Genomic DNA, 114,427 nt, shown 5'->3' on the forward strand with positions numbered 1-114,427 from the left:
CCCGTCCGGAGGCATTCCTGCAAGGCTTGATGCTGCTGCAGGAATCCATCGGCCAGGAGCGCCGCCCGCTATCCTGGGTCGTTGGCGATCAAGGCATCTACCGTGCCGAAATGCCTTCGCAGAAGGAGCAGCGTCGCGAGCAGCGAATCGCCGTTACCAACCTGCGTAGCCCCGACGAAGTCTGAGCCGATGCTTGCCTGCGCAAGCGTCATGCCCACTTTCTACGTTGATCGACAGCGACCGAGACCATGACTCAAGACACCGTTGTGTCCATACCGCCTTACAAGGCTGACGACCAGGACGTCGTCGCCGAACTGCGCGCCCGTTTTGGCGACGACAGTTTCACCCTGCAAGCGACCCGCACCGGCATGCCGGTGCTCTGGGTCGCCCGTGAGCGCCTCATTGAAGTGCTCACCTGCCTGCGCAATCTGCCGCGCCCCTACGTGATGCTCTACGACCTGCACGGCGTCGACGAGCGCCTGCGCACCCAACGCCGCGGCCTGCCGGACGCCGACTTCACGGTGTTCTATCACCTGATGTCGCTGGAGCGTAATAGTGACGTGATGATCAAGGTCGCCTTGTCCGAGCGCGACCTCAACCTGCCCACCGCCACCGGTATCTGGCCCAACGCCAACTGGTACGAGCGCGAAGTCTGGGATCTGTACGGCATTACCTTCACCGGCCACCCGCACCTGAGCCGCATCATGATGCCGCCGACCTGGGAAGGTCACCCGCTGCGCAAGGACTACCCGGCACGCGCCACCGAATTCGATCCGTTCAGCCTGACCCTGGCCAAACAGCAGCTTGAGGAAGAAGCGGCACGCTTCCGTCCCGAAGACTGGGGCATGAAACGCGGCGGCGAGCACGAGGACTACATGTTCCTCAACCTCGGCCCCAACCACCCCTCTGCCCACGGCGCCTTCCGCATCATCCTGCAGCTCGACGGCGAAGAGATCGTCGATTGCGTGCCAGAGATCGGCTACCACCATCGTGGCGCCGAGAAGATGGCCGAACGGCAGAGCTGGCACAGCTTCATCCCCTACACCGACCGTATCGACTACCTTGGCGGGGTGATGAACAACCTGCCCTACGTGCTCTCGGTGGAGAAACTCGCCGGTATCAAGGTGCCGGCCCGTGTCGATTTCATCCGCGTGATGATGGCCGAGTTCTTCCGCATCACCAGTCACCTGCTGTTCCTCGGTACCTACATCCAGGACGTCGGCGCGATGACGCCGGTGTTCTTCACCTTCACCGACCGCCAGCGCGCCTACAAGGTGATCGAAGCCATCACCGGCTTCCGCCTGCATCCGGCCTGGTACCGCATCGGCGGCGTCGCCCACGACCTGCCGCGTGGCTGGGACAAGCTGGTCAAGGAATTCGTCGACTGGCTGCCCAAGCGCCTCGACGAATACGAAAAAGCGGCGCTGAAGAACAGCATCCTCAAGGCCCGTACCATCGGTGTGGCCCAGTACAACACCAAGGAAGCCCTGGAATGGGGCACCACCGGTGCCGGCCTGCGCGCCACCGGTTGCGACTTCGACCTGCGCAAGGCGCGCCCCTACTCCGGCTACGAGCACTTCGACTTCGAGGTGCCGCTGGCCGTCAACGGCGATGCCTACGACCGCTGCATGGTGCGCGTGGAAGAGATGCGCCAGAGCATCCGCATCATCGATCAGTGCCTGAAGAACATGCCGGAAGGCCCGTACAAGGCCGACCACCCGCTGACCACGCCGCCGCCGAAAGAGCGCACGCTGCAGCACATCGAAACCCTGATCACCCACTTCCTGCAGGTTTCCTGGGGCCCGGTCATGCCAGCCAACGAAGCCTTCCAGATGATCGAGGCGACCAAGGGCATCAACAGCTACTACCTGACGAGCGACGGCAGCACCATGAGCTACCGCACCCGGATTCGCACCCCCAGCTTCGCCCACCTGCAGCAGATCCCCTCGGTGATCCGCGGCAGCATGGTGGCGGATCTGATCGCCTATCTGGGCAGTATCGACTTCGTCATGGCCGACGTGGACCGCTGATCATGAGCACGCTAATTCAGACCGACCGTTTCACCCTCAGCGAAACCGAGCGCTCGGCCATCGAGCACGAGATGCATCACTACGAAGACCCGCGCGCCGCCAGCATCGAAGCGCTGAAGATCGTGCAGAAGCAGCGCGGCTGGGTGCCGGACGGTGCCGCTGACGCCATTGGCGCGATCCTCGGCATTCCCGCCAGCGACGTCGAGGGCGTAGCCACCTTCTACAGCCAGATCTTCCGCCAACCCGTTGGTCGTCACGTGATTCGCGTGTGCGACAGCATGACCTGCTACATCGGCGGCCATGAATCGGTGGTCAGTGAGATGCAGAAGCAGCTCGGCATCGGTCTTGGTCAGACCACCAGCGATGAGCGTTTCACCCTGCTGCCGGTGTGCTGCCTGGGCAACTGCGACAAGGCTCCGGCGCTGATGATCGACGACGACACCTTCGGCGATGTTCAATCTGACGGCGTCGCCAAGCTGCTGGAGGCCTACAAATGAAGACCCTCACCTCCATCGGCCCAGCCAACCGCATCGCCCGTAGCGAAGAAACCCATCCGCTGACCTGGCGCCTGCGTGACGACGCTCAGCCTGTATGGCTGGAGGAATACCAGCAGAAGAACGGCTACGCGGCCGCACGCAAGGCACTGACCGAAATGGCCCAGGCCGACATCGTGCAGACCGTCAAGGAGTCCGGCCTCAAGGGCCGTGGCGGCGCAGGCTTCCCCACGGGCGTGAAATGGGGGCTGATGCCGGCCGACGAATCCATGAACATCCGTTACCTGCTGTGCAACGCGGATGAAATGGAGCCCAACACCTGGAAAGACCGCATGCTGATGGAACAGCTGCCGCACCTGCTGGTGGAAGGCATGCTGATCTCCGCGCGCGCGCTCAAGGCCTATCGCGGCTACATCTTCCTGCGTGGCGAATACGTCGATGCTGCGGCCAACCTCAACCGCGCCATCGAGGAAGCCAAGGCCGCCGGCCTGCTCGGCAAGAACATCTTCGGCTCAGGCTTCGATTTCGAGCTGTTCGTCCACACCGGCGCCGGCCGCTACATCTGCGGTGAAGAAACTGCGCTGATCAACTCGCTGGAAGGCCGCCGCGCCAACCCGCGCGCCAAGCCGCCCTTCCCCGCTGCCGTCGGCGTCTGGGGCAAGCCGACCTGCGTCAACAACGTCGAAACCCTGTGCAACGTGCCGGCCATCGTTGGCCAGGGTGTGGACTGGTACAAGAGCCTCGCCCTCGCGGGCAGCGAAGACCACGGCACCAAGCTGATGGGCTTCTCCGGCAAGGTGAAGAACCCCGGTCTGTGGGAGCTGCCATTCGGCATCACCGCCCGCGAGCTGTTCGAGGACTACGCTGGCGGCATGCGCGACGGTTACAAGCTCAAGTGCTGGCAGCCTGGCGGCGCTGGCACTGGCTTCCTGCTGCCGGAACACCTTGAGGCGCAGATGTATGCCGGCGGTATCGGCAAGGTCGGCACCCGTATGGGTACCGGCCTGGCGCTGGCGGTCGACGACTCGATCAACATGGTTTCCCTGCTGCGCAACATGGAAGAGTTCTTCGCCCGCGAGTCCTGTGGCTGGTGCACGCCATGCCGCGACGGCCTACCGTGGAGCGTGAAGATTCTCCGCGCCTTAGAGCGCAAGCAAGGCACCGCCGAAGACATCCAGACCCTGCTCGGTCTGGTCAATTTCCTCGGCCCAGGCAAGACCTTCTGCGCGCATGCGCCAGGCGCCGTGGAGCCGTTGGGCAGTGCCATCAAGTATTTCCGTGAAGAGTTCGAGGCTGGTGTGGCCCAGGTGGCGAGTACGCCCCGCACGCCAGCAACCGCGAGCTGAACAGACGAATTCCCTTAGCCAGCCGCTTTAACCAGCGGGTAAACGAAGACTTAAAGAAATGGCCACTATCCACGTAGACGGCAAAGATTTCGAAGTCGATGGTGCAGACAACCTCCTGCAGGCCTGCCTGTCCCTCGGACTCGATATCCCCTACTTCTGCTGGCACCCGGCGCTTGGCAGCGTCGGGGCGTGCCGCCAGTGCGCGGTCAAGCAGTACAACGACGAGAACGACACCCGTGGTCGTATCGTCATGTCCTGCATGACACCAGCCACCGACAACACCTGGATCAGCATCGACGACGAGGAATCCAAAGCGTTCCGCGCCAGCGTCGTCGAATGGCTGATGACCAACCACCCGCACGACTGCCCGGTGTGCGAGGAAGGCGGTCACTGCCACCTGCAGGACATGACGGTGATGACCGGGCACAACGCCCGTCGTTATCGCTTCACCAAGCGTACCCACCAGAACCAGGAGCTCGGCCCGTTCATCGCCCACGAGATGAACCGCTGCATAGCCTGTTATCGCTGCGTGCGCTACTACAAGGACTACGCCGGCGGCACCGACCTAGGCGTTTATGGCGCGCACGACAACGTGTACTTCGGCCGCGTCGAGGACGGCACGCTGGAAAGCGAGTTCTCCGGCAACCTGGTCGAGGTCTGCCCGACCGGCGTGTTCACCGACAAGACCCACTCCGAGCGCTACAACCGCAAGTGGGACATGCAATTCGCCCCGAGCATCTGCCATGGCTGCTCCAGCGGCTGCAACATCAGCCCCGGTGAGCGCTACGGCGAGCTGCGCCGCATCGAGAACCGCTTCAACGGCTCGGTCAACCAGTACTTCCTCTGCGACCGTGGCCGCTTCGGCTACGGCTACGTCAACCGCGAAGACCGCCCGCGTCAGCCGCTACTGGCCGGCCAGGCCATCGGCATCGATGCCGCGCTGGACAAGGCCGCCGAGCTGCTCAAGGGCAAGCGTGTGATCGGCATTGGCTCGCCGCGCGCCAGCCTGGAATCCAACTTCGCCCTGCGCGAACTGGTCGGTGCCGACAACTTCTATAGCGGCATCGCCGCTGGCGAGCTGACCAATATCCGCCTGATCCGCGACATCCTGCAGAACGGCCCGCTGCCGACGCCAACCCTGCGCGATATCGAGCTGCACGACGCCATCTTCGTCCTCGGCGACGACCTGACCCAGACCGCCGCACGCATGGCCCTGGCCCTGCGCCAGGCGGTCAAGGGCAAAGCCACCGAGATCGCTGCCGGTGCGCGTATTCAGGACTGGCACATGGCGGCCGTGCAGAACGTTGCGCAGCATGCTCGTCACCCGCTGTTTATAGCCAGCGTCACGGAAACCCGCCTGGACGACGTCGCCGCCGAAAGCGTGCACGCCGCGCCGGCCGATCTGGCTCGCCTAGGTTTCGCCGTGGCTCATGCCATCGACCCGAGCGCACCGGCGGTCGACGGCCTGGAAGCCGAGGCGCAAGCGCTGGTACAGCGCATCGCCGAGGCCCTGCTGGCAGCCCAACGCCCGCTGATCGTCTCCGGCGCCTCGCTGGGCGACAAAGCCCTGATCGAAGCTGCCGCCAATATCGCCAGCGCACTGAAGAACCGTGAGAAGAATGGCTCGCTGAGCCTGGTGGTACCGGAAGCCAACAGCCTGGGCCTGGCAATGCTTCTGGATAAAGAGCAGGGCGGCGAGTCCGTCGATGCTGCGCTGGATGCCTTGAGCAACGGCCAGTCCGATGCCGTGATCGTGCTGGAAAACGACCTGTACCGCCGCGCCGATGCGGCCAAGGTCGATGCAGCGCTCAGCGCCGCACAGGTGGTGATCGTCGCCGATCACCAGCGCACCGCCACCAGCGAACGCGCCCATCTGCTGCTGCCGGCGGCCTCCTTCGCCGAAGGCGACGGCACCCTGGTCAGCCTCGAAGGCCGCGCCCAGCGCTTCTTCCAGGTCTATGAGCCGAGCTACTACGACGCGGGCATTCTGATCCGTGAAGGCTGGCGCTGGCTGCACGCGCTGCACAGCACCCTGCAAGGCAAGGTCGTGGACTGGACGCAACTGGATCAGGTCACTGCAGCCTGCGCCGCCAGCAACCCGCTGTTGGCCGGGATCAAGGACGCTGCACCGAGCGCCTCGTTCCGCATCAAGGGCCTCAAGCTCGCCCGCGAGCCGCACCGCTACAGTGGTCGTACCGCCATGCGCGCCAACATCAGCGTGCACGAGCCGCGTCAGCCGCAGGATCAGGACACCGCCTTCGCCTTCTCCATGGAAGGCTACGCCGGCAGCAAGGAAGATCGGCAGCAGATTCCGTTCGCCTGGTCACCGGGCTGGAACTCGCCGCAGGCCTGGAACAAGTTCCAGGACGAGGTCGGTGGTCATCTGCGTGCCGGCGACCCCGGCGTGCGCCTGCTCGAAGCCACCGGTAACGTCCTGCCCTGGTTCGCCGTGAATGCAGCGTTCAACCCGGCAGCCGGCACCTGGCAGGTGGCGCCGCTGCACCACCTGTTCGGCAGCGAGGAAAACTCCGCGCGTGCCAAACCGATCCAGGAACGCATGCCCGAGCCCTACGTGGCCCTGGCCCGTGATGAAGCCGCTCGACTGGGCGTGAACGACGGTGCGCTGCTGGCACTGCGCGTCAATGGCCAGGCACTGCGCCTGCCACTGCAGGTGCGTGATGATCTGGCCGTCGGTCTGGTCGGCCTGCCGGTTGGCTTGCCGGGCATTCCGGCAGCAGTCGCCGGCGCCAGCGTGACCCTGATACAGGAGGCCGCGCAATGAGCTGGTTGACGCCCGAACTGATCGAGATCGTCATCGCGGTACTCAAGGCCATCGTCATCCTGCTGGTGGTGGTGGTCTGCGGCGCGCTGCTGAGCTTCGTCGAACGCCGTCTGCTCGGCTGGTGGCAGGATCGTTACGGCCCCAACCGTGTGGGGCCGTTCGGCATGTTTCAGATCGCCGCCGACATGATCAAGATGTTCTTCAAGGAGGACTGGACGCCGCCGTTCGCCGACAAGTTCATCTTCATCCTGGCACCGATGATCGCCTTCTCGGCGATGCTGATGGCCTTCGCCATCATCCCCATCACCCCGAACTGGGGCGTGGCGGATCTGAACATCGGCATCCTGTTCTTCTTCGCCATGGCGGGCTTGTCGGTGTATGCCGTGCTGTTCGCTGGCTGGGCAAGCAACAACAAGTTCGCCCTGCTCGGTGCCCTGCGTGCTTCGGCGCAAACGGTGTCCTACGAGGTGTTCCTGGCCCTGGCGCTGATGGGCGTGGTGGCGCAGGTCGGCTCGTTCAACATGCGCGACATCGTCGATTACCAGGCGCAGAACCTGTGGTTCATCATTCCGCAGTTCTTCGGCTTCTGTACCTTCTTCATCGCTGCTGTCGCCGTGACCCACCGTCACCCGTTCGACCAGCCGGAAGCCGAGCAGGAGCTGGCCGACGGTTACCACATCGAATACGCCGGGATGAAATGGGGCATGTTCTTCGTTGGCGAGTACGTGGCCATCGTCACCGTGTCGGCACTGCTGGTAACCCTGTTCTTCGGTGGCTGGCACGGCCCGTTCGGCATCCTGCCGCAGATTCCGTTCTTCTGGTTCGCGCTGAAAACGGCCTTCTTCATCATGATCTTCATCCTGCTGCGCGCGTCGATCCCACGCCCGCGCTATGACCAGGTCATGGCCTTCAGCTGGAAGTTCTGCCTGCCGCTGACCCTGATCAACCTGCTGGTGACCGGCGCCGTCGTGCTGGCCACGGCCCAGTAAGGAGAAAAGCAATGTTCAAGTACATCTGGGACGTGCTGGTCGGTACCGGCACCCAACTGCGCAGCCTGGCCATGGTGTTCAGCCATGGCTTTCGCAAGCGCGACACCCTGCAATACCCGGAAGAACAGGTCTATCTGCCGCCGCGCTACCGTGGCCGCATCGTCCTGACCCGCGACCCCGACGGCGAGGAACGCTGCGTGGCTTGCAACCTGTGCGCCGTGGCCTGCCCGGTGGGCTGCATCTCGCTGCAAAAGGCCGAGACCGACGACGGTCGCTGGTACCCGGAGTTCTTCCGCATCAACTTCTCGCGCTGCATTTTCTGCGGCCTGTGCGAGGAAGCCTGCCCGACCACCGCAATCCAGCTCACCCCGGATTTCGAGATGGGCGAGTTCAAGCGCCAGGATCTGGTGTACGAGAAGGAAGACCTGCTGATCAGCGGCCCCGGGAAGAACCCGGACTACAACTTCTACCGCGTTGCCGGTATGGCCATCGCCGGCAAGCCCAAGGGCGCCGCGCAGAACGAGGCCGAGCCGATCAACGTGAAGAGCCTGCTGCCTTAGGAGTTTCTGATGGAATTCGCGTTTTACTTCGCCGCCGGTGTGGCGGTGGCAGCAACGGTCGGGGTGGTCACCAATACCAACCCGGTGCATGCCCTGCTCTATCTCATCGTCTCGTTGCTTGCGGTATCGATGGTGTTCTTCGCCCTCGGTGCGCCCTTTGCCGGTGCGCTGGAAATCATCGTCTATGCCGGCGCCATCATGGTGCTGTTCGTCTTCGTGGTGATGATGCTCAACCTAGGCCCGGCTGCCGCCGAGCAGGAGCGCAAGTGGCTGACGCCCGGTATCTGGGTCGGCCCGGCGACTCTCAGCGCCCTGCTGCTCGGCCAGTTGCTCTATGTGCTGCTGAATCATGTCAGCGACGCCCATATCGGCCACACCACAGTGGAAGCCAAGGCCGTCGGTATCAGCCTGTTCGGCCCTTATCTGCTGGCGGTAGAGCTGGCCTCCATGCTGCTGCTCGCTGCACTGGTCGCTGCCTACCACCTGGGCCGCCATGACGCCAAGGAGCCCACCGTATGACCGGTATACCTCTGGAACACGGCCTGGCCCTGGCCGGCGTGCTGTTCTGCATCGGCCTGGTCGGCCTGATGGTGCGGCGCAACATCCTGTTCATCCTGATGAGCCTGGAAGTGATGATGAACGCCGCTGCACTGGCCTTCGTCGTGGCTGGCGCCCGCTGGGGCGCGGCTGACGGCCAGGTGATGTTCATTCTGGTGATCACCCTGGCAGCCGCCGAGGCCAGCATCGGCCTGGCGATCCTGCTGCAGCTGTATCGCCGCTTCAACACCTTGGATATCGACGCTGCCAGCGAGATGCGCGGATGAACCTTCTAGCCCTGACTCTATTCTTTCCGCTGCTCGGCTGGCTGCTGCTGGCCTTCTCGCGCGGACGCTTCTCGGAAAACGCCAGCGCCGTCATTGGTGTCGGCTCCATCGGCCTCGCTGCGGCCAGTGCGGTCTGCGTGATCGCGCGTTTTCTTACTGAAGTCCCGGTTGGCGGCTCTTACAGCCTGACCCTGTGGCAGTGGATGAGCGTCGAAGGCCTGACGCCGAGCTTCACCCTGCATCTGGATGGTCTGTCGGCCACCATGCTCGGCGTGGTCACTGGCGTGGGTTTTCTGATCCATCTGTTCGCCAGTTGGTACATGCGCGGTGAAGAGGGCTATTCGCGCTTCTTCGCCTACACCAACCTGTTCATCTTCAGCATGTTGCTGCTGGTGCTCGGCGATAACCTGCTGGTGCTGTTCTTCGGCTGGGAAGGCGTGGGCCTGTGCTCGTACCTGCTGATCGGCTTCTACTACAAGCACGTGCCCAACGGTAACGCGGCGCTCAAGGCCTTCATCGTCACCCGCATCGGCGATGTGTTCCTGATGATCGGCATGTTCCTGCTGTTCATCAACCTCGGCACCCTGAACATCCAGGAGCTGATGGTACGGGCGCAGCAGCAGTACGTGGCCGGTGACGCCTGGCTGTGGGTCGCCACCCTGATGCTGCTGGGCGGCGCGGTGGGCAAGTCCGCCCAGTTGCCGCTGCAGACCTGGCTGGCCGACGCCATGGCCGGCCCGACGCCGGTGTCAGCGCTGATCCACGCGGCGACCATGGTCACCGCCGGCGTGTACCTGATCGCCCGTACCCACGGCCTGTTCCTGCTGACCCCGGAAATTCTCGAGCTGGTCGGCATCGTCGGCGGCGTGACTCTGGTGCTGGCCGGTTTCGCCGCGCTGGTGCAGACCGACATCAAGCGTATCCTCGCCTATTCGACCATGAGCCAGATCGGCTACATGTTCCTCGCCCTGGGCGTCGGCGCCTGGGACGCGGCGATCTTCCACCTGATGACCCACGCCCTCTTCAAGGCCCTGCTGTTCCTCGCCTCCGGTGCGGTGATTCACGCCTGCCACCACGAGCAGAACATCTTCAAGATGGGTGGGCTGTGGAAGAAACTGCCGCTGGCCTATGCCAGCTTCATCGTCGGTGGTTCCGCGCTGGCGGCCCTGCCGCTGCTGACCGCCGGCTTCTACTCCAAGGACGAGATCCTCTGGGAAGCCTTCGCCAGCGGCCATAGCGAGCTGCTCTACGCAGGCCTGGTCGGCGCCTTCCTGACCTCGATCTACACCTTCCGCCTGATCTTCATCGCCTTCCACGGCGAGCAGAAGACCGAGGCGCACGCCGGTCATGGCATCGCCCACAACCTGCCGCTGATGGTGCTGATCGTGCTGTCCACCTTCATCGGCGCCTGGATCACCCCGCCGTTGGCCGGCGTGCTGCCGCAAAGCGTCGGCCATGCCGGTGGCGAGGCCAAGCACAGCCTGGAACTGCTGTCGGGGCTGATCGCGGTGAGCGGTATCGTCATCGCCGCCCTGCTCTTCCTCGGCCAGCGCCGTGTCGCTTCGGCCGTGGCGCAGAGCGCGCCGGGTCGTCTGCTGAGCGCCCTGTGGTTCGCCGCCTGGGGCTTCGACTGGCTCTACGACAAGCTGTTCGTACGCCCTTACCTGGCGCTCTGCCACCTGCTGCGCCGCGACCCCATCGACCGCAGCATCGGCCTGATTCCGCTGCTTGCACGCGGCGGCAATGCCGCGCTGGTGCGCAGCGAGAACGGTCAGGTGCGCTGGTACGCCGCCTCGATCGCCGGGGGCGCCGTACTGGTGCTCGCCGCCATCCTCTTTTTGAGTTAAGGAAAACAGCCTGATGATTCTGCCCTGGCTAATCCTGATTCCCTTCATCGGCGGGCTGCTGTGCTGGCAAGCCGAGCGTTTCGGCCACGTCCTGCCACGCTGGATCGCCCTGATCACCATGGCTCTGCTGTTCGGCCTGAGCCTGTGGCTGTGGGTCAGCGGTGACTTTACCCTGGCCCCGGCACCCGGCAGCGAGCCGCGCTGGGCCCACGAGTTCGTCATCGACTGGATCCCGCGCCTGGGGATCACCATCCACCTGGCGATGGACGGCCTTTCGGTGCTGATGGTGACGCTAACCGGCCTGCTCGGTGTGCTGTCGGTACTCTGCTCGTGGAACGAGATCCAGAACCGCGTCGGCTTCTTCCACCTCAACCTGATGTGGATTCTCGGTGGCGTGGTCGGCGTATTCCTCGCCGTCGACCTGTTCCTGTTCTTCTTTTTCTGGGAAATGATGCTGGTGCCGATGTACTTCCTCATCGCGCTCTGGGGTCATAGCGGCAGTGACGGTCGCACCCGTATCACCGCTGCCACCAAGTTCTTCATCTTCACCCAGGCCAGCGGTTTGATCATGCTGCTGGCGATCCTGGCCCTGGTGTTCGTGCACTTCAACCAGACCGGCGTGCTCAGCTTCAACTACGCCGACCTGCTGAAGACCGAACTGGCGCCTGGCACCGAATACTTGCTGATGCTCGGTTTCTTCGTCGCCTTCGCGGTGAAGTTTCCGGTGGTGCCGGTGCACTCCTGGCTGCCGGATGCCCACGCCCAGGCGCCTACCGCCGGTTCGGTGGATCTGGCCGGTATCCTGCTGAAGACTGCCGCCTACGGCCTGCTGCGTTTCGCCCTGCCGCTGTTCCCCAACGCCTCGGCGGAGTTCGCGCCCATCGCCCAATGGCTCGGCGTGTTCGCCATCGTCTACGGCGCGCTGTTGTCGTTCGCGCAGACCGACATCAAGCGCCTGGTGGCCTACTCCAGCGTCTCGCACATGGGCTTCGTACTGATCGCCATCTATTCGGGCAGCCAGATCGCCCTGCAAGGTGCGGTGGTGCAGATGGTCGCCCACGGCCTGTCCGCTGCTGCGCTGTTCATACTCTGCGGCCAGCTCTACGAGCGCGTGCACACCCGTGATCTGCGCCAGATGGGCGGGATCTGGGCGCGCATGCCCTGGCTGCCGGCCATCAGCCTGTTCTTCGCTGCCGCCGCACTGGGCCTGCCGGGCACCGGCAACTTCGTCGGCGAGTTCCTGATCCTGATCGGCAGCTTCCCCGCTGCGCCCTGGGTCGGGGTGCTGGCCGCCTGTGGCCTGGTGCTCGGCTCGGTGTACGCCCTGGCGATGATTCACCGCGCCTACTTCGGCCCGGTAAAACAAGACGCGCCGCTGCCCGGCCTGAAAGCCCGCGAACTGGCCATGGTGCTGGGCCTCGGCGTGCTGCTGATTATGCTTGGCGTTTACCCGCAACCGGTGCTCGACACCTCCGCTGCCAGTATGCATGGCGTGCAGCAGTGGATGGCTGGCGCCCTCGATCAACTCGCCTCGGGCCGGTAAGGGTAAGGATTAGAGACTCATGGAACATCACGCTGTCGACTTCACCCTGCAACACCTGATCGCCCTGCTGCCACTGCTGGTGACCAGCCTCACCGCTGTCGTAGTGATGCTGGCCATCGCCGCCAAGCGCAATCACACGGTGACCTTCATCCTCTCGGTGGTGGGCCTGAACCTGGCGCTGCTGTCACTGATTCCGGCACTTGAGGTGGCGCCGCTCGAAGTCACTCCGCTGCTGCTGATCGACAAGTTCGCCTGCTACTACATGGCCCTGGTACTAGCGGCCAGCCTGGCCTGCATCACGCTGATCCATGCTTATCTGGGCGGTGATTCGGGCAAGGGCTATCCGGGCAACCGCGAGGAGCTGTACCTGCTGGTATTGCTGTCCGCAGCCGGTGGTCTGGTGCTGGTCAGCGCGCAGCATCTGGCCAGCCTGTTCATTGGCCTGGAACTGCTGTCGGTACCGACCTACGGCATGATCGCCTACGCCTTCTTCAACAAGCGCTCGCTGGAGGCCGGCATCAAGTACATGGTGCTGTCGGCCGCTGGTTCGGCCTTCCTGTTGTTCGGCATGGCGCTGCTGTATGCCGAGTCTGGCAACCTGGCCTTCGCCAATATCGGCGCCAGCCTGATGCGCGAGAGCAGCCAATTGGTGCAGATCGGCATCGGCATGATGCTGATCGGTCTGGCGTTCAAGCTGTCGCTGGTGCCCTTCCATCTGTGGACGCCGGACGTTTACGAAGGCGCTCCTGCGCCAGTCGCAGCCTTCCTGGCCACCGCCAGCAAGGTCGCAGTGTTCGCCGTGCTGCTGCGTCTGTACCAGATATCCCCGGCCATGAGCGGCGGCTGGCTGAGCGAGCTGCTGACCCTGATCGCCATCGCCTCGATCCTCGTCGGCAACCTACTGGCCCTGCTGCAGAACAACCTCAAACGCCTGCTCGGTTACTCCTCCATCGCCCACTTCGGTTACCTGCTGGTGGCATTGGTGGCGAGCAAGGGTCTGGCGGTGGAAGCCGTGGGCGTGTACCTGGCCACCTACGTACTGACCAGCCTGGGCGCCTTCGGTGTGATCACCCTGATGTCCACGCCCTACAGCGGCCGCGATGCCGATGCGCTGTACGAATACCGTGGCCTGTTCTGGCGCCGCCCGTACCTGACCGCCGTGCTCACGGTGATGATGCTGTCGCTGGCCGGCATTCCGCTGACCGCAGGCTTTATCGGCAAGTTCTACGTGATCGCTGCCGGCGTCGAGGCGCAACTGTGGTGGCTGCTCGGCGCCATGGTGCTGGGTAGCGCCATCGGCGTGTTCTATTACCTGCGGGTGATGGTCACCCTGTTCATGCGCGAACCCAACCTGCATCGCCACGACGCGCCCTTCGACTGGGGCCAGCGTGCCGGCGGCATCATGCTGCTGGTGGTGGCCCTGCTCGCCTTCTTCCTCGGCGTGTACCCGCAGCCGCTGCTGGAACTGGTGCAGCAGGCCGGACTGGTCGCCCTGGCGCAGTAAACGAAGCCCCGCAAACGAAGAGCCCCCGCAGATGCGGGGGCTTTCTTTTAAGGGTCGCGGCTGAAGCCCCTCCTACAGGTTTGTGGTGACTGGTGGGAGGGGCTTTAGCCGTGACAGCTTGTTGCGCTATCGACGAGCTACCAAAAACAGCCGCGGAAACGGCAACAACACTCGACCATCGGCCTGGGCCGCGTAGGCTTCACTGATCGCCGCCTGATAGCGTTCGAGAAAAGCTGCATGCTGCTCGGCATCCAACGGCTGCAGGAATGGCAGCAACGCAGTGGATTTGAACCACTCCACCACCGCAGCAGCATCGTCCAGCACATGGAAGTAGGTGGTACGCCAGATATCCAGCTCACTGGCCTGAGTACTGAGGATGTCGTAGTAAGTCTGTGCACTGTGCCGCTCAGCATGACGCACGTCACCAATCAGTTCAGCCCACGGCCCTTTTGCCGCCACTTCGCGGGCCAGACGATGCGCGGGCTCTTGCAGATTATCCGGTGTCTGGATCGCCAACCAGCCACCAGGTGCCAACTGCCCCAGCAATCTCGGGTATAGCTGGGCGTGATCGGGCAGCCATTGCAGCGAGGCGTTGGCGAGTATCAGCTGCGGCGCGCACTCGGCCTGCCAGTGCTGGATATCCGCCAACTGGAAAGTCACCTGCGGCAACCGTTCGCGCGCCGCACGCAACATGTCCTCGCTGCTGTCGATGCCGATCACCCGTGCCTCGGGCGCATGCGCCTGCAACACGGCAGTGGAGTTACCGGGGCCGCACCCCAGGTCGACGGCCAACTCGATACCGTTGCGGGGAACCGCCGCCAGCAGGTCATGCACCGGGCGGGTACGCTGACGTTCGAACAGCGAATATTGCTGGGCGGACCAACTCATCAGAAAACTCCTGGCTTCATTCGACCGGCAGAGGATAACAGGCCACGCGCCGCGCTCCGCACCGGCAGTTTTCCGCTGTAAAGCTGCTGGCACATGGCGGTTATCCGCCACCTCCTGTGCGCCAGATCACAGGCTTTTTACCAGCCCTGGCAGGCTGGCGTAAATTCGCCACACTGGCATAACCCTTGCCATGCAAGGATCAGCTCTGAACTGTCTGGGATGCTGCCTATATCCCCATAGCAGAACAGTGGAGCGACCAACACGAGGCCGCCGTAAAGGCGTCGCAACCGACAAGAAGAAAAGGAAGCAGTATGTTCAATCCAGCCCGCGCCCTGGCCGCATGCGCCTTGGCGTTAGCCTCTCTTGGTGCCAATACGGCACTGGCCGATGAACCTATCCTGATCAAGTTTTCCCACGTCGTCGCCGATGGCACGCCCAAGGGCCAGGGCGCACTGATGTTCAAGCAACTGGTCGAGGAGCGCCTGGCCGGCAAGGTCAAGGTCGAGGTCTACCCGAACTCCAGTCTTTACGGTGACGCCAACGAGCTGGAGGCACTGCGCAACGATGAGGTGCAGCTGCTGGCACCCTCCCTGGCCAAATTCGAGCAGTACACCAAGCAACTGCAAGTGTTCGACCTGCCCTTTCTGTTCGACGACATCGAAGCGGTCAATCGCTTCCAGAAGCGCTCCAAAGGCCGCCAACTGCTGCGCTCGATGGAAGACCAGAACATCGTCGGCCTGGCCTATTGGCACAACGGCATGAAGCAGCTTTCCGCAACGCGTGCGCTGCATACGCCCGGTGACGCCAATGGCCTGAGCTTCCGCATTCAGCCCTCGGCGGTGCTGGAGGCGCAATTCGGCCAGGTTGGCGCCAGCACCCAGAAGCTGCCCTTCGCAGAAGTGTTCAAGGCGCTGCAGAGCGCCCAGGTGCAAGGTGCGGAGAACCCCTGGTCGAACATCTACAGCCAGAAATTGCACGAAGTACAACCTTTCATCAGCGAAACCAACCATGGCGTGCTGGACTACATGCTGGTGAGCAACTCACGCTTCTGGTACGGCATCCCGCATCAGATCCGTGTGGAGCTGGAAGCCATCATCGATGAAGTCACCTATGCGGTGAACAAACAGGCTGAAGCCGCCAATCAGGCTGACCGCCAACGCATCGTGGATTCTGGTCGCAGCCAGGTCATCAACCTGACCGCCGAGCAGCGCCAGGCCTGGCGCGATGCGATGCGTCCGGTATGGGAACAGTTCCAAGGGCAGATTGGCAGTGACGTGATCAAGGCGGCGCAGACGGTGAACCGCAAGCATCGCGAATGACTCACAGCCGGCATGGCGGTTTTCCGCCACGCCGACTGCTTACTTCCTTCACCTACTGGGGCGCCTGCTGCTGTAGTCGCTCCACCTGCCAGCCGCCGCCGAGAGCAGCGATCAGCTGCACACTGGCAGTCAGCCGGCTACCCAGTAGCGTGAGATTGGTGCGTTCGTTGTTCAGCGCGGTGGCCTGTACGGTAACCACGCTGTTGTAGTCGACGGTACCGGCGCGGTACTGGTTCTCGATCAGACGCAGCGACTCGCGCGCCGCATCCAACGCCTCCTGCTGCACCCCGCTCTCCTGCTCCAGCACGCGCAGCTGCACCAGGTAGTCCTCCACTTCGCGGAAGCTGTCCAGCACCGCCTGGCGGTATTGCGCCACAGTCTGATCGTAGGCGGCTTCACTGCGCTCCACCTCCGCGCGGCGCGCACCGCCGTCGAACAGCGTCAGCGCCAGTTGCGGGCCCAGCGACCAGAAGCGGTTGGGCACTTCGATCCAGTCGGCGAAGCTGCTGCCCCTATAACCACCGCTGGCCGAGATAGTCAGATCGGGGAACCACGCAGCCTCGGCTACGCCGATCTGCGCGTTGGCCGCCATCACCCGGCGCTCGGCCGCGGCGACGTCAGGGCGGCGCTCGAGCAACTGCGAAGGCAGCGCCATGGGCACCTCGGGCAATGCCGGCAAGCTCTCACGTGGCGCGATGGACAGCTCGGCTGGGCTGACGCCGACCAGCACGGCAATGGCATGTTCGAGCTGCGCGCGCTGCCACTCGAGATCAATTGCCTGCGCCTGCGTGCTCTTGAGCTGAGTGGTGGCCTGGGTCACGTCGGACTTGGGCACGATGCCGGCTCGATACTGGTTCTCGGTCAGGCGCAGCGAGCGTGCGTAAGCGGCCACTGTCGCGTCGAGCAGGCGCTTCTGTTCGTCGAGAATGCGCAGTTGCAGGTAGTTCTGCACCAGTTCGCTCTGCAGGCTCAGGCGCGCAGCGGCAAGGTCGGCGGCGCTGGCCTCGAATTCGGCGCGGCTGGCCTCCAGGCCCCGGCGCAGCTTGCCCCAGAGATCCAGCTCCCAGGCTGCATTGAGGCTGAGGTCATAACTCTTGGAAATGCTTGACGCTCCAGAACCACTGACGGTGGTGCTGTCACCGCCACCCTGCCCGGCCCGAGTCACCCCGGCGCTGCCGGACAGCGTGGGATAGAAGCTGGCACGCGCACCGCGAACCAGTGCCCTTGCCTGGCGGTACTGGGCCTCGGCGGCGGCCAGGTTCTGGTTGGATAGCTGCAGGCGCTCGGCCAGTGCGTTGAGCTCGGCGTCGCCGTACAGCGCCCACCAGTTGCCACGCTCGAGAACATCTGCCGGCGCGGCGGCTTTCCAGCCCGCGACCTGTTTGAACTGTGCAGGTGCCGCCAGTTCGGGGCGCTGATAGTCAGGCCCCAGGGCGCAGCCGCCCAGCACGCCGGCCAGCAGCAAGGAAACAAGAGTTCGGGCGAAAGGAGCTCGATTCATAACGGATTTTCCAACGAAGCATCGGTGCGCACGCCGCGCCAGCGGTTGACGCGATGGCGCAGGCGGTCGAAATAGAGGTAGACCACAGGAGTGGTGTAGAGGGTCAGCATCTGGCTCAGTACCAGGCCACCGACGATGGTGATACCCAGCGGTTGACGCATCTCCGAACCTTCGGCACTGCCCAGCACCAGCGGCAAGGCGCCAAGGATCGCAGCCAGGGTGGTCATCATGATCGGTCGGAAACGCAGCAGACAGGCCTGGCGGATGGACTCCTGCGGACTCAGGCGCTCACCGCGCTCCAGCTGCAGGGCCAGATCGACCATCAGGATGGCGTTCTTCTTGACGATACCGATCAGCAGGAACAGGCCCAGCAGCGAGATCAGGCTGAACTCCATGCCTACCAGCTGCAGCGCCAGCAAGGCGCCAACGCCGGCCGACGGCAAGGTCGAAAGGATGGTCAGCGGATGTATGTAGCTCTCGTAGAGCACTCCCAACACGATATACACCACCACCAGTGCCAGCAGGATCATCAGCGGCTGATTGCCCTGGGTCTGCTGGAAGGCCGCACCGGTACCGCCCAGCATGCCCTGCACTTCGGTGGGCAGGCCGACCCGCGCCACGGCGTTGTCGATGGCGCGGCTGGCCTGATCCAGGCTGACCCCTTCGGCCAGGGAGAAGCCGATGTTCTCGGCGGCGAACTGGCCCTGGTGGTTGACCCGGTCCTCTTCCAGGCTGCGTTCCCAGTGGGCGAAGGTGGACAGCGGCACCCGTGCGCCATCGGCGGTGATCAGCTGAATCTGGTCCAGCGCCTCGGGGTGCTGGGCATAGAGCGGGTTGATCTCCATCACCACGCTGTACTGGTTCAGCGCTTCGTAGATGGTGGAAACCTGGCGCTGACTGAAGGCGTTGTTGAGCACTGCGGTGATCATACTCATCTCCACACCCAGGCGCTGCGCGGCTTCGCGATCCACCACCAGGCGAATCTGCTGGGCACCACTGTTCTCGCGGGCGTCGATATCGGTGAGTTCGGGCAACGCGCGCAGCGCTTCACGCACCTTGGGTAGCCACTCACGCAGGGCATCGAGGTCGCCCGAGAGCAGCATGTACTCGTTCTCCGAACTGCGCCCCTCGCGCCCGCCAATCTGCAGGTCCTGGTCCGGCATGAGGAACATGCGCCCACCGGGCACCTTCGGCACGCTGGCGCGCAGGCGGTTGATCACCTGTTGCGATAACACGCTGCGCTCGCTGATGGGCTTCAGGCGCACGATCATGAAGGCGTTGTTGATGCCTCCGGCACCGCCGATGAAGCCAGCGACGCTGTCCACCGCCGGATCGGCCAGCACCGCCCTGCGGAAAATCTCCATCTTCGGCTGCATGAGCTGGAACGACAGGCCATCGTCGCCGCGGATAAAACCGATCAGTTGGCCGGTGTCCTGCTGCGGCATGAAGGTCTTGGGAATGCTGACGAACAGGTAGACGTTCAGCGCGATGGTCGCCAGCAGGCTGATGACCATCAGCAACGAATGGCGCAGCGCCCAGTCCAGCGAACGCCCGTAGATAGCCAAAACCCGCGTCTGCAGGCGGTCGCCCCATTGCTGCAGGCGGCCGCGCGGTTGTTCGTCCTCGGCCTTGAGCCAGCGCGCGCAGAGCATCGGCGTCAGGGTCAACGACACCAGCAGGGAAATCACCACCGCCACGGCCAGGGTGATGGAGAACTCACGGAACAGCCGCTCAACGATGCCGCCCATGAACAGGATGGAGATGAACACCGCTACCAGCGACAGGTTCATCGACAGCAGGGTGAAGCCTACCTCGCGCGTGCCTTTGAACGCCGCCGCCACCGGCTTCTCGCCGTTATGGATGTGCCGGGCGATGTTCTCCAGCACGACGATAGCATCGTCCACCACCAGCCCGGTGGCGATGATCAGCGCCATCAGCGACAGGTTGTTCAGCGAGAACCCCAGCAGGTACATGGCGGCGAAACTGCCGATCAGCGACACCGGCACCGCCAGCGCCGGAATCAGCGCTGCGCGCCAACGCCCGAGAAACGCCAGCACCACCAGAATCACCAGGCCCACGGCGATTAGCAGCGTCTGCTCGGCCTCGTGCAGGGTGGCGCGGATTACCGGCGAGCGATCCATCGCCACTTCCAGCTCGACACTGGCTGGAATCACCTCGCGCAGCGCCGGCAGCTCGGCGCGGATGTCGCTGATGGTCTGCAGGATGTTCGCCCCGCTCTGCCGATTGATCACCAGCAGCACCGCTTCCTTGTCGTTGTAGAAGCCGCTGTTGTAGCGGTCCTCGACGCCATCGGTGACCGTGGCTACGTCGCCCAGGCGCACGGCAGCGCCGTCCTGGTAGCGGATGATCATCGGCAGGTAATCGGCGGCCTTGGCCAACTGGTCGCTGGCCTGCACCTGCCAGCGGCGCTGCTCGTCCTCGACCGCGCCCTTGGGACGCAGGGCGTTGCTGGCTGCGATGCTCTGGCGCACTTCGTCCAGCGCAATGCCATAGTGATCGAGCAGACGCGGCTCGAGGGAAACCCTAACTGCCGGCAGCGAACTACCACCGACCTGCACTTCGCCCACACCGCCAACCTGGGACAGCTTTTGCGCCAGGATGGTCGAAGCCACGTCGTACAGCTGGCCCTTGTTCAGCGTGGTACTGGTCAGCGACAGCACCATGATCGGTGCCTGCGACGGGTTGATCTTGCGATAGCTAGGCATGGTGCGCATGCCGCTGGGCAGCAGTTCGCGCGCCGCATTGATCGCCGCCTGTACCTCGCGCGCCGCGGTGTTGATGTCCTTGTCCAGGTCGAACTGGATCATGATCCGCGTGCTGCCCTGGCTGCTGCGGCTGTTCATCTGGCTGACCCCGGCGATCGAGCCGAGCGAGCGTTCCAGCGGCGTGGCCACGGTCGAGGCCATGATCTGCGGGCTGGCACCAGGCAGGCTGGCCTGCACGGTAATGGTGGGGAAATCCATCTGTGGCAACGGCGCCACCGGCAGCAGGCCGAAGCTGACGCCGCCGAGCAGCATGATCGCCAGGCTCAGCAGCAGCGTGGCCACCGGACGGCGAATGAAGGGGGCGGAGAGGTTCATGCGCGCCTGGCCTCAAGGCTTCGCCAGCCCTGTAGGGCACCTCTAAAAACTACCTGCGTTGCCATCGCTGCGTTAAAAACAGGCTCAAAATGCTCATTTACAACTCGTAAACTCCGCTTTTTCGCCTGTTTTTGCCTTGCGCTGGCTGCCTCGCCTACGTTTTTAGAGATGCCCTGTAGGAGCGGCTGGGCGGCATTCCGCTTCAGCCGCGAATCCCATGCAACGACCTTTTCGCGGCTGAAGCCGCTCCTACCACGGCGGCTCATACCGCGACCCCGGCGGCGCTACGCCCGCTGAAACGGCGCGACAGGCGATCGAAGTACAGATAGATCACCGGTGTGGTGAACAGCGTCAGCACCTGGCTGACCAGCAGGCCGCCGACCATCACCAGGCCCAGCGGCTGGCGCAGCTCGGCGCCGGAGCCAGAGGCGAGCATCAGCGGAATGGCCCCGAACAGCGCCGCCAGGGTGGTCATCAGGATCGGCCGAAAGCGCAGCAGCGCCGCCTGATAAATCGCCGCCTCAGGCGCCATGCCCTGATTGCGTTCGGCCTCGAGGGCGAAGTCGATCATCATGATCGCGTTCTTCTTGACGATGCCGATCAACAGGATGATGCCGATGATGGCGATCAGGCCCAGGTCGTTGCCCGTCAGCAGCAACGCCAGCAGCGCACCGACTCCCGCCGACGGCAGCGTGGACAAAATGGTGATCGGGTGGATATAGCTCTCGTAGAGCACGCCCAGCACGATGTACATGGTGACGATGGCCGCCAGGATCAGCAGCAAGGTCGACGACAACGACGCACGGAACGCCTCGGCAGCGCCCTGGAACTGGGTATTGATGCCGCCCGGCAGGCCGATCTCCTGCTCGACCCGCTCGATCACCGCCACTGCCTCGCCCAGCGACACGCCAGGGGCCAGGTTGAACGACAGGGTCACCGCCGGGAACTGACCGATATGGTTGATCAGCAAACTGGCGGGCCGCTCCTCGATATGCGCCAGGGATGACAGCGGCACCTGCTGGCCATCACCGGTGGCCACATGAATCTGACGCAATGCGGCCAGGCCGATACGCCCGCCATCGCGGCTCTCCAGCACCACGCGGTACTGACTGGCCTGGGTGTAGATGGTGCTGATCTGGCGCTGGCCAAAAGCGTCATACAAGGCATCGTCGATAGTGCCGACGTTGATGCCCAGACGCGCCGCGGCGTCACGGTCGATATCCAGGTAAACCTGCAAGCCGCGGTTCTGCAGGTCGCTGGCCACGTCGGTCAACTCCGGCTGCTCGCGCAGCGCCTCGACCAGACGCGGCGTCCAGGTTTCCAGCAACTGGCTGTCAGGCGACTCCAGGGTGAACTGGAACTGGGTGCGGCTGATGCGATCTTCGATGGTCAGGTCCTGTACCGGCTGCATGAACAATTCGATACCGGGAACCTTCGCCAGCTCCGGACGCAGACGCTCGATCACCTCGCTGGCGGTGACATCGCGCTCGGCGTGGGTTTTCAGGTTGATCAGCAAACGGCCGCTGTTGAGCGTGGGGTTATCGCCATCCACACCAATCGACGAGGACAGGCTGGCCACCGCCGGATCACGCAGGATCACATCGGCCAGACGTTGTTGGCGCTCGCTCATCGCGCTGAAGGAAATCGACTGCGGCGCCTCGGAAATGCCCTGGATCACCCCGGTGTCCTGCACCGGGAAGAAGCCCTTGGGCACCGCCATATACAGCAGCACGGTCAGACCCAGCGTGGCCACGGCCACCAGCAGGGTCAGCGGCTGGTGACGCAGCACCCACTGCAACCACACGCCATAGCGGTCGATCATGCGGTCGATAACGCCACCGGCCGCGTGGTAGAAGCGCCCTTCCGACTCGGGGTTTTCGGCCTTGAGCAGGCGCGCGCACATCATCGGTGTCAGCGTCAGCGATACCACCAGGGAAATCAGGATAGCCACCGCCTGGGTGATGGCGAATTCACGGAACAGCCGCCCCACCACATCGGCCATGAACAGCAGCGGGATCAACACGGCGATCAGCGACAGGGTCAGCGAGACCAGGGTGAAGCCGATTTGCCGGGCGCCCTTGAGCGCAGCGTTGAGCGGCGTTTCGCCCTCCTCCAGATGACGGGCAATGTTCTCCAGCATGACGATGGCGTCGTCGACCACGAAGCCGGTGGCAATGGTCAGCGCCATCAGTGTCAGGTTGTTGATGGTGAAACCGGCCAGGTACATCACGCCGAAGGTGCCGATCAGCGACAGCGGCACGACGATGGACGGAATCAGGGTCGCCGACAGCTTGCGCAGGAACAGGAAGGTCACCATCACCACCAGGGCGATGGCCAGTAGCAGCTCGTGCTGCACATCGCGTACGGCAGCGCGGATGGTCTGAGTGCGATCGGTGAGCACCTTGACCTCGACGCTGGCCGGCAGGCCTTCGGTCAGGTGTGGCAACAGGGTTTGGATGCGGTCGACCACATCGATGACGTTGGCGCCGGGTTGACGCTGCACGTTCACCAGCACCGCCTGATTGCGATTGGCCCAGGCAGCCAGGCGCTCGTTCTCGGCGCCGTCGATGATCTCGGCGACATCTTTCAGGCGCAATGCCGAGCCGTTCTCGTAGTTGAGGATCAGCTCGCGGTATTCGTCGACCGACTTCAGCTGGTCGTTGGCGTCGAGTTGGGAAACCCGTGTCGGCCCGTCGAAGTTGCCCTTGGGCTGGTTGACGTTGCTGGCCGTGATCAGGCTGCGCACGTCGGCCAGGCTCAGGCCATAAGACGCGAGCGCCTCCGGGTTGACGCGAATGCGCACGGCTGGACGTTGCCCGCCGGCCAGGGTCACCAGGCCGACGCCACTGGTTTGCGCCAGCTTCTGCGCCAGACGGGTATCGACCAGGTCGTTGACCTGCGGCAATGGCATCGTCTTTGAGCTCACCGCCAGAGTCAGCACCGGTGTATCAGCGGGGTTGACCTTGTTGTACACCGGCGGTGCCGGCAGATCGCCAGGCAAGAGGTTGCTCGCCGCGTTGATCGCCGCCTGCACTTCCTGCTCGGCCACCGCCAGGGAGACATCGAGATTGAAGCGCAGGGTGATCACCGAAGCGCCGCCCGAGCTGGTCGAGGACATCTGCTTGAGCCCGGCCATCTGCCCGAACTGGCGCTCCAGCGGCGCGGTCACGGCGCTGGTCATCACATCCGGGCTGGCGCCTGGGTACAGGGTCAGCACGCGGATGGTCGGGTAGTCCACCTCCGGCAGCGCCGACACCGGTAGCAGTCGGTAGGCGATCAGGCCGCTGAGGAAGATCGCCACCATCAACAGCGTGGTAGCGACCGGCCGCAGGATGAATGGGCGGGAGATGTTCATGCGTCATTCCGCGCCGCGGTCCGACCAGGCTCACGCCGCCCTTCGCTCTTGGATTCCTGCACGGCAGTGGGGTCGACTACCTCCACTTCGCTACCGTCCCGCAGACGATCGGTGCCTTCCATGACCAGCCGCTCGCCCGGCTGCACACCCTCGCTGACCATGCTGCGTTCAGCGTCGCTGGCGGCGATGGTGACCAGACGGATGCTCACCTTGTTATCGTCACCCACGACGTAGACGAAGGTACCCTGGGTGCCGAACTGCACCGCAGCGGACGGAATGATGGTGGCGGCCTCACGGGTTTCAACGCGCAAACGCACGTTGACGAACTGATTGGGGAAGAGCATCTGCTCGGCGTTGTCGAAGCGCGCCTTGAGCTTGACCGTACCGGTGGTGGTGTCGATCTGGTTATCCAGGCTTTCCAGTACGCCCTCGGCCAGTTTCAGGCGTTCGCCACGATCCCAGGCCTCGACGGCCAGGGTCGTGCCGTCGCGGCGGCGCTGCAGTACAGCAGGCAGATCGCCCTCGGGGATGGTGAAGATCACCGCGATCGGATCGGCCTGGGTGATCACCACCAGGGGGGTGGTATCGCCGCTGCTGACCAGGTTGCCGATATCCAGCTGACGCAGACCGAGGCGACCGTCGATGGGCGCGCGAATCTGGGTGAAGTCGAGGTTGAGCTTGGCCGTGGCGACGTCGGCCTGGTTGCTCTGCAGACTGCCACGGTACTGGTTGACCAGCGCCTGTTGGGTGTCCAGGGTCTGTTTGGCGATGCTGTCTTCGTCGTACAGTCCCTTGTAGCGCTGTAGGTCCAGCTCGGCGTTCTTCAGTTGCGCCTGGTTTTCCTGCAGCGCCCCCTGCGCCTGCTGCAAGGCCACCTGGTAAGGACGAGGATCGATCACCGCCAGCAGGTCACCGGCCTTGACCTGCTGGCCCTCCTCGAACAGCACCTTGACCAGCTCACCGTCGACCCGCGAACGCACGTTGACCGTGTTGTAGGAAGTCACCGTGCCAAGCGCCTTGAGCTCGATGGCGAACTCACCCTGCTTGACCTCGGCCATGCGCACCGGCACAGGCCCCATGTCACCGAAATGGCCACGGCCCATCTGCTGGCTTTCTGGCTTGCTCGGCCAGAACCACCACAGCAGCAGAAGCAGTACGACGAGCAACGTCAGGCCAATCAGCCACTGACGGGAGGAATTCGATGGAGACGGGGAAGCATTCGACATGGCAGGCGCAATATCACTTTTGATGGGAGTCGGCACGATAAGCACTGGCCCGCGTCAAGCAAAGCCCATTTACCCGCTTTTTACGCTGCCCTTACGTTACTAACTGTTTGAGTCCGCGAAAAAATCTGCATCGGGCAACGGACTGTCGACGTGCCCAGAACGTTCGGCTTGGTGCACAAATAAAAACGGCCTGCGAAGCAGGCCGTTTTATCGAACCAGCTGCGAGTTACTTCAGCGCGGCCAGAGCAGCTGCGTAATTCGGCTCATCAGCGATCTCGCCAACCAGCTCGCTGTGCAGCACCTTGTCGCTTTCATCCAGCACTACCACGGCGCGCGCGGCCAGGCCGGTCAGCGGGCCGCTGGCAATGGCCACACCGTAGTTCTTGAGGAAGTCGGCGCCACGCATGGTGGACAGATTGACCACGCTTTCCAGACCTTCGGCACCGCAGAAGCGTGCCTGGGCGAATGGCAGGTCAGCGGAGATGCACAGCACCACGGTATTGTTCAGTTGACCGGCTTCGGCGTTGAACTTGCGCACGGAGGTAGCACAGGTCGGGGTGTCGACGCTGGGGAAGATGTTCAGCACCTTGCGCTTGCCAGCCAGGCTGGCCAGGGTGACGTCGCTCAGGTCGCCAGCGACCAGGCTGAACGCCGGCGCCTGTTGGCCGGCCTGCGGCAGTTGGCCGTCGACCTGCACCGGGTTGCCTTTGAGAGTGACTTGCGCCATGGGAGTTTCCTTATCGTTCAGGGAGTTGAAGGACAAATGTGTGACATGGGGTTCGCCGTGGCGAATGCTCCATCGAATGGCAGGTCACGGCCCGACCATGCGTCCAGACTAGCGCAGAAGCGCCGCCGATACACCCGCAGCCATGTAGGGATTTAGCATAAAGGTGGCGCGACCATCAGAAGTCCCGGCGATAGAACAGGTCGAGCGAGCTGGCCAGACCGCTGGCGGCCTCAAGGTACAGGCGCCGGCTCAGCTCGTAACGCAGAGCAATGGTGTTGGCCGGCTCGAACACACCCACGCCGTAACGCAGGCTCAGGCGCTCGGTGATATTGCCGCTGGCCACCACACTGGTGGTCACGCCACTGCCTTCAGTGTCGAGCTGGAAGTCCTGAATACCCAGGCTGTTGGCCAGGCCGGTGGTAATAGAACTGCTGCCGGCCAGACCGAGTGCCAGCGCTGCCTGGCCCAACATATTGTTGTCACCACTGCTCTGCCCCAGTGGCCGGCCCAGCACCAGATAGGACAGTGCCTGCTCCTGACTCATGGCCGGCTCGGCGAATACAGTAGTCGTGGGCTGCTCGGCGCTGCCGGACAGGCGAATACCGGCCACCACGGTGTCGACCCGGCGAATCGCTTCGACGTCGAGGAACGGCTGGTCGATGGGCCCGGTAAACAACAAGCGCGCGCGGCGAATGGTCAGGCGCTGGCCGTAAGCACGGTAGCGCCCGTTGACCAGATCCAACTCACCACGCGTATCGAGGTCGTTGCCAATATGCACGCGTCCACGCAGGTCGGCAGTCAGGCCGAAACCGCTGAAGGCCAGCTTGTCCTGGCCAACCTCGACATCGACATCCATGGCAATGCCCATGCCTTGATCGGCTTCCGGCACTTCACGACCGACCACCCGCGCGTCGTTGGAGACTTTCACGGTAGACGGCGGCAGCTCACGCACGCTGATCAGGCCGCGCGGCACACCAACTTTGCCGCTTACAGCCAGACGCTGGGCACGCAGTTGTAATTGCAGATCGGGCTCGACCTCCAGCTCAGCGTAAGGCTCGACCTTTACCGGCAGACGCTGCCCCTGCATCGACAGATCACCAATCAATCCATCGGCCCAGTTCAGTTCACCGCTCAGGTTACCGCGGCCGTTCTCACCACTGCGCCAGTTACCCGATAGCTGCACCTGCTCACCCGCGATCAACGCCTGTAGCTGCAAATCCTCCAGGCTTACCGGCAGTTGGTTACCGGACAACTCACCGCCTTCCAGGCGTATCTGGCCGTTGATCTGCGGCGTCAGCAGATACCCGGAAATATTGCCACTGCCCTGCAGGCGCCCTTCTATTTTATCGGCGACTGGCACGAACGGGCGCAACACCGCCAGATCGAAGCCGCTCAGGCGGAACTCGCCATTCAGCGGTTTGTTCTCCGGCCTGGGGTCGATCTGCGCCTGCAACACCAACTCACCCAGGCGGCTGCTGACGAAACGCAGCTCACTGTCCACCCGCTGCGGGCGTAGCGTGCTGTCCAGGCGCAGGCTGTCATAGGGAAAATCCAGCCACTGTTCTTCATCCGGCTGACGAATACGCAGGTTGCCGCCGCCAGCATCGAGCGTGACCTGGCCGTTGGGGCCACTGCCGGGCAGCTCGACCTTGAGCTGCCCGTCGAGACGCCCCTGCCAGGCGAAATCATCGGGCAACCAGGGCTGCAGGCTGGCCAGGGGGAAATTCTCCAGGCGCCAGTCCAGGCTGGGCTGCGGCATCAGCCGTTGCTGCCCGCCGCAGAGCCTGGCGTCACCGGACTGCCAGCAATGCGCCCCCAGGTTCAGGCGGCCGCTGACCAGGCGCTCCAGGCTCGCAGCCTGCTGCAGCTGCCAGTCCTGGCCGCCGCTCTGCACACGGCCACTGGCAATGCGCCCGCGCCAATCACCCTGCTCGCTGAGGTTACCGTCCAGTGCCAAGGCCAGCTGCAGCAGCGGGCCTTGCAGATTCAGCTCCAGTGCCTGACGGCGCTGGTCGCCACGCCCCTCAGCCTGTAGGCGCCCAAGATAGGTATCGCCGATACGGATACCGCGCAGATTCAAACCGATCTGCGCCTGCTGGCGAGCATCCAGCGTCGCGTCCAGCTGCAGGCGGCGCAGACTGGGGTCGCCAAAAGCAAGACGCTCCCCGCTCAACGCAAGCTGGCCTTGCGGCGCTTGCAGCGTACCGGCCAGGGACAGCTGGCCCTGTATCTGGCCTTGCAGGCCGGGCCAGAGCTGTCCCAGACGCGGCAACGCCAATTCCAGCTGACCACGCAAGCGCTGATCCAGCGCACCCTGGCCGTTGATCCGGTTATCGCCCAGGCGCACCAGTAATCGCTCGAGCTGCCACTGCTCGCCGGCACCTGCACCCTGTACCTGTAATTGCGCTGGCTGGCCACGCAGACGGCCGTTGAGGTCGATATCGGCCTTGGCCTGCAGCGCACCGGCATTGAAGCTACCCGAGGTATTCAACGGCCCCGCCAGACTACCCGGCATCTCAGCCAGCCAGTAACCCGGATCGAGGGCGCTGAGCTGCAGCATGGCCTGCCAATCGATAGCGTCGGCGAAACCGACCTTGACCACCCCTTCGGCACGGCCCTGGCCAGCCACCAGCTGCAATTGCGGCAGGCTGACCTGGCCGAGATCGCCACTGACCGGACTGCTCAGACTGAAGTCCCCTGCCGGCCCCTTGAGCTGCGCAGCGAAGTTACCCAGGTAGTTACCTTCGCTGTAGCTGACTTCGGCCTGCAGTTGCTGCAGTGCCACGGGCGGCAGCTCATCCAGCGGGTACAGGCGCTGCCAGGGGAAATTCAGCCAATCGAGCTTGGCATCAGCCTGAAACGCCTCGCTCCAGGCGAGCATGCCGCTGAGCTGCAGATGCTGCTGATCCTCGGCCTCGATGCGCAGCAATTCGATATCCGCGCCCTTGGCATCGACCCTGCCACGCAATGTCAACGGCATCGGCGCCTGTTCGGCGGGCAGAGTGGCGCTGCCATCGATGCGATAGCCGCTGCTCAGGTCACCCTTTGCCGACAAGGTAAGCGCCTGCAGGTGCAGCGTCTGCGGCAAACCGCTGCTGGCCTGAAAATCCTGGCTGGTCAGGCGCAGTTCAGCGGGCAGATGCTCAGACAGCGCCTGCACCTGTCCTTCGAAACGAGCATCGAGATAGCCACTGCTATCGGCCTCGATCGTCAGGTTGCGTTGCAATTCGCCGCCCACCTGCAGCGCCACCTGCCAGGCCTTGCCATCGACCTCCGGCAACTGCAGGCGACCACTCAGGGTCAAGGGCCAATTGCCCTGTGGTGTCAGCTGACCACTGACGTCCAGACTCAGGTCGTCACGCTGCAAGGCCAGGCGCTGCAGCTCCACGCCCTGCTCGCTCCAACTGGCGATCAGTTCGAGATCGCTCAGTTGCGCCTGGCCGTCCAGACGCAACTCACCCAACTGGATATCGCCCAATTGCAAGCGCAGTGGCAGGTTGAGGTTCGGCAGGCTCAACGGCTCATCGCTGGCCTCCGCACTTTCGGGCAGAGTCACGGCGACCTGCTGCAGATGCAGACGATCCAGGCACAGCGTCAAGCGCAGTAGGCAGGACGGTGACCAGGTCATGTCCAGCTGCTGCAACTCAACACTCAGCTCGTCCTGCTGCCAGATCAGCGCATCGGCCTGCCAGGCACCCCCGAGACGTCCTGCGAAATTGTCGACCTGCACCCCAGGCACTTGGGCCAGCAGCCAACGGCTACCGCCCTGCGTACCGAGCATCGCCCATAAAGCGGCTACGAGCAGCAGCACAAGACCAAGCAGACCGCCGGCCAACCATTTCAGCAGGCGCCGGCTCATAGTTCAGGCCCCATGGAGAAATGCAGGCGTACTCCACCGTCATCATCCAGCGCGTGGGCAAGGTCCAGGCGCAGCGGGCCCACCGGCGAAACCCAGCGCACGCCGAAGCCGACACCCGTCTTCAAGGTGGGGATGTCCAGCGAATTGAAGGAGTTGCCCTGGTCGATGAAGGTCGCCAGACGCCACTTGTCAGTGAGGCTGTACTGGTACTCGGCGCTGGCGGTGAACAGGTAACGGCCGCCAATCTTGTCGCCTCGGTTGTTCTCCGGCGACAGACTCTGATAGTCGTAACCGCGCACGCTCTGATCGCCACCGGCGAAGAAGCGCAGCGACGGCGGCACAGCGGAGAACCCATTGGTTTCGGTACCGCCGAACTGCACGCGGCCGAGCAAACGGTGATTGTCGAATACAGTGGTCAGGCCCTTGAGCATGACGTTGCCGTGCAGCACGTTGGCATCGGACAGCACGCCCTCGACGGCGCCGCGCAAATCGAACTGCACCCGGTAGCCCTGGTTAGGGTCGAGCCGGTTATCGCTGCGCAACAGCGAATAGCTGACGCCGGGCATCAGCAAGGTGCTCAACCCGGAATCGTCGCCCAGGCGATATTCCTCGCGCTGCCATTTCACCGACAACACGCGTTGCCAGCCACCGGGGCGCTGGCTGTGCCATTCCGGGCCGAGGGTGAGCAGGCGGCTCAGGCTGTCCTTGCTGGCCAGCTCTTCATATTGATAACCGCCGGCCAGGCGCAACTTGTCGGTCAGTGGCGGATCACCGGGAATGTCGTACCACAGGCCAACGTTCTGCCGCGGTGCGGATAGCTCGGTTTCGATGCCGTAGCTATGCCCCTGCGGATTGCGCCAGTGGCGCGTCCAGTTGGCGCGCAGACGCGGCCCGACGTCGGTGGAAAAACCCAGCCCCAGGCCCATGGTACGTGGCTCACGTACCTGCAGCGCCACTGCCACGGGGATGCGCAACTGGTCAGCCTGGGTCGGGATAGCATCGACCCGCACTGACTCGAAATAGCCGCTGGACTGCAGCGCCTGATACAGCTCGGCGATCAGTTCGGAGTCGTAGGGTGTGTCCGGATCGAACGGCACCATGCGCAGCAGCAGCTCTTCATCGAACGGGAAGTCACCGCTGAAAGCGATATCGCCCAGGCTGTAGCGCGGCCCACTGACGAATACCAGCTCAATATCGGCCACCCCGGCGGCCGGATCGATCTCCAGGCTCTGGCGAGAGAAGCGACCGTCGAAGAAACCATAGCGCGAGGCCTGATTCTGGATCAGCCGCTTGGCGTCCTCATAGCGCCCATGATTGAGCACCGAACCTGCTTTCAGACGGCTGGCATTGGGCACGCGAAAGGCCGGTATCTCGCTGGCAGGCCCCTCGATGCGGATGTCGACATTGCGCAGACGGATGCGTTCGCCGGGCTCCACCTCGAGCACCAGACGCAGTGTTTCCCCCTCTTCGATCCGGCTACGAATGCGCGCCTGGTAATAACCCAGGGCCTGAGCCGCCTTGTCGGCCTCGCTCTCGGCGATACGACGCAAGCGCCGCAACGAATGCGCGTCGCGCCCATCCAGGCTGCCGACATAACCTTCGATATTAGCCTTGAGAGCCGAATTGCTCGGGGTGATTCGTACGTCGAGTTCGCTCGCTGCGAAGGCCCCCGTACTGATCAGCAGCAGCGCCAGGCTGCGCTGAAAATGTCCATATACGCTCATGGCGGAGGATGATACCACGGAGCGGAGCCCGCGCCAGAGCCGTTGCGTTTCTGCCAGACAGCCGGGGTTCAGGCGCTTGCTTTGACCACTGGCTGAGGGTTGGGATGAAAGAACACGTGCTCGACCACCGGGCCAATGGCCAGCTCACCAATTTCTTCGTAACCCTGGCGCCGATAGAACTCCAGATAGCGCGCATTGCCGGTGTCCAGCACCACCCCTTGCGAGCCGCTGTCATGCGCGCACCAGTCGTGCAGCGCCTCGAGCAGCTGTTCGCCGCGATGCTGGCCCTGGAACTCCGGGTGAATGCCCAGGAGCGGAAGCACGTGATAAGGACCGGGAGGCAGGCTTGCGAGCACCGCATCGTGGTATTCGAGGTAGCGCTTGGTGCAGCCAAAGCCGGTGCTCAGCAGCATGCGCAGACGCCAACCCCAGCTCTCGGTGATATCCAGGCGACGCTGTGGCGGTGCGATCAGCGCTGCGCCGATCAACCGGTCATCGATCAGCAGGCCGATGGCCGGCTGGTCTTCAGCGAAGTGCTGCTGCACCAACTCGCGAATCGTCGCGCGCACGCGCTGATCGAAACCCGGGCGTTCGGCTTCGAACAGGTAAGCGAAGGTCGGCTCGTGACGATAGGCATGGTAGAGCAGCGAGCGTACCTCACGGGCGTAACCACCATCGAGCATGCGCACTTCTGCTGGAGCGTTATGGGGCATGGCGGACCTCTTTTTTTATAGATTGTGGGTCAGGCGCGGTATAGCCAACTTAGCACCACCGCCCGGTACCTGCCAGGCGCTGGCCGTCAGCGCCGAGGATCGGCTAGCATCGCCTTTTGCCCAGGACCCGCTGCCCATGAAAATCGTCTCCTTCAATATCAATGGCCTGCGTGCGCGCCCTCACCAATTGCAAGCCCTGATCGAAAAACACCAGCCAGACGTGATCGGCCTGCAGGAAACCAAGGTGGCCGATGAGCAGTTCCCGGAAGCCGAGATCCGCCAGCTTGGCTATCACGTGCATTACCACGGCCAGAAGGGTCACTACGGCGTCGCCCTGCTCTCTCGCCAAGAGCCGCTGAGCCTGCACAAGGGCTTCCCCGACGATGGCGAAGACTCTCAGCGGCGCTTCATCTACGGCACCTTCGCCGATGCCAGCGGCAATCCCATCACCGTGATGAACGGCTATTTTCCTCAAGGTGAGAGCCGCGACCATCCGGTTAAATTCCCGGCCAAGCAGCGCTTCTATGCCGATCTGCAGCAGTTGCTGGTTGAGCGTTTCGACCCGCAGCAGGCACTGGTGGTAATGGGCGACATCAACATCAGTCCCGAGGATTGCGACATCGGCATCGGCGAACCCAATCGCCTGCGCTGGCTGAAGACCGGCAAGTGCAGTTTCCTGCCGGAAGAACGCGAATGGCTGGCAACCCTCAAGAGCTGGGGTCTGGTGGACAGCTTCCGCCACCTCAACCCCGAGGTGAATGACCGCTTCAGTTGGTTCGACTACCGCAGCCGTGGCTTCGAGGATGACCCCAAGCGCGGCCTGCGTATCGACGTGATCCTCGCCAGCCAGCCGCTGCAGGCACGCTTCAAGGACGCGGGCATCGACTACGATCTGCGCGGCATGGACAAGCCGTCCGATCATGCGCCGATCTGGCTTGAGCTGAACTGAAACACAGGCGCAGGCAGATGATGCGCCCCGTCACAAGACTGCAACCTGACTGACTTAATCTGCGCGGCACGTTGTCCCACCCACTAGAAGGTGCCTGCCGCATGCCGCGCGCCCTGTCCGCCGACCGCGACCTCTGGGGTCGTACCCTGTCACTGTTGCTGATCGGTTTCATCTGCTACGCCCTGCCCCTTTCCGTCTTCGCCTCCGCTCTGCCCGCATCGGAAGGCAACCAGCCGGTCCTGCGTATTCAGGGCTCCAACACCATTGGTGCCAAGGTGGCTCCGGAACTGCTCAAAGGGTTGTTCGAAGCTCAAGGCCTGCATGACATTCGTACCGAGAACGGCGCCCGCGAGAACGAGCAACGCGTGCTGGCGCGCCAGGCCGATGGCCGTTTGGTCATCGTCGAGGTGGCGGCCCATGGTTCGGGTACCGGTTTCACTTCGCTCAAGGATGGCAGCGCCGACCTAGCCGCCTCGTCACGGCCGATCAAGGATGGTGAAGCCGCTACCCTGGCCACGCTGGGCGACATGCACAGCCCGCAGAGCGAGCAGGTCATCGCCATCGACGGCCTGGCGATCATCGTCCATCCGTCAAACCCGGTTGCCGCCCTTAGCGTCGAGCAGATCGCGCAACTGTTCTCCGGCGAGATCAATGACTGGGCGGCGCTAGGTGGCAAGCCCGGCAAGGTTCGCGCTTATGCGCGCGATGACAACTCCGGCACCTATGACACCTTCAAGGAGCTTGTGTTGGCTCCGGGCGGACGCACGCTGGTGGCCGATGCCCAACGCTTCGAATCCAGCACCCAGCTGTCGGATTCGGTGAGCAGCGACCCCAATGGCATCGGTTTCATAGGCCTGCCCTACATTCGTCAGGCCAAGGCGATCGCCGTCGCAGCGGGTGATTCGCAGCCCATGCTGCCGAGCAACACACTGATCGCTACCGAGGATTATCCGCTGGCGCGTCGCCTGTTTCTCTACAACGACCCACAGCTGACCAATCCCTGGGCACGTGCACTGATCGACTTCGCCCACAGCACTCGGGGCCAAGCCATCGTCGCCGACAGCGGCTTCATCGCCCAGACCGTGCAGGCGGTGAAGGTCGCGGCAGATCCACAGATGCCGACGGATTATCGGCAACTGGCGCAGCAGGCGCAGCGGCTGTCAGTGAATTTCCGCTTCCAGGAAGGCAGCGCCACGATGGACAACAAGGCTCACCGTGACCTGCAGCGCGTACTGGATTACCTCAAGCAGCACGACAAGTTGCAGAACAAGGTGGTGCTGGTTGGTTTCGGCGACCCGAAGAACGACCCCGAGCGCGCCGAACTGCTGTCAAAACTGCGGGCCATGGCGGTACGTCGCGAGCTGGCCAGGCAAGGCGTGCTGTTTCGCGAGATCACCGGTATGGGCAGCGAACTGCCGGTGGCGGCCAATGATCAGGACAACGGCCGCATCCGCAATCGCCGCGTCGAGATCTGGGTGTACTGACGCCAGAAAATATTCCTCTGCAGGGGGCTTGGCAGCTTCTCGACTCAGCGTTAGCCTTTGCACCGCGTGACGCCGGGCCCCTCTGGCGGTGAGTGTTCTCACCGTGATGTCGGAGTCACTGAGTGGATTTCTTTCAACTCAGGCAGACATAAGGGAGGGCTCATGGACGCTCTACTTGCCTTTTTGACATCCCCCATCTTCGGTACCCCCGGCTGGTTCTGGCTAGCTTTCCTGGTACTGATCATCACTCTACTGGTACTCGACCTCGGCGTGCTGCATCGCGATCAGCATGAAATCGAGATGCGCGAGAGCCTGCTGCTGTATTCCGGCTACTTCAGTGTTGGGGTCGCCTTCGGCGGCTGGATCTGGTGGCAGCTCGGCGGCACCAAGGCGATGGAGTACTACACCGGTTTCCTGGTGGAGCAATCGCTGTCGATGGACAACGTCTTCGTCATGGCGATGATCCTCGGCTACTTCAACATCCCGCGTAAGTACCAGCATCGCGTGCTGTTCTGGGGCATTCTCGGGGTCATCGTGCTGCGCGCGATCATGATCGGCCTGGGCACGGCTCTGGTGCAGGAGTTCGACTGGATTCTCTACATCTTCGGCGCCTTCCTGCTGTTCAGCGGCATCAAGATGCTGCGCAGCGGCGGTGACGAAGAGTCGCATCCAGACCTGGCGCAGAATCCGGTGATCCGCTTCGTGCGCAAGCACATTCGCGTCACAAATGATCTGCACGAAGGCAAATTCCTGGTGCGCCTGAAAGACAAGGTCAGTGGCAAGCCGCTGCTCTATGCCACCCCACTGCTGCTGGCGCTGGTGCTGATCGAGCTGGCTGACCTGGTGTTCGCCGTGGACAGCGTGCCGGCGGTACTGGCCATCTCGCAGGATCCGTTCATCGTCTACACCTCGAACATCTTCGCCATTCTCGGCCTGCGTGCGCTGTACTTCGCCCTGGCTGCACTGATGCACCGCTTCATCTACCTGAAGTACGCCCTGGCGCTGGTGCTGATGTACATCGGCGGCAAGATCTTCCTGCACGATCTGATCAAGGTTCCCGCCCTGCTCTCACTTGGCGTAACCTTGGGTCTGCTGGCCGGTGGTGTACTCCTGTCGCTGCTGAAGACGCGAGACAAGGCCAGCGCTACCTGAGGAGAAGCGATGCGCGAAGTCTGCATAGAACTCATCGAGCGCCAGGGTCAACGGTTCTGGCAGGTGAAACTCGGACGACGCGCATTGACCTTTCAGGACGAGGCCGCTGCACGCGCCTTCGCCGCCCAACTGCATATGCGCATGGGCTGGCTGGGCCAGGAGCAGCGTTCTGACGACAGCTTGCCCTGACCCTGCAGACACAAAAGAAGAGGCCCGCATAAAAGCGGGCCTCTTTTCTTACCACCGGAGCGAGCCTGGCTCAACGCCCTTCCACCTTCGCCCGCAAGCCCTGCAGCGTTTGCAGCGGCGCATCGACGACGAAACTGTTGGCCAGCCAGGAGGGCACGCTGCCGCCCGGTTCAGTGTGCACCTCATAGGTCACTTCCACCTCGCCCTGATCAAGCGGCTTGAGATGCCACTCGCCATCGACACGCTGCACCCGCACGAAGTCCTTTTCCTCCGGCAAGCGCTCCGGCACCGCCTTGAGCAGACGCGTGACGCCGCCATCTGCATCGGTGCGTGTGGTCACCTGGATCACTGAATCACGCGCCTTCACCGGCCAGGGCATTTCGAAACGGGTGTACAGCTCGCTCACGTCGCCCTTACTCTCGAGCAGTCGCTGCTGCTGGCAACTGAAGATCCAGGAGCAGGAGCCGGCGACATCCTCCTGCGCCGCTTGTACGGCAGCCAGGTCGCCCTTGATCGTCACCACGCCACGATAGGCCTTGTACTTCGACCCAGGCACATCGGCGAGATAAACGCTGACACCGTCTTCCTCGCGCTCCAACTGCCACTGCCTTTCGGCAGCTTGGGCAGCGGTCGCGTACAACAGCATGGCCAGAACGGAAAAACGCATCATTTCGAGCAACTCCCGGGAGGACTGTCTGCGTTTCGACCCGCAGGGCCGCAAGCGGTTCAAATCGTCAGGCCGTCGCCTGCTCCAGCCAGCCCAGCATCCGAATGGCACTCTCGCGGTCATCCGCACACAACTGTTCTTCTGCCTTGAAACCTCCGCACACAGCAGGTCTCTCCGGGCGACCGAAGATGGCGCAGAGAAACTCGGCATCAAGATGAATGCAGCGCACGCCGGCCGGCTTGCCATCGGGCATGCCCGGAATCGGAGAACTGATGGAAGGCGCGATGCAGCAGGCACCGCAACCAGCACGACACTCCATGAAACGACCTCGACTACAAACGAACGGCGGCGATCCTAATGACCTCCACACTTGCCGTCGAGGCCTTTCACGATCAGCGGTTACGCTGCAGGCGGGCCAGCAGGCTGGAGGTATCCCAGCGCCCACCACCCATGGATTGAACATCGGCATAGAACTGATCGACCAGCGCCGTCACCGGCAGCTGTGCGCCGTTGCGACGCGACTCTTCGAGCACAATCGACAGATCCTTGCGCATCCAGTCGACCGCGAAGCCAAAGTCGAACTCACCCGCCAGCATGGTCTTGTAGCGGTTTTCCATCTGCCAGGACTGCGCCGCGCCCTTGCTGATCACATCGACCACCGCATGACCATCCAGCCCTGCGCGCTGAGCGAAGTTCAGCGCTTCTGCCAACCCCTGAACCAGACCAGCGATGCAGATCTGATTGACCATCTTGCTCAACTGGCCGCTACCGGCCGGCCCCATCAGGCGCATCATTCGCGCGTAGTTCTGGATGACCGGCTCGGCCACGGCATAGGTTTCGGCCTCACCACCGACCATTACGGTCAGCACGCCATTGACCGCTCCCGCCTGACCGCCAGACACCGGCGCATCGAGAAAACCGAGGCCACGCTCGACTGCGATGGCTGCCAACTCACGCGCGACATCGGCCGAAGCCGTGGTGTGGTCGACCAGAATGGCGCCCGGCGCCATGCCAGCGAATGCGCCCTGCTCGCCGAGCACCACGCTGCGCAGGTCGTCATCGTTGCCGACACAACACATCACCAGTTCGGCACCTGCCACCGCTTCACGCGGGGTCGGCGCACTGCTGCCGGCATACTCGCCCATCCACTGCTTGGCCTTGCCCGGCGAGCGGTTGTAGACAGTCACCTGATGACCGTTGCGGGCCAGATGCCCGGCCATCGGATAGCCCATGACGCCCAAACCGAGAAACGCGACCTTTGCCATAGCGACCTCCTGTAGATATAGGCGCCAGAGCCTAACACGACGTTTGCCCTGGCCGAAAAGGCCTTCCATACTGCCTGCGGTACCGCTCAGCACAGGGGCTTGAACTTGGTCCTGATACCAGGAACCTTTTCCATGCAGTGAGGCCGAAGCGCAACAAATCGCAGACAGGTTCTAAGGAGCGCCCATGGGGCATTGGCTAGTCATCGACCTGGAGGCCACCACCGACGAAGGCGGCTGGGCGATGGAAGAAATGGAAATCATCGAAATCGGAGCCAGCCTGGTCGGAGCAGACGGTCATGAGCGCGATCACTTTCAACGCTTCATCAGGCCACAGCGCCGCCCCTGCCTGACCGACTTCTGCCGCGAACTCACCCATATCACCCAGGCAGAGATCGACAGCGCCGCTACCCTGCCCCAGGTCTGCGCTCAGTTCGAGCGCTGGCTGACCCAGCATGCACCACGCCTGGTCGGCTGGAGCAGCTGGGGGGATTACGACCGCCGCCAGCTGGAGCAGGAATGGCGTCAACATCAGTTGCACAGCCTGCTGACCCAGGTGCCGCACCTCAACCTCAAACAGGCTTTCGCCAAGGCGCGCCAATTGCAGCGCCCGGTTGGCCTGCACAGTGCCCTGCAACTGGCTGGCATGCAGTTTCAAGGGCAACAGCACCGCGCCCTCGAAGATGCGCGTAACACCGCCCGCCTGCTGCCACTGGTATTGCCCCTCAAAGACTGATGACGAAGAAAAGGCGCTTGGGCATACTGGCGACCCTTTTATGGCCTGCCATGCATGGCGGTCACCCTTCGGGCCGTCGTCACACGACGTTAAACATGGCTTCCAGCAACTTTTTCAACCCCTTCCGAGGAATCGCAGATGTTCAAGGTCAACGAATACTTCGACGGCACCGTCAAATCCATCGGTTTCACCATGGCTGAAGGCCCTGCCACCATCGGCGTAATGGCCCCGGGCGAATACGAATTCGGCACCAGCCAGCTGGAAGTCATGCACGTGGTTGCCGGCGCTCTGACCGTCAAGCTGCCAGGCAGCGACAGCTGGAACACCTTCGAAGCCGGCAGCAAGTTCACCGTCGAGGCCAACAGCAAGTTCCAGCTGAAGGTAGCCGTAGACACTGCCTACCTCTGCGAATACCGCTAAGCCACAGGCCTCATGAAAAACCGGCCCTCGCGGCCGGTTTTTTCTTTCATGCTCACCAGCAGGACATACCCATGCCACGCAGCGCACTTATCGTCCCCATTGCCTTGCTCGTGGTGGCCATGGTCTCGATCCAGAGCGGCGCCTCGCTGGCCAAGAACCTGTTCCCGCTAGTCGGTGCCGAAGGCACCACGGCGCTGCGCCTGGTGCTCGGCGCGATCATCCTGTCGCTGGTGATGCAACCGTGGCGTGCACGTCTGGACCTGCGCAAGTGCCACGTCCTGCTGGCTTACGGCCTGGCGCTGGGCGGCATGAACCTGATGTTCTACATGTCGCTGCAAAGCATTCCACTGGGCATCGCCGTGGCCCTGGAGTTCACCGGGCCGCTGGCCCTGGCGTTGCTTTCCTCGCGCCGCCTGCTGGATTTCGTCTGGGTGATCCTGGCCGTCGCCGGGCTGTGGATGCTGCTGCCTACCGGCGCCACGCAACACGCCATCGATCCGCTCGGCGCAGCCCTGGCACTCGGCGCGGGTGTTTGCTGGTCGCTGTACATCATCTTCGGACAGAAAGCCGGCGCCCAGCATGGCCGCCACACCGTTGCCCTAGGCACCTGGGTCGCCGCTCTCCTGGTACTGCCCATCGGAGCCTGGCATGCCGGCAGTAACCTGCTGAGCCTAGACCTGCTGCCCATCGCCCTGGGTGTCGCGGTGCTGTCCTCGGCCCTGCCCTACAGCCTGGAGATGGTCGCCCTTACGCGACTACCAGCGCGCACCTTCAGCGTACTGATGAGCCTGGAGCCGGCAGTCGCGGCAATGTGCGGCCTGGCCTTTCTCGGCGAGAAGCTGCTCTGGGGCCAGTGGCTGGCCGTCGGCGCGATCATCGTCGCCTCGGCCGGGGCGGCCGCCACTATCAAGCCAAAAAGTTAAGTACCGAACTGCAACTCGGCCAGCCGCGCATAGAGCGGGCTGCTTTCGATCAACTCGGCATGGCTGCCGATGGCAGCCAAACGGCCCTGTTCGATCACTGCGATGCGATCCGCTTGCTTCACCGTGGCCAGACGGTGAGCGATCACCAGCGTGGTACGCCCGGCCATCAGCGATGGCAGCGCCTGCTGGATCAGGTGTTCACTCTCGGCATCCAGCGCACTGGTGGCCTCGTCGAGCAGCAGGATCGGCGCATCGGCCAGCAAGGCACGAGCAATGGCCAGACGTTGACGCTGGCCACCGGAAAGCCCAAGCCCGGACTCACCGAGATGGGTCTGGTAGCCCTGCGGCAAACGCTGGATGAACTCATGAGCGTGTGCCGCTCGCGCGGCCGCCTCCACCTCGGCTTGGCTGGCATCCAGGCGGCCGTAGCGAATGTTGTCTTCGACCGAGCCGAAGAACAGCGCGGGATTCTGTGACACCAGAGCGAAACAGGCGCGCAGCTCGCGCGGCTCGAGCTGATCGATCGGTACACCGTCGATGAGGATGCGCCCGCCCTGCGGGTCGAAAAAACGCAGCAGCAGATCGAACAGCGTCGACTTGCCAGCACCGGACGGCCCCACCAGCGCCAGCGTCTCACCCGCTGCCACCTGCAAATCGATGCCATCGACGGCATAGCTGTCCGCGCGCGATGGATAAGCGAAGCGCACGCCCTGCAACTCGATACGTCCCTGCACCGGCTGCGGCAGATGCTGCGGCTGCTCTGGCGCCACGATGGCGTTACTGGCGCGCAATAGCTCGCCGATACGCTCGGCGGCGCCTGCGGCGCGCTGCAACTCACCGATCACCTCACTCAGCGTGCTGAAGGACGAGCCGACGATCAGGCTGTAGAACACGAAGGCTGCCAACTCACCGCCAGAGATACGCCCGGCGATCACATCCATGCCGCCGACCCAGAGCATCACCCCCACCGCACCCAGTACCAGCACGATGACCACGGTGATCAGCCACGAACGCTGGGCGATGCGCTTACGCGCCACATCGAAAGCGGCCTCGGCCGACTCACCGAAGCGTCGCTTGTCCTCGTTCTGATGGTTGTAGGCCTGCACCGTCTTGATCTGCCCCAGCGTCTCGCCGACGTAGCTGCCGACATCCGCCACGCGGTCCTGGCTCTGCCGCGACAGCGCGCGCACACGGCGTCCAAACAGCAGGATCGGCGCTACCACCAGCGGCAGGGCCAGCAGGACGATGCCGCTGAGTTTGGGATTGGTCACCACCAGCAGCACGCTGCCACCGATCAGCATGATCAGATTGCGCAGCGCCATCGACAGTGACGAGCCGATCACCGACTGCAGCAAGGTGGTATCGGCGGTCAGCCGCGACTGGATTTCCGAGCTGCGATTGCTCTCGTAGACGCCAGGATGCAACTCGATCAGGTGATCGAACACACGCCGACGAATATCCGCGACCACCCGCTCGCCGATCCATGACACCAGGTAGAAGCGCGTGTAGGTGCCGAAGGCCAGCGCCAATACCAGCACGAAAAACAGCAGCAGGGACTGCCGCAGCGCGGCCGGCGACTGCGTGGCCAGCCCCTGATCCACCAGCAACTTGATGCCCTGGCCCATGGACAAGGTGATCGCCGCCGTGAACATCAGTGCCAGCAGCGCACCCAGCACTCGGCCGCGATAAGGCGCGATAAAGCGCCAGGCCAGGCGTATGGCGCCACGCTGGCGAGAAGAAAGCATCGATGTCATGACGGGTCTCAGGAGTCAGCAGCCGAGGGCGCTTCAGCCAGCCAGGCCACTGCGCACAAGGCCAGCGCAGCCAGGTTGGTCGAAAGCGGATTGAACGCCTGAATCAACAGATGGGGGCTCAGCAGCACAACATCAAGCAGCAACACCAACAACACCGCGCCAGCGACCAGCAAGGGCCAACGTTGGCGCCGCACCGTCAGCAGCAGGATGCCCAGAAGGATCTCGGCAATACCGCCGACAGCCGCGATCAGCTGCGGCGCGAACAGCGGATGATCTGGCAGGCCATGGGCCGCGATCATCGCCACTTCGTCAGGGCTGAGCCAGAGAATCTTCGGCGCCAGGCCATGCCAGATGAACACCAGTGCCAGAGCCAATCGAGCGAGCCAGGCGATCTGCGCCAGGCGCCGATCAGTCATGCAGAAAGCGCTCAGCGTGATCGGCAGTGGGCAGCAGACAGACCTGGTAGCGCCCGAACAGGCGGTAGCGATTCAGCGCGATGCGGTCATAACACCAGTCACGCAGTGGGCGCGGAATCAGGCGCAGCCAGACAAGAACACGCCAGGGCTGGGGCAACCGCGCAAGAATGCACAACAGCGCCGTGGAGCGTAGATGCAACCCCGCCTCATCGATCAGCGCCATGCTGTCGAAACGGTCGGTCGGCAGCCCATACCAGGCCAGCAACGCCTGGCCTTGCACCGACTGCACCGACGCCAGGCGAAACTGGCGTTGGCGGTCATGCCGAATGAGGAATCTCGCCCAGCCATTGCACAGCTTGCAGACGCCATCGAACAGGACGACACGCTCGCCTGCAGCAAGACCGGGCGGCAGCGACTGCTGCGTCATTGGCCAGCGCTCGCCTGTTGCGCCAGAGGGCGGTAATGGCCGGTGATGCGGTAGGCGAACAGGATGTCCTCCTCCTGCGTGCCCCGGCCGATGTTGTGCAGCACTAGCGGTGTGCCTGTTGCAGCCTGACGGTCGCTGACGATGCCGATATGGGTAAGGCCACGCCCCAGATCCCAGGTGACGATATCGCCGGCACGGTAGGCCGAAGCATCCTGCTTGACCGCAAGCGCCCAGCCCTGACGCTTGAACCAGGTCATCAGGTTGGGCACGCGGCGGTGATCGATGTTGCTGTCCGGGCGACTCAGCCCCCAGTTCATCGGATAGGAGGCGAAGTTGCCGCGCATGTCGCGATGCACCGCCTCCTGGAGATCCAGCCCCTGCTGACGCAGCGCGCGGATCACCACGTCAGTGCAGACGCCGGTGACCATCGGTACGTCGCCGCCCGGATAGCTCAGCGTGCGGTAGGCCGGGTCATAACCCAAGGTCACGCCGACCTGCTTACGTGCATCGAGCACCAGCTTGTCAGCCTCTATGGCTTGCGCGGCAAGTGCCAGCGACCAAGCCAGCAGTAGAACCAGCATGCGCATTTCGATCTCCTATCGACTCAGCGGGTATAGCAACTCTTCCTTGTACCCCGCCCAGACCCGCACGGCATCAGGGAAGACATCATCCAGCGCCACGTCACCACTGTCGACCAGCAGCGGCCGGCCCTCCAGCGTCGCCAGCTTGCGCTTGGTGGCCACCACACGCAGGCGCTCCAAGCCGATGGCGCGCAGCACACGCGGGCTGATCTGCTGATTGCCACGGCCGACAATATGGCCCTGACCGCCGATTGCGGTCACCAGCAGGTAAGTCGGGTGCCCGTCGACCAGATCGAACAGCTCGGTTTCATTCACGTCGCGGGCGATGATCTGGCCGGCTTCGATCACATCGACGCCCAGCAGCGTGGTTTCCAGCCCCAGATTCTGCGCCAGGCCGTGCAGGGTCGAGCCTGGGCCGAACACGTAGCGCGCGTCTGGCTCCCACTCCGCCTCCAGCCAGGCGGCGAGATCGGCCAGCACCAACTCTTCGGACTCCACGCCACCCTGCTTGACTGCCTGCACGTAACCGCCCTCCTGCGGCACGCACAGCTCGCCATACCAGCGTGCGGTGACACGGCCTTCACGCAGGGCGCTCTCATCGATATCACGCACTTCGCCGCTGGCCAATCGCACCAGGCCGCCGTCTACCAGGCGCGCCGTCAGTTCGCCCGCGGCTCGCGGGCTGATGGCATAGACGCCGGACTGGATCTTCACTCCTGCAGGAATGCCCAACACCGGCTGCCCGTCCCTGATAGCGGCGCAAACATCGCGCGCGGTACCGTCGCCACCGGCGAAGAGAATCAACGCCACACCGGCGTCCTGCAGTTGCCGCACCGCACGCTGGGTATCTTCGGCGGTGGTCGCACCTTCGCTCAACTCACCCAGCAAACGATGTTCGAAGCCCATCTGCGCCAAAAGATCGCCACCCATGGCGCCGGGGTAGCTGACGAACTCAATGCGCTCTTGCAGGGTCAACAACTGCTCAAGCGCGGTGCGCGTACGTTGTGCAGCTTTTGGCTCGACACCCAGAGCCAGCGCCTGCTCGGCCATGCCGTCGCTGCCCTTGAACGCTGCCGGGCCACCCAGGCCGGCCAGCGGATTGATGATCAGACCAATATGAAAACGCGACATGAGTTCCTCGTTCCACACAGGCTGGCACGCAGCCTGCAATACGATTTTTGCACTGTGTTTTGTGACGGAGTTCCGCCGTCTTGGAATCTGTTTAAAGTATTGCGAGCTAGAGCCAGGCAAGGCGAAATCGGGCGAACAAGCGGAGTTTACGAGTAGTAAATGAGCTTTCTGAGCCCGATTTCAAAGCAGCATGGCCGACGTGCAGCAGACTTCGAGCAGGTTCCTAATTGTCACCGCGCCTTCATCTGGATGTCCCAGACTGGCGCCCACCACTGATGAGGAGACAGGCCATGAGCTTGCAAGACAACGCCGCCCAATGCCCCGCCACCGCGCAACAGCAGGAACCGGTGGGCGGTTTTATCATCGACGGCCAAGGCCGCGAAGTGCCCATTACCGAAGACATGATCCAAGAGGCGTGTGACGCCCTGGAAGAAAGTCGCCAACGCGTCAGCCAGCAGGCGTGAATCCGCTGCGCTGGGCTCTCAACGTGCCCAGCGCGCATACCTTACTCGCTCGGCACCAGTTTCAACGACAGTGAGTTGATGCAGTAGCGCAACCCGGTCGGGCGTGGGCCATCGGGGAACACATGCCCCAGATGCGCGTCGCATTTGGCGCATTTGACTTCGATGCGATGCATGCCATGGCTGTAATCGTCGAGGCTGGCGATCACCTCGTCATTGATCGGCTGAAAATAGCTCGGCCAACCGCTGCCCGAGTCGTATTTGGCGTCCGAGTCGAACAGCGCCTCGCCACAGCAGGCGCAGTGGTAGATGCCAGGGGTTTTGCTGTCGTGATAAGCGCCGGTGAACGGCCGCTCAGTGCCACCCAGTCGGCAGACATGAAACTGCTCGTCGGTCAGCTCTTCGCGCCAGCTATCCAGGGGTTTTTCGACTTTATCCACGAACGGAGTTCCTCCTCGGTAATGGGCGATACGCGGCGTTGCAGGCTGCGCCAGCGCCTGGTGGCAACCGCTGCCAAAGCGAGCGGTGTGCGACTGCTCGGTCACTGTGCACCCTTTGGCAGGCCAGAAAAAAGCCGGGCGGATACCTTTGCCGCGCTCAGGGCGCCACGTATGATTCGACCCCAGTCTGTCACCCGCGTTACAGGCTGCCAAGATTCCCCGTCGAGAGAATTTTGCAGCGTATTTGCGTGGGCTCTCCTTAGCTCGGGATTCCTTACATGCAGGTCAGCAAATCGAACAAGCTCGCCAACGTCTGCTATGACATTCGCGGGCCGGTGCTCAAGCACGCCAAGCGTCTGGAAGAGGAAGGTCATCGCATCCTCAAGCTGAACATCGGCAATCCGGCGCCGTTCGGTTTCGAGGCTCCGGAAGAAATTCTTCAGGACGTCATCCGCAACCTGCCTACGGCGCAGGGCTACAGCGACTCCAAGGGACTGTTCAGCGCACGCAAGGCGGTGATGCAGTACTACCAGCAAAAGCAGGTCGAAGGCGTCACCATCGAGGACATCTACCTCGGCAACGGCGTATCCGAGCTGATCGTCATGGCCATGCAGGCGCTGCTAAACAACGGTGACGAGGTGCTGATTCCGGCACCTGACTATCCGCTGTGGACTGCTGCCGTGGCCCTGTCCGGCGGCAAGCCGGTGCACTACCTGTGCGACGAACAGGCCGACTGGTTCCCCGACATTGCCGACATGCGCGCCAAGATCACGCCCAATACCAAGGCACTGGTGCTGATCAACCCGAACAACCCCACCGGCGCGGTGTATTCGAAGGAAGTGCTGCAGGACATCGTCGAACTGGCGCGCCAGCACAACCTGGTGATCTTCTCCGACGAGATCTACGACAAGATCCTCTACGACGACGCCGTGCACATCAGCACCGCTTCGCTGGCACCAGACGTCCTCTGCCTGACCTTCAACGGCCTGTCCAAGAGCTACCGCGTGGCCGGTTTCCGCTCTGGCTGGGTGGCCATCTCCGGGCCCAAACACAGGGCGCAGAGCTACATCGAAGGCCTGGATATCCTGGCCAACATGCGCCTGTGCGCCAACGTGCCAAGCCAGCATGCGATCCAGACCGCACTCGGTGGCTACCAGAGCATCAACGACCTGGTACTGCCAAACGGTCGCTTGCTGGAACAGCGTAATCGGGCCTGGGAACTGCTCAACGATATTCCCGGGGTCAGCTGCGTCAAGCCCATGGGCGCGCTGTACGCCTTCCCGAAGATCGACCCGAAGGTCTGCCCAATCCACAATGACGAGAAGTTCGTCCTCGACCTGCTGCTTTCCGAGAAGCTGTTGATCGTTCAGGGCACCGCTTTCAACTGGCCGTGGCCGGATCACTTCCGCGTGGTCACCCTGCCCCGCGTCGACGACCTGGAGCAGGCCATCGGCCGTATCGGCAACTTCCTCAAGGGATACAGCCAGTAAGCCGACATGGATCTGCAGATAGACGACTTCTACAAGGACGCCGCCAGCGGCCTGCTCATGCTCTATCAGGCCTTCCCGCGCAAGATGGCGCTGTACGTGGAAGACCTGATCGGGCGCGAGGAGCCGGATGAGTTCGGCCTGCCGAGCAAGCGTCACCAAGCCTGCCTGGGTGCACTGTTGTGGCTGGCCGAAGAAGGCTATCTGCGTTTCGAGTCGACCATCGCCTATGACGCACTGGATCAGGCCGTGTTGACCGAGAAGGGTTTTCTGCGCCTGTCGCGCGCGATTCCCCATGCCCTGCGCGAAGGTGAAGTGTTGCCGCCGAGCGTGCGCCGCGTCCATGCCACACTAGCCTTTCAGCTGCGCGAGGCCCTGGCCCAGCAGCACGGTGAGCGCACTGCCCGCCTCACTCGCCTGCTGTTCGAGAGCACGTTACACGGCCAAGAGACATAGTTTGAAATAGTCGCTGGTTGAAAGCCCCAGGGGGGCGCCCTTATATAGCCGGCATTACTCGTACGTCTTTCCCCGTGAGGAGTCCGTTCACACCATGATGCGCATTATGTTGTTCCTGGCCACCAACCTGGCGGTTCTGGTTATCGCCAGCATCACCCTCAAACTGCTGGGGGTCGACCGCTTCACCGGCCAGAACCATGGCAGCCTGCTGATTTTCTGCGCCGTGTTCGGTTTCGCCGGCTCGCTGGTGTCGCTGTTCATCTCCAAGTGGATGGCGAAGATGAGCACCGGCACGCAGATCATCACCCAGCCGCGCACCCGTCACGAACAGTGGCTGCTGCAGACCGTCGAGGAGCTGTCCCGTGAAGCCGGCATCAAGATGCCGGAAGTCGGTATCTTCCCGGCCTACGAGTCCAACGCCTTCGCCACCGGCTGGAACAAGAACGACGCGCTGGTCGCCGTCAGCCAGGGTCTGCTCGAGCGCTTCTCGCCTGATGAAGTGCGCGCGGTGCTGGCCCACGAGATCGGCCACGTGGCCAACGGCGACATGGTCACCTTGGCACTGATCCAGGGCGTGGTGAACACCTTCGTGATGTTCTTCGCGCGCATCTTCGGTAACTTCGTCGACAAGGCGATCCTGAAGAATGAAGACGGCCACGGTATCGGCTACTTCGTCGCGACCATCTTCGCCGAGCTGGTGCTGGGTATCCTGGCCAGCATCATCGTCATGTGGTTCTCGCGCAAACGTGAGTACAAGGCTGATGAAGCCGGCGCCCGCCTGGCCGGTACCGGCGCCATGATCGCCGCGCTGCAGCGTCTGCGCGCCGAGCAAGGCGTTCCGGTGCAGATGCCCGACAGCCTGACTGCCTTCGGCATCAACGGCGGCCTGAAGAACGGCCTGGCCGGTCTGCTGATGAGCCACCCGCCGCTGGAGGATCGCATCGAGGCGCTGCGCCGCCGCGGCTGATCGAAACTGCAAAACAAAAGGCGACCTCAGGGTCGCCTTTTTCATTGCTCGCTGCTTTAACGGCGCGCCAGGTGAAACACCACTTCCTCCACCGCCTCGAGCTGATTCTCGACAAACCGCGGGTTGCCGCTCAGCACATCCTTGCGCTCCAGCTCATGCGGCACCCAACCTGGCGTGAAGCGCTGCTCGACCTCGGCGTCCTCGACCGAGAACGGCGGGCCATCCATGCGTTGCTGGTCGTACACCAGGGTCACCAGCAGGCCCTGACAGGCCGGCGGCAGAATCGCCTGCAGGTGAGCGGCGTAGCGCTCGCGCATCTCCGGCGGCAGCGCGATCAGCGCCGCGCGGTCATAGAACGCTTGGCACCCGGCAACGTCGTCACGGCTCAGGGCGAAAAAGTCGCCGCAGAGAATACGTAGCTTGCCGGCCTGATAGATCTTGAACGCTCCCTGCTGCGAGATCTGTGGCTGTACATCACGTTCGGCGAAAAAATCCTCCACGGCGCGCTCGGCCAGTTCGACACCAATCACGGTGTGGCCCTGTTCCGCCAGCCAGGCCAGGTCCAGGCTCTTGCCACACAGCGGCACCAGCACCGCCGCCTGTTCGGCGAGCCCAAGCCGAGCCCAGTGCCGGCGCAGGTAACCGTTGACCTTCTCCTGATGAAAGCCGATTTGGCTGCGCGCCCAACGCTCCTGCCAGAACGCCTCGTGCATGAGTGAAACCTCCACAAATTCGATAGGAATGCTCAACTATTTATGCTGGAAGTCGATAGGTCCAGCAACGAAGATGGCGACATCCTACTTCAGGAGCTGATCGTCATGCTGCCCTCACTGTTCATATCCCACGGTTCGCCCATGCTGGCCCTGGACCCAGGTGCCAGCGGCCCCGCACTGGCCAGGCTGGCCGCCGAGCTGCCCAGGCCCAAGGCGATCGTGGTGGTGTCGGCGCACTGGGAAAGCGAGCAACTGCTGCTGACGGCGGGCGAGCATCCGCAGACCTGGCACGATTTCGGCGGCTTTCCGGCGCCCTTGTACGCTGTGCAGTATCCTGCTCCCGGCGCACCAGAACTGGCCAAGGAGATCGCAGAGCAATTGAATCACGCGGGCCTGCCGGCAGCGCTCGATGCCCGGCGCCCATTCGATCATGGCGCCTGGGTTCCGTTGTCGCTGATGTATCCGCAAGCCGATATCCCCGTGGTGCAGCTTTCGCTACCCAGCCGCCTTGGCCCCGAGCAGCAGACGCGTGTGGGTCGTGCACTGAGCAGCCTGCGTGAACAAGGCATATTACTTATCGGCTCCGGCAGCATCACCCACAACCTCGGCGAGCTCGATTGGCGCGCCGGCCCCGACGTCATCACGCCCTGGGCCAAGGAGTTTCGCGACTGGGTGGTGGAAAAGCTCGAAGCGAACGACGAAGAGGCCTTGCACCACTACCGCCGGCAGGCACCCAACGCCGTACGTAACCATCCCAGCGAAGAACATCTGCTGCCGCTGTTCTTCGCTCGTGGCGCAGGCGAAGCCTTTTCCGTGATTCACGCAGGCTTCACCTACGGCGCACTGGGTATGGACATCTATCGCTTCGACTAGTCGCTGCTTTTCACGCTGTCCCAGGCGATCTGCGCCAGCAGCTCACGGCATTCACCCAGCTCGCTCTGGGTGCGGCCGGCCAGCCAGTTCCGCGCCAGGTCATGCGTCGGGCCTATCACCACCGAGGCAAAACAGTCATCCGGCAGCGCCTTGAACAGCCCCTGCAGGCGGTACTCGGCGAGCGCCGTGAGAATCTGCGCGAAATGCTGACGATTGGCTTCGCGCAGGGCATCACCCATTTCCCCCGCCTCGACCCGGCTGCGGCTGTGCAGGATGAAGCGCGCCCAATCCGGATTGGCCACCACCCAGTCGATGTAGCTGGTCACCAGCAACTTGACGCAGGCCTCGGCGCTGGCCGTGTTGGCAAATCCGCGCTGCAGCAGGTGGGCGTACTGCTCGGTACCGGCCATATAGAGCGCGGCGATGATCCGCTCCTTGTTACCGAAATGGTGGTACAGACTGCCGATGCTCGCGCCAGAGCGGTCACGAATCATCTCGATGGTGGTGACATCGACACCGTGCTCGGTAAAGCACGCCAGCGCAGCCTGCAGAATCTCATCTTTGCGTGATGGACGAGCCATGCCGCTCCTTATGACTAGAATATTTTTCTAGAATAACTTTCTAATCTTCGTATACTGCTCCGGCGCGCGCTCATCTTCAATCGCAAACACGCAGGAGAAAGCCATGAGTCAGATGTTGCAGATGTTCCAGCAAGCCGGTGCTGCCCAGTTCAGCACGATGATCGGTCAGGTCGCCCCCTACTTCGCCAGCATCGCCCCGCAAATGGTCGAGCTGCGTCCAGGCTATGCCGAGGTCCGCTTCGCCAAACGCCGCGAAGTGCTGAATCATATAGGTACGGTGCACGCGATCGCGCTGTGCAATGCTGCCGAGCTTGCCGCCGGCAGCATGACCGACGCCTCCATTCCCGCTGGTTGCCGCTGGATTCCCAAGGGCATGACAGTGGAATACCTGGCAAAGGCCGATGGCGATATCCGCACGGTAGCCGATGGCAGCGAGGTGGACTGGGGCCAGACCGGAGACATCAAGGTGCCAGTGATGGCCTACGTCGGTGAAAAACCGGTGTTTCGCGCCGAGATCACCATGTACGTCAGCCAGGCCTGAAATGCAGAGGCCCGTCATCGACGGGCCTCGCTCACGCACTCAGTCGAGTCGCACCAGGATACGGCCGACCATGCCGCCAGCCAGGATCCGTTCGATGGACGCCGGCAATTCCGCCAGGCCAATTTCCTGGCACAGCAGCGAGAGATCGAGCTTCCACTGCAGCGAGAGCTTGTCCCACATCGATGCCTTGACCACCAGTGGCAGCTCTACCGAATCCACCCCCAGCAGGTTGACCCCGCGCAAGATGAACGGCAGGACGCTGGCTTGGAAGCCGACGCCAGCGGTCAGCCCGCAGCAGGCCACGCTGCCGCTGTGGCGCAGCGACTTGACCACATTGAACAGAATGTCGCCGCCCACGGTATCGACCGCGCCCGCCCAGCGCTCCTTGAGCATCGGTCGGTCGCTGCCTTGCTGCAGCTCCTCGCGACTGACGATCTCGTCGGCGCCCAGACCACGCAGAAAATCCGCCTGCTCGGCCTTACCGGTAGCCGCGGCTACGCGATAACCGAGCTGCTTGAGCAACACGACCGCAATACTGCCAACACCACCGGTAGCACCAGTGACCAGCACCGTACCGGACTCCGGAGTGACGCCAGCTTGCTCCAGCTTGTCCACGCACAGCGCGGCGGTCAGGCCGGCGGTGCCGAGCACCATCGCCTCGCGCAGCGGCAGCCCCTGCGGGCGTTTGATCGCCCACACGGCCGGTACACGAATGTACTGACCGAAGCCGCCGGCCGTGTTCATGCCCAGGTCGTAGCCGGTGACGATCACCTCGTCACCCACGGCGAATTCGGCAACGCTGGAAGCCTCGACCACACCCGCCGCGTCGATACCGGGCGTATGCGGGTAAGCCTTGGTCACACCACGATTGCCGCTGGCAGACAGCGCGTCCTTGTAGTTGAGCGAGGAATAGCGCACGCGGATCAACAACTCGCCCTGCGGCAACTGCTCGACGTTGCGCTGGACTATTTCACGCTGGAAACCGCCATCGGCGCCTTCGCTGACCAGCAAGGCCTTGAACTCGGTCATCACTCTCTCCTCTTTTCGTGGTTCGCTGCTGCGCGACGCGAGTCGGCCGTGCAGCCCATCATGAACGAAGCGTTACCAGAAGCGTTGCTGATTGAGCCGGCTCAACCAGGTCAGGACGAAGCGATCTGCCGCCATGCTGGCCGCCAGCCCGACACGCTCCTGCAGACTCTTCTTCTGAGCGAAATGCAGATGGAACAGTTCAGCCTCGGCGGCGCGTTCGGCCAGGTACTGGTCGCTGGTCTTCAGTTCATCTACCAGTAGGCGCTCCTGCGCGGCCATACCCAGCCAGACTTCACCGGTGGCGATGGCGTCGATGTCCAACTGCGGGCGATAACGACCGACAAAGCCTTTGAACAGCTCGTGAGTGGTTTCCAGGTCTTCCTGGAATTTCTCCCGGCCCTTTTCGGTGTTCTCACCGAATACGGTCAGGGTGCGCTTGTACTCGCCGGCGGTCAGCACTTCGAAATCGATTTCGTGCTTTTTCAGCAGACGATGCACGTTGGGCAACTGCGCTACCACACCGATGGAGCCGAGAATGGCAAAAGGCGCACTGAGAATCTTCTGGCCGATGCAGGCCATCATGTAGCCGCCGCTGGCTGCTACCTTGTCCACGCACACGGTCAGTGGGATGCCGGCGTCGCGGATACGTACCAGTTGTGACGACGCCAGGCCGTAGCTGTGCACCATGCCACCACCGCTTTCCAGACGCAGCACCACTTCGTCCTCGGACTTGGCCATGGACAATAACGCCGTCACTTCATGGCGCAGGTTATCGGTGGCCGATGCCTTGATATCACCATCGAAATCCAGCACGAACACCCGCGGTTTGCTGGGCGGCGCTTTCTTCTCCTGCTTGGCCGCCTTGGCCTCGGCCTTGCGCGTGGCCTTGAGCTGGTCCTTGGACAGCACGCTCTGCTCCAGACGCTCGCGCAGATCCTTGTAGAAGTCATTGAGCTTCTGCACCTGTAGCTGGCCACTGCCGCGCCGCCCCCTGCCGCGCGTGGCGGCGATTGCCACCAGGACCACGACGATGGCGACCACCAGGGTCAGGGTTTTCGCCAGAAAGCTGGCGTACTCGCTAAGAAACTCCACGGATCCCCCTCGGACAATGCAGCGGCGCCTGAGCGCACAAAGGCTCAAGCATACCGGCGCAGCGGCCTAGCGGCCAACCTCGGCAGCGTTGCTGCAATAGCCATACGAGCAATTCAAACAAGCGTATGTTTTTTCGTTGACAGCCCCTGAGCTTCCTCATACCCTCGCGAAACATTCAACGTGCCGGGACCAATACGGACGTGGGCAGCATCTATCTGATTCGACATGGCCAGGCCTCATTCGGTGCAGACGACTACGATGTCCTGTCTCCCGTCGGCATACGCCAGGCCGAAGTGCTGGGCGAACACCTCGAACAACTCGGTATCGCCCTCGATCGTTGCGTCAGTGGCAGCCTGCGTCGCCAGCAGCACACCGCCAACGCCGCCCTGCAGCGCATGAGCCATGCGCCGACACTGGATATAGACGAAGCCTTCAACGAATTCGACGCCGATGCAGTGATTCGTACGCTGCTGCCGGATCTGCTGCCGGAAGAGCCCGAAGCCCTGCACATTCTGCGCAACGGTGCGCAGAACCGTGCCGAGTTCCAGCGCCTGTTCGCCAGACTGATCCAGCGCTGGATTTCCGGCGAACATGACAAACCAGGCCTGCAGAGCTGGCATGCTTATGTCGAACAGGTCGAAGGCGGCCTGCGGCACATCCTCGAACAGGCCACCAGCAAACAGAACATTGCCGTGTTCACTTCCGGCGGCACCATCACTGCCCTGCTCCGTCTGATTACCGGCGTACCGGCGGCAAAGGCCTTCGAACTGAATTGGCAGATCGTCAATACCTCGCTCAGCCAGCTGAAATTCCGTGGCAGCGAGGTGAGTCTGGCTTCCTTCAACAGCCATGTGCATTTACAGCTGCTGAAGGCGCCGGAGCTCATCACCTATCGATGAGCTCCAGCCCACTGTGGCCGAGAGGCTGCGCGAAAAAACCGAAAAAGGATAAGACCATGAGTGTTGCTGACATCGCCCAAACCATGCAGTCCAAGTTCAACGCCAGCGCCGCTGCAGGCCTGGATCTGGTATTCCAATTCAACATCGAAGATGGCGAGAACTACGCGCTGATCGTCAAAGACGGCACCTGCGCCCTCGAGCAAGGCGACAACCCGAACGCCAACGTGACCCTGATCATGGACAGCGAAACCCTCAAGGGCATCGTCAGCGGCGAAACCGACGGTATGCAGGCCTTCATGGCTGGCAAGCTGCGCGCCGAAGGCGACATGATGCTGGCGATGAAGCTGGGCGAACTGTTCCCGGTCTGATCGGCGAGCTGAGCGCAAAACACGAAAACCGGAGTCCTGGCACTCCGGTTTTTTATTGCCTGCGCACAAGCGAAAGGTCAGGTTGAAGATGACTGATCAGGCAGTTTGATCGAGGTGCAACACGCCCGCCTATAACGGCGCGTATTGCTTGTGACAGCCAGGGTGCAGCATTAGATTAGCCAATTATCTGGGGCACCCATCATAAGTAGAAGGGATAAGCATGGCGCTCACTGACCAATCCACCCGCATTCGCACCGGCGAAGAGCTCGATGCTGCCATCATCGACGCCTACCTAAAAGCCAATATTCCAGGCCTGAGCGGTGAAGCGAAGATCAGCCAGTTCCCCGGCGGCGCTTCGAACCTGACCTACCTGATCGAGTACCCGCAGCAGGAGTTCGTCCTGCGCCGCCCGCCCTTCGGCCACAAGGCCAAGTCGGCTCACGACATGGGCCGCGAGTACCGCATCCTCAATCAGCTCAATGCCGGCTTCCCCTACTGCCCGAAAGCCTACGTGCACTGCACCGACGAGTCGGTGATCGGCGCCGAGTTCTACGTGATGGAGCGGGTCAGGGGCATCATCCTGCGCTCTGAAATGCCGGCTGAGCTGAACTTCAGCGCCGAGCAGACCGCCGCGTTGTGCCAGAGCTTCATCGACAAGCTAGTGGAGCTGCACAACGTCGACTACAACGCCTGCGGCCTGGGCGACCTGGGCAAGCCTGAAGGTTATGTCGAGCGCCAGATCAAGGGTTGGAGCGACCGTTACGAGAAGGCCCTGACTCCGGACGCGCCGACCTGGGAGCCGGTCAAGGCCTGGCTCAACGACAAGATGCCAGCCGACCACAACAAGCCAGGCATCGTGCACAACGACTACCGCTTCGACAACGTGATCCTCGACCCGAACAACCCGATGCAGATCATCGGCGTGCTCGACTGGGAGATGACCACCATCGGCGACCCGCTGATGGACCTGGGCAACACCCTGGCCTACTGGATCGAAGCCGGAGACCCGGCGCCAGTGCAACTGATGCGCCGCCAGCCGAGCAACGCACCGGGTATGCTCACGCGCCAGCAGTTCGTCGACTACTACGCCGAGAAATCCGGCATCGAGATCAAGAGCTTCGACTTCTACTACACCTACGGCCTGTTCCGCCTGGCCGGCATAGTGCAGCAGATCTACTACCGCTTCTATCACGGCCAGACCCAGGACAAACGCTTCGCCCAGTTCATTCAGATGAACAAGCTGCTGGAGCAGATGTGCCTGCAGGTCATCGGCAAATCCACTCTCTAACCCCGGGGTAATCACAATGTCCAAGACCCAACTGTTCGACCTCGACGGCAAGATCGCCTTCGTCTCCGGCGCCAGCCGCGGCATCGGCGAGGCCATCGCCAAGCTGCTGGCCCAGCAAGGCGCCCACGTGATCGTCTCCAGCCGCAAGATCGACGGCTGCCAGGCCGTGGCTGATGCCATCACCGCCGAGGGTGGCAAGGCCACTGCCATCGCCTGTCACATCGGCGAGATGGAGCAGATCACCAACGTCTTCGCGCAGATCAAGGAACAGTTCGGTCGCCTCGACATCCTGGTCAACAACGCCGCGACCAACCCGCAGTTCTGCAACGTGCTGGACACCGACCTCTCCGCCTTCCAGAAGACCGTGGACGTGAACATTCGCGGCTACTACTTCATGTCCATCGAAGGCGGCAAGCTGATGAAGGAAAACGGCGGCGGCTCGATCATCAACGTCGCCTCGATCAATGGCGTCTCCCCCGGCGAATTCCAGGGCATCTACTCGGTGACCAAGGCTGCGGTGATCAGCATGACCAAGGTGTTCGCCAAGGAGTGCGCGCAGTTCGGCATTCGCTGCAACGCCCTGCTGCCCGGCCTGACCGACACCAAGTTCGCCTCGGCGCTGACCAAGAACGACGCCATCCTCAAGCACGCCCTGCAACGTATCCCGCTCAAGCGCGTGGCCGACCCGAGCGAGATGGCCGGCACTGTGCTGTACCTGGCCAGTGATGCCTCCAGCTACACCACCGGCGTGGCGCTGAACGTAGACGGCGGCTTCCTTTCCTGAGGCCGAATGCCCTGAACGACAAAGGCACCTTGTAGGTGCCTTTTTTGCAGGGCGCGCCGTGCGCATCGCAGATCGATTCGGTCTATCGGTGCGCACGGCGCACCCTACTTCCGCCACACTCTGCTGCCGCCTACCAATCCTTCAACGCGGCTTCGGCTGCCGGGTTCATCGGTTCGGCCAGCAGACCGGTCGGCGTCAGGCTGACGCTGTAGACGGCATCGGCGGCAATCGGCAGATAAGTCACCCGCAGCGCCTGCGGGTCGAACAGCAGCAGATCACGCTGGCTCAGCCGCAGCCAGCGCCACAGGTCCACGCCATAGGGGCTTTCGGCCAACTGCACGCGACCGTGTTGCGCCAGCGCCTGCTGCTCGATGGCCAGAAAACGTCCCGACAGACGCTCCAGACGATAGCCCGGCTCAAGGCCAATCAGCTCGGCCAGACCTTTCCAGCGAATCAGTCGGCCATCGAGCTGCCACATGTCGCCCTCCAAGGTAACCGTGCGCTCGCGCCCACCTTCGAGCAACGTCACCTGATAGCGCTGCGGGCCGTCGGCCTTGAAGCTCAGCGTCACCAAGGGCTTGCCCGGCTGCAGCGGCTCATAGGCATACAGATCATAAGCCACCAGGCCCACCAGCCCGGCCAACGCGAGAAATGCCAGACCACAGGTGCCACGCAACCAACCGAGGAACCAGCCCGTATTGAGCAGGATGCGCAGTGCCACCAGCAGCGCCAATATGGCCAACAGCGCCACGGCCCAGGCCAACCCGTCGTATTGCATCGATTGCGTTCCTTCTATGGCGAAATCCCGGCATTATGCGCAGCTCTCTCCACGACGAACAGTCAGCAGGCTGCGCATTCGCCCACAAGTCGACACTTTAAATATGCCCTTCGCTCTCGAGCTCGCCATCGACCCCAGCACACTGGCCATTCTCGCCCTGGTCGCCTTCATCGCTGGTTTTATCGACGCCATTGCCGGTGGCGGCGGTCTGCTGACCATCCCCGCCCTGCTCACCACCGGCCTGCCGCCGCACCTGGTGCTCGGCACCAGCAAACTGTGCGCGACCTTCGGCTCGGCAACTGCCAGCTACACCTTCTACCGGCGCAAGCTGTTCAGCCCGGGCAAATGGAAGAACGCAATGGCCGGCACCGCCATGGGTGCGATTGGCGGAGCAGTGTTAGTGCACTGGATGCCAGCCGAGTGGATCAACAAGATGCTGCCGTTGGTGGTATTCGTCTGCGGCCTGTACCTGCTCTTCGGCAAGACGCCCGACGCGCCGCTTGACGCCGACCTGCCCATCGCCAGCCGCCGGCAATGGCCCCAGAGCATCAGCCTGGGCTTCTACGATGGCGTAGCCGGCCCGGGAACCGGTGCGTTCTGGACGGTCAGCACGCTGCTCATGTACCCGCTCGATCTGGTGCGCGCTAGCGGCGTGGCACGCTCGATGAACTTCATCAGCAACGCCTGCGCCCTGGCGGTGTTCATCATCGCCGGACAAGTGGCATGGGTGCTGGGCCTGTGCATGGGCTTTTCGCTGATGGCCGGCGCCTTTCTCGGTGCGCGCACGGCGATTGGCGGCGGCTCGAAATTCATCCGCCCGGTATTCATCGCCGTGGTTCTGGCGCTTACCGCCCGCCTGGTCTGGCAGCACTGGGTCGCGTAGGGCTGGCGCAACCCACCGCAGCAACGATTTGGCGGGTTGCACCCGCCCTACGACAGACTCGGCTCGGGCAGACCGAGGCGGCGCGCGACATAGAGGTCGATCAGATGGCGAGCGATGGAGCGCGACGCCGGCAACGGCGGCAAGTCATCAACGCGAAACCAGCGCGCATCCTCGATTTCGTCTTCCTGCATGACGATATCGCCACCGGCATATTCGGCATGGAAGCCAAGCATCAGCGAATGCGGAAACGGCCAGCCCTGGCTGCCGATGTACTGCAGATTCTTCACCTCCAGACCGACTTCCTCGCGCACCTCGCGTGCCACGCAATGCTCCACCGACTCGCCTGGTTCGACAAAGCCTGCCAGGGCGCTGTATACCCCTGTCACGAAACGCGGCGAGCGCGCGAGCAGGACTTCATCGCCACGCGTCACCAGCACGATCATGCTCGGCGCCAGGCGCGGATAATGCTGCGATTCGCAGCTGTCACAACGCATGGCCCGCTCGCCAGGAAGCTGTCGGGTCGGCGTACCGCAACTGCCGCAGAAACGATGCTCGGCATACCAGGTGCCGATCTGCGCGGCGTAGGCGAGCATGCGGAAGGTTTCCGCCTCGCCCTGCAACATAAACTGGCGCAGGCTCTGCCAGTTGCAGCCATCCAGCGTGGCCGACGGTTTGACCTGTACGAGATAGACGGCGTCCTCACCGAAATGGCCAATGCCCTGCTCGCCGATGATCGGCAGATCCTGGCGCTTGATCCAGTCACGCGGAAACAGCACGCCATTGCTGTCGGCAAGAAAGTGCTGCTGGCTGTAGAGCAGCGCCCAGCCACCCGGCTGGGCCGGATCGAGGAACGTATTACGCCAGACCATCAGGCAGCCACCGGCATGCCCAGTGCCTTGACGCTCTCTTCGGCAAGGTCGAGCACGCTCGGGCGGGTTTCAGGACGCATGACGGCGCCAGCTTCCAGGTAGTACTCCAGGCTGCTCAGCGCATCAGCCAGGGTTTCCAGCATCTGCTCCGAAGGCATCTGACCGCTGTCGAGCATGCGCGTCTGGATGTAGTCGGCGCACGCCCCGACCAGCATCGCGGCGCGGCGCTGCTCGAGGAACCACAAGCCGCCACGCACGGCCTGCAAGCTGAACGGCACGTTGGACAGGTGCATCTTGTCGCCAGCCGACTCCAGGTACGCCGTGATCGCGCGTTTGGCCAGAGCCAGACCGGCCCGAGCCTCGTCGACCACCACGATACGGGCTTCGTTGAGTTGATGAATGGCGAAAGAGTCGGCCTCATTACCCGGTTCGACGGCAGCCGGCCTGAGATCGCGACCTTCGCCACGCTCCAGGCTGGCCACCATGCCTTCGACATAGAGCACGGCATCAGCCAGCTTGTGCAGTTGCTCCGCCTGCGGCGGCGTGTCTTCACTCCAGGCGGCAACCAGCGGCAGCTGAGCGCCGAGCGAGTTGCCGGCAGAATTCAAACCGACCATGCTCAGGGTCTTGGCCAATTTGCCCAACAACGCATGCAAGGTGCCCAGGGTTTCACCTTGCAAGGTGCCACGCTCGAGCAGGTCGAGCATATCCTTGACGCTGGCCAATTCTTCGCGAATCGCGGTGGACAACGAACGCATCACCGCCTGCCCCGGCCCGGCCAGGCGCTGGTATTCCTCTTCCAGCAAATGGTCAGTGAACGGCAACGGCGCGAGGCCGAACACTTCGCGCATAGCAGTGGCGTGCGGGCCATGGCTGTCGGCGAGCGCGACCAGATACAGCAACTCTTTCAGCAAGCTGCGCGGTGCTTCGTACTGTGGATTGCCGAGCATCAGCTTGAGCTCGCGATCCACTCGCGAGAACAGCTGCTTGCGCGATTTGCGCGGCAGCAGTTGACCGTCGCACTGGGCCTCGATGGCCGCGGCACCAATCCAGCACATGCGCCCACGCGGCTCGTTGGCGAACAGGCTGTCCAAACGCGCCATGGCTCGCACCATCAGCTTGAGGCTGGCCTGCGGATTCTGCTCACGGATAAAACCGAGCAGTCCGACCTGATACATGTGCCGCAGGCGCTTGCCTTCGCTCAGCTTGGCCGCGCCATCGAGTGGCTGGGTAGCCGTGTGCGGCCGCGCATGATCGAGGCGAACGCTGAAGAAGAAACTTTCCGGCAGCGGCTGCTGCGCACCGGCCTGACGTAAATCGTTGATCGCCGGCAGCAACAGTTCAGGCATTTCCTGGCGATGGGCGTCGACGTTTTCCAGATAACGCCGCAGCACATGCAGGGCATTGCTCAGAGCCGAGAGCTGCGCGTCGCGCTCCTCACCAGCACCAGCGGGAATGTCAGTGGCCTGATCCAGCACTTCCTGAGCCAGCAGCTCGGCGCCGGCCAGTTCGATCAGGTTGAGCGTGCCGCGAACCTGGTGCAGGCTTTCCACCGCTTGCTGCAACAGACTGCCGTTGTGCCGCTCGGCGATGAAATGCTCCAGGCTCTGCTCGGCCTCTTCCATGGTGACGAACAGCTCGTCGCGCACCAGATTCAGGGATGTGGCTCCACTTACCATGCTCTAGGCCTCGCAGCGAACATCAGCGAATACGGCATCAGTCGGCGAACTCCGGCTTCTGCTTGGTCATGTGCGCCGCCATGGCCAGGCGCAGGTCTTCCGATTGCAGCATGGCGGCGTTCCAGGTGGCGATGTATTCAAGGCCATCGTCGACCCGGTGATCGCGCATATAGCGAATCATTTCCTTGGTGCCACGCACGGCAATCGGCGACTTGGCGGCGATTTGTGCGGCGATCTCCATCACCCCGGCCAGCAGCGCCTCCTGATTCTCGTAGGTGCGATTGACCAGGCCGATACGGGCAGCTTCCGTGCCATTGATGTTGCGCCCGGTGAAGGCCAGCTCACGCATCATGCCGTCGCCGATGATGCGCGGCAGGCGCTGCAGGGTGCCGACATCGGCAGCCATGCCCATGTCGATCTCCTTGATCGAGAACTGCGCATCGAGCGTGGAATAACGCATGTCGCAAGCGCTGATCAGGTCGATGGCACCGCCGATGCAATAGCCCTGAATGGCAGCCAGCACTGGCTTGCGGCAATTGTCGACGGCGTTGAAGGAGGCTTGCAGCTCGAGAATCTTGCGGCGTAGTGCCGTGGCGTTGCGACCAACGTCCTTGCCCAGCTGGGCACCGACCGAGGCCAGCAGCATCAGGTCGATGCCCGAAGAAAAGTGTTTGCCAGCACCGGAGAGCACCACGACACGGACCGCGTCGTTGTCATCGACCCACTGGAAGATCTCGATGATCTCGCGCCAGAAGTCGGCATTCATTGCGTTGATCTTGTCCGGACGGTTGATCTGCACATGGGCGATCTTATCCGCCAGCTCGACGCGGAAGGCTTTGTAGTCGGACATGGCAGGCATCCTCAGCCGCGGCTCGGCAGCACAGTAACAATTTTGTGATTAATAACCGAGCAACTATAACAAGCGCGCCATAAAAGTCGATGCTTGCCACTGTGACGCAGGGCACGCCCCGGACGTTAACAACCGCTTTGAATGTCAGAGATAAGAGATTGATCTGTCGAGGATCTTGCTCCCCGACAGATCCACGGCAGGATTACTCCACCAGGCAATCCACGCTGTACTCACCCGCCTCGGTTTGCAAACCGTGCACGTCGATATCGAACCCCGGGAAGGCCTGGTCGAACGCCCGCGCGAACGCCAGGTAGTCGAGAATCGAGCGAGTGGCCGCCGTGAAGCGCTCGCCTGGCATGATCAACGGAATACCCGGCGGGTAAGGTACCAGCATCACCGCAGCGATACGCCCCTGCAATTGATCGATGGGTACCGCCTCTACCTCGCCGCGCACCAGGCGGTCATAGGCATCAGCCGGTTTGATCGCCAGCTCAGGCAGCGCCGTGTACATGCTTTTCAGCGCTTTGGCCGTGGCGTTCTCGCGGTAGCAGCCATGCAGCGCATCGCACAGGTCACGCAGGCCCATACCCTGATAGCGCCCGCCGTCCGTGTGGGCGATGGAGGGCAGTACGTCGATCAACGGCAGATTGGCGTCGTAGCTGCGCTTGAACTCCAGTAGCTCGGTCAGCAGCGTGCTCCACTTGCCCTTGGTGATACCCATGGAGAACAGCACCAGGAAGGAGTACAGGCCGGTTTTCTCCACCACCAGCCCACGCTCCCAGAGAAACTTGCTGACCACCGCGGCGGGAATGCCCTGCGGCTCCAGCTTGCCGGCGGCATTGAGGCCGGGCATCACCAGCGTGACCTTAATCGGATCGAGCAGCACATAGTCATCGGCCACTTCGCCAAAGCCATGCCAGTCGGCGTCCGGTTGCAATACCCAGTCGGCGGTCGTCAGGCTGTCGGCGCCATCGGCCGCCCCCGGCTGCCAGATACTGAACCACCAATCCTCGGCGCTCAGGTTGCGCCGTACATTGGCCAGTGCGCGGCGGAAGCTCAGCGCCTCGTCGAAGGTTTCCTGAATCAGCGAGCGCCCTGCCGGCCCTTCCATCATCGCCGAGGCCACATCCAACGAGGCAATGATGCCGTACTGCGGCGAGGTGGAGATGTGCATCATGAAGGCTTCGTTGAAACGATCACGGTCCAGCTGGCGCTGCCCGCCGTCCTGCACGTGAATCATCGAGGCCTGACTGAAAGCCGCCAGCAGCTTGTGCGTCGAATGCGTGGTGAACACCAGCGGTGAATGCTCGTCGCACTGGGTGCCCATGCCATAACGGCCAGCATAGAACTCATGGAAAGCGGCGTAGGCGTACCAGGCTTCGTCGAAGTGCAGCACCTCGACCGAGTCCCCCAGCGCCTGCTTGACCATTTCAGCGTTGTAGCAGAGCCCGTCATAGGTGGAGTTGGTCACCACCGCCAGCTTGACCTTGGGCGCACGACCGCGCGCCAGCGGGCTGGCGTCGATCTTGGCCTGAATCGATTCCTTGCTGAACTCGGAGAGCGGAATCGGCCCGATGATCCCCAGTTCATTGCGCTCGGGGCACAGGTACAGCGGGATCGCGCCGGTCATGATGATCGAGTGCAGGATCGACTTGTGGCAGTTGCGATCCACCAGCACCAGGTCATCGCGGCCGACCATCGAATGCCAGACGATCTTGTTCGCCGTCGAGGTGCCGTTGATCACAAAGAAGGTGTGGTCGGCGCCGAAGTTGCGCGCCGCGCGCGCCTCGGCCTCGGCCAGCGGGCCAGTGTGGTCGAGCAGCGAGCCCAGCTCCGGCACCGACACCGACAAATCCGAACGCAGTGTGTTTTCACCGAAGAACTGGTGGAAGGCCTGGCCCACCGGACTCTTGCGATAGGCTACGCCACCACCATGACCAGGCGTGTGCCAGGAATAGTTGGATTGCGCGGTGTGCTGCACCAGCGCCTTGAAGAACGGCGGTAGCAGGCCATCGAGGTAGTTGTGCGCCGCACGCGCCACCTGCCTGGCGAGGAACGACACAGTGTCTTCGTAGAGATAGAGGATGCCGCGCAGGTGGTTGAGATCGGCCATGGCTTCGGCCGGCGCGTTTTCGATAGTGACCTGCTCGCCCAGGGCGAAGATCGGCAATTGCGGCGCCCGCACCCGCGCCACACGAATCAGCTCGACCATGTCGTGCAACAGGCGGCTGTTCTCCCCCGCTCCCTCGGCGGCCACCAGGATGCAGGCCAGGCCGTGGTGGGTGGACGCGACAATGCGCCCCTCAGCGGCGCTCGCCGTGGGCAGAATGCTGAAACCGTCCTGAGTAAGCTCCTGAGCGATGGCGCGCACGCGATCACCGGCCACGGTGTCGGCCTTGATGTCGCGGTGCACGATTAGGACGGGGAATTTGAGATCTTTATACATTGTGACGTCCTGAAGGCTGGCAGGCTTGGCCTGCCCATCGCCTCAGGTTAGAGGCTCCCCCTGATCGGCGGAACCCCCTGTGCATCACGCTATAAGAAAAGGTCGCAATTGCGCTGTTCGGTTATTCCGGCGCTTTTTCCAACTGTGCCCACAGCGACGGGCCGCCTGCGGATTTTTCGATCACGGCCAGACGCGCCATGTGCGCCGCTAGTTCGTCTTCGCTGGCGCGAATGACGCGAGTACGCGGACGCGATGCGTCAAGACGGCGAATAGGCGTGGCCTGCTGACGCCCACTGCCATCACCATCGGAACCTTCACCGGCCAGTGACAGATTGGTCTGGCCACCAGTCATTGCCAAGTAGACGTCGGCGAGAATCTCCGAGTCGAGCAAGGCGCCGTGCAGTTCGCGGTTGGAGTTGTCGACGCCGTAACGCTTGCACAGCGCATCGAGGCTGTTGCGCTGCCCCGGATGACGCTCGCGCGCCATCATCAGGGTATCGAGCACCGAACAGTAATCACTGACGTCGGCACGCTCGCTCTGCCCCAACAGGGCGAACTCGTTGTTGATGAATCCAACGTCGAACGCCGCGTTGTGGATGATCAGCTGGGCGCCTTTGATGAACTCATAGAATTCATCGGCGACTTCCTTGAAGCGCGGCTTGTCGGCCACGTATTCGTTGGTAATACCGTGAACCGCGATGGCGCCTTCGTCGATTTCACGATCGGGGTTGAGGTAAACGTGGAAGTGACGCCCGGTGAGGCGGCGGCCAAGCAATTCGACACAACCGATCTCGATGATGCGGTGCCCGTCGGTGACCGGCATACCCGTGGTTTCGGTATCCAGCACTACGTAGCGTCTGACGGTGTTCTCGGTTGTCACGCCTTGCCTCTCTCATCTATTCGGGTTGCCGCACGTTCAGCGCGGCATCTTAACTCAGGTGCTGTATCACCGCTCAGCGCGCCGCACGCACATCGTCAACGCCGCGATTGGCCAACTGGTCGGCACGCTCGTTGCCAGGGTGGCCAGTATGCCCACGCACCCACTGCCAGCTCACTTGATGGCGATTCACTTCCTCATCCAGCTTCTGCCAGAGATCGGCGTTTTTCACCGGTTCTTTCGAAGCGGTCTTCCAGCCGCGCTTCTTCCAGTTAGGCAGCCATTCCTGGATACCTTTCATAACATACTGCGAGTCGGTCACCAGTTTGACCGAGCACGGCCGGGTCAGCGCGATCAGGCCGGCAATCGCCGCCATCAGCTCCATGCGGTTGTTGGTGGTATTGGGGTCGCCGCCCCAAAGTTCCTTCTCCACACCTTTGTACACCAGCAGCGCGCCCCAACCTCCGGGACCAGGATTGCCCTTGCAGGCGCCATCGGTGTAAATCACCACATCATGGGTTTCAGACATTCATAGACTCTGTACAGAATTGTTTGGCCGCAGCCTGGCAATCAGTTGTCGAGATCACGCCGACTGACCTTCGCCACTGGCATCGGCAGCAACTTGCCCATCGGCTCGCGGCGCGACTGCCGCAACGGACGCAAACCAACCACCAACTTGCGTGCTACCAATAGGTAACAACCGGCGCCCGGCAACTGCCAGGCATCGCCCCAGCTCTCCATTCGCCGCAGGCGCGTTTGCCAGGCAAGCGAAGCGAGCGGCGGACGATAGCACCCGAACCTCCGTTTCTCCAACGCAAAGCCCAGCAAACTCAGCCAGTCGCCGACACGGCTCGGGGCGATGCAACGTGCCTCGGCCAAACCGTCCCGGGCAAACAGGCGCCGCACGCCCCAGGCGCTCCAGGGGTGAATCCCCAGAATCAGCAGATGCCCGCCAGGTCTGACGCTACGCGCTGCCTCACGCAACAGGCCGTGGGGCGACAGGCTGAAATCCAGACCGTGCTGCAGCACCACCACGTCGGCAGCGTGCTCACCCAGCGGCCAGGACTGCTCTTCGCAGACGATCTGCACACCCGGCATCGGCGCGCCAAGGCGCACGTTGTGCTGGATCTGTCCCGCTTTGGGCGGCCCCTCCGCACCAGGGCCGTAGCTCACCAGATAACCACCGAAAAAACGCGCCAGCTCCTCTTCCAGCAAGCGCCGTTCTTCCTCCAGCAACAGTTGGCCGAGCGGCCCGGCAAGCCAGTCGCGCGCCTCGCCGATAAGCTTGAGCCACTCAGGGTCGGCCTGGGCGAATGCCTCATCAGTCATCGCTGCCTCCGCATGACAGGTTCTGCATGTCGTGTCTAAGATGCACCTTTATCACCAGCTTAGCGACCCGCAATGATTCAGATCGACGCGTTGCCCGCCTTCAATGACAACTATATCTGGCTGCTGCAGGACGCCCGCAGCAAGCGCTGCGCCGTGGTCGACCCCGGCGACGCAGCGCCGGTCATGGCCTGGCTGGAAGCCCGTCCTGACTGGACGCTCAGCGACATCCTGATCACTCACCACCACTTCGATCATGTCGGCGGTGTCGAAACACTGAAGAACGCCACCGGCGCACGTGTAGCCGGCCCTGCGGCGGAAAAGATCCCGGCCCGTGACCTCGATCTGAGCGACAACGACGAGATCGACGTGCTCGGCCTGCGCTTCCGGGTCATGGCCGTGCCTGGCCACACGCTCGGTCATATCGCTTACTACCACGCCGGACAGGACCTGCTGTTCTGCGGTGATACCCTGTTCGCAGGCGGATGTGGCCGCCTGTTCGAAGGCACCCCGCAACAGATGCATCAGTCTCTCAGCCGCCTGGCGGCCCTGCCCGCCCGTACCCTGGTGTACTGCACCCACGAATACACCTTGAGCAACCTGCGCTTCGCCCACGCCGTCGAGCCGGACAATGCACGCTTGAACGAACGCCTGGCCGAAGTGACCCGCTGGCGCGACGAAGGCCACATCAGCCTGCCGTCGAACATCGAACTGGAACTAGCCACCAATCCTTTCCTACGCGTTGGCCAGCCTTCGGTCGTCGCTGCGACCAACGGACGCGATGACCGGCAGTCGAGCGAGCCAAGCGCCGTATTCGCTAGCCTGCGCGCCTGGAAAGACAAGTTCTAGCTGCTGAGAAAAGGTCGACAAGCCCGCAAAAGACCAGTCCAGGACTGGTGAAAACTTGACCAGCACCGCCTCGATTCCTAGAATCGCCCGAATTTTTCGTCGGGATGAACACCTCAGCCAATGCCTTTATCATCACGCAAGTCATTGAATATAAAGGCATTGGCGCGAAGCTCTCGAGCACTCGCAGTGATGTGTTGCATGATCCTGGCCGGTTGTCAGAGCCTGCCCAGCGACACCCCGGATCGCTCTGCCGATACCTCCCGCGCCATCGGCATGGAACGTGAGCCCGAGTGGCTCAGCAGCGAAGTCAAACCCCGCGAATACACCGATATCTGGGAGCGCATGCGCGACGGCTTCCAGCTGCAGGATCAGATAGGCATCAACCCGCGCATCGAGCGCGTACGCCTGTGGTACGCCAGCAATCCGAAGCATGTCGACACCGTCAGCGAACGTAGCGCCCCCTATATCCACTACATCGTCGAACGCCTGGCTGAACGCGACATGCCGATGGAGCTGGCGCTGCTGCCGGTGATCGAAAGCGCTTACGACCCACAGGCCTATTCTTCGGCGCACGCGGTCGGCCTCTGGCAGTTCATTCCGTCTACCGGCCGTTACTACAACCTGCGCCAGACCAACTGGTACGACGGTCGCCGCGACGTCACCGCCTCAACCCAGGCCGCACTCAACTATCTCAGCCGCCTGCACGAAATGTTCAACGGCGACTGGTTACTCGCCCTGGCTGCCTACAACGCTGGCGAAGGCCGTATCAGTCGCGCCATCGAACGCAACGAGAAGCTCGGCCTGCCCAGCGACTACTGGAACCTGTCGCTGCCCAAGGAAACCGAAGACTACGTGCCCAAGCTACTGGCGCTGTCACAGGTGATTCTGACGCCGGAAGCCTATAGCGTGACCCTCTCGCCGATCGCCAACGAACCCTACTTCGAACAGATCGCGATCAAGCAGCACATGGATCTGGCCCGCGTCGCCAAACTGGCCGACCTGGATGAACAGGAACTGCTGCAGCTCAACCCGGCCTATAAGCGCGGCATTACCCTCGACGGCCCGCAACATCTGCTGGTACCAACCGACAAAGCCGAGATGCTCAGCGCCAACCTGGCCTTGATGAAACCGCAGGAAATGGTCGACTGGCAGAGTTACACCGTGCGCTCCGGCGATAGCCTGCACGCCATTGCCAATCGTCATCACCTTTCAGTGAACATGCTCAAGGACGTCAATCGCCTGAGCAGCAACAACCTGAGCATCGGCCAGGTACTGACCATTCCAGGCAAACCTGGCACGCAGCCGAGCGAGCCGCTGTATCAACAGCGCGACACCGCGCAGAGCGTGGCCAGCCGGACCTATCAAGTGAAGAACGGCGACAACCTGTGGCAGATCGCTCGCGCCAACCAAGTCGCCGTGCATGATCTGAAGCGCTGGAACAAGCTGCAGGGCAATGATTTGAAAGTCGGCCAGGTGCTCACCCTGGCCGCCGCCGATAGCAGCGCGCGTGTCGCCAGCACCGCTCGCAGCACCTCCAGCTCGCGCGACAAGGCCACCTACTACCGCGTGCAGCATGGTGATTCGCTGTACGTGATCGCCAAGCGCTTCAAGATCGACCTCAAGCGCCTGCAAGCCTGGAACCCACGCAGCAGCAGGCTGCAACCAGGGGAAATGCTGACCCTCTATCTACCGTGATCAGCGCCTGCTGATCGCCTCCAGACAACGCCCCGCCAATTGCGTGAAGCGCTGAAACGCCGCGAACTGCTCATGCCGCAGCGCCCGCCCGGACAGCCGACTGTCGGCATATAGCACGCCGATTTCCCGAGTACCCGCGATGATCGGCGCGATGAAGAACATGCCAGCGCCAAGACTGCGCCGAATCGGCTGGGTCACCAGCTCGGCCAGGTTGTAGCTGGCGGGCACGCCCATCCAGATCGCCTCACGATGGCGCAGCGCATAACTGAAGATATGCGGCTGCTCTACCTGCTCGGTCGGCAGTACGAAGTCCTCCAGCCATTGCTGCGACTTTTCACCGATCACCCGCTTGGCGCGAAAGCGGCTCTGCCCATCGGCCAGAACCGTGAGCATCACCCGCTCCAGGCCAGCGCCCCGATGCAGGCCTTTGAGCAAGGTGTCGAGCACCAGCCCGACATCGGCCCTGGAATTGACCATCAGGCCGAGATCCTGCAGTGCCTGCTGCATCACCAACAGATCCGGCTGCAGCAAACGCGCACGACGCTCTTCCTGCTGCTGAAGAATCTGCTCGGGATCGGTATTGGGAATCAGCCGGCACAACTTGCTGGCACCGAAGGTCGAGGCGACCTTCACCGCTTCATCAGCACTGGCCAGCACCTGCTGCAGGGTTTCCTCCGGAGTCAGGTCGATAAACGCCGCTACCTTGCCCAGCACGCCCTCCATTTCCGCACAATCCCAGCCACCGAGCGCCGCCTCACTGATACGCACGCCCAACTGTACGGCGTAGGCAGCTGGATCATGCTGGCTGGCGCCTGCCTGGGCGAGGATGGCCGTCTCGCCCAGGTTCCAGCTTTTCAGCAACGCCTGGGTAAGTTGACGAAAGCTGGCACCGAGCACCTCACGCACCGCTTCATCGACATCGACACCAGGGCGCTCAAGGGCATCGGCCAGTTCATCAGCCTGCGCCCCACCACAGCCCCAGAACGCCAGCTCGCCCAGGTGATGGAGCAGTGCAGCGATGAATACCTCTTCGCTGTGCCCGGAAATGACATAGCCAGCCAGGTTGCGCGCCTGCACCGCGGCATGGAAAGAACGCGCGAGCAATGTCTGCAGCTGCTCTCGCGGCGCACGAGTGAGCAGCCCGTCGATCAGGCTCACAGAAAGGCTGATCAGGCGCACGTTGTCGAAGCCGATCAGGACAATGGCTCGCGAGATGGTCTTGATGGTTTCCTGGGACGGGTTGTAGTAGACGCTGTTGCCGACTCGCAGCACCTTGCTGGTCAGCGCCGCATCACGCAGCAACACATCGGCCAACTGCTGCACCGAGGCAGAATCCTGCTGCGCGAGGCGTTGCAGATCCTGCACGACGGCAGCCAGCGCGGGCAGTTCGGCTTGGTTCAGGCGATCGATCCATGACTGCAAACCATGGCTTCGTTCCGACAAATTCGTACCCTCATGGCGTGTCCCTGAAGTGTATGTCATCGCGTGGTAACCGCCCGCCCACCGCTGCACTCTTTTTCCTGTCCATACAAGCTGTTACTGTACCGCCCCAGAGCCCAAACGCCGCCATGGATCGGATCTCACGCCCGATGCGTCCCCTCCTCCTGCTGTTCCTCAGCCTGGCCTTGAGCTTTCCCGCCTCTGCGACTATCAGCGAGAGCCACGGCTACGCCCAGTTCGGGACACTCAAGTACCCTGCCAGCTTCAGTCATTTTGACTGGGTCAACCCCGATGCGCCCAAAGGTGGCACGTTGCGCATCATGGCGTCCGGTACTTTCGATACGCTCAACCCCTACACACTCAAGGGCAGCAGCCCGATCTCGACCGCGCATTTCCTGCAGTACGGCGCCAATGAGCTGAACGAACCCTTGATGGTCGGCACTGGCGCTTACGATCCCTCCGGCGATGAGCCTGCCTCCAGTTACGGCCTGATCGCCAAGAGCGTCGAGTACAACGAGGATCGCAGCTGGGTGGTGTTCAATCTGCGCCCCGAAGCGCGCTTTCACGATGGCAAACCGATCACCGCCTACGATGTTGCCTTCTCCTATCGCCTGCTGCGCAACGACGGCCATCCGCAGTACCGCACCAACCTGCAGGAAGTGAAGCGCGTCGATATCCTCGGTCGTCACCGCATCCGCTTCGTCTTCAAGCGCGCCGGCAATCCGCTGCTGATCCTGCGCCTGGGCGAACTGCCGGTGCTGCCGCAGCACTACTGGAAAGATCGCGACTTCAAAAGCACGACATTCGAAGCCCCGCTGGGCAGCGGCCCGTATCGCATCGTCCAGGTCGTGCCTGGCCGGCGCCTGGTGTTCGAACGGGTGAAAGACTGGTGGGGCAAGGACCTGCCGGTCAATCGTGGCAAGTACAACTTCGACCGCGTCGAAGTGGAGTTCTACCGCGACAACCATGTCGCCTTCGAAGCCTTCAAGGCCGGCGAATTCGACTTCTACATCGAGAACCAAGCGAAGAACTGGAGCAACGGCTACCGCTTCCCAGCCGTGATCCGCGGCGACGTGATTCGCGCCGAGATACCGCACCAGATCCCGACGCAGACCCAGGCCCTGTTCATGAACACGCGCCGCGAGCTGTTCAGCGACCGCAGGGTGCGCGAAGCGTTGGGGCTGATGTTCGATTTTGAATGGACCAATCGCACACTGTTCAACAATGCCTACGTACGCGCCGCCAGTTACTACCCCAACAGCGAATTCTCGGCCACCGGCAAACCCGAAGGCGCAGAGTGGTTGCTGCTGTCGCCTCACCGCGACAAGCTGCCCGCGCGCCTGCTCACCGAGCCACTGACACAACCGGTAACCGATGGCCGCGGTATCCCCCGGGAAACCTTGCGCCGCGCCCTCGGTCTATTGGCCGACGCCGGCTGGAAGCCTTCCGGCCAGGAGTTGCGTAATGCTCGCGGTCAACGACTCGAGTTCGAGATCATGCTGGTCAACCCCAGCCTCGAACGCATTCTCCAACCCTATATCGCCAACCTCGCCAGTATCGGCATACGCGCCAACCTGCGCACTGTCGACCGCGCCCAATACAAGCAGCGCCTTGACCAGTTCGACTACGACATGATCCTGCTGACCCTGCCGCAAACCCTCAGCCCAGGCCTGGAGCAATCGCTGTATTTCCATTCCAGCCAAGTGAACATCAAGGGCGGCAAGAACTATGCGGGCGTCAATGATCCGGTGGTCGACGAGATGATCGACAAGCTGCTCTCGGCGCAGACGCGGGACGAACAGGTAGCCGCCGCACGGGCCCTTGATCGGGTCCTGCTCTGGCAGCACTACAGCATTCCCAACTGGTACATCAATTATCACCGCCTGGCGTACCGCAACCGGTTCGCCTTCGTCACCACGCCGCCCTACACCCTGGGCCTGCGCACCTGGTGGCTGAAGCCCACGGAGAACGCTCGATGACCCACCCGCTGCGCAGTTTCCTGCTCCACGGTAGCAGCCTCATTCTGCTCGGCCTGGCCGGCCTCGCCTTCGCCGCCCCCAAGCATGCCGTCACCCTCTACGACGAGCCGCCCAAATATCCCGCCAACTTCACGCACTTCGAATACACCAACCCCGGCGCGCCCAAGGGCGGCACCTTTCGCGAAGCGGGTTTCGGTGGCTTCGACAGCCTCAACCCCTTCATCAGCAAGGGGGTGGCCGCCGACGAGATCAATCTGATCTACGACACCCTTGCTGTGCAGAGCATGGACGAGCCGTTCACTGCCTACGGACTGGTGGCGGAAAAGATCGAGAAGGCACCTGACAACGCCTGGGTGCGCTTCCTGATACGCAAGGAAGCCCGCTTCCACGACGGCACTCCGATCACCGCCGAAGACGTCAAGTTCACCTTCGATACGCTGATGGAAAAAGGCGCGCCGATGTACCGCGGCTACTACGCCGATGTCGAAGAGGTGGAAGTGGAATCGCCGCACAGCGTGCGCTTCGTGTTCAAGCACGCCGGCAACCGTGAGCTGCCGCTGATCGTCGGCCAACTGCCGGTGCTACCCAAGCACTGGTGGGCCGAGCGCGACTTCGCCAAGAGCAATCTCGAGGTGCCGCTGGGCAGCGGCCCATACAAGGTCGGTCGTGTTCAGGCCGGGCGCAGCATCCGCTACGACCGGGTCGACGACTGGTGGGCCAAGGACCTGCCCGTGAGCCGTGGGTTCTATAATTTCGACACTATCCAGATCGACTACTACCGCGACAACACCGTAGCTCTGGAAGCGCTGAAGGCCGGCCAGTTCGACTACTGGCTGGAAACCAGTGCTAAGAACTGGGCCACCGCCTACAACACACCGGCGGTTGCCAACGGCCAGCTGGTCAAGGAAGAAATCCAGAACCGCAACCCCACCGGGATGCAGGGTTTCATCTTCAACACCCGCCGTCCGCAGTTCCAGGATCGCCGCGTACGTGAAGCACTAGGCCTGCTGTACGACTTCGAATGGGCCAACAAACGCCTGTTCAACGGCGCCTATTTCCGCACCCGCAGCTACTTCGACAACTCCGAGCTGGGTTCGCAAGGGCTGCCCGGTGAAGACGAACTGAAGATCCTCGAGCCGCTGCGCGGCAAGATTCCAGCCGAAGTGTTCAGCGAAGAATTCCGCGTACCGGTCACCGACGGCAGCGGCATCATCCGCGAGCAGCAGCGCCGCGCCTACCAGCTGCTGCAACAGGCTGGCTGGCGTATCGATGGTGATCGCATGCTCGACGCCAGCGGCCAGCCGGTAAGTTTCGAGTTTCTGCTCGCGCAGACCGAATTCGAACGCGTGCTGCTGCCCTTCAAACGCAACCTGGCCGACCTCGGCATCGAGCTGGTGATACGCCGCGTTGACGTTTCGCAGTACATCAACCGCCTGCGTTCGCGTGATTTCGACATGATCGTCGGTGGTTTCGGCCAGTCCAACTCGCCGGGCAACGAACAGCGTGAATACTGGCATTCTTCCAGCGCCGACAACCCTGGCAGCCGCAACTTCATCGGCCTCAAGGACCCGGCCATCGACCAGATCGTCGAAGGGCTGATCAACGCCAACTCGCGGCAACATCTGATCGCACACACCCGGGCTCTCGACCGCGTGCTGCTGTGGGGCTATTACGTGATCCCCAACTGGCACATCAAGACCTGGCGCGTCGCCTACTGGAATCGCTTCGAGCATCCGAAAGTGACGCCGCTCTACGATATCGGCCTGCACACCTGGTGGGTACGCCCAGGCCTGGAGCAGCCAAGCGAGGCCCAGGAGCAAGCCGCCGAACAAGCGACCGAAGAGGCGAAGCAATAACATGCTGGCCTATATTTTTCGCCGCCTGCTGCTGATCATCCCGACCCTATTCGGCATTCTGGTCATCAACTTCATCATCATCCAGGCCGCACCAGGGGGCCCGGTCGAGCAGATGATCGCCAAGCTGGAAGGTTTCGATGCGGCTGCCGGCGGCGCCACGGGGCGTATCGGCGGCGGTGGCGCCGAAGTGTCGGTGGCCGGCTCCAACTACCGCGGCGCCCAGGGCCTCGACCCACAGCTGATCGCCGAGATCGAGAAAATGTACGGTTTCGACAAGTCGGCGCCGGAGCGTTTCTGGATCATGCTCAAGAACTACGCGCAGCTGGACTTCGGCTCCAGCTTCTTCCGTGACGCCCAGGTCATAGACCTGATCATCGAGAAGATGCCGGTGTCGATTTCACTCGGTCTCTGGAGCACCCTGATCATGTATCTGGTCTCCATCCCGCTGGGCATCGCCAAGGCCACCCGCCACGGCAGCGCCTTCGACGTCTGGACCAGTTCAGCGATCATCGTCGGCTATGCCATCCCGGCGTTCCTCTTCGCCATCCTGCTGATCGTGCTGTTCGCCGGCGGCAGCTACTGGGACTGGTTCCCGCTACGCGGCCTGACCTCGAACAACTTCGAGCAGCTCAGCCTCGGCGGCAAGATTCTCGACTATCTCTGGCACCTGGTACTGCCGGTCACAGCCCTGGTCATTGGTAACTTCGCCACCCTGACCTTGCTGACCAAGAACAGCTTCCTCGACGAGATCAACAAACAGTACGTGGTGACCGCCCGCGCCAAGGGCCTGACCAACCACCGCGTGCTCTACGGGCACGTGTTCCGTAACGCCATGCTGCTGATCATCGCCGGCTTCCCCGCGGCCTTCATCGGCATCTTCTTCACTGGTTCCCTGCTGATCGAGGTGATCTTCTCGCTCGACGGCTTGGGCCTGATGAGCTTCGAGGCAGCGATCAACCGCGACTATCCGGTGGTGTTCGGCACCCTGTTCATCTTCACCTTGCTGGGGCTGATCGTGAAATTGATCGGTGACATCACCTACACCCTGGTCGATCCACGCATCGACTTCGAAAGTCGGGAGGGTTGAGCATGAAACTATCCCCTCTCAATCGACGCCGCCTGGATCGCTTCAAGGCGCACAAACGCGGCTGGTGGTCGCTGTGGCTGTTCCTCATCCTGTTTGGCCTGAGCCTCGGTGCCGAACTGATCGCCAACGACAAGCCCCTGGCCGTGCGCTACGACGGTGAGTGGTATTTCCCGGTACTCAAGCGCTACCCGGAAACCGTGTTCGGCGGCGAATTCCCGCTGCAGGCCAATTACAAGAGCCCGTACATTCAGGACCTGATCGCGGAAAAAGACGGCAAGATGATCTGGCCGCCGATCCCCTTCAGCTATTCGAGCATCAACTACGAGCTGGAAGTACCAGCCCCCGCACCACCCTCGGCACAGAACTGGCTGGGCACCGACGATCAGGGCCGTGACGTACTGGCGCGGGTGATCTACGGCTTCCGCATCTCGGTACTGTTTGCCCTGATCCTGACCCTGGCCAGCTCGGTGATCGGCGTGATTGCTGGTGCGCTGCAGGGCTTCTATGGCGGCTGGGTCGACCTGCTTGGCCAACGCTTTCTGGAAATCTGGTCGGGCCTGCCGGTGCTCTATCTGCTGATCATCCTCGCCAGCTTTGTGCAGCCGAACTTCTGGTGGCTGCTGGGCATCATGCTGCTGTTCTCCTGGATGAGCCTGGTCGACGTGGTGCGCGCCGAATTCCTGCGTGGCCGCAACCTCGAGTACGTGCGCGCGGCGCGGGCGCTAGGCATGGAGAACGGAGCGATCATGTTCCGCCACATCCTGCCCAATGCCATGGTTTCGACCATGACCTTCATGCCGTTCATTCTCACCGGTGCGATCGGCACGCTTACCGCCTTGGACTTCCTGGGCTTCGGCCTGCCGCCCGGCGCACCGTCGCTCGGCGAGCTGGTCGCCCAGGGCAAGAGCAACCTGCAGGCCCCGTGGCTCGGTATCAGTGCCTTCGCCGTGCTGGCGATCATGCTGAGTCTGCTGGTCTTCATCGGCGAAGCCGCCCGCGATGCCTTCGACCCGAGGAAATGACATGAGCCAGAACGAAACCCTGCTGCAAGTTCGCGACCTGGCCGTCGAGTTCGTCACGGGCGAGAACTGCCAGCGCGTGGTCGAGGGGGTCAGCTTCGACATCCGCAAAGGCGAGACACTGGCCCTGGTCGGCGAAAGCGGCTCGGGCAAGTCAGTGACGGCGCACTCGATCCTGCGTCTACTGCCCTACCCGCTCGCACGCCATCCGCATGGCAGCATCGAATATGCTGGCGAGGACCTGCTCAAGCTCGGTGAAGGCCGTCTGCGTGGTATCCGTGGCAACCGCATCGCCATGGTCTTCCAAGAGCCAATGACCTCGCTCAACCCGCTGCACACCATCGAAAAGCAGATCAACGAGGTGCTCGTCCTGCACAAGGGCCTGCGCGGCAAGGCAGCCAGCGCGCGCACGCTGGAGCTGCTGGAGCTGGTCGGCATCCCCGAGCCGAAGAAACGCCTGAAGGCCTACCCGCACGAACTCTCCGGCGGCCAGCGTCAACGCGTGATGATCGCCATGGCCCTGGCCAACGAGCCACAACTGCTGATCGCCGACGAACCGACCACCGCGCTGGACGTCACCGTTCAGCTGAAAATCCTCGAACTGCTCAAGGATCTGCAGGCGCGCCTGGGCATGTCACTGCTGCTGATCAGCCATGATCTCAACCTGGTTCGCAGAATTGCCCATCGCGTATGTGTCATGCAGCGCGGTCGCATCGTCGAACAGGCGTCGTGTGAAGAATTGTTCCAGGCTCCGCAGCATCCCTACACCCAGGAACTGCTCGGTGCCGAGCCCAGCGGCGACCCTGCGGCCAACCCTGCGGGCCAGCCGCTGCTGGAGGTGGACGACCTGCGCGTATGGTTCCCGATCAAGAAGGGCCTGCTGCGCCGGACGGTGGATCATGTCAAAGCGGTGGACGGCATCAACTTCAGCCTGCCTCAGGGTCAGACCCTGGGCATAGTCGGCGAAAGTGGTTCCGGCAAATCCACCCTGGGCATGGCCATTCTGCGGCTGCTCGCCAGTCGCGGTGATATCCGCTTCCAGGGCCAGCAGTTGCAGGGTCTCAGCCAGCAGGAAGTGCGCCCGCTGCGCCGGCAGATGCAGGTGGTGTTTCAGGACCCCTTCGGCAGCCTGAGCCCACGCATGTCGGTGAGCCAGATCGTCGGTGAGGGTCTGCGCATTCACGGTATGGGCAACGAGGCGGAGCAGGAACAAGCCATCATCGACGCGCTTTTGGAGGTAGGGCTGGACCCGCAGACGCGGCATCGCTACCCCCACGAGTTTTCTGGCGGGCAACGGCAGCGGATTGCCATTGCCCGGGCACTGGTGTTGAAACCGGCGTTGATCCTGCTGGACGAGCCCACTTCGGCGCTCGACCGTACGGTGCAGCGTCAGGTGGTGGAGTTGTTGCGCGGCTTGCAGGCCAAGTACAACCTGACCTATCTGTTTATCAGCCATGACCTGGCGGTAGTCAGAGCGCTGAGCCACCAGTTGATGGTGGTCAAGCAGGGCCAGGTGGTCGAACAAGGGTCTGCAGAGACGATCTTCAGTGCACCGCAACACCCTTATACGCAGCAATTGCTGGAAGCCGCTTTTCTGGCCCCGGCAACGGCTCACTGATCCTTGAAACAGGAAGAGGAATAGCACAATGGGTTTTCTAACCGGTAAGCGCGTACTCATCGTTGGCGTCGCCAGCAAACTGTCCATCGCCTCGGGTATCGCTGCTGCCATGCACCGCGAAGGTGCCGAGCTGGCCTTCACCTACCAGAACGAGAAGCTCAAGGGCCGCGTCGAAGAGTTCGCCGCCGGCTGGGGCTCCAGCGCTGACCTGTGCTTCCCTTGCGATGTGGCCAGCGACGAGGAAATCGCCGCCGTATTCGAAGCGCTGAGCAAGAAATGGGACGGCCTGGACTGCATCGTCCACTCGGTCGGCTTCGCCCCGGGCGACCAACTCAATGGCGACTTCACCGACGTCACCACCCGTGAAGGTTTCAAGATCGCCCACGACATCAGCGCCTACAGCTTCGTCGCCCTGGCCAAGGCCGGTCGCGAGATGATGAAAGGCCGCAACGGCAGCCTGCTCACCCTCTCCTACCTGGGCGCCGAGCGCACCATGCCCAACTACAACGTCATGGGCATGGCCAAGGCCAGCCTGGAAGCCGGTGTACGCTACCTGGCTGGTAGCCTCGGCCCGGAAGGCACCCGCGTCAACGCCATCTCTGCCGGTCCGATCCGTACCCTGGCCGCCAGCGGTATCGCCAGCTTCCGCAAGATGCTGGCCGCCAACGAGAAGCAGACCCCGCTGCGTCGCAACGTGACCATCGAGGAAGTCGGTAACGCCGGTGCCTTCCTCTGCTCCGACCTGGCTTCGGGCGTCAGCGGTGAAATCATGTACGTCGACGGCGGCTTCAACACCACCGCCATGGGCGCCATGGAAGACTGATCGGCAGTCGACCGGGCATCGACTGGAACTCCAGCATCGATGCCCCCTGCTGAACGGCACGAAAACGCCGCAGATCCCCTTGGGACTGCGGCGTTTTTTCGTCAGGACGCCAGCAAATCCTGCAGGGGCTGAGCGCGCCGAGCCGCGTTCTGATGTCACATTTCAGCACGCATCAACACTGACGCGGTCCTAGATGGGAGGCCTGGAACCGAGAAAGGTAAATGATCCAGACAAAAACCTGGCGAGCCTGCCTGATTACCGCGCTATGCAGCGTCGCGGCTGGCTGCGCATTACCGCCACTGGATGGCCGTAGCGAAAGCCTGGCCTTCACCCAGGCCGAAACGGCCGACACCACACTGGGGCAAGCTCTGGGTAGCGAGCGGGACGCTCATCCCGGCTTGTCCGGCATCCTTACGCTGGCAGCGGCCAGGGACGCCTTCGCCGCGCGTATGCTGATGGTTGAAGCGGCCGAACGCAGTCTCGACGTGCAGTACTACATCTGGCGCAATGACGTCACCGGCACCCTGTTACTTGACGCCTTGCTCAGAGCGGCAGAGCGCGGCGTGTGCGTCCGCTTGCTTCTGGACGACAACGGCATTGCCGGCCTGGACCAGACACTCAGCACACTCGATCAACACCCCTACATCGAAGTACGTCTGTTCAACCCCTTCTCCCTGCGGAAAGCCAAGATGCTGGGTTATCTGACGCATTTCTCCCGCGCCAACCGGCGCATGCACAACAAGTCGCTCACCGTCGACAACCAGGCCACCATCATTGGCGGGCGCAATATTGGCGACGAATACTTCGATGCCAGTGAAGGCGTGCTTTTCGCCGACCTCGACGTGCTGGCAATCGGCCCAGTGGTGGCGGATACCTCGGACGATTTTGATCGTTACTGGGCCAGTGATTCGAGCTATCCGCTGGAGCTGATCGTGCCGCGCAGCCAGAACGCCCCCTTGCGCCTACACGATATCGCTGCAGATCTTTCCAATACACCTGCAGCCAGCGGCTACGTGAAGGCCCTGCAGGAAAGCAACTTCATTGCACGCCTGCTGGACAAGGATCTGAGCTTTGAATGGAGCGAGACCACGCTGGTCAGTGACGATCCCGCCAAAGGCCTTGGCACAGCCAGTGATAGCGAACTATTGATCAGCGACCTGAAAGACATGCTCGACACTCCAACATCCCGGGTCGATCTCGTCTCACCCTACTTCGTCCCCACGCAAGCCGGCGTCGACCTGTTCACCGGCATGGTACGACGCGGCATAGAGGTACGCATTCTCACCAATGCGCTGGAAGCAACCGACGTGACGCCCGTGCACGCCGGCTACGCCAAGCGCCGTCGCGCCCTGCTGGAAGGTGGCGTGAAACTCTATGAAATGCGCCTGGGTGCCGACGATGAGGGCCCCCGGGAAAAAGCCGGGCCGTTTGGCAGCTCCGGCTCGAGCCTGCACGCGAAGACCTTCGCTCTGGATGGCCAGCGCATCTTCATCGGCTCGTTCAACTTCGATCCACGCTCCGCCCGCCTCAACACGGAGATGGGCTTCATCATCGAAAGCCCGACACTGGCTGCCGCCATCGGCCAGGCATTCGAAACCGATATTCCGGCAAATGCGTATGAGCTGGGGCTAAGCGAGAACGGTGGGCTCTACTGGCTCGAGCGCCAGAATGGCGAGCAACGTCGACTCGACAGCGAGCCAGGTACGGGGCTGCTGAAAAACCTGGGCGTACGCCTGCTTTCCTGGCTGCCCATCGAATGGTTGTTATGACCTCAAAATGAAAGAGCCCCGCACTTGGCGGGGCTCTGTCTTAGCAAACAACGATCAGAAACGCTCGATGTCGGCCTTGGCTTCCAGCTGCTTACGCAGTGCGGCGAAGTCCTGCTGGCCTGCACGCGATGCGAGGAAGTTGCGGTACATGGCAAGCTCTTCGTCAGCCAGCGCTTCTTCCGGCACATTCACGCCATCGAGACGCAGCACAACGTAGTCACCATTGTTCAGTGTCACGCCGGCGAAGGTCGGCTCGCCCGCCTTGGCTGGCTTGGGCATACGGAACAGCGCTTGCAACACCTTCGGCTCAACGCCGTCCTGGCTGCGCGTGGCGGCCTCCTGAACCTGCCAGCCAGCATCGGCAGTTTCACCGGCCTCGGCAGCGGCCAGTTGCTTCTCGCCCTCAGCCTTGGCGGCAGCGGCGGCACGCTCCTGCTGCAGATGAGCGCGGATGCTCTCTGCGACCTGCTCAAGCGGCAACTGCTCGGGCTTGTTGTGCTCTTTGACGCGCACGACAACCACGGTACTTGGGTCCAGTTCGATGGTCGAGCTGTTGGTGCCATCTTCCAGAACTTCAGGGCTAAATGCAGCCTGCAGTACCTGACGGTTGGCAGTGATGCCAGTTGCACCACCCTCACGGCCGAAGGCTTCGCTGGTCTTGACCTCGAGCCCCAGCTCCTGAGCCGGCTGCACCAGATCCGACGCTTCGAACGCGGCATCTTCCAGCTGCTTGGTCGCCTCGACGAAGCGCTGCTCGACCTGTTGCGCCTTGAAGTCGCGCGCCAGCTTGTCCTTGAGGCTGTCGAAGCTCGGCACTTCAGGCGCCTGAACACCCAGCAGCTTGATCAGATGCCAGCCGAACTCGCTCTTGACCGGTTCGGAGACCTGCCCTTGCTGCAGTGCATAGAGCGCCTCTTCGAAGGCCGGGTCGTAAACGCCAGGACCGGCGTACCCCAGATCACCGCCATCGGCAGCCGATCCTGGGTCTTGCGAGAACTCCTTGGCCAGGGCAGCGAAATCTTCGCCAGCGTCTACACGCGCCTTGATCTCTTCGATCTTGGTGCGCGCTGCCTGGTCATCGCCCTCGATCAGGATGTGCGCAGCCTGACGCTGCTCAGCCAGGTTGGCGATCTCGCTCTCGTACAGTGGCTGCAGATCTTCATCGCTGACTTCGACCTGATCGAAGAAGCTGTCCTTGAGGAGTTCGACGTACTCCAACACCACTTGCTCTGGGCTCATGAACTCGCTGGCATGCTCGTCGTAATAGGCTTTGACGTCGTCATCGCTCAGGTTGATCGCAGCACTGTCGGCCTTGATGACGAGGCTGGCGAAGTCACGGGTCTGGCGCTCTAGATTGGCGAACGCACGCGCCTCCTGCTCAGTGACGAAGCTACTGGCGCCGAGACCGGCACGCAGTTGCCCAATCAGCATTTCCTCTTCCAGCATCTGGCGGAACTGCAGACGGGTGTAGCCCATCTGGCGAATGACCTGATCGAAGCGCGCAGCATCGAAGCGGCCATCTACCTGAAATTCGGGAGTTTGCAGAATGACCTGATCCAGCGATCCCTGCGAGAAGGCGAAGTGGGAATCGTCCGCTGCTTGCAACAGCAGTTTGCGCTCGATCAAACCCTTGAGCGAAGCCTCACGCAGCAACTTGTCATCGAGCAGCGAGGCATCGAAATCGCGACCCAATTGCTGCAGCAGTTGGCGACGCTGCATTTCAACGGCCTGGTTGAGCTCGCTGAGGGTAATGGTGTCTCCGTTCACGTCAGCCGCATTGTTGCGATTGCTGGCTCCCGTGACGATAGCTTCGAAACCGGTAAACGCCATCAGCATCACAATGAGGCCGATGATGATTTTGGCAATCCAACCGCGTGAATTGTCCCTGATGTTTTGCAGCATGCTTCCCCCAGAACGACTGTACAGAGTCACCAGCCGCGCAGTGTGGGTAATGTCCAGATAGAAGAAAGGCGCATCCTTGGATGCGCCTTCTCGTAACGCGTTAAGCAGTCAGAGCAAGAGTCTGGGACTACCTGCGCTGCCCCCTAACAGCCGCCAGATGAAGCCTGACGGCGAGGCAAACCCGGAAGACGCTTAGTTGACGGCGTCTTTCAGAGCCTTGCCAGCTTTGAAGCCTGGGATCTTGGCAGCAGCGATGCTGATCGGCTTGCCGGTCTGCGGGTTGCGGCCAGTGCGAGCAGCGCGCTCTTTGACAGCGAAGGTGCCGAAGCCAACCAGCACAACGGAGTCACCAGCTTTCAGAGCGCCAGTGACGGATTCAATCACTGCATCCAGCGCGCGGCCAGCAACAGCTTTCGGGATATCAGCAGATGCAGCGATGGCATCGATCAGTTCCGACTTGTTCACTCTAAGTCCCCTTATTTCTGTTTAGTTTGTTTCTTGATTTTTAGTGTAAGCAAAGCGGGTGCTGGATAGCCTGCTGACACAATAAGAGCCGCTTTATAACAAGGGCTCAAAAATTGTGTCAAGGAAGCCCCCCGGCTAATGCGTGCTAATTCGCTCCTTGGAATCAGACTCGCGCTTGTCATCCGTTGCAACCATCTCGGGAGCCGCATCGGGCAAGGGCTCCGGGGCGTATTGCAGCGCAATTTGCAGGACCTCGTCAATCCATTTAACCGGTTTAATCTGCAGGTCTTGCTTAATATTTTCCGGAATTTCCTTCAGATCACGCACATTTTCTTCGGGAATAATCACAGTCTTGATCCCACCCCGATGAGCTGCCAGAAGTTTTTCCTTGAGACCACCGATGGCCAACACCTGACCACGCAAGGTGATTTCTCCGGTCATGGCCACGTCCGCCCGCACCGGAATCTGCGTCAATGCCGAGACCAGCGCCGTGCACAGACCAATGCCCGCACTCGGGCCATCCTTAGGTGTCGCACCTTCCGGCATATGGATGTGAACATCACGCTTCTCGTTGAAATCAGCTGCGATCCCCAGGCTTTTCGCACGACTGCGAACCACCGTCATGGCCGCCGTCATGGACTCTGCCATGACATCGCCCAACGAGCCGGTCTTGATCAAAACGCCCTTGCCAGGCACTACCGCCGTCTCGATGGTGAGCAGCTCGCCGCCCACCTGCGTCCACGCCAGACCCGTTACCTGGCCAATCTGATCCTGCTGCTCGGCGAGACCGTAGCGATGCTTGCGCACCCCCAGGAAGTGCTCAAGGGAGTCGGCGCTGACCGTGACCTGAAAACGCTTCTCGCGAACATGTTCCTTGACAACCTTGCGGCAGACCTTGGCAATCTGCCGTTCCAGACTGCGCACACCAGCTTCACGCGTGTAGTAACGAATGATGTCGCGAATCGCCGATTCTTCAATGTCCAGCTCGCCCTTCTTCAGACCATTGGCCTGTATCTGCTTGGGCGCCAGGTATTTGATGGCAATGTTGACCTTCTCGTCCTCGGTGTAACCCGGCAGCCGAATGACTTCCATCCGGTCCAGCAACGGCCCAGGGATATTCATCGAGTTGGCGGTGCAGAGGAACATCACGTCCGACAGGTCGTAATCGACCTCCAGATAATGATCGTTGAAATTGTGGTTCTGCTCCGGATCGAGCACCTCCAGCAGCGCAGAGGCAGGATCGCCGCGCATGTCCTGGCCCATCTTGTCGATTTCATCGAGCAGGAACAGCGGGTTGCGCACGCCGACCTTGGTCATCTTCTGAATCAGACGCCCCGGCATCGAACCGATATAGGTACGACGGTGGCCACGAATCTCGGCCTCGTCACGTACGCCGCCCAAGGCCATACGCACGAACTTGCGGCTGGTCGCGGTGGCAATGGACTCGGCCAATGAGGTTTTGCCCACACCAGGCGGGCCTACCAGGCACAGCACCGGCCCCTTGAGTTTCTTCACCCGCTTCTGCACGGCGAGATACTCGAGGATGCGTTCCTTGACCTCTTCCAGACCGTAATGGTCGGCATCGAGGATGCTCTCTGCACGTGCCAGGTCGAGACGTACCTTGCTCTCGGCCTTCCACGGCACGTTCACCAACCAGTCGATGTAGGAACGCACCACAGTGGCTTCGGCAGACATCGGCGACATCTGCTTGAGCTTGTTCAACTCGGCATTGGCCTTGGCCAGCGCTTCCTTGGTCAGGCCGGCGTTGTCGATGCGCTTCTTCAGCTCATCGATCTCGTTGTGGCCTTCATCGATGTCGCCCAGCTCCTTCTGAATGGCCTTCATCTGCTCATTCAGGTAGTACTCGCGCTGGCTGCGCTCCATCTGCTTCTTAACGCGACCACGGATGCGCTTCTCGACCTGCAGCAGGTCGATTTCGGCATCCAGCAGCGCCAGCACATGCTCGACGCGTGCGGACAGCGAGGTAATCTCGAGGATCTCCTGCTTCTGCTCGATCTTCAGCGCCATGTGCGCGGCCATGGTATCGACCAGACGGCTGGGCTCATCGATGCTGTTGAGCGAAGACAGCACTTCGGCCGGGACCTTCTTGCCCAGCTGCACGTATTGCTCGAACTGACTGAGCAGACTACGAGTAAAAACCTCGGACTCGCGCTCGGCGGTCTCGCCCTCCTCGATCAGTTGCACTTCGGCGCGGCAATGATCATCGAGCTCGATGAAACGCTCGATGGAACCACGCTGCTCACCCTCGACCAGCACCTTGACGGTGCCGTCGGGCAACTTGAGCAGTTGCAGGACGGTGGCAACGGTGCCTACGCGATACAGATCCTGATCATCCGGATCATCGACGGCTGGATTCTTCTGGGCCACCAGCAGAATCTGCTTGTCGCCCGTCATCGCTGCCTCGAGGGCCTCGATGGATTTCTCACGCCCGACGAAAAGCGGGATGACCATGTGCGGATAGACCACTACATCGCGCAATGGCAGGAGAGGCAATTCGATGGTTGTCTTCATGATTTCGGCTCAGCGGCGGCCATAAGGCCGTAAACAGGCGGGATTACCCTTGGCTTTTAAGATGGGGGTAGCTCCCATAAAAAACAAGCGCAATGTCCAGAAAAGCGAAGGGGCCCGAGGGGCCCCTTCTTTGCATCGTGTGACAGCCGTCAGGCGTCTGGCGCGGCCTTCGCCGGCGGCTCGCTGTTTTCGTAAATCAACAGCGGCTTGGAGGTGCCTTCGATGACGCTCTCGTCGATCACCACCTTGCTCACGTCCTGCTGGGACGGGATCTCGTACATGGTGTCGAGCAGAATGCCCTCGAGGATAGAACGCAGACCACGTGCGCCGGTCTTGCGTTCCAGCGCCTTCTGCGCCACGGATTTCAGCGCATCGGAGCGGAACTCCAGGTCCACGCCTTCCATCTCGAACAGCTTGGCGTACTGCTTGGTCAGCGCGTTCTTCGGCTCGGTGAGGATCTGTACCAAAGCTGCTTCGTCCAACTCTTCCAGGGTCGCAATCACCGGCAGACGACCGACGAACTCGGGAATCAGGCCGAACTTGACCAGATCGTCCGGCTCGACTTCGCGCAGCGACTCGCCGATCTTCTTGCCTTCCTGCTTGCTGCGCACTTCCGCACCGAAACCGATGCCGCCCTTGGTGGAGCGCGCCTGGATGACTTTCTCCAGACCGGCGAATGCACCGCCACAGATGAACAGGATGTTGCGCGTGTCGACCTGCAGGAATTCCTGCTGCGGATGCTTGCGCCCGCCTTGCGGCGGAACCGAGGCAACAGTGCCCTCGATCAGTTTCAGCAGCGCCTGCTGCACGCCCTCACCCGACACGTCGCGAGTAATCGACGGGTTATCGGACTTGCGCGAGATCTTGTCGATTTCGTCGATGTAGACGATGCCCATCTGGGCCTTCTCGACATCGTAATCGCACTTCTGCAGCAGCTTCTGAATGATGTTCTCGACGTCCTCACCGACATAACCGGCTTCGGTCAGGGTGGTGGCGTCAGCGATGGTGAAGGGCACGTTGAGCAGACGCGCCAGCGTTTCCGCCAGCAATGTCTTGCCGGAACCGGTCGGACCGATCAGCAGAATATTGCTCTTGCCCAGCTCGACATCATCTTTCTTGTCGCGCTGATTAAGACGCTTGTAGTGGTTGTATACCGCTACCGACAGCACTTTCTTGGCGCGTTCCTGACCAATCACATACTGATCGAGGATGCCGCTGATTTCCTTGGGTGCCGGAAGTTTGTGCGCGCTGCTCTCGGCCTGTGCTTCCTGCACCTCCTCGCGGATGATGTCATTGCACAGGTCGACGCATTCGTCGCAGATGAAGACGGAAGGACCGGCGATCAACTTGCGCACTTCATGCTGGCTTTTGCCGCAGAAGGAGCAATAAAGCAGTTTGCCGTTGTCCTCACCGTTACGGGTATCAGTCATTCGATCAATCCAATACGGTAGGCTTGAAACACAAGATGAAGGCAAATGCGGGCATTTTCAAGGGCGCAAGTCGCGTCATTGAAGGGTGCCCGCAGATGGAGCCTTATCTAGACCGGCATTTGACGCTTTTCGTGTACGGCATCTACAAGACCGTATTCCATGGCACGCGAAGCGCTCATGAAATTGTCGCGGTTAGTGTCACGCTCGATGGTTTCCAGGCTCTGACCGGTGTGATGAGCCAGCAGTTCGTTCAGGCGCTCACGGATGAAGAGGATTTCCTTGGCATGGATCTCGATGTCCGAAGCCTGCCCCTGGAAGCCGCCCAGCGGCTGGTGAATCATCACACGCGAGTTCGGCAGGCAGAAACGCTTGCCCTTGGCGCCGCCAGCCAGCAGGAACGCGCCCATGCTGCAGGCCTGACCGATGCAGGTGGTAGACACGTCCGCCTTGATGAACTGCATGGTGTCATAGATCGCCATGCCGGCAGTCACCGAGCCACCCGGCGAGTTGATGTACAGGTGAATGTCCTTGTCCGGATTCTCTGCTTCCAGAAACAGCAGCTGGGCGCAGATCAGGTTGGCCATGTAGTCCTCGACCTGACCAACCAGAAAGATCACGCGCTCCTTGAGCAGACGCGAGTAGATGTCGTAGGCACGCTCGCCACGAGCGGACTGCTCGATGACCATCGGCACCAGGCCGCCAGCGGCCTGGATTTCAGGCATGTTTTGCATAAAAGGATTGCGGGACATGTCTTGCGCTCACTCCCTAATAGTCATGTCTCAAATACGCATAAGCCAGCACGGAGGCTGGCTTATGGTGGTGTACTCGAACGAGGTTACCAGATCAGTCGGCTTTAGGAGCTTCCGCCGGCTTGACTGCGTCTTCGTAGGAAACCGCTTTATCGGTCACGTTGGCCTTCTGCAGAACAGTATCTACAACTTGCTCTTCCAGTACAACCGAACGCACTTCGTTCATTTGCTGGTCGTTCTTGTAGTACCAGGCAACGACCTGCTCAGGCTCTTGGTAAGCCGAGGCCATCTCTTCGATCAGTTCGCGTACGCGGGCTTCGTCCGGCTTCAGGTCGAACTGCTTGACCACTTCAGCAACGATCAGACCCAGCACGACACGGCGCTTGGCTTGCTCTTCGAACAGCTCGGCCGGCAGTTGATTAGGCTGGATATTGCCACCGAACTGCTGAACGGCCTGCACGCGCAGACGGTTCACTTCGTTACCGATCAACGCCTTCGGCACTTCAACCGGGTTGGCAGCCAGCAGGCCGTCCATTACCTGGTTCTTGACCTTGGACTTGATGGCCTGACGCAGCTCGCGCTCCATGTTCTTGCGGACTTCGGCACGGAAACCTTCCAGACCGCCTTCCTTGATACCGAACAGAGCGAAGAACTCGTCGTTCAGCTCAGGCAGTTGCGGGGCGGAAACGCTGTTCACGGTAACGGTGAACTCGGCGGTTTTGCCGGCCAGATCGAGGTTCTGGTAGTCCTCAGGGAAGGTCGGGTTGATCACGCGCTCTTCACCAGCCTTGGCGCCGACCAGGGCATCTTCGAAGCCCGGGATCATGCGGCCGGAGCCCAGCACCAGTTGAGTGCCCTTGGCGCTACCACCAGCGAAGGCTTCACCGTCGATCTTGCCAACGAAGTCGATGTTCAACTGATCGCCATTCTCGGCAGCACGCTCAACAGCTTCGAAGCGGGTGTTCTGCTTGCGCAGAATGTCGAGCATGTTGTCGACGTCGCTATCAGCCACATCAGCTTCGAGACGCTCGATGGCGATGGAGTCGAAACCGGAAACCTGAAACTCGGGGAATACTTCGAAAGTAGCGACGTATTCCAGATCCTTACCCTTCTCGAAGGACTTGGGCTCGACAGCCGGAGCACCGGCCGGATTCAGCTTCTGCTCAACCACGGCTTCGTAGAAGGTAGCCTGGATCAGGTCGCCCAAGGCTTCCTGACGAGCAGCGTCTTCATAACGCTGACGGATCACGCTCATCGGCACCTTGCCAGGACGGAAGCCAGGAACCTTGGCACGACGGGCAGTCTGCTGCAGACGCTTGTTGACTTCGGTCTCGATGCGCTCGACGGGTACGCCGACAGTCATGCGGCGCTCAAGAGCAGAAGTGCTTTCAACAGAAACTTGCATGGATATTCCTCGTTGCACAGACATAAGCCGGCTCGAACCGGCCCCGAATCAAGGCCAAGCATTCTAGAGGCTCAATGTGCAGAAGTCACCCTAGAAGCAGGCGGCAGTCGGGAGGGGCTATATAAAGATGGTGCGGACGGAGAGACTCGAACTCTCACACCTTGCGGCGCCAGAACCTAAATCTGGTGTGTCTACCAATTCCACCACGTCCGCGTGGCCTTGCAGCTTAAAACAAAAACGCCAGGCTTTTGGCCTGGCGTTTTGGAATATGGGGTGGACGATGGGAATCGAACCCACGACACCAGGAGCCACAATCCTGTGCTCTACCAACTGAGCTACGCCCACCATATTGCATTTGCTTACTCTTGCCTGACCGCCAAATGGCGCACCCGGCAGGACTCGAACCTGCGACCATCCGCTTAGAAGGCGGATGCTCTATCCAGCTGAGCTACGGGCACTTATCCATCCGCTAGCGCAGACTTACAAGCTTTTGGCTCCAACCTCACCACCAGGGCTTGGCTTTTGCCGCCTCACCCAGCGAGTGGCTGTTCCTGAGAAGCGGGGCGAATGTTATAGACGCCTCCCAACCTCGTCAACAGAAATTTTCAAAAAAATTCAGCGATTTAAAGGAGTTACGCGAAAACGACGGCAGGCGCCTTTGCCCGGGTGAGCGCCCATGCGAGAATGCGCGTCCTTTTTTCATCCTTATTAATGGTTAACCAGCGCAATGACCGCACAACTGATCGACGGCAAGGCGATCGCCGCCAGCCTCCGCCAGCAGATTGCCCAACGTGTCGCCGAACGCCGCCAGCAAGGCCTTCGTGCGCCAGGCCTGGCCGTGATCCTGGTCGGCACCGATCCTGCCTCCCAGGTCTATGTGTCACATAAACGCAAGGATTGCGAAGAAGTCGGTTTCCTCTCCCGTGCCTATGACCTGCCGGCAGAGACCAGCCAGGCCGATCTGCTCGCGCTGATCGACGAGCTCAATGAAGACCCGACCATCGACGGCATCCTGGTACAGCTGCCGCTGCCGGAGAATCTCGACTCTTCCCTGCTGCTCGAACGCATTCGTCCGGACAAGGATGTGGACGGCTTCCATCCCTACAACATTGGCCGTTTGGCACAGCGCATGCCGCTGCTGCGCCCCTGCACCCCGAAAGGCATCATGACCCTGCTGGAAAGCACCGGGGCCGATCTGTACGGCATGCATGCGGTGGTAGTCGGCGCCTCCAACATCGTTGGCCGCCCGATGGCCATGGAGCTGTTGCTGGCCGGTTGCACCGTCACCGTCACTCACCGTTTCACCAAGGATCTGGCCGGCCATGTAGGCCAGGCCGACATCGTCGTGGTCGCTGCCGGCAAGCCGGGACTGGTCAAGGGTGAGTGGATCAAGCCAGGCGCCATCGTCATCGACGTTGGCATCAACCGCCAGGAAGACGGCAAGCTGGTCGGTGACGTGACCTTTGATGCCGCCCTACCCCGCGCCGGCTGGATCACACCGGTTCCAGGCGGCGTTGGCCCGATGACTCGCGCCGGGCTGTTGGAGAACACCCTGCACGCGGCCGAACATCTGCATAAGTAAGCAGCACTGCATAAAAAACAACAGCACCCGAGGGTGCCGTTGTCGTTTCTGCCACTTGGATCAGTTACGCGCCTGCTCCCAGGACTTGAGCAACTCGTCGTAGGCGATGGTTTCGCCTTTGGGCTTCTCGTTGGCCAGCTTGGGTTTCGGTGCACCCGGCTGGTCGAACCAGTACTGCGGATCACGCGGCTCGTTCAGCTTCGGCCCGCACTCACCCAGTACACCGGAGCGCTCCAGACGACCGAGCATGGTGTCTTGCGCAGCCGCCAGGCCATCGAGCGCCTGTTGCGGCGTCTTGTCACCGCTAGCGGCCTCGGCGATGAACTGCCACCACAGCTGAGCTAGACGCGGATAGTCCGGCACGTTGGTGCCGGTTGGCGTCCACTGCACGCGTGCCGGGCTACGGTAGAACTCCACCAGCCCCCCAAGCTTGGGCGCTACGTCCGTCATCGCCTGCGAGTTGATGTCCGACTCACGAATCGGCGTCAGACCGACCAGGGTCTTTTTCAGCGAGACGGTCTTGGAGGTAACAAACTGCGCATAGAGCCAGGCGGCCAGGCGCTGTTTCTCCGGCGTGGAGTTGAGGAAGGTCCAGGAGCCGGTGTCCTGGTAACCGAGCTTCATGCCCTCTTCCCAATACGGGCCCTTGGGCGACGGCGCCATACGCCATTTCGGCGTGCCATCGTCGTTGACCACCGGCAGGCCAGGCTTGGTCATATCGGCGGTAAAGGCGGTGTACCAGAAGATCTGCTGAGCGATGGCACCCTGCGCCGGCACCGGGCCGGATTCGGAGAAGGTCATGCCTTGCGCTTCCGGCGGCGCGTACTGGCGCATCCAATCGACGTACTTCTGCGTGGCGAACACCGCCGCAGGCCCGTTGGTATCACCACCGCGGGCGACACTGGAACCCACCGGCCGGCAACCGTCGACGCGAATGCCCCACTCGTCCACCGGCAGGCCGTTGGGCAGACCCTTGTCGCCACCGCCAGCCATGGAGAACCAGGCGTCGGTGAAACGCCAGCCCAGCGACGGATCTTTCTTGCCGTAGTCCATGTGGCCATAGACGCGTTTACCGTCGATTTCCTTGACGTGTACCGAGAAGAATTCAGCGATGTCCTCGTAGGCTGACCAGTTCACCGGCACGCCCAGCTCGTAGCCGTAGATTTCCTTGAACTTGGCCTTCAGCTCCGGACGCTCGAACCAGTCGGCGCGAAACCAGTAGAGGTTGGCGAACTGCTGATCGGGTAACTGATAAACCTTGCCGTCCGGCCCGGTGGTGAATGACAGGCCGATGAAATCGTCAAGATCGAGAGTCGGCGAGGTGAAGTCCTTGCCTTCGTTAGCCATCATGTCGGTAATCGAGACCGCCTTGCCATAGCGGAAGTGGGTACCGATCAGGTCCGAGTCGTTGACCCAGCCGTCGTAGATGTTCTTGCCGGACTGCATCTGCGTCTGCAGTTTCTCGACCACATCGCCTTCCTGCATCAGGTCATGCTTGAGCTTGATGCCGGTGATTTCACTGAAGGCCTTGGCCAGAACCTTGGACTCGTACTCATGGGTGGTCAGGGTTTCCGAGGCGACATTGATGTTCATGCCACGAAACGGCTCGGCAGCCTTGATGAACCACTTAAGCTCTTCGAGCTGTTGCTCCGGCGTCAGGGTCGAGGGATTGAACTCATCAGCAATCCATTTCTTCGCGGCCTCTTCATAGGCATCCGCCCAGGCCGCACCGCTCAAACCGGACAACGCCAGCAAGGCGGCCAACGCCAAGCTATGTCGGGTCTTGTTGTTATTGTCGAACATAGAGACCTCCATCTCAGGATATGGGGAGAGGCATACCGGCGGCAGCCCGGCTCAGCCCCAGCGCATGACTGCGCACAACCACAACAGCGATAGCAGCGACGCTATCCACACGCTCCAGTCGGTCACGCCGATTACCAGCAGGTGCAGGTAGGCGCTGCCGAGCAGACCGATGAACAACCGATCACCACGGGTGGTGGTGATCGGCAGAAAACCCTTGCGCTCGACGCACGGCCAGCGCAGCTCGACCAGCGTCATGCCGGCCAGCAGCACGGCGATGCAACCGAAGAACAGCGCGGTCGGCAGAGTCCAGGCCATCCAGCTCATGATGAACCTCCCTTACACGCGACCGAGGGCGAAGCCCTTGGCCACATGGTTGCGAACGAACCAGATCACCAGCATCCCCGGGATGATGGTCAGCACTCCGGCAGCGGCGAGCACGCCCCAGTCGATACCCGAGGCGGACACGGTACGGGTCATCACCGCCGCGATGGGCTTGGCGTCCACCGAGGTCAGGGTGCGCGCCAGCAGCAACTCGACCCAGGAGAACATGAAGCAGAAGAAGGCGGTGACACCGATACCGGAGCGGATCAGCGGGATGAAGATCTTCACGAAGAATTTCGGGAAGCTGTAACCGTCGATGTAGGCCGTCTCGTCGATTTCCTTGGGCACGCCGGACATGAAGCCTTCGAGGATCCACACCGCCAGCGGCACGTTGAACAGGCAGTGCGCCAATGCCACGGCGATATGGGTGTCGAACAGGCCGATGGACGAGTACAGCTGGAAGAACGGCAGCAGGAATACCGCTGGCGGCGCCATGCGGTTGGTCAACAGCCAGAAGAACAGGTGCTTGTCGCCGAGAAAGCGATAGCGCGAGAAGGCATAGGCCGCCGGCAGCGCCACGCTGAGCGAGATCAGGGTGTTGAGGCTGACGTAATACAGCGAGTTGAGGTAGCCCTCGTACCAACTGCGGTCGGTGAAGATCACCCGGAAGTTGTCCAGAGTGAAATTCTGCGGCCACAGGCTGAGCCCACCGAGAATTTCGGTATTGCTCTTGAACGACATGTTCAGCAGCCAGTAGATCGGCACCAGCAGGAACAGAAAGTAGATCAGCAGTACCAGGCGTTTGCGCAGCGTCATGGTCGGCCTCAGCGGGTTTTGTCGTCGTGGGTCATGGCGGTATAGAACAGCCAGGACACCAGCAGGATGATCAGGAAGTACACCAGCGAGAACGCCGCCGCCGGGCCCAGGTCGAACTGGCCGACAGCCATTTGCGTCAGGGTCTGGCTGAGGAAGGTGGTGGCGTTGCCCGGCCCACCGCCGGTGAGCACGAAGGGCTCGGTGTAGATCATGAAGCTGTCCATGAAGCGCAGCATCACCGCGATCAACAGCACGCTTTTCAGCTTGGGCAACTGGATATGGCGGAACACCGCCCAGTTCGACGCCCGGTCGATGCGCGCCGCCTGGTAATAGACATCGGGAATGGCGCGCAGCCCGGAGTAGCACAGCAGCGCCACCAGCGAGGTCCAGTGCCAGACGTCCATGATCAGCACGGTCACCCAGGCATCCATGGTGTTGGCCGCATAGTTGTAGCTGATCCCCAGACTGTTCAGCGCCCAGCCCATCAGGCCGATGTCGGCGCGGCCGAAGATCTGCCAGATGGTGCCGACCACGTTCCATGGAATCAGCAGCGGAATGGCCATCAGGATCAGGCACAGTGAGGCCCAGCGCCCGCGAGTCGGCATGCACAGAGCGATAGCGATCCCTAGCGGAATCTCGATCAACAGCACGCAGGCGGAGAAGATGAACTGGCGCAGCAACGAGTCATGCAGGCGCGGATCCTGCAGCACCTGGCGGTACCAGTCGACGCCGACGAAGTAGCGCGTGGCCGGGTCGAAGATGTCCTGCACCGAGTAGTTGACCACGGTCATCATCGGTACGATGGCGCTGAACGCCACCAGCAGAAATACCGGCAGCACCAGCCACCAGGCCTTGTTGTTCTGCACCTTCATGGCGCCACCTCCACCAGGTAGTCGTCGGCGTAGAGCATCAGCCACTGCGCCGGAAAGCTCAGGTAGACCTGCTCGTGGGGCACGGGCTGATCCTCCTGCAGGCGCGCCTTGAGCACCTGGCCATCGAGGTCGAAAGTGAGGATCTTGTAGGTGCCGAGATCCTCGACATGCAGCACCCGGCCACACAGCGCGTCTTCATAGGCGCCATCCCAGACGTGCACGAACTCGGGACGAATGCCCACCTGCAGACGCTTGCCATCCAGTTCGGCCAGGCGCTGGTTGAGCGCCTCGGAAAGCGGCAGCACCGTATCAGCGAAGCGCACCCCGCCCGAGCAGCGCTGCACGTCGATCAGGTTCATGCCTGGGCTGCCGATGAAATAGCCGACGAAGGTATGGCCGGGGCGCTCGAACAACTCGCGAGGCGTTCCGAACTGGACGATCTGCCCGCCGTACATCACTGCGATCTTGTCGGCGAAGGTGGAGGCCTCCAGCTGATCGTGGGTAACGTAAACCATGGTGATGTTGAACTGCTCATGGATCTGCTTGAGCTTGCGCCGCAGCTTCCACTTCAGGTGCGGGTCGATCACCGTCAGCGGCTCGTCGAAGAGAATCGCCGACACGTCGTCGCGCACCAGGCCACGGCCCATCGACACCTTCTGCTTCTCGTCGGCGGTAAGGTTGCGCGCCTTCTTGTGCAGCAGCGGATGCAACTCCAGCACCTCGGCGATTTCATGCACTTTGCTCATCACCCGGGCTTCATCCATACCCTGGTTGCGCAGTGGGAAGGCCAGGTTGTCGAACACCGTCATGGTGTCGTAGACCACCGGGAACTGGAAAACCTGAGCGATGTTGCGTTCTTGCGGCGACAGCCTGTTGACCGCCTTGCCGTCGAACTGCACCTCGCCCTGCGACGGGCTGAGCAGGCCGGAGATGATGTTGAGCAACGTCGACTTGCCGCAGCCTGACGGCCCCAGCAGCGCGTATGCGCCGCCCTGCTGCCAGATATGGTTCATTTCGCGGATCGCATAATCTTCCGGCGTTTTCGGCGTACCGCTGTAACTGTGCGCAAGGTTGTGCAAGCGAATCTCGGCCATCAGGCGGCCCTCCCCTGACGACGACTGGGCGCCTGCACCAACTGCCCATCGGCAGCGAAGACGAACAACTTGTGGGTCGGGATGTAGATGAGGATCGGCGTGTCCACCGCGTACTCGTGCACCCCAGGCAGGTGCAGCACCAGCACGAATTGCTCGTTGCGCACATGCAGGAAGGTTTCCGAGCCGCTGATCTCGGCCAGCTCAACGGTTACCGCCAGCTCCAGGTCATCGTCGTTGGACGGCACCAGGCCGATATGGCTGGGGCGTACGCCAAAACGGTACTCGCCCTCGGCGATGCCGCGCAGATCGGGATTGAGCGGAAAATGCACGCAGTCGGCGAAGCTCACCTCGGAGCCGCTGATACGCCCCGGCATCAGGTTGATCGCCGGCTCCGAGAACAGCTCGGCAGCCAGCACCTGCCGCGGACGGTGGTAGACCTCGGCGGTCTTGCCACTCTGCACCACCCGCCCCTCATGCAGGATGGTGGTGGTGCCACCCAGGGCCAGCGCCTCGTTGGGTTCGGTGGTGGCGTAGATCGCGATGGTATGGCGCGCCTGGAACAGCTCACGCATTTCCTGGCGCAGCTCTTCGCGTAGCTTGTAGTCGAGATTGACCAGCGGTTCGTCGAACAGGATCAGCGAGGCATCCTTGACCAGCGCCCGGGCCATGGCCGTGCGCTGCTGCTGGCCGCCGGACAGCTCCAGCGGATAACGCGACAGCAGTTTCTCGATGCGCAACATGCGCGCGGTGGCCTCGACCTTCTCGACGATCTGCTCCTTGGCCACACCGGCCTGACGCAGTGGCGAGGCGATGTTCTCGAACACCGACAGGGTCGGGTAGTTGATGAACTGCTGATAGACCATCGACACGTTGCGCTGGCGCACCGGCACGCCGGTGACATCGGCGCCGTTCATCAGCACGCGGCCGCTATTGGGCCGATCCAGCCCGGCCATCAGGCGCATCAGGCTGGTCTTGCCGGCCAGCGTACGGCCGAGCAGAACGTTGAAGGAGCCGGGTTCGAAACTGAGGCTGGCATCGTCGATATGAACCTGGCCGTCGACGATACGGGTGACGTGTTCGAGCTTGAGCGACATGGCCTGTCCTTTTTCTTGTAGTGCCATTCGATTACGAACATCGGTAGCGACAAGCGTGCCAGCTCCACAAAAAACAACGCATCCTGTTGATCAGGATCGAAAAAACCGCCAAAGAACGGTGCAGCAATGGTTTCCCACTGAACACTTTTGAACAGTCGAATGTGAACAACTGAACAATTCGTTCGTTGACTTTGAACAGGCTTGAACGACACTGAATCGATCGCGGCGCAGATCGCGAACCAACAAGAAGAGATCGCACCATGACAGAAGCTGCCCGCGCACCGGCTCACGACGCCATCATCCAGGAGTCCTGGTCGCGCTGCCGTGACTACGGCCTGACTCACCAGAGCGCGCCTCGCTTCGACCCGCCGGCGCCAGGCGATCTTTCGGCGCTGCTGGAAAGCCGCCAGGCCCTGGTGCAGACCACTCATCAGGAAGTGCTGCCCTACTACGGCACCATCCTTGCCAACTCCAACTGCCTGATCATGCTCGCCGACGACCAGGGCCGACTGCTGCAATCCTGGGGCGACCAGCGCTTTATCGAACCGCGCCAGGCCGCCGGCTTCGTCGCCGGCGCCAGCTGGCTGGAGCGCTACACCGGCACCAACGCCATCGGCACCGCGCTCAGTTGCGGCCAGGCCGTGCATATCCAGCACGATGAACACTTCCTCAAGGCCAACCGTTTCATGACCGGCTCGGCCTCGCCGATCTTCGACGAACAGCGGCGCATGATCGCCGTGCTCGACGTGTCCAGCGACAGCTACCTGCCGCCGGCGCATACCCTGGGCATGGTCAAGATGATGAGCCAGTCGGTGGAGAACCGCCTGATCCTCAAGCTTTTCGCCGACCAGTACCACCTGCTCAGCTTCAATACCAGCCTCGACAACCTCGACAGCCCGTGGGCCGGCCTGGTGGTGTTCGATGAACAGGGCCACGTGGTGTCGGCCAACCGCCGCGCTGACAATCTGCTGGGCCAACCTTTGACCTACGGCGCCGTCGAGCAACTGTTCGACGTGCCTCTACAGCAGTTGCTCAACCAGCCGGACGGCCAGCCGTTCAGCCTGCGCACCAGCGGCCACTTTCGCTTTCACGCACGGGTACGACGCCCTACCCGACCGGCCCCCATTCAGCCTCGTGACTTCCGCCCGCAGGTTGCGCAGAGCACGCCACAAGAGCCTCATCTGCACGCACTGAGCATGGGTGACGCACGCATGGAAAAGGCAATCCGCCAGGCCGAGCGCCTGCTGGAAAAGGACATCCCGATCCTGGTGCAGGGCGAAACCGGTGCCGGCAAGGAGGTTTTCGTCAGGGCGCTACATCGCGCCAGCTCACGCGCCGACCAGCCCTTCATCGCAGTCAACTGCGCGGCCATTCCAGCGGAGCTGGTGGAGTCGGAACTGTTCGGCTACGAGAAAGGTGCCTTTACCGGCGCCAGCCAGAAAGGCCATGTCGGGCTGATCCGCAAGGCGCACAAGGGCACGCTGTTTCTCGACGAGATCGGCGACATGCCGCTACGCGTGCAGGCCCGGCTACTGCGCGTGTTGCAGGAGCGCTGCGTGCAACCCCTGGGCAGCAGCGAGCTACATCCGGTGGATGTACGTCTGGTGTCTGCCACCAACCGTCCACTGCGCCAGGACGTCGACAACGGCCAGTTCCGCGCCGATCTGTACTACCGCATCAGCGGCCTGAATCTGGAACTGCCGCCACTGCGTGAGCGCAGTGACAAGCAGGCACTGTTCCAGAAACTCTGGGAGCAGCATCGCGAACCTGACCAACATGCAGGTATCAGCCGCGAAGTGCTGGAGCTGTTCCAGCATCACCCCTGGCCGGGCAACCTGCGCCAGCTCAGTAGCGTGTTGCGCGTGGCGCTGGCCATGGCCGACGACCAGCCTATCCGCGCCGAACACCTGCCAGATGACTTCTTCCTCGATCTGCCAACAGAGGCGCCCCTGCCCGCGCATCTCGAGCAGGATGATGGCGACCTGGCCAGCCAGTACCAGGCATGCGGCGGCAATATCTCCTACCTGGCCCGCCACCTTGGCCTGAGCCGCAATACCCTGTACAAGCGCCTGCGCGAACAGGGCGTGCGGCCCTGAACCTTTGCTCGAAGAATCGGCCCAAGCCATACATTTGCCACCCTGCCCGAACCCCGAACGGGCCGGCATCGGCCAGCCACGAAAGGAACTCAACATGCGCCACCTGTATCGCCCCCTGTTCGCCGCGCTGACTCTGCTGGCCGCCAGCCAGGCGCCGGCATCGCCTTCATTGGAAACACAGGTGGACGCCGCTGCGAAGTCGATGATGCAGACCTATGCCATTCCCGGCATGGCCATCGCCATCAGCCACAAGGGGCAGTCGCATTTCTTCGAGTACGGAGTGGCATCCCGTGAAAGCGGCCAGGCGGTGGATCGCCACACCCTGTTCGAGCTGGGCTCGATCAGCAAACTCTTCACCGCCACCCTCGGCGCCTACGCCGAAGCCCGCGGCACGCTGAACCTCAGCGACAACGCCAGCCAGTACCTACCAGAGCTGCAAGGCAGTGCCTTCGATAACATCAGCTTGCTGGATCTGGCGACTTACACCGCTGGCGGCCTACCGCTGCAATTCCCGGACGCTGTCAGCAACGAACAGCAGATGCTCGATTACTACCGTAATTGGCAGGCGGTGTATCCGCCGGGTACGCAACGGCTGTACTCCAATCCCAGCATCGGCCTGTTCGGCCACCTGGCCGCCGCCAGCATGGCCGAGCCGTTTCAGCAGTTGATGGAAAAAGATCTGCTACCACAGCTGGGCATGCAGGAAAGCTACGTACAGATACCGACCGTCCAGATGAAGCGCTACGCCTGGGGCTACCGCGACGACAAGGCGGTGCGCGTGACTCCAGGCGCGCTGGATGCCGAAGCCTACGGGCTGAAATCCAGCGCCACCGATATGCTGCGATTCATCGACGCCAACCTGCACCCGGATCAATTACCCGCACCACTGCGCCAGGCGATCAGCTCAACCCATCGCGGCTACTACCAGGTCGGCGACATGACTCAGGCCCTGGGCTGGGAGCGCTACGCATACCCCATCAGTCTGAAGAAACTGCAGGCCGGCAACTCAGCGGAAATGGCGCTGCAACCGCAGACCGTGGCGCGTTTCAGTGTGCCCAGGCCAGCCGAAGGCGACCTGCTGCTGAACAAGACCGGCTCGACCAATGGCTTCGGCGCCCACATCCTGCTGCTTCCGGCGCGTGATACCGGCCTGGTGATACTCGCCAACCGCAACTACCCGAATGCCGAGCGCGTGCGCCTGGCACTGCAGTTGCTCGAAAGCATCGAGCCCTAGACAGGGCACAGGTGTGTTGGGTACGCACCTTGAGCTTAGAAACTGCGCGCGATCACCATCCGCTGCACGTCGCTGGTGCCCTCGTAGATCTGGCACACGCGCACGTCACGGTAGATGCGCTCGACCGGGAAGTCCTTGAGGTAGCCGTAGCCACCCAGGGTCTGGATCGCCGCCGAGCACACCCGCTCGGCCATCTCCGAAGCGAACAGCTTGGCCATCGACGCCTCGGTCAGACAGGGTTGGCCGGCCTCGCGCAGGCTGGCAGCGTGATGCACCATCTGCCGTGCGACGGCGATCTGCGTGGCCATATCAGCGAGGCGAAACGCCACCGCCTGATGCTCGATGATCGGTTTGCCGAAGGTCACCCGCTCGTGGGCGTAATCACGCGCTGCTTCGAACGCAGCGCGTGCCATGCCCACCGATTGCGCGGCAATGCCGATGCGCCCACCCTCGAGGTTGGCCAGGGCGATGCGATAACCCTCGCCCTCCTCGCCGAGGCGCAGATCGGCCGGAATGCGCACCTCGTCGAACTGGATCTGGCAGGTGTCGGAGGCATGCTGGCCGAGCTTGTCCTCCACCCGCACCACCGAGAAACCGGGTGCATCGGTCGGCACGATAAAGGCGCTGATGCCTTTCTTACCCGCCTGCGGGTCGGTAACGGCGAAGACGATCACCATGCCGGCGTGGCTGCCGGAGGTGATGAACTGCTTGGCACCATTGAGCACATAGTGATCGCCATCGCGCCGCGCGCGGGTACGCAGGTCGCTGGCATCTGAGCCGGCCTGCGGCTCGGTCAGGGCGAAGGCGCCAAGCATGCTGCCTTCGGCCAGCGGGCGAAGAAAGCGCTGTTTCTGCTGCTCGCTGCCGTACTTGAGGATCGGCATGCAGCCTACCGAGTTGTGCACGCTCATGATCGTGGAGCAGGCGCCATCGCCAGCTGCCACCTCCTCCAGGGCCATGGCGTAAGCCAGGTGACCGGTTTCGGCACCGCCCCACTGCTGCGGCACCAGCATGCCCATAAAACCCAGCTGGCCCATTTCGGCGATGGCTTCGGCAGGGAAACGATGCTCGCGGTCCCAGTCAGCGGCGAACGGTTTCAGCCGTTCCTGGGCGAACTGGCGGGCCATGTCACGGATAAGGATGTCTTCTTCTTTTGGCAGCATGGCTGGCTCCGATGATGCGGTTCGATCACTCCGTGGGAGGCGCTTTAGCGGCGACAGTCGCGGCTGAAGCCCCTCCCACAGGTTAAGTACGTGGATACTCAGTACAGCTCGATGGCTACAGCAGTGGCCTCACCGCCGCCAATGCACACGGAGGCCAGGCCGCGCTTTAGATCACGCTGCTGCAACGCTGCCAACAGGGTCACCAGGATGCGCGCGCCAGATGCGCCAATGGGATGGCCCAAGGCGCACGCGCCGCCGTTTACATTGAGTTTGGCGTGATCGATGCCCAATTCACGCATGGCCACCATGGGCACTACGGCGAACGCCTCGTTGATTTCGAACAGATCGACCGTCTCCAGTGGCCATTCGATACGCGCCAACAAGCGCTGGATCGCCGCCACCGGAGCGGTAGTGAACAGATTCGGCGCCTGGGCGTGGCCAGCATGGCCGACGATGCGCGCCAGTGGTTTCAGGCCGCGTTCCTGAGCCTCGGACAGGCGCATCAACAGCAGCGCGGCGGCGCCATCGGAAATGGAACTGGCATTGGCCGCCGTCACCGTACCCCCCTCGCGAAACGCCGGCTTTAGACCGGGAATCTTTTCCGGGCGAGCCTTGGGCGGCTGCTCATCGCTACTGACCAGGCGCCGTTCACGCCCCTGCGGCGCCTCCACGGTGACGATCTCACTGACGAAACTTCCGTCCGTTATCGCCTGCTGGGCGCGACGCAGCGACTCCAGGGCATAGGCGTCCTGCTCCTCACGACTGAAGCGATACTGCTGCGCACAATCCTCGGCGAAGGTGCCCATCAACCGACCACGCTCGTAGGCGTCCTCCAGACCGTCGAGGAACATATGGTCGAGCACCTGGCCATGCCCCATGCGATAGCCACTGCGGGCACGCGCCAGGAGGTAGGGCGCGTTGGACATGCTCTCCATGCCGCCGGCCACCAGCACATCGGCGCTGCCGGCGAGCAACTGGCCATGACCAAGCATCAGTGCCTGCATACCGGAGCCACACATCTTGTTCAGCGTGGTGCATTGAGCGGCCTGGCTCAACCCTGCAACCAATGCGGCCTGGCGCGCGGGTGCCTGACCCTGGCCAGCCTGCAACACGCAGCCCATCAGTACCGTGTCCACTGCCTCAGCCGCGAGCCCGGCACGCTCGAGGGTCGAGCGGATGGCAGCGGCGCCCAGCTCGGCCGCCGTAAGGCCGGCCAGATCACCAAGGAAGCCGCCCATGGGCGTGCGCACTGCACTGACGATGACGACGGGGTCGAGTTGCTGTTTCATGAGTTTCACCTTCTGATCTGCGTTATTCCCGGATCGCGTCCGGGCCATGTTCTGGCGGTAGGAGCGGGTTCAGCCGCGAAGGCTGCGTCATTTACTTCGCGGCTGAAGCCGCTCCCACAAAAGCTAGAGCCCGCTACTTAGCCGCCATGCGCAGCGCGCCATCGAGACGGATCACTTCGCCATTGAGCATGGTGTTCTCGACGATATGCCGGACCAGTGCGGCGTATTCGTCGGGCCGCCCCAAGCGCTGCGGGAACGGCACATTGGCCGCCAGCGAGTCACGCACCTCCTGGGGCATACCGGCCATCATTGGGGTCTCGAACACACCCGGCGCAATGCACATCACGCGGATGCCGGAGCGCGCCAGATCACGCGCCGCCGGCAGCGTCAGTGCCGCGACGCCACCCTTGGAGGCGGCATAGGCGGCCTGCCCCATCTGCCCGTCGAACGCCGCCACCGAGGCGGTATTGATGATGACCCCACGCTCGCCCTCAACGTTCGGCGCGTTCTGCGCCATTGCCTCGACCGCCAGGCGCAGCAGGTTGAAGCTGCCAATCAGGTTTACCTCGACAGTGCGGCGGAAACTGTCCAGGCCATGTGCGCCGCTGCGGCCCAGTACCTTCTCGGCTGGCGCCACGCCGGCGCAATTGACCAACCCGTGCAGAGCCCCGAAAGCCTCAAGAACCTGCTCCACTGCAGCGCGGCCATCCTCTTCGCGAGTGATATCGGCACACACGAAACAGGCGTTGGCGCCAAGCTCGGCAAGGGCCTGCTGGCCTGCTTCTACGTTGATATCCAGCAGCACCGCCTTACCGCCCTGCCCGACCAGTTCACGGGCGGTGGCCAGGCCAAGACCAGAGGCGCCGCCGCTGATCAGGAATACGGTTTCGTCGATACGCATGCTCAACCTCTGTGATTGTTGTGGAGTGAGATTGACAGGCAGATTTGCACAGGTTTACGTTAACGTAAAGGTAAACGAGCAATGACCATGGCAACTACCTACTCCATCTCCGATCTGGCCCGCGAGCTCGACATCACCACACGCGCCATCCGCTTCTATGAGGAGCAAGGCATGCTCGCCCCGGAGCGGCGCGGCCAGGAGCGCATCTACAGCGCCAAGGACAAGGTGACACTGAAACTCATCCTGCGCGGCAAGCGCATCGGCTTCTCGCTGGCCGAATGCCGCGAGCTGATCGAGCTGTACGACCCGGAAACCGGCAGCCGCAAGCAGCTGGAGACCTTCATGGGCAAGATCGCCGAGCGCCGTCTGCAGCTTGAACAACAGTTACTGGATATCCAGCAGATGCAGCTGGAACTGGATACCGCCGAGGAACGCTGCCTGGCCGCCTTGGCAGAGACGCAAGCCTAGGGTGCGCGGCGCGCACCACTGAATCCGACCCGGTGCGCATGACGCACCCTACGACGAAAACAATAGGTGACCCCATGAGCTACCCCACCCTCAATTTCGGCCTCGGCGAAACCCTCGACATGCTGCGTGACTCGGTGCACCAGTTCGCCCAGAACGAGCTGGCGCCGCGCGCCGCGCAGATCGACCGCGACAACGAATTCCCCATGGACATGTGGCGCAAGTTCGGTGACATGGGCCTGCTCGGCATGACGGTCAAGGAGGAGTACGGAGGCACCGACATGGGCTACCTGGCGCATGTGCTGGCCATGGAAGAAATCAGCCGTGCCTCAGCCTCAGTGGGGCTGTCCTACGGCGCGCATTCGAACCTGTGCGTCAACCAGATCCACAAGAACGGCAGTGAGGCGCAGAAGCAGAAATACCTGCCCAAACTGTGCTCCGGCGAGCACATCGGCGCCCTGGCCATGAGCGAGCCCAACGCCGGCTCCGACGTGGTGTCGATGAAGCTGCGTGCGGAGAAGCGCGGCGACCGCTACGTGCTCAACGGCAACAAGATGTGGATCACCAACGGCCCGGACGCCCACACCTATGTGATCTACGCCAAGACCGACATCAACGCCGGCTCGCGCGGCATGACCGCCTTCATCGTCGAGCGCGACTTCAAGGGCTTCTCCCGCCATCAGAAGCTGGACAAGCTGGGCATGCGCGGCTCCAACACCTGCGAGCTGGTGTTCGAGGACTGCGAAGTGCCGGAAGAGAACATCTTGGGCGTCGAGGGCGGCGGCGTGCGCGTGCTTATGAGCGGCCTGGACTACGAGCGCACCGTGCTCTCCGGCGGCCCCACCGGAATCATGAGCGCCTGCATGGACGTGGTGCTGCCCTACGTGCACGAGCGCCAGCAGTTCAAGCAGTCGATCGGCGAATTCCAACTGGTTCAGGGCAAGCTGGCCGATATGTACGCCGGCATGAACGCCTCCAAGTCCTACCTCTATAACGTCGCCAAGGCCTGTGATCGCGGCGAGGAATCGCGCAAGGACGCCGCCGCGGTGATCCTCTACACCGCTGAAATGGCCACCAAGATGGCGCTCGCCACCATCCAGTTGCTCGGTGGCAACGGCTACACCAATGAATACCCGGCCGGGCGCCTGCTGCGTGACGCCAAGCTCTACGAAATCGGCGCTGGCACTAGCGAGATCCGCCGCATGCTGATCGGCCGCGAGCTGTTCAACGAGACCAAATGACACCGTAGGGTGCGCCGTGCGCACCGCAGACAACGGCACGGTGCGCACGGCGCACCCTACAGACGGTAGCCAGAAACGGAGCGCCCCAGATGGCCATCCTGCATACCCAGATCAACACCCGCTCCCCGGAGTTCGCCACCAACCAAGCGGCCATGTTCGCTCAGGTGGACGAACTGCGCGCCCTGCTCGCCCGCGTCCACGAAGGCGGCGGCGCCAAGGCGCAGGAGCGCCACACCTCGCGTGGCAAGCTGCTGCCACGCGAACGCATCAACCGCTTGCTCGATGCCGGCTCGCCCTTTCTCGAGATCGGCCAGCTCGCCGCCCATGAGGTCTACGGTGAAGACGTACCTGCCGCAGGGGTGATCGCCGGCATCGGCCGCGTCGAAGGTGTCGAGTGCATGATCGTGGCCAACGACGCCACGGTTAAAGGCGGCTCCTACTACCCGCTGACAGTGAAGAAGCACCTGCGCGCCCAGACCATCGCCCGCGAGAACCGCCTGCCGTGCATCTATCTGGTGGACTCCGGCGGCGCCAACCTGCCGCGTCAGGACGAGGTGTTCCCGGATCGCGAGCACTTCGGTCGCATCTTCTTCAACCAGGCCAACATGAGCGCGCTGGGCATTGCGCAGATCGCCGTGGTGATGGGCTCCTGCACCGCTGGTGGCGCCTATGTGCCGGCCATGAGTGACGAGACCATCATGGTGCGCGAACAGGCCACCATCTTCCTCGCCGGCCCGCCGCTGGTGAAGGCCGCCACCGGCGAAGTGGTGACCGCCGAAGAACTGGGCGGCGCCGATGTGCACTGCAAGACCAGCGGCGTGGCCGACCACTATGCCGAGGATGACGAACACGCCCTGGCGCTGGCCAGGCGCTGCATCGCCAATCTCAACTGGCGCAAGCTCGGCCAGCTCGACAGCCGTGCGCCCATCGCCCCGCGCTACGCCGCCGACGAGCTGTACGGGGTGATCCCGGCCGATGCCAAGCAGCCCTTCGATGTGCGCGAGGTGATCGCGCGTATCGTCGACGACTCGCAACTGGATGAATTCAAGGCACTGTTCGGCACCACCCTGGTGTGTGGCTTCGCCCGCATCAATGGCTACCCGGTGGCGATCCTGGCGAACAACGGCATTCTGTTCGCCGAAGCCGCACAAAAAGGTGCGCACTTCGTCGAACTGGCCTGCCAGCGCGGCATCCCGCTGCTGTTTTTGCAGAACATCACCGGCTTCATGGTGGGCAAGAAGTACGAGGAAGGCGGCATCGCCAAGCACGGCGCCAAGCTAGTCACCGCTGTGGCCTGCGCCCAGGTGCCGAAATTCACCGTGATCATCGGTGGCAGCTTCGGTGCCGGCAACTACGGCATGTGCGGCCGCGCCTACGACCCGCGCTTTTTGTGGATGTGGCCCAACGCGCGCATCGGCGTGATGGGCGCGCAGCAGGCCGCAGGCGTGCTGGTGCAGGTCAAGCGCGAACAGGCGCAGCGTGCCGGCCAGCCCTACTCCGACGAGGACGAACGGCGTCTGAAGCAGCCCATCGTCGAGCAGTACGAGCAGCAGGCGCATGCCTTCTATTCTAGCGCCCGGCTGTGGGACGACGGCGTGATCGACCCGGCGCAGACCCGCGAGGTACTGGCCCTGGCGCTGTCGGCCAGCCTCAACGCGCCCATCGAGCCAACCCGTTTCGGGGTGTTCCGTATGTGAACTCCTGTAGGAGCGGCTTCAGCCGCGAATCCTGGCACGCTGATCGCGGCTGAAGCCGCTCCTACCCAGCCCTTCGAGCCTGACACCATGACCAACTTCACCACCGTACAGCTTGAGAAAGACCCACGCGGCTTCGCCACCTTGTGGCTGAACCGCGCGGAGAAGAACAACGCCTTCAACGCCGAGATGATCCGCGAGCTAATCCTCGCCCTAGACGCCGTCGGTGAAGACAAGAGCCTGCGGTTCCTTCTACTGCGTGGCCGCGGCAAGCACTTCTCCGCCGGCGCCGACCTGGCCTGGATGCAGCACGCCGCCACCCTGGATTACAACGCCAACCTGAGTGATGCCCGCGAGCTGGCCGAGCTGATGTACAACCTGCACGGACTGAAGATCCCCACCCTGGCCGTCGTCCAGGGCGCGGCCTTCGGCGGTGCGGTGGGCCTGGCCAGCTGCTGCGACATGGCCATTGGCAGCGAAGACGCGCTGTTCTCGCTGTCCGAGGTGCGTATCGGCCTGGCTCCGGCAGTAATCAGCCCCTTCGTCGTGCAGGCCATCGGCGAGCGCGCCGCCAAGCGCTACGCGCTCACCGCCGAGCGCTTCGATGGCAAACGTGCCCGCGAACTGGGCCTGCTTGCCGAATGCTTCCCAGCCGCTGAGCTGGATGCTCAAGTCGAAGCCTGGGTGGCCAACCTGTTGCACAACAGCCCGCAAGCCATGCGCGCCAGCAAGGATCTGCTGCGCGAAGTCGGCAGCGGCGAATTGACCCCGGCCCTGCGTCGTTACACGGAAAATGCCATCGCCCGTCTGCGCGTCAGCCCAGAGGGCCAGGAAGGCCTGCGCGCGTTCCTGGAAAAACGCCAACCCACCTGGCAGGAGCAATGACCATGATTGATACCTTGCTGGTCGCCAACCGTGGCGAGATCGCCTGCCGCGTGATGCGCACGGCCAAGGCCATGGGCATTCGTACCGTTGCCGTGCACAGCGCCATCGATGCCAATGCACGGCATGTGCGCGAGGCCGACATGGCGGTGAATCTCGGCGGCGCCAAACCCGGTGAAAGCTACCTGCTGATCGACAAGATCATCGCGGCCGCCAAGGCCAGCGGCGCGCAAGCTATTCACCCGGGCTACGGCTTTCTCTCGGAGAACGCCGGCTTCGCCCGCGCCATCGAGCAGGCCGGGCTGATCTTTCTCGGCCCGCCCGCCCCGGCCATCGACGCCATGGGCAGCAAGTCGGCGGCCAAGTCGCTGATGGAGGCTGCCGGCGTGCCGCTGGTGCCGGGCTATCACGGTGACAAGCAGGATCTCGACACCTTTCGCGAGGCCGCCGCGCGCATCGGCTACCCGGTGCTGCTCAAGGCTGCCGCTGGCGGCGGTGGCAAGGGCATGAAGGTGGCCGAATCGGAGGCGCAGCTCGCCGAGACGCTAGAATCCGCCCAGCGCGAAGCGCAGTCGGCCTTCGGCGACTCGCGCATGCTGGTGGAAAAGTACGTGCTCAAGCCGCGTCACGTGGAGATCCAGGTATTCGCTGACCAGCACGGCAACTGCCTGTACCTCAACGAGCGCGACTGCTCCATCCAGCGCCGCCACCAGAAAGTGGTGGAAGAAGCGCCAGCGCCGGGCCTCAGCCCCGAGCTGCGCCGTGCCATGGGCGAAGCGGCGGTCAAGGCGGCGCAGGCCATTGGCTATGTCGGTGCCGGCACCGTGGAATTTCTACTGGATGAGCGTGGCGACTTTTTCTTCATGGAGATGAATACACGCCTGCAGGTCGAGCACCCGGTCACCGAAGCCATCACCGGGCTCGATCTGGTGGCCTGGCAGATTCGCGTCGCCCGTGGCGAGCCGCTGCCGCTGACCCAACAGCAGGTGCCGCTGAACGGCCACGCCATCGAGGTGCGGCTGTACGCCGAAGATCCGGATCACGATTTCCTCCCGGCCACCGGCACCCTGGCGCTGTACCGCGAAGCAGCCAGCGGTGAAGGCCGGCGTATCGACAGCGGCGTGGCCGAGGGCGACAGCGTTTCGCCCTTCTACGACCCCATGCTGGGCAAGCTGATCGCCTGGGGCGAGAACCGCGAACAGGCGCGCCTGCGCCTGCTGGCTATGTTCGACGACACCCTGGTCGGCGGGGTGAAGACCAACCTGGCGTTTCTGCGCCGTATCCTCGCCCACCCGGCGTTCGCCGCGTGCGAACTGGACACGGGCTTTATCCCACGTCATCAGCAGCAGTTGCTGCCTGCACCCGGCGAGTTGCCAGATACCTTCTGGCAACTGGCGGCCGATGCCTGGGCGCAAAGCGAGACACCTCTGCAGCGCGACGACGATCCACATTCGCCTTGGTCAGCCCGTAGTGGTTGGCGCTCCGGCGGTGCCGCAGAAATCGACCTGCACCTGAGCAGTCAGGGCGATAGTCGCAAGGTGCGCGCGAGCAATCGGGCGTGCTTGCAAGGCGAAGAGCTGCTGGCCGACATCGACGGCACGCGCCAGCGTCTGCGCGCCATTCGTAAAGGCGAAACCCTCTACCTGCAATGGCAAGGCGAGCTGCACCCGATCACCTGCTTCGACCCGGTTGCCGCTGCCGAAGCCAGCCATGCCCAGCAAGGCGGCCTCAGTGCACCGATGAACGGTAGCATCGTCCGCGTACTGGTCGAGCCCGGTCAGACGGTCGAGGCTGGCACTGCCCTGGTGGTGCTGGAAGCGATGAAGATGGAGCACAGCATCCGCGCGCCCGAGGCCGGCACGGTCAAGGCGTTGTATTGCCGCGAAGGAGAAATGGTCAGCGAAGGTGCGGTGCTGGTGGAGCTGGAGCCGTAGGGGCGATCCGCTTCAGCCCGCCGTTTTAGCTCAGTCCTACCGCAAGCGGTGCGCACAGCGCACCCTACGGCCAATCGCGACAAACATGAGGAAACCCGATGAACCTGCCCAAATCCGTACGCCTGGTGGAAGTCGGCCCACGCGACGGCCTGCAGAATGAGAAGCAACCGATCAGCGTCGCCGACAAGGCACGTCTGGTCGACGGCCTCACTGCCGCCGGCCTGAGCTATATCGAGGTGGGCAGCTTCGTCTCGCCCAAATGGGTTCCGCAAATGGCTGGCTCCGCCGAAGTGTTCGCCGGCATCCAGCGTAAACCGGGCGTTACCTACGCCGCCCTGACGCCCAATCTGAAAGGCTTCGAGGCTGCCCTCGAAGCCAAGGTCGAGGAAGTGGCCGTGTTCGCCGCCGCGAGCGAGGCCTTCTCACAGAAGAACATCAACTGCTCCATCGCCGAAAGCCTGCAGCGCTTCGTACCGCTGATGGAAGCTGCCAAGGCTGCCAATGTGCGCGTGCGCGGCTACGTGTCCTGCGTGCTGGGCTGCCCCTACGATGGCGATATCGCGCCGGAGCAGGTCGCCAGTGTCGCCCGCGAACTGTACGCAATGGGCTGCTATGAAGTGTCGCTCGGCGACACCATCGGCACCGGCACCGCCGGCAAGACGCGCGCGATGCTCGAGGTGGTCGGCCGCGACATCCCGCGCGGAAAACTCGCCGGGCATTTCCACGACACCTATGGCCAGGCCCTGGCCAATATCTACGCCAGCCTGCTCGAAGGCGTCAGCGTGTTCGACAGCTCGGTTGCCGGCCTGGGCGGCTGCCCCTATGCCAAGGGCGCCACCGGTAACGTCGCCAGCGAAGACGTGCTCTACCTGCTGCAGGGCCTGGGCATCGAAACCGGTATGGACATGGACAAGCTGATCGCTGCCGGCCAACGCATCTGCGAGGTGCTGGGCAAGGCCAACGGTTCGCGGGTAGCGCGGGCACGCCTGAGCCGATAAGCGCCGTAAAGTGGATGATGTTTTTTTCGTCCACCGTTGCGAGGGGACTGGCCGGGTGACATGCGTCAACACCACGCGCCCAAAAAGGTCGGCGAAGATCGCCCACGACCAAACGGTGAAGAACACCGATATCCTTGCAAATCCGAAAAAACGCTAGAGTTGTATCGCAGCCAGGCAGAGCTGAGATACGAGCTGTAGCCATAAGCCACCAGTCAGAAAAAATCACTATACTGACGCCATTTTTTCGTCTTCACAGCAGCTGAGTCCTGGCCAAGGCCGACTCGGCAAATGGCAAGGTGGCGGCATGAACATCATCCAGCGCAACAACGTTCGACGCTTGAAAGCGGAAACAGCCGATGCCCCGACGCTCATCTACGGCCACGGCTTCGGTTGCAATCAGGAGATGTGGAGCAAGGTCACACCAGCCTTCCGCCAGCACTGGCACCAGGTACTGTTTGACTATGTCGGCAGCGGTCGCTCCGATGCCAACGCCTTTCACCCTGCCCGCTATGCCCAGCTTGAGGGTTACGTGGACGACCTTCTGGAAGTGTGCGACGCGCTGGAACTCTCGGGTGATCTGACCTTTGTTGGCCACTCGATCAGTTGCAGCATCGGTATTCTCGCCGCCATCAGGCGCCCCGCGCTGTTCTCCCGGCTGATTCTTCTCGGCCCTTCCCCCTGTTTTCTCAACGATCCACCCGACTATCGGGGCGGGTTCGAACGCAGTGACCTGGAGGGGCTGCTGGATCTGATGGCTCATAACTATCTGGGCTGGGCTCAGCAATTCGCACCACTGGTATCAGCCGACGAGACTCCCGCAGTCACCCGGCTGCTCTCCGACAGCTTCTGCTCGACCGACCCAGTAATGGCCCATGCTTTCGCTCACGCCACCTTCTTCTCAGATATTCGTCCGGCGCTACAGTCGTGCCCGTCGCCCTGCCTGATCCTGCATCACCAGCATGACGCACTGGTTCCCACATCAGTGGCCGACTATCTGCAAAACGCACTTGCAGACAGCACTCTGGAAACGCTGGACATCAGTGGCCATTGCGCGCACATGAGCCACCCCGAACTGGTCAGTGGCGCCATGTATCGCTATTTGCAGGGAGCCAACAGCCGTGTTCTATCTTGACCGTCTGCCCTGCCCGGTTCTGGTGACCGACTGCAATGGCCGCATCAAGTATGCCAACAATGATTTCAAGCGCCTGGCAGACGCTACCCTGAGCGGCGATATGGATCAGTTCTTTCCGCCAGCCAGCCGTATATTCCTGCAAACCCATGCCTGGCCTTTGCTGCTGCGCAATGGCGAGTTCAATGAACTCTATCTGCAACTGCAGTCGGGCAGCGGGCAACTAATGCCCGTGATGACCAATGCCCGCATCAGTGAAGCCGAGGGCTCTGCCGAAGTCATCTGGTTGTTCTTCGTCGCCAAGGATCGCCAGCGTTTCGAGACGGAGCTGCTCAAGGCCCGCCAGCAAGCACAGGAAAGTGCTGCCCAACTGGCCAAGGCCAATCTGGCGCTGCAAAGCGCCTACGCGCAACTGGCCAACTACACGGTGGAAGTGGAAAGCGAGGCCGAACAGTTGGCACAACTGAGCCACAGCGACCCACTGACTGCATTGAGCAACCGCAGGGCACTGTCCCTGCATGTCGAACATTGGCTCGCCAGCGCCACGGCGCAGGCCAATGGCAGCCTGCTGTTGATCGATATCGATCATTTCAAGCAGATCAATGATCGTTTTGGCCACGCCGAGGGCGACAGGGTGCTGATAGATCTCGCTCAGCGCCTGCTGCACAGCGTACGCAGTGGCGACAGCGTCGTGCGCTATGGCGGTGAGGAGTTTGCGATCTGGTTACCCGACGCTGAGCTGGATGAAGCCAGCGATATTGCCCAGCGCGTGCATGAGCAGCTCAGAACCCTGCAGGTTGCCAATGAAACGGTCACGGTGAGCATTGGCATTGCCTGCCTGCAACCTTGTGAACGCTACCTGACACAGTTGCTGGCAGCCGCCGACAGGGCACTGTACGAGGCCAAAGCCCAGGGCAGGAATCGCAGCGTCCGCCATGAGTAAGCCGCGTGCGCCGGGTCAAGGTGCACAACGCCAATGCCCTCTACACTTCAGGTCACACTGACAGCGGAACGTTAGCCGTGCACAACCTCTACCGCATACTCGCCGCTGCGCTCTTCGCCACCGCAGCATCGGCTGACGAGCGGGTGAAACTGTACATGCCGGACGCACCACCCCTGACGCTGCACCAATACGAGGGCGGTCATGGCATGGTCGGCGATGTCACCCTGGCGGCTCTGGCCAGGCTCGGCAAGCTGACTGAAATCGTTGCCGAACCCTGGCCACGCGCCCAGGCCAGCGTGGCCAGAGGCCGCAACATGCTGATCATTCCCCTGTCGCGCACGCCCGAACGGGAGGAGCTGTACACCTGGATCACGCCGGTCATGGAACTGGAGCGTGCCTTCTTCAGCCTCGACGAGCCCGTGACGAGCTTCGCCGAGGCCCGTCAGCGTTACCGTCGCATCGGCGTTGGCCTGGGCACTGCGCAGATCGCCATCCTCCAGCATGAAGGCTTTCGCGACGAGCAGATCGTGCAACTCACGCTGGGCGAGAACCCCGTCCACCTGCTGAATCTGGGGCGTATCGACGCCTGGTTCACCGGTGTACCGGAGGCGCTGTATATCTGGGAAGGTTCGAATTATCGCCAGCAGAATCTGCGCCGAAGCCCGACGCTGGCCAGTACCAGCCTCTATCTGAGCTGCTCGAAGGAATGCGATGCGCGACTGGTCGAAGACTTGCGCAGTGCCATCGCCGAACTCGAACAGGAAGGTATCAGCCAGCGCCTGCGTCAGGCCTATCTGCCGCTGCAGCCTGATCCTTGACGATCTGGCTACCTGCCAGGCCTTGTTCTTTCCGCGATCCGTCAAATACCCTGCCGCCCCGGATCTTCTGGCAACTGCTCCTGCTCGATATCCTCCAGCTTCAGTTCCAGCCCCCAATCACCGGCTGCAGCACTTTTCGCTGCAACGGGCTGCGCCGCAGGGGCAGCAGCTACTGCATGTGCAGGCCGTGCGTTGGCCGGGTTGTCGCGATGCAGCTTGAGTTTCAGGCGCACGTTGTTCGCCGAGTCGGCGTTCTTCACCGCCTCTTCCTCGTCGATTGCACCTTCGTGCACCAGATCGATCAGCGCCTGGTCGAAAGTCTGCATGCCGAGGTTCTTGGACTTCTCCATGATTTCCTTCAGTTCGGAAAACTCGTTGCGCTTGATCAGGTCGCGCACCGTCGGCGTGCCGAGCATCACCTCCACCGCCGCGCGGCGCTTGCCATCGACGGTCTTGACCAGGCGCTGGGAGACGAACGCCTTGAGGTTGTTGCCCAGGTCGTTGAGCAACTGCGGGCGGCGGTCTTCCGGGAAGAAGTTGATGATGCGGTCCAGCGCCTGGTTGGCGTTATTGGCATGCAACGTGGAGATCGCCAGATGGCCGGTGTCGGCAAAGGCCAGGGCGTGCTCCATGGTTTCACGGTCGCGGATCTCACCGATCAGAATCACGTCCGGCGCCTGGCGCAGGGTGTTCTTCAATGCCGCATGGAAGCTGCGGGTGTCCACGCCCACCTCACGCTGGTTGATGATCGATTTCTTGTGCCGGTGCACGTACTCCACCGGGTCTTCGATGGTGATGATGTGGCCGCCGCTGTTGCGGTTGCGGTAGTCGATCAGCGCCGCCAGGGAGGTCGACTTGCCTGAACCGGTGCCGCCAACGAACAGCACCAGGCCGCGCTTTTCCATTACGGTGCTGAGCAGCACCTCGGGCAGTTTCAGGTCTTCGAAGCGAGGAATATCCAGCTTGATGTTGCGCGCGACGATGGACACCTCGTTGCGCTGTTTGAAGATGTTGATGCGAAAACGCCCGACGCCAGCCAGCGATATCGCCAGATTCATCTCCAGTTCGCGCTCGAATTCCTCACGCTGGGCACTATCCATGATCGAATCGGCAATGGCCGCCACATCGCCCGCCTTCATCGGCTCCTGGCTCAGCGCCTTGAGCACGCCATTGAACTTCGCGCAGGGCGGCGCGCCGGTGGACAGATAGAGATCAGAACCATCCTGAGTGGACAGGATTTTCAGCATTGCTTGGAGATCCATGGCGGCGTTTCCGTGAGCGCGATTGAAATACCATAGGCCATGATTCATCCGCGTCGCGGACAACACAC

The 114,427-nt window shown here is 62.4% G+C and carries 99 protein-coding genes and 3 tRNA genes (1 of these 102 only partly in view); 52 read left to right on the forward strand and 50 right to left on the reverse strand.

Annotated elements, in window-relative coordinates; genetic code table 11:
- From AAEQ75_RS19770 to nuoN, 12 genes are all read left to right on the forward strand, one after another.
- Positions 1 to 185 carry the 3' portion of a NuoB/complex I 20 kDa subunit family protein gene (locus AAEQ75_RS19770; protein WP_013715478.1) on the forward strand. 493 nt of this gene lie to the left of the window's left edge, so only the last 185 of its 678 coding nucleotides appear in the window; its start codon lies beyond the left edge, outside the window; it ends in the stop codon at positions 183 to 185.
- A gap of 63 nt (positions 186 to 248) precedes the next feature.
- On the forward strand, positions 249 to 2,030 hold the full coding sequence (gene nuoC / locus AAEQ75_RS19775) for an NADH-quinone oxidoreductase subunit C/D (protein ID WP_343350199.1): 1,782 nt from the start codon (positions 249 to 251) through the stop codon (positions 2,028 to 2,030).
- Positions 2,027 to 2,527, forward strand: a complete 501-nt coding sequence (nuoE, locus tag AAEQ75_RS19780) for an NADH-quinone oxidoreductase subunit NuoE (protein ID WP_343352442.1) — start codon at positions 2,027 to 2,029, stop codon at positions 2,525 to 2,527. The genes nuoC and nuoE overlap by 4 nt, the downstream gene beginning before the upstream one ends.
- Positions 2,524 to 3,870: an NADH-quinone oxidoreductase subunit NuoF gene (gene nuoF, locus AAEQ75_RS19785; protein WP_343350200.1), complete on the forward strand. Its 1,347-nt coding sequence runs from the start codon at positions 2,524 to 2,526 to the stop codon at positions 3,868 to 3,870. The genes nuoE and nuoF overlap by 4 nt, the downstream gene beginning before the upstream one ends.
- Before the next feature lie 58 nt (positions 3,871 to 3,928).
- Positions 3,929 to 6,652 (forward strand): NADH-quinone oxidoreductase subunit NuoG, encoded by a 2,724-nt coding sequence (gene nuoG / locus AAEQ75_RS19790; protein WP_343350201.1) that lies wholly within the window; start codon positions 3,929 to 3,931, stop codon positions 6,650 to 6,652.
- On the forward strand, positions 6,649 to 7,641 hold the full coding sequence (gene nuoH / locus AAEQ75_RS19795) for an NADH-quinone oxidoreductase subunit NuoH (protein ID WP_099523903.1): 993 nt from the start codon (positions 6,649 to 6,651) through the stop codon (positions 7,639 to 7,641). Before nuoG ends, nuoH begins: the two co-directional genes overlap by 4 nt.
- Before the next feature lie 11 nt (positions 7,642 to 7,652).
- Positions 7,653 to 8,201: an NADH-quinone oxidoreductase subunit NuoI gene (gene nuoI, locus AAEQ75_RS19800; RefSeq protein WP_003460474.1), complete on the forward strand. Its 549-nt coding sequence runs from the start codon at positions 7,653 to 7,655 to the stop codon at positions 8,199 to 8,201.
- Positions 8,202 to 8,210: 9 nt separating this feature from the next.
- The gene (gene nuoJ / locus AAEQ75_RS19805; RefSeq protein ID WP_343350202.1) at positions 8,211 to 8,720 is read left to right on the forward strand and encodes an NADH-quinone oxidoreductase subunit J; all 510 of its coding nucleotides are present in this window, start codon (positions 8,211 to 8,213) and stop codon (positions 8,718 to 8,720) included.
- Complete coding sequence (gene nuoK / locus AAEQ75_RS19810) at positions 8,717 to 9,025, forward strand: NADH-quinone oxidoreductase subunit NuoK (RefSeq protein ID WP_003460477.1); 309 nt, start codon at positions 8,717 to 8,719, stop codon at positions 9,023 to 9,025. The genes nuoJ and nuoK overlap by 4 nt, the downstream gene beginning before the upstream one ends.
- A complete protein-coding gene (gene nuoL, locus AAEQ75_RS19815) occupies positions 9,022 to 10,872 on the forward strand; it encodes an NADH-quinone oxidoreductase subunit L (protein ID WP_343350203.1) in 1,851 nt (616 codons plus the stop codon). The genes nuoK and nuoL overlap by 4 nt, the downstream gene beginning before the upstream one ends.
- 13 nt (positions 10,873 to 10,885) lie before the next feature.
- Positions 10,886 to 12,415 (forward strand): NADH-quinone oxidoreductase subunit M, encoded by a 1,530-nt coding sequence (gene nuoM / locus AAEQ75_RS19820; RefSeq protein WP_343350204.1) that lies wholly within the window; start codon positions 10,886 to 10,888, stop codon positions 12,413 to 12,415.
- Between the two features lie 19 nt (positions 12,416 to 12,434).
- Positions 12,435 to 13,919, forward strand: coding sequence for an NADH-quinone oxidoreductase subunit NuoN (nuoN, locus tag AAEQ75_RS19825; RefSeq protein WP_343350205.1), 1,485 nt, complete (start codon positions 12,435 to 12,437; stop codon positions 13,917 to 13,919).
- Positions 13,920 to 14,045: 126 nt separating this feature from the next.
- Here nuoN and tam read toward each other — a convergent pair whose 3' ends face one another.
- Positions 14,046 to 14,807, reverse strand: a complete 762-nt coding sequence (gene tam, locus AAEQ75_RS19830) for a trans-aconitate 2-methyltransferase (protein ID WP_343350207.1) — start codon at positions 14,805 to 14,807, stop codon at positions 14,046 to 14,048.
- A gap of 311 nt (positions 14,808 to 15,118) precedes the next feature.
- Between tam and AAEQ75_RS19835 the strand changes: the two genes are divergently transcribed.
- Positions 15,119 to 16,126, forward strand: a complete 1,008-nt coding sequence (locus tag AAEQ75_RS19835) for a TRAP transporter substrate-binding protein (RefSeq protein ID WP_343350208.1) — start codon at positions 15,119 to 15,121, stop codon at positions 16,124 to 16,126.
- Between the two features lie 52 nt (positions 16,127 to 16,178).
- Here the strand turns inward: AAEQ75_RS19835 and AAEQ75_RS19840 are convergent, their stop codons facing one another.
- From AAEQ75_RS19840 to AAEQ75_RS19875, 8 genes are all read right to left on the reverse strand, one after another.
- Complete coding sequence (locus AAEQ75_RS19840) at positions 16,179 to 17,627, reverse strand: efflux transporter outer membrane subunit (RefSeq protein WP_343350209.1); 1,449 nt, start codon at positions 17,625 to 17,627, stop codon at positions 16,179 to 16,181.
- Positions 17,624 to 20,728 (reverse strand): multidrug efflux RND transporter permease subunit, encoded by a 3,105-nt coding sequence (locus AAEQ75_RS19845; RefSeq protein WP_343350210.1) that lies wholly within the window; start codon positions 20,726 to 20,728, stop codon positions 17,624 to 17,626. Before AAEQ75_RS19845 ends, AAEQ75_RS19840 begins: the two co-directional genes overlap by 4 nt.
- A gap of 262 nt (positions 20,729 to 20,990) precedes the next feature.
- On the reverse strand, positions 20,991 to 24,083 hold the full coding sequence (locus tag AAEQ75_RS19850) for an MdtB/MuxB family multidrug efflux RND transporter permease subunit (protein WP_343350211.1): 3,093 nt from the start codon (positions 24,081 to 24,083) through the stop codon (positions 20,991 to 20,993).
- Positions 24,080 to 25,309, reverse strand: coding sequence for an MdtA/MuxA family multidrug efflux RND transporter periplasmic adaptor subunit (locus AAEQ75_RS19855; RefSeq protein WP_343350212.1), 1,230 nt, complete (start codon positions 25,307 to 25,309; stop codon positions 24,080 to 24,082). Before AAEQ75_RS19855 ends, AAEQ75_RS19850 begins: the two co-directional genes overlap by 4 nt.
- 226 nt (positions 25,310 to 25,535) lie before the next feature.
- Complete coding sequence (gene tpx / locus AAEQ75_RS19860) at positions 25,536 to 26,036, reverse strand: thiol peroxidase (protein ID WP_143503850.1); 501 nt, start codon at positions 26,034 to 26,036, stop codon at positions 25,536 to 25,538.
- A gap of 175 nt (positions 26,037 to 26,211) precedes the next feature.
- On the reverse strand, positions 26,212 to 29,895 hold the full coding sequence (locus tag AAEQ75_RS19865; RefSeq protein WP_343350213.1) for a translocation/assembly module TamB domain-containing protein: 3,684 nt from the start codon (positions 29,893 to 29,895) through the stop codon (positions 26,212 to 26,214).
- On the reverse strand, positions 29,892 to 31,619 hold the full coding sequence (locus AAEQ75_RS19870) for an autotransporter assembly complex protein TamA (protein ID WP_343350215.1): 1,728 nt from the start codon (positions 31,617 to 31,619) through the stop codon (positions 29,892 to 29,894). Before AAEQ75_RS19870 ends, AAEQ75_RS19865 begins: the two co-directional genes overlap by 4 nt.
- A gap of 68 nt (positions 31,620 to 31,687) precedes the next feature.
- Positions 31,688 to 32,332: a GNAT family N-acetyltransferase gene (locus AAEQ75_RS19875; protein WP_343350216.1), complete on the reverse strand. Its 645-nt coding sequence runs from the start codon at positions 32,330 to 32,332 to the stop codon at positions 31,688 to 31,690.
- A 136-nt stretch (positions 32,333 to 32,468) separates the two neighbouring features.
- On the opposite strand from AAEQ75_RS19875, the gene xthA reads away from it, so the two are divergent.
- The 4 genes from xthA (at position 32,469) to AAEQ75_RS19895 (ending at position 36,106) form a co-directional block, all read left to right on the forward strand.
- A complete protein-coding gene (xthA, locus tag AAEQ75_RS19880; protein WP_343350217.1) occupies positions 32,469 to 33,281 on the forward strand; it encodes an exodeoxyribonuclease III in 813 nt (270 codons plus the stop codon).
- Positions 33,282 to 33,382: 101 nt separating this feature from the next.
- Entirely contained in the window at positions 33,383 to 34,765 is a 1,383-nt protein-coding gene (locus AAEQ75_RS19885; RefSeq protein ID WP_343350218.1) for a substrate-binding domain-containing protein, read from the forward strand.
- Between the two features lie 162 nt (positions 34,766 to 34,927).
- Positions 34,928 to 35,917: a TerC family protein gene (locus AAEQ75_RS19890; protein ID WP_343350219.1), complete on the forward strand. Its 990-nt coding sequence runs from the start codon at positions 34,928 to 34,930 to the stop codon at positions 35,915 to 35,917.
- A 9-nt stretch (positions 35,918 to 35,926) separates the two neighbouring features.
- A complete protein-coding gene (locus tag AAEQ75_RS19895; RefSeq protein ID WP_099523862.1) occupies positions 35,927 to 36,106 on the forward strand; it encodes a hypothetical protein in 180 nt (59 codons plus the stop codon).
- A 70-nt stretch (positions 36,107 to 36,176) separates the two neighbouring features.
- Here AAEQ75_RS19895 and AAEQ75_RS19900 read toward each other — a convergent pair whose 3' ends face one another.
- From AAEQ75_RS19900 to AAEQ75_RS19910, 3 genes are all read right to left on the reverse strand, one after another.
- Complete coding sequence (locus tag AAEQ75_RS19900; protein ID WP_125879869.1) at positions 36,177 to 36,776, reverse strand: START domain-containing protein; 600 nt, start codon at positions 36,774 to 36,776, stop codon at positions 36,177 to 36,179.
- Between the two features lie 64 nt (positions 36,777 to 36,840).
- Entirely contained in the window at positions 36,841 to 37,092 is a 252-nt protein-coding gene (locus tag AAEQ75_RS19905) for a YkgJ family cysteine cluster protein (RefSeq protein ID WP_099524370.1), read from the reverse strand.
- A gap of 73 nt (positions 37,093 to 37,165) precedes the next feature.
- Complete coding sequence (locus tag AAEQ75_RS19910) at positions 37,166 to 38,038, reverse strand: NAD(P)-dependent oxidoreductase (protein ID WP_343350220.1); 873 nt, start codon at positions 38,036 to 38,038, stop codon at positions 37,166 to 37,168.
- A 184-nt stretch (positions 38,039 to 38,222) separates the two neighbouring features.
- Here AAEQ75_RS19910 and AAEQ75_RS19915 point away from each other — a divergent pair, with 184 nt between their 5' ends.
- From AAEQ75_RS19915 to rhtA, 3 genes are all read left to right on the forward strand, one after another.
- Positions 38,223 to 38,771: an exonuclease domain-containing protein gene (locus AAEQ75_RS19915; RefSeq protein ID WP_179576675.1), complete on the forward strand. Its 549-nt coding sequence runs from the start codon at positions 38,223 to 38,225 to the stop codon at positions 38,769 to 38,771.
- 138 nt (positions 38,772 to 38,909) lie between these two features.
- On the forward strand, positions 38,910 to 39,191 hold the full coding sequence (locus AAEQ75_RS19920; protein ID WP_003459961.1) for a pyrimidine/purine nucleoside phosphorylase: 282 nt from the start codon (positions 38,910 to 38,912) through the stop codon (positions 39,189 to 39,191).
- Between the two features lie 71 nt (positions 39,192 to 39,262).
- Positions 39,263 to 40,114 carry a threonine/homoserine exporter RhtA gene (gene rhtA, locus AAEQ75_RS19925; protein ID WP_343350221.1) on the forward strand — a complete coding sequence of 284 codons (852 nt, stop codon included), beginning with the start codon at positions 39,263 to 39,265 and terminating at the stop codon, positions 40,112 to 40,114.
- Here rhtA and AAEQ75_RS19930 read toward each other — a convergent pair.
- Genes AAEQ75_RS19930 through AAEQ75_RS19950 form a run of 5 tightly spaced genes read right to left on the reverse strand, consistent with a single transcriptional unit; the run spans position 40,111 to position 44,423 of the window.
- A complete protein-coding gene (locus AAEQ75_RS19930) occupies positions 40,111 to 41,868 on the reverse strand; it encodes an ABC transporter transmembrane domain-containing protein (RefSeq protein ID WP_343350222.1) in 1,758 nt (585 codons plus the stop codon). The two genes, rhtA and AAEQ75_RS19930, sit on opposite strands and share 4 nt — an antisense overlap.
- 8 nt (positions 41,869 to 41,876) lie before the next feature.
- Positions 41,877 to 42,284: a DoxX-like family protein gene (locus tag AAEQ75_RS19935; RefSeq protein ID WP_343350224.1), complete on the reverse strand. Its 408-nt coding sequence runs from the start codon at positions 42,282 to 42,284 to the stop codon at positions 41,877 to 41,879.
- On the reverse strand, positions 42,277 to 42,711 hold the full coding sequence (locus AAEQ75_RS19940) for a thiol-disulfide oxidoreductase DCC family protein (RefSeq protein ID WP_343350225.1): 435 nt from the start codon (positions 42,709 to 42,711) through the stop codon (positions 42,277 to 42,279). The genes AAEQ75_RS19935 and AAEQ75_RS19940 overlap by 8 nt, the downstream gene beginning before the upstream one ends.
- A complete protein-coding gene (locus AAEQ75_RS19945; RefSeq protein WP_343350226.1) occupies positions 42,708 to 43,298 on the reverse strand; it encodes a DUF1287 domain-containing protein in 591 nt (196 codons plus the stop codon). Before AAEQ75_RS19945 ends, AAEQ75_RS19940 begins: the two co-directional genes overlap by 4 nt.
- A 9-nt stretch (positions 43,299 to 43,307) precedes the next feature.
- Positions 43,308 to 44,423 (reverse strand): ATP-NAD kinase family protein, encoded by a 1,116-nt coding sequence (locus tag AAEQ75_RS19950; RefSeq protein WP_343350227.1) that lies wholly within the window; start codon positions 44,421 to 44,423, stop codon positions 43,308 to 43,310.
- 290 nt (positions 44,424 to 44,713) lie between these two features.
- Between AAEQ75_RS19950 and AAEQ75_RS19955 the strand changes: the two genes are divergently transcribed.
- A complete protein-coding gene (locus tag AAEQ75_RS19955; protein ID WP_166432395.1) occupies positions 44,714 to 44,887 on the forward strand; it encodes a PA1571 family protein in 174 nt (57 codons plus the stop codon).
- 41 nt (positions 44,888 to 44,928) lie between these two features.
- Here AAEQ75_RS19955 and msrB read toward each other — a convergent pair whose 3' ends face one another.
- The gene (gene msrB / locus AAEQ75_RS19960) at positions 44,929 to 45,324 is read right to left on the reverse strand and encodes a peptide-methionine (R)-S-oxide reductase MsrB (protein WP_106732404.1); all 396 of its coding nucleotides are present in this window, start codon (positions 45,322 to 45,324) and stop codon (positions 44,929 to 44,931) included.
- Positions 45,325 to 45,602: 278 nt separating this feature from the next.
- On the opposite strand from msrB, the gene AAEQ75_RS19965 reads away from it, so the two are divergent.
- From AAEQ75_RS19965 to htpX, 3 genes are all read left to right on the forward strand, one after another.
- Positions 45,603 to 46,814 (forward strand): pyridoxal phosphate-dependent aminotransferase, encoded by a 1,212-nt coding sequence (locus tag AAEQ75_RS19965; protein WP_125836451.1) that lies wholly within the window; start codon positions 45,603 to 45,605, stop codon positions 46,812 to 46,814.
- Between the two features lie 6 nt (positions 46,815 to 46,820).
- A complete protein-coding gene (locus tag AAEQ75_RS19970) occupies positions 46,821 to 47,267 on the forward strand; it encodes a hypothetical protein (protein ID WP_099524394.1) in 447 nt (148 codons plus the stop codon).
- Between the two features lie 94 nt (positions 47,268 to 47,361).
- On the forward strand, positions 47,362 to 48,234 hold the full coding sequence (gene htpX, locus AAEQ75_RS19975) for a protease HtpX (protein WP_017676754.1): 873 nt from the start codon (positions 47,362 to 47,364) through the stop codon (positions 48,232 to 48,234).
- A gap of 56 nt (positions 48,235 to 48,290) precedes the next feature.
- On the opposite strand, the gene AAEQ75_RS19980 is transcribed toward htpX, so the two are convergent.
- Positions 48,291 to 48,947: a thiopurine S-methyltransferase gene (locus AAEQ75_RS19980; protein WP_099524398.1), complete on the reverse strand. Its 657-nt coding sequence runs from the start codon at positions 48,945 to 48,947 to the stop codon at positions 48,291 to 48,293.
- A gap of 105 nt (positions 48,948 to 49,052) precedes the next feature.
- Here AAEQ75_RS19980 and AAEQ75_RS19985 point away from each other — a divergent pair, with 105 nt between their 5' ends.
- Positions 49,053 to 49,820, forward strand: coding sequence for a DODA-type extradiol aromatic ring-opening family dioxygenase (locus AAEQ75_RS19985; RefSeq protein WP_099524576.1), 768 nt, complete (start codon positions 49,053 to 49,055; stop codon positions 49,818 to 49,820).
- Here AAEQ75_RS19985 and AAEQ75_RS19990 read toward each other — a convergent pair.
- Positions 49,817 to 50,401 carry a TetR/AcrR family transcriptional regulator gene (locus tag AAEQ75_RS19990; RefSeq protein ID WP_343350228.1) on the reverse strand — a complete coding sequence of 195 codons (585 nt, stop codon included), beginning with the start codon at positions 50,399 to 50,401 and terminating at the stop codon, positions 49,817 to 49,819. The genes AAEQ75_RS19985 and AAEQ75_RS19990 overlap by 4 nt on opposite strands.
- 103 nt (positions 50,402 to 50,504) lie before the next feature.
- On the opposite strand from AAEQ75_RS19990, the gene AAEQ75_RS19995 reads away from it, so the two are divergent.
- Positions 50,505 to 50,942: a hotdog fold domain-containing protein gene (locus tag AAEQ75_RS19995; RefSeq protein WP_316914692.1), complete on the forward strand. Its 438-nt coding sequence runs from the start codon at positions 50,505 to 50,507 to the stop codon at positions 50,940 to 50,942.
- 39 nt (positions 50,943 to 50,981) lie between these two features.
- On the opposite strand, the gene AAEQ75_RS20000 is transcribed toward AAEQ75_RS19995, so the two are convergent.
- Together AAEQ75_RS20000 and sohB are read right to left on the reverse strand one after the other, a co-directional pair.
- A complete protein-coding gene (locus AAEQ75_RS20000) occupies positions 50,982 to 51,971 on the reverse strand; it encodes a YhdH/YhfP family quinone oxidoreductase (RefSeq protein WP_343350229.1) in 990 nt (329 codons plus the stop codon).
- A 72-nt stretch (positions 51,972 to 52,043) separates the two neighbouring features.
- Positions 52,044 to 53,063, reverse strand: coding sequence for a protease SohB (gene sohB, locus AAEQ75_RS20005; protein WP_343350230.1), 1,020 nt, complete (start codon positions 53,061 to 53,063; stop codon positions 52,044 to 52,046).
- 200 nt (positions 53,064 to 53,263) lie between these two features.
- On the opposite strand from sohB, the gene AAEQ75_RS20010 reads away from it, so the two are divergent.
- The 4 genes from AAEQ75_RS20010 to AAEQ75_RS20025 all read left to right on the forward strand — a co-directional run bounded on the left by AAEQ75_RS20010 (position 53,264) and on the right by AAEQ75_RS20025 (position 56,402).
- A complete protein-coding gene (locus AAEQ75_RS20010) occupies positions 53,264 to 53,962 on the forward strand; it encodes a histidine phosphatase family protein (protein WP_343350231.1) in 699 nt (232 codons plus the stop codon).
- Positions 53,963 to 54,018: 56 nt separating this feature from the next.
- Positions 54,019 to 54,330, forward strand: a complete 312-nt coding sequence (locus AAEQ75_RS20015; protein ID WP_003459932.1) for an SCP2 sterol-binding domain-containing protein — start codon at positions 54,019 to 54,021, stop codon at positions 54,328 to 54,330.
- A 220-nt stretch (positions 54,331 to 54,550) separates the two neighbouring features.
- The gene (locus tag AAEQ75_RS20020) at positions 54,551 to 55,618 is read left to right on the forward strand and encodes a phosphotransferase family protein (RefSeq protein ID WP_343350232.1); all 1,068 of its coding nucleotides are present in this window, start codon (positions 54,551 to 54,553) and stop codon (positions 55,616 to 55,618) included.
- A 16-nt stretch (positions 55,619 to 55,634) separates the two neighbouring features.
- Positions 55,635 to 56,402: an SDR family oxidoreductase gene (locus AAEQ75_RS20025; RefSeq protein ID WP_099524409.1), complete on the forward strand. Its 768-nt coding sequence runs from the start codon at positions 55,635 to 55,637 to the stop codon at positions 56,400 to 56,402.
- A 130-nt stretch (positions 56,403 to 56,532) separates the two neighbouring features.
- Here AAEQ75_RS20025 and AAEQ75_RS20030 read toward each other — a convergent pair whose 3' ends face one another.
- Positions 56,533 to 57,180, reverse strand: coding sequence for a hypothetical protein (locus AAEQ75_RS20030; protein ID WP_106732412.1), 648 nt, complete (start codon positions 57,178 to 57,180; stop codon positions 56,533 to 56,535).
- Positions 57,181 to 57,283: 103 nt separating this feature from the next.
- Between AAEQ75_RS20030 and AAEQ75_RS20035 the strand changes: the two genes are divergently transcribed.
- Complete coding sequence (locus AAEQ75_RS20035; protein ID WP_343350233.1) at positions 57,284 to 58,063, forward strand: TSUP family transporter; 780 nt, start codon at positions 57,284 to 57,286, stop codon at positions 58,061 to 58,063.
- Positions 58,064 to 58,110: 47 nt separating this feature from the next.
- Here the strand turns inward: AAEQ75_RS20035 and nudC are convergent, their stop codons facing one another.
- The 7 genes from nudC to AAEQ75_RS20070 form a co-directional block, all read right to left on the reverse strand.
- A complete protein-coding gene (gene nudC, locus AAEQ75_RS20040) occupies positions 58,111 to 58,932 on the reverse strand; it encodes an NAD(+) diphosphatase (RefSeq protein WP_343350234.1) in 822 nt (273 codons plus the stop codon).
- Positions 58,932 to 60,611: a ferrous iron transporter B gene (locus AAEQ75_RS20045; protein ID WP_343350236.1), complete on the reverse strand. Its 1,680-nt coding sequence runs from the start codon at positions 60,609 to 60,611 to the stop codon at positions 58,932 to 58,934. Before AAEQ75_RS20045 ends, nudC begins: the two co-directional genes overlap by 1 nt.
- Positions 60,612 to 60,648: 37 nt before the next feature.
- Positions 60,649 to 61,461, reverse strand: a complete 813-nt coding sequence (locus AAEQ75_RS20050) for a crotonase/enoyl-CoA hydratase family protein (protein ID WP_343350237.1) — start codon at positions 61,459 to 61,461, stop codon at positions 60,649 to 60,651.
- Between the two features lie 202 nt (positions 61,462 to 61,663).
- Positions 61,664 to 63,907 carry an Orn/Lys/Arg decarboxylase N-terminal domain-containing protein gene (locus AAEQ75_RS20055; protein ID WP_343350238.1) on the reverse strand — a complete coding sequence of 748 codons (2,244 nt, stop codon included), beginning with the start codon at positions 63,905 to 63,907 and terminating at the stop codon, positions 61,664 to 61,666.
- Positions 63,908 to 64,028: 121 nt separating this feature from the next.
- Positions 64,029 to 64,730 carry a DNA polymerase III subunit epsilon gene (gene dnaQ / locus AAEQ75_RS20060; protein ID WP_243699069.1) on the reverse strand — a complete coding sequence of 234 codons (702 nt, stop codon included), beginning with the start codon at positions 64,728 to 64,730 and terminating at the stop codon, positions 64,029 to 64,031.
- Between the two features lie 130 nt (positions 64,731 to 64,860).
- Positions 64,861 to 65,313 carry a ribonuclease HI gene (gene rnhA / locus AAEQ75_RS20065; protein WP_021488942.1) on the reverse strand — a complete coding sequence of 151 codons (453 nt, stop codon included), beginning with the start codon at positions 65,311 to 65,313 and terminating at the stop codon, positions 64,861 to 64,863.
- A 41-nt stretch (positions 65,314 to 65,354) separates the two neighbouring features.
- Positions 65,355 to 66,113 (reverse strand): class I SAM-dependent methyltransferase, encoded by a 759-nt coding sequence (locus tag AAEQ75_RS20070; RefSeq protein ID WP_143503888.1) that lies wholly within the window; start codon positions 66,111 to 66,113, stop codon positions 65,355 to 65,357.
- Positions 66,114 to 66,185: 72 nt separating this feature from the next.
- Between AAEQ75_RS20070 and gloB the strand changes: the two genes are divergently transcribed.
- On the forward strand, positions 66,186 to 66,959 hold the full coding sequence (gloB, locus tag AAEQ75_RS20075; protein WP_343350239.1) for a hydroxyacylglutathione hydrolase: 774 nt from the start codon (positions 66,186 to 66,188) through the stop codon (positions 66,957 to 66,959).
- Positions 66,960 to 67,079: 120 nt separating this feature from the next.
- Positions 67,080 to 68,654, forward strand: coding sequence for a LysM peptidoglycan-binding domain-containing protein (locus AAEQ75_RS20080; RefSeq protein WP_343350240.1), 1,575 nt, complete (start codon positions 67,080 to 67,082; stop codon positions 68,652 to 68,654).
- Here the strand turns inward: AAEQ75_RS20080 and AAEQ75_RS20085 are convergent, their stop codons facing one another.
- Complete coding sequence (locus AAEQ75_RS20085; protein WP_430523429.1) at positions 68,655 to 70,136, reverse strand: HDOD domain-containing protein; 1,482 nt, start codon at positions 70,134 to 70,136, stop codon at positions 68,655 to 68,657.
- 107 nt (positions 70,137 to 70,243) lie between these two features.
- Between AAEQ75_RS20085 and AAEQ75_RS20090 the strand changes: the two genes are divergently transcribed.
- The 7 genes from AAEQ75_RS20090 (at position 70,244) to AAEQ75_RS20120 (ending at position 80,245) form a co-directional block, all read left to right on the forward strand.
- The gene (locus AAEQ75_RS20090; protein WP_343350242.1) at positions 70,244 to 72,073 is read left to right on the forward strand and encodes an extracellular solute-binding protein; all 1,830 of its coding nucleotides are present in this window, start codon (positions 70,244 to 70,246) and stop codon (positions 72,071 to 72,073) included.
- Positions 72,070 to 73,929: an extracellular solute-binding protein gene (locus AAEQ75_RS20095; protein WP_343350243.1), complete on the forward strand. Its 1,860-nt coding sequence runs from the start codon at positions 72,070 to 72,072 to the stop codon at positions 73,927 to 73,929. The genes AAEQ75_RS20090 and AAEQ75_RS20095 overlap by 4 nt, the downstream gene beginning before the upstream one ends.
- 1 nt (position 73,930) lies before the next feature.
- A complete protein-coding gene (locus AAEQ75_RS20100) occupies positions 73,931 to 75,016 on the forward strand; it encodes a microcin C ABC transporter permease YejB (RefSeq protein WP_003461414.1) in 1,086 nt (361 codons plus the stop codon).
- A 2-nt stretch (positions 75,017 to 75,018) separates the two neighbouring features.
- Entirely contained in the window at positions 75,019 to 76,038 is a 1,020-nt protein-coding gene (locus AAEQ75_RS20105; protein WP_143503898.1) for an ABC transporter permease, read from the forward strand.
- A 1-nt stretch (position 76,039) separates the two neighbouring features.
- The gene (locus tag AAEQ75_RS20110; RefSeq protein WP_343350244.1) at positions 76,040 to 77,653 is read left to right on the forward strand and encodes an ABC transporter ATP-binding protein; all 1,614 of its coding nucleotides are present in this window, start codon (positions 76,040 to 76,042) and stop codon (positions 77,651 to 77,653) included.
- Between the two features lie 28 nt (positions 77,654 to 77,681).
- Positions 77,682 to 78,476 carry an enoyl-ACP reductase FabI gene (gene fabI / locus AAEQ75_RS20115; protein ID WP_256836354.1) on the forward strand — a complete coding sequence of 265 codons (795 nt, stop codon included), beginning with the start codon at positions 77,682 to 77,684 and terminating at the stop codon, positions 78,474 to 78,476.
- A 221-nt stretch (positions 78,477 to 78,697) separates the two neighbouring features.
- Positions 78,698 to 80,245, forward strand: a complete 1,548-nt coding sequence (locus tag AAEQ75_RS20120; protein ID WP_343350245.1) for a phospholipase D family protein — start codon at positions 78,698 to 78,700, stop codon at positions 80,243 to 80,245.
- 54 nt (positions 80,246 to 80,299) lie between these two features.
- Here the strand turns inward: AAEQ75_RS20120 and AAEQ75_RS20125 are convergent, their stop codons facing one another.
- From AAEQ75_RS20125 to AAEQ75_RS20165, 9 genes are all read right to left on the reverse strand, one after another.
- On the reverse strand, positions 80,300 to 82,147 hold the full coding sequence (locus AAEQ75_RS20125; RefSeq protein WP_343350246.1) for a SurA N-terminal domain-containing protein: 1,848 nt from the start codon (positions 82,145 to 82,147) through the stop codon (positions 80,300 to 80,302).
- A gap of 192 nt (positions 82,148 to 82,339) precedes the next feature.
- Positions 82,340 to 82,612 carry a nucleoid-associated protein HU-beta gene (hupB, locus tag AAEQ75_RS20130; protein WP_003239952.1) on the reverse strand — a complete coding sequence of 91 codons (273 nt, stop codon included), beginning with the start codon at positions 82,610 to 82,612 and terminating at the stop codon, positions 82,340 to 82,342.
- A gap of 135 nt (positions 82,613 to 82,747) precedes the next feature.
- Complete coding sequence (lon, locus tag AAEQ75_RS20135) at positions 82,748 to 85,144, reverse strand: endopeptidase La (protein WP_343350247.1); 2,397 nt, start codon at positions 85,142 to 85,144, stop codon at positions 82,748 to 82,750.
- Between the two features lie 149 nt (positions 85,145 to 85,293).
- Complete coding sequence (gene clpX, locus AAEQ75_RS20140; RefSeq protein WP_099524454.1) at positions 85,294 to 86,574, reverse strand: ATP-dependent Clp protease ATP-binding subunit ClpX; 1,281 nt, start codon at positions 86,572 to 86,574, stop codon at positions 85,294 to 85,296.
- Positions 86,575 to 86,681: 107 nt separating this feature from the next.
- Positions 86,682 to 87,323 (reverse strand): ATP-dependent Clp endopeptidase proteolytic subunit ClpP, encoded by a 642-nt coding sequence (gene clpP, locus AAEQ75_RS20145; RefSeq protein WP_343350248.1) that lies wholly within the window; start codon positions 87,321 to 87,323, stop codon positions 86,682 to 86,684.
- A 94-nt stretch (positions 87,324 to 87,417) separates the two neighbouring features.
- Positions 87,418 to 88,728: a trigger factor gene (gene tig, locus AAEQ75_RS20150; RefSeq protein ID WP_343350249.1), complete on the reverse strand. Its 1,311-nt coding sequence runs from the start codon at positions 88,726 to 88,728 to the stop codon at positions 87,418 to 87,420.
- 128 nt (positions 88,729 to 88,856) lie between these two features.
- Positions 88,857 to 88,941 (reverse strand) — tRNA-Leu (locus AAEQ75_RS20155).
- Between the two features lie 56 nt (positions 88,942 to 88,997).
- Positions 88,998 to 89,073 (reverse strand) — tRNA-His (locus tag AAEQ75_RS20160).
- 36 nt (positions 89,074 to 89,109) lie between these two features.
- A tRNA-Arg gene (locus AAEQ75_RS20165) sits at positions 89,110 to 89,186 on the reverse strand.
- Positions 89,187 to 89,455: 269 nt separating this feature from the next.
- Between AAEQ75_RS20165 and folD the strand changes: the two genes are divergently transcribed.
- Positions 89,456 to 90,310: a bifunctional methylenetetrahydrofolate dehydrogenase/methenyltetrahydrofolate cyclohydrolase FolD gene (gene folD, locus AAEQ75_RS20170; RefSeq protein ID WP_003459914.1), complete on the forward strand. Its 855-nt coding sequence runs from the start codon at positions 89,456 to 89,458 to the stop codon at positions 90,308 to 90,310.
- A 60-nt stretch (positions 90,311 to 90,370) separates the two neighbouring features.
- Here the strand turns inward: folD and AAEQ75_RS20175 are convergent, their stop codons facing one another.
- From AAEQ75_RS20175 to AAEQ75_RS20200, 6 genes are read right to left on the reverse strand one after another with little or no spacing between them, the layout of a single operon-like run.
- Positions 90,371 to 92,113, reverse strand: a complete 1,743-nt coding sequence (locus AAEQ75_RS20175; RefSeq protein ID WP_343350251.1) for an ABC transporter substrate-binding protein — start codon at positions 92,111 to 92,113, stop codon at positions 90,371 to 90,373.
- A 51-nt stretch (positions 92,114 to 92,164) separates the two neighbouring features.
- The gene (locus AAEQ75_RS20180) at positions 92,165 to 92,437 is read right to left on the reverse strand and encodes a DUF2160 domain-containing protein (RefSeq protein ID WP_013715271.1); all 273 of its coding nucleotides are present in this window, start codon (positions 92,435 to 92,437) and stop codon (positions 92,165 to 92,167) included.
- Positions 92,438 to 92,449: 12 nt separating this feature from the next.
- Positions 92,450 to 93,250 (reverse strand): carbohydrate ABC transporter permease, encoded by an 801-nt coding sequence (locus AAEQ75_RS20185; RefSeq protein ID WP_343350252.1) that lies wholly within the window; start codon positions 93,248 to 93,250, stop codon positions 92,450 to 92,452.
- Positions 93,251 to 93,258: 8 nt separating this feature from the next.
- Positions 93,259 to 94,122 (reverse strand): carbohydrate ABC transporter permease, encoded by an 864-nt coding sequence (locus AAEQ75_RS20190; RefSeq protein ID WP_013715269.1) that lies wholly within the window; start codon positions 94,120 to 94,122, stop codon positions 93,259 to 93,261.
- The gene (locus tag AAEQ75_RS20195; RefSeq protein WP_106732432.1) at positions 94,119 to 95,216 is read right to left on the reverse strand and encodes an ABC transporter ATP-binding protein; all 1,098 of its coding nucleotides are present in this window, start codon (positions 95,214 to 95,216) and stop codon (positions 94,119 to 94,121) included. The genes AAEQ75_RS20190 and AAEQ75_RS20195 overlap by 4 nt, the downstream gene beginning before the upstream one ends.
- On the reverse strand, positions 95,216 to 96,310 hold the full coding sequence (locus AAEQ75_RS20200) for an ABC transporter ATP-binding protein (protein ID WP_106732433.1): 1,095 nt from the start codon (positions 96,308 to 96,310) through the stop codon (positions 95,216 to 95,218). The genes AAEQ75_RS20195 and AAEQ75_RS20200 overlap by 1 nt, the downstream gene beginning before the upstream one ends.
- Before the next feature lie 260 nt (positions 96,311 to 96,570).
- On the opposite strand from AAEQ75_RS20200, the gene AAEQ75_RS20205 reads away from it, so the two are divergent.
- Together AAEQ75_RS20205 and blaPRC are read left to right on the forward strand one after the other, a co-directional pair.
- Positions 96,571 to 98,406, forward strand: coding sequence for a sigma-54-dependent Fis family transcriptional regulator (locus AAEQ75_RS20205; RefSeq protein ID WP_343350253.1), 1,836 nt, complete (start codon positions 96,571 to 96,573; stop codon positions 98,404 to 98,406).
- A 94-nt stretch (positions 98,407 to 98,500) separates the two neighbouring features.
- Positions 98,501 to 99,640 (forward strand): PRC family class C beta-lactamase, encoded by a 1,140-nt coding sequence (gene blaPRC / locus AAEQ75_RS20210; protein ID WP_106732435.1) that lies wholly within the window; start codon positions 98,501 to 98,503, stop codon positions 99,638 to 99,640.
- A 35-nt stretch (positions 99,641 to 99,675) separates the two neighbouring features.
- Here blaPRC and AAEQ75_RS20215 read toward each other — a convergent pair whose 3' ends face one another.
- The 3 genes from AAEQ75_RS20215 to AAEQ75_RS20225 form a co-directional block, all read right to left on the reverse strand.
- On the reverse strand, positions 99,676 to 100,803 hold the full coding sequence (locus AAEQ75_RS20215; protein WP_106732436.1) for an acyl-CoA dehydrogenase family protein: 1,128 nt from the start codon (positions 100,801 to 100,803) through the stop codon (positions 99,676 to 99,678).
- 98 nt (positions 100,804 to 100,901) lie between these two features.
- The gene (locus AAEQ75_RS20220) at positions 100,902 to 102,092 is read right to left on the reverse strand and encodes an acetyl-CoA C-acyltransferase (RefSeq protein WP_343350254.1); all 1,191 of its coding nucleotides are present in this window, start codon (positions 102,090 to 102,092) and stop codon (positions 100,902 to 100,904) included.
- 133 nt (positions 102,093 to 102,225) lie between these two features.
- Positions 102,226 to 102,993: a 3-hydroxyacyl-CoA dehydrogenase gene (locus AAEQ75_RS20225; RefSeq protein WP_343350255.1), complete on the reverse strand. Its 768-nt coding sequence runs from the start codon at positions 102,991 to 102,993 to the stop codon at positions 102,226 to 102,228.
- An 87-nt stretch (positions 102,994 to 103,080) separates the two neighbouring features.
- Between AAEQ75_RS20225 and AAEQ75_RS20230 the strand changes: the two genes are divergently transcribed.
- The 9 genes from AAEQ75_RS20230 (at position 103,081) to AAEQ75_RS20270 (ending at position 113,097) form a co-directional block, all read left to right on the forward strand.
- Positions 103,081 to 103,461 (forward strand): MerR family transcriptional regulator, encoded by a 381-nt coding sequence (locus AAEQ75_RS20230; protein ID WP_106740525.1) that lies wholly within the window; start codon positions 103,081 to 103,083, stop codon positions 103,459 to 103,461.
- 74 nt (positions 103,462 to 103,535) lie between these two features.
- Entirely contained in the window at positions 103,536 to 104,699 is a 1,164-nt protein-coding gene (locus tag AAEQ75_RS20235) for an isovaleryl-CoA dehydrogenase (RefSeq protein ID WP_343350256.1), read from the forward strand.
- An 89-nt stretch (positions 104,700 to 104,788) separates the two neighbouring features.
- On the forward strand, positions 104,789 to 106,396 hold the full coding sequence (locus tag AAEQ75_RS20240) for a carboxyl transferase domain-containing protein (RefSeq protein WP_343350257.1): 1,608 nt from the start codon (positions 104,789 to 104,791) through the stop codon (positions 106,394 to 106,396).
- A gap of 87 nt (positions 106,397 to 106,483) precedes the next feature.
- The gene (locus tag AAEQ75_RS20245; protein ID WP_256836373.1) at positions 106,484 to 107,278 is read left to right on the forward strand and encodes a gamma-carboxygeranoyl-CoA hydratase; all 795 of its coding nucleotides are present in this window, start codon (positions 106,484 to 106,486) and stop codon (positions 107,276 to 107,278) included.
- Between the two features lie 2 nt (positions 107,279 to 107,280).
- Positions 107,281 to 109,209, forward strand: a complete 1,929-nt coding sequence (locus AAEQ75_RS20250) for an acetyl/propionyl/methylcrotonyl-CoA carboxylase subunit alpha (protein WP_343350258.1) — start codon at positions 107,281 to 107,283, stop codon at positions 109,207 to 109,209.
- Positions 109,210 to 109,307: 98 nt separating this feature from the next.
- On the forward strand, positions 109,308 to 110,207 hold the full coding sequence (locus AAEQ75_RS20255; protein WP_343350259.1) for a hydroxymethylglutaryl-CoA lyase: 900 nt from the start codon (positions 109,308 to 109,310) through the stop codon (positions 110,205 to 110,207).
- Positions 110,208 to 110,511: 304 nt separating this feature from the next.
- Positions 110,512 to 111,339, forward strand: a complete 828-nt coding sequence (locus AAEQ75_RS20260) for an alpha/beta fold hydrolase (RefSeq protein WP_343350260.1) — start codon at positions 110,512 to 110,514, stop codon at positions 111,337 to 111,339.
- Positions 111,326 to 112,279, forward strand: coding sequence for a sensor domain-containing diguanylate cyclase (locus AAEQ75_RS20265; RefSeq protein WP_343350261.1), 954 nt, complete (start codon positions 111,326 to 111,328; stop codon positions 112,277 to 112,279). Before AAEQ75_RS20260 ends, AAEQ75_RS20265 begins: the two co-directional genes overlap by 14 nt.
- Before the next feature lie 155 nt (positions 112,280 to 112,434).
- Positions 112,435 to 113,097 (forward strand): substrate-binding periplasmic protein, encoded by a 663-nt coding sequence (locus AAEQ75_RS20270; protein WP_430523469.1) that lies wholly within the window; start codon positions 112,435 to 112,437, stop codon positions 113,095 to 113,097.
- Positions 113,098 to 113,138: 41 nt separating this feature from the next.
- On the opposite strand, the gene AAEQ75_RS20275 is transcribed toward AAEQ75_RS20270, so the two are convergent.
- Complete coding sequence (locus AAEQ75_RS20275) at positions 113,139 to 114,359, reverse strand: PilT/PilU family type 4a pilus ATPase (protein ID WP_179576719.1); 1,221 nt, start codon at positions 114,357 to 114,359, stop codon at positions 113,139 to 113,141.
- Between the last annotated feature and the right edge of the window lie 68 nt (positions 114,360 to 114,427).

Origin of the sequence: Pseudomonas sediminis, assembly GCF_039555755.1 — a bacterium.
GTDB lineage: Bacteria > Pseudomonadota > Gammaproteobacteria > Pseudomonadales > Pseudomonadaceae > Aquipseudomonas > Aquipseudomonas mendocina_D.

Excerpts from the sequence above, each read along its gene's own strand:
- AAEQ75_RS20080 (WP_343350240.1), top strand. The coding sequence starts at position 67,080 with ATGCCTTTATCATCACGCAAGTCATTGAATATAAAGGCATTGGCGCGA.
- AAEQ75_RS20125 (WP_343350246.1), bottom strand. The coding sequence starts at position 82,147 with ATGCTGCAAAACATCAGGGACAATTCACGCGGTTGGATTGCCAAAATC.
- AAEQ75_RS20050 (WP_343350237.1), bottom strand. The coding sequence starts at position 61,461 with ATGTCCGACTACAAAGCCTTCCGCGTCGAGCTGGCGGATAAGATCGCC.
- AAEQ75_RS20055 (WP_343350238.1), bottom strand. The coding sequence starts at position 63,907 with ATGTATAAAGATCTCAAATTCCCCGTCCTAATCGTGCACCGCGACATC.
- AAEQ75_RS19840 (WP_343350209.1), bottom strand. The coding sequence starts at position 17,627 with ATGAATCGAGCTCCTTTCGCCCGAACTCTTGTTTCCTTGCTGCTGGCC.
- nuoJ (WP_343350202.1), top strand. The coding sequence starts at position 8,211 with ATGGAATTCGCGTTTTACTTCGCCGCCGGTGTGGCGGTGGCAGCAACG.
- AAEQ75_RS20110 (WP_343350244.1), top strand. The coding sequence starts at position 76,040 with ATGAGCCAGAACGAAACCCTGCTGCAAGTTCGCGACCTGGCCGTCGAG.
- nuoC (WP_343350199.1), top strand. The coding sequence starts at position 249 with ATGACTCAAGACACCGTTGTGTCCATACCGCCTTACAAGGCTGACGAC.
- AAEQ75_RS19855 (WP_343350212.1), bottom strand. The coding sequence starts at position 25,309 with ATGTCGAATGCTTCCCCGTCTCCATCGAATTCCTCCCGTCAGTGGCTG.
- fabI (WP_256836354.1), top strand. The coding sequence starts at position 77,682 with ATGGGTTTTCTAACCGGTAAGCGCGTACTCATCGTTGGCGTCGCCAGC.
- nuoF (WP_343350200.1), top strand. The coding sequence starts at position 2,524 with ATGAAGACCCTCACCTCCATCGGCCCAGCCAACCGCATCGCCCGTAGC.
- nuoH (WP_099523903.1), top strand. The coding sequence starts at position 6,649 with ATGAGCTGGTTGACGCCCGAACTGATCGAGATCGTCATCGCGGTACTC.
- AAEQ75_RS19965 (WP_125836451.1), top strand. The coding sequence starts at position 45,603 with ATGCAGGTCAGCAAATCGAACAAGCTCGCCAACGTCTGCTATGACATT.
- nuoI (WP_003460474.1), top strand. The coding sequence starts at position 7,653 with ATGTTCAAGTACATCTGGGACGTGCTGGTCGGTACCGGCACCCAACTG.
- AAEQ75_RS19985 (WP_099524576.1), top strand. The coding sequence starts at position 49,053 with ATGCTGCCCTCACTGTTCATATCCCACGGTTCGCCCATGCTGGCCCTG.
- AAEQ75_RS19865 (WP_343350213.1), bottom strand. The coding sequence starts at position 29,895 with ATGAGCCGGCGCCTGCTGAAATGGTTGGCCGGCGGTCTGCTTGGTCTT.
- AAEQ75_RS20185 (WP_343350252.1), bottom strand. The coding sequence starts at position 93,250 with ATGACGCTGCGCAAACGCCTGGTACTGCTGATCTACTTTCTGTTCCTG.
- AAEQ75_RS19875 (WP_343350216.1), bottom strand. The coding sequence starts at position 32,332 with ATGCCCCATAACGCTCCAGCAGAAGTGCGCATGCTCGATGGTGGTTAC.
- AAEQ75_RS20215 (WP_106732436.1), bottom strand. The coding sequence starts at position 100,803 with ATGCTGCCAAAAGAAGAAGACATCCTTATCCGTGACATGGCCCGCCAG.
- rnhA (WP_021488942.1), bottom strand. The coding sequence starts at position 65,313 with ATGTCTGAAACCCATGATGTGGTGATTTACACCGATGGCGCCTGCAAG.
- AAEQ75_RS20235 (WP_343350256.1), top strand. The coding sequence starts at position 103,536 with ATGAGCTACCCCACCCTCAATTTCGGCCTCGGCGAAACCCTCGACATG.
- AAEQ75_RS20035 (WP_343350233.1), top strand. The coding sequence starts at position 57,284 with ATGCCCTTCGCTCTCGAGCTCGCCATCGACCCCAGCACACTGGCCATT.
- AAEQ75_RS19945 (WP_343350226.1), bottom strand. The coding sequence starts at position 43,298 with ATGCGCATGCTGGTTCTACTGCTGGCTTGGTCGCTGGCACTTGCCGCG.
- AAEQ75_RS20070 (WP_143503888.1), bottom strand. The coding sequence starts at position 66,113 with ATGACTGATGAGGCATTCGCCCAGGCCGACCCTGAGTGGCTCAAGCTT.
- AAEQ75_RS20270 (WP_430523469.1), top strand. The coding sequence starts at position 112,435 with ATGCCGGACGCACCACCCCTGACGCTGCACCAATACGAGGGCGGTCAT.
- AAEQ75_RS19915 (WP_179576675.1), top strand. The coding sequence starts at position 38,223 with ATGGGGCATTGGCTAGTCATCGACCTGGAGGCCACCACCGACGAAGGC.
- AAEQ75_RS20030 (WP_106732412.1), bottom strand. The coding sequence starts at position 57,180 with ATGCAATACGACGGGTTGGCCTGGGCCGTGGCGCTGTTGGCCATATTG.
- AAEQ75_RS20240 (WP_343350257.1), top strand. The coding sequence starts at position 104,789 with ATGGCCATCCTGCATACCCAGATCAACACCCGCTCCCCGGAGTTCGCC.
- AAEQ75_RS19850 (WP_343350211.1), bottom strand. The coding sequence starts at position 24,083 with ATGAACATCTCCCGCCCATTCATCCTGCGGCCGGTCGCTACCACGCTG.
- htpX (WP_017676754.1), top strand. The coding sequence starts at position 47,362 with ATGATGCGCATTATGTTGTTCCTGGCCACCAACCTGGCGGTTCTGGTT.
- blaPRC (WP_106732435.1), top strand. The coding sequence starts at position 98,501 with ATGCGCCACCTGTATCGCCCCCTGTTCGCCGCGCTGACTCTGCTGGCC.
- xthA (WP_343350217.1), top strand. The coding sequence starts at position 32,469 with ATGAAAATCGTCTCCTTCAATATCAATGGCCTGCGTGCGCGCCCTCAC.
- dnaQ (WP_243699069.1), bottom strand. The coding sequence starts at position 64,730 with ATGCCGGTCACCGACGGGCACCGCATCATCGAGATCGGTTGTGTCGAA.
- rhtA (WP_343350221.1), top strand. The coding sequence starts at position 39,263 with ATGCCACGCAGCGCACTTATCGTCCCCATTGCCTTGCTCGTGGTGGCC.
- nuoG (WP_343350201.1), top strand. The coding sequence starts at position 3,929 with ATGGCCACTATCCACGTAGACGGCAAAGATTTCGAAGTCGATGGTGCA.
- nuoL (WP_343350203.1), top strand. The coding sequence starts at position 9,022 with ATGAACCTTCTAGCCCTGACTCTATTCTTTCCGCTGCTCGGCTGGCTG.
- AAEQ75_RS19870 (WP_343350215.1), bottom strand. The coding sequence starts at position 31,619 with ATGAGCGTATATGGACATTTTCAGCGCAGCCTGGCGCTGCTGCTGATC.
- AAEQ75_RS20175 (WP_343350251.1), bottom strand. The coding sequence starts at position 92,113 with ATGTTCGACAATAACAACAAGACCCGACATAGCTTGGCGTTGGCCGCC.
- AAEQ75_RS20275 (WP_179576719.1), bottom strand. The coding sequence starts at position 114,359 with ATGGATCTCCAAGCAATGCTGAAAATCCTGTCCACTCAGGATGGTTCT.
- AAEQ75_RS19900 (WP_125879869.1), bottom strand. The coding sequence starts at position 36,776 with ATGATGCGTTTTTCCGTTCTGGCCATGCTGTTGTACGCGACCGCTGCC.
- clpX (WP_099524454.1), bottom strand. The coding sequence starts at position 86,574 with ATGACTGATACCCGTAACGGTGAGGACAACGGCAAACTGCTTTATTGC.
- AAEQ75_RS20245 (WP_256836373.1), top strand. The coding sequence starts at position 106,484 with ATGACCAACTTCACCACCGTACAGCTTGAGAAAGACCCACGCGGCTTC.
- AAEQ75_RS20100 (WP_003461414.1), top strand. The coding sequence starts at position 73,931 with ATGCTGGCCTATATTTTTCGCCGCCTGCTGCTGATCATCCCGACCCTA.
- AAEQ75_RS20085 (WP_430523429.1), bottom strand. The coding sequence starts at position 70,136 with ATGACATACACTTCAGGGACACGCCATGAGGGTACGAATTTGTCGGAA.
- AAEQ75_RS20105 (WP_143503898.1), top strand. The coding sequence starts at position 75,019 with ATGAAACTATCCCCTCTCAATCGACGCCGCCTGGATCGCTTCAAGGCG.
- AAEQ75_RS20225 (WP_343350255.1), bottom strand. The coding sequence starts at position 102,993 with ATGCGTATCGACGAAACCGTATTCCTGATCAGCGGCGGCGCCTCTGGT.
- AAEQ75_RS19835 (WP_343350208.1), top strand. The coding sequence starts at position 15,119 with ATGTTCAATCCAGCCCGCGCCCTGGCCGCATGCGCCTTGGCGTTAGCC.
- AAEQ75_RS19995 (WP_316914692.1), top strand. The coding sequence starts at position 50,505 with ATGAGTCAGATGTTGCAGATGTTCCAGCAAGCCGGTGCTGCCCAGTTC.
- AAEQ75_RS19895 (WP_099523862.1), top strand. The coding sequence starts at position 35,927 with ATGCGCGAAGTCTGCATAGAACTCATCGAGCGCCAGGGTCAACGGTTC.
- AAEQ75_RS20200 (WP_106732433.1), bottom strand. The coding sequence starts at position 96,310 with ATGTCGCTCAAGCTCGAACACGTCACCCGTATCGTCGACGGCCAGGTT.
- AAEQ75_RS19950 (WP_343350227.1), bottom strand. The coding sequence starts at position 44,423 with ATGTCGCGTTTTCATATTGGTCTGATCATCAATCCGCTGGCCGGCCTG.
- folD (WP_003459914.1), top strand. The coding sequence starts at position 89,456 with ATGACCGCACAACTGATCGACGGCAAGGCGATCGCCGCCAGCCTCCGC.
- AAEQ75_RS20190 (WP_013715269.1), bottom strand. The coding sequence starts at position 94,122 with ATGAAGGTGCAGAACAACAAGGCCTGGTGGCTGGTGCTGCCGGTATTT.
- AAEQ75_RS20020 (WP_343350232.1), top strand. The coding sequence starts at position 54,551 with ATGGCGCTCACTGACCAATCCACCCGCATTCGCACCGGCGAAGAGCTC.
- AAEQ75_RS20090 (WP_343350242.1), top strand. The coding sequence starts at position 70,244 with ATGCGTCCCCTCCTCCTGCTGTTCCTCAGCCTGGCCTTGAGCTTTCCC.
- AAEQ75_RS20045 (WP_343350236.1), bottom strand. The coding sequence starts at position 60,611 with ATGGTAAGTGGAGCCACATCCCTGAATCTGGTGCGCGACGAGCTGTTC.
- nuoM (WP_343350204.1), top strand. The coding sequence starts at position 10,886 with ATGATTCTGCCCTGGCTAATCCTGATTCCCTTCATCGGCGGGCTGCTG.
- AAEQ75_RS20195 (WP_106732432.1), bottom strand. The coding sequence starts at position 95,216 with ATGGCCGAGATTCGCTTGCACAACCTTGCGCACAGTTACAGCGGTACG.
- AAEQ75_RS20255 (WP_343350259.1), top strand. The coding sequence starts at position 109,308 with ATGAACCTGCCCAAATCCGTACGCCTGGTGGAAGTCGGCCCACGCGAC.
- AAEQ75_RS20220 (WP_343350254.1), bottom strand. The coding sequence starts at position 102,092 with ATGAAACAGCAACTCGACCCCGTCGTCATCGTCAGTGCAGTGCGCACG.
- tig (WP_343350249.1), bottom strand. The coding sequence starts at position 88,728 with ATGCAAGTTTCTGTTGAAAGCACTTCTGCTCTTGAGCGCCGCATGACT.
- AAEQ75_RS20015 (WP_003459932.1), top strand. The coding sequence starts at position 54,019 with ATGAGTGTTGCTGACATCGCCCAAACCATGCAGTCCAAGTTCAACGCC.
- gloB (WP_343350239.1), top strand. The coding sequence starts at position 66,186 with ATGATTCAGATCGACGCGTTGCCCGCCTTCAATGACAACTATATCTGG.
- AAEQ75_RS19910 (WP_343350220.1), bottom strand. The coding sequence starts at position 38,038 with ATGGCAAAGGTCGCGTTTCTCGGTTTGGGCGTCATGGGCTATCCGATG.
- AAEQ75_RS19940 (WP_343350225.1), bottom strand. The coding sequence starts at position 42,711 with ATGACGCAGCAGTCGCTGCCGCCCGGTCTTGCTGCAGGCGAGCGTGTC.
- AAEQ75_RS20230 (WP_106740525.1), top strand. The coding sequence starts at position 103,081 with ATGGCAACTACCTACTCCATCTCCGATCTGGCCCGCGAGCTCGACATC.
- nuoK (WP_003460477.1), top strand. The coding sequence starts at position 8,717 with ATGACCGGTATACCTCTGGAACACGGCCTGGCCCTGGCCGGCGTGCTG.
- AAEQ75_RS20180 (WP_013715271.1), bottom strand. The coding sequence starts at position 92,437 with ATGAGCTGGATGGCCTGGACTCTGCCGACCGCGCTGTTCTTCGGTTGC.
- tam (WP_343350207.1), bottom strand. The coding sequence starts at position 14,807 with ATGAGTTGGTCCGCCCAGCAATATTCGCTGTTCGAACGTCAGCGTACC.
- AAEQ75_RS19890 (WP_343350219.1), top strand. The coding sequence starts at position 34,928 with ATGGACGCTCTACTTGCCTTTTTGACATCCCCCATCTTCGGTACCCCC.
- AAEQ75_RS20205 (WP_343350253.1), top strand. The coding sequence starts at position 96,571 with ATGACAGAAGCTGCCCGCGCACCGGCTCACGACGCCATCATCCAGGAG.
- lon (WP_343350247.1), bottom strand. The coding sequence starts at position 85,144 with ATGAAGACAACCATCGAATTGCCTCTCCTGCCATTGCGCGATGTAGTG.
- AAEQ75_RS19920 (WP_003459961.1), top strand. The coding sequence starts at position 38,910 with ATGTTCAAGGTCAACGAATACTTCGACGGCACCGTCAAATCCATCGGT.
- AAEQ75_RS20120 (WP_343350245.1), top strand. The coding sequence starts at position 78,698 with ATGATCCAGACAAAAACCTGGCGAGCCTGCCTGATTACCGCGCTATGC.
- AAEQ75_RS19885 (WP_343350218.1), top strand. The coding sequence starts at position 33,383 with ATGCCGCGCGCCCTGTCCGCCGACCGCGACCTCTGGGGTCGTACCCTG.
- tpx (WP_143503850.1), bottom strand. The coding sequence starts at position 26,036 with ATGGCGCAAGTCACTCTCAAAGGCAACCCGGTGCAGGTCGACGGCCAA.
- clpP (WP_343350248.1), bottom strand. The coding sequence starts at position 87,323 with ATGTCCCGCAATCCTTTTATGCAAAACATGCCTGAAATCCAGGCCGCT.
- AAEQ75_RS19970 (WP_099524394.1), top strand. The coding sequence starts at position 46,821 with ATGGATCTGCAGATAGACGACTTCTACAAGGACGCCGCCAGCGGCCTG.
- AAEQ75_RS19955 (WP_166432395.1), top strand. The coding sequence starts at position 44,714 with ATGAGCTTGCAAGACAACGCCGCCCAATGCCCCGCCACCGCGCAACAG.
- AAEQ75_RS19935 (WP_343350224.1), bottom strand. The coding sequence starts at position 42,284 with ATGACTGATCGGCGCCTGGCGCAGATCGCCTGGCTCGCTCGATTGGCT.
- AAEQ75_RS20025 (WP_099524409.1), top strand. The coding sequence starts at position 55,635 with ATGTCCAAGACCCAACTGTTCGACCTCGACGGCAAGATCGCCTTCGTC.
- AAEQ75_RS20095 (WP_343350243.1), top strand. The coding sequence starts at position 72,070 with ATGACCCACCCGCTGCGCAGTTTCCTGCTCCACGGTAGCAGCCTCATT.
- AAEQ75_RS20000 (WP_343350229.1), bottom strand. The coding sequence starts at position 51,971 with ATGACCGAGTTCAAGGCCTTGCTGGTCAGCGAAGGCGCCGATGGCGGT.
- AAEQ75_RS19980 (WP_099524398.1), bottom strand. The coding sequence starts at position 48,947 with ATGCACGAGGCGTTCTGGCAGGAGCGTTGGGCGCGCAGCCAAATCGGC.
- AAEQ75_RS19930 (WP_343350222.1), bottom strand. The coding sequence starts at position 41,868 with ATGACATCGATGCTTTCTTCTCGCCAGCGTGGCGCCATACGCCTGGCC.
- AAEQ75_RS20250 (WP_343350258.1), top strand. The coding sequence starts at position 107,281 with ATGATTGATACCTTGCTGGTCGCCAACCGTGGCGAGATCGCCTGCCGC.
- nuoN (WP_343350205.1), top strand. The coding sequence starts at position 12,435 with ATGGAACATCACGCTGTCGACTTCACCCTGCAACACCTGATCGCCCTG.
- nudC (WP_343350234.1), bottom strand. The coding sequence starts at position 58,932 with ATGGTCTGGCGTAATACGTTCCTCGATCCGGCCCAGCCGGGTGGCTGG.
- AAEQ75_RS20260 (WP_343350260.1), top strand. The coding sequence starts at position 110,512 with ATGAACATCATCCAGCGCAACAACGTTCGACGCTTGAAAGCGGAAACA.
- AAEQ75_RS19990 (WP_343350228.1), bottom strand. The coding sequence starts at position 50,401 with ATGGCTCGTCCATCACGCAAAGATGAGATTCTGCAGGCTGCGCTGGCG.
- AAEQ75_RS19845 (WP_343350210.1), bottom strand. The coding sequence starts at position 20,728 with ATGAACCTCTCCGCCCCCTTCATTCGCCGTCCGGTGGCCACGCTGCTG.
- AAEQ75_RS19905 (WP_099524370.1), bottom strand. The coding sequence starts at position 37,092 with ATGGAGTGTCGTGCTGGTTGCGGTGCCTGCTGCATCGCGCCTTCCATC.